The sequence below is a fragment of the Brachybacterium netajii (SeqCode) genome (assembly GCF_054114245.1).
This window is the reverse complement of the sequence record NZ_JBSYXB010000003.1, coordinates 230,687-346,029: the sequence shown is the minus strand read 5'-3', so window position 1 is coordinate 346,029 and position 115,343 is coordinate 230,687. Positions and strand designations below refer to the sequence as shown.

92 protein-coding genes and 1 riboswitch (1 of these 93 cut by a window edge) are annotated in these 115,343 nt (G+C 72.5%); of the genes, 39 read left to right on the top strand and 53 right to left on the bottom strand.

The genetic code is table 11. The features are described from left to right. The 7 genes from ACXET9_RS08800 to ACXET9_RS08770 form a co-directional block, all read left to right on the top strand. A protein-coding gene (locus ACXET9_RS08800; RefSeq protein WP_457886167.1) for a dihydrofolate reductase crosses the window boundary here: on the top strand, window positions 1-377 show its 3' portion. 307 nt of this gene lie to the left of the window's left edge; 377 of the gene's 684 nt are visible here — the last part of the coding sequence; the start codon falls outside the window, past its left edge; its stop codon occupies window positions 375-377. A gap of 306 nt (window positions 378-683) precedes the next feature. Next, a complete protein-coding gene (locus tag ACXET9_RS08795) occupies window positions 684-2,024 on the top strand; it encodes an MFS transporter (protein WP_457886165.1) in 1,341 nt (446 codons plus the stop codon). Between the two features lie 80 nt (window positions 2,025-2,104). Next, on the top strand, window positions 2,105-2,752 hold the full coding sequence (locus ACXET9_RS08790) for a TetR/AcrR family transcriptional regulator (protein WP_457886164.1): 648 nt from the start codon (window positions 2,105-2,107) through the stop codon (window positions 2,750-2,752). Window positions 2,753-2,936: 184 nt separating this feature from the next. Then, complete coding sequence (locus ACXET9_RS08785; RefSeq protein WP_457886162.1) at window positions 2,937-4,637, top strand: glycoside hydrolase family 43 protein; 1,701 nt, start codon at window positions 2,937-2,939, stop codon at window positions 4,635-4,637. Between the two features lie 209 nt (window positions 4,638-4,846). Then, window positions 4,847-6,205, top strand: a complete 1,359-nt coding sequence (locus ACXET9_RS08780) for an extracellular solute-binding protein (protein ID WP_457886161.1) — start codon at window positions 4,847-4,849, stop codon at window positions 6,203-6,205. 16 nt (window positions 6,206-6,221) lie between these two features. Next, window positions 6,222-7,193: a carbohydrate ABC transporter permease gene (locus tag ACXET9_RS08775; protein ID WP_457886160.1), complete on the top strand. Its 972-nt coding sequence runs from the start codon at window positions 6,222-6,224 to the stop codon at window positions 7,191-7,193. Window positions 7,194-7,196: 3 nt separating this feature from the next. Continuing rightward, window positions 7,197-8,153, top strand: coding sequence for a carbohydrate ABC transporter permease (locus ACXET9_RS08770; protein ID WP_457886159.1), 957 nt, complete (start codon window positions 7,197-7,199; stop codon window positions 8,151-8,153). A gap of 919 nt (window positions 8,154-9,072) precedes the next feature. Here ACXET9_RS08770 and ACXET9_RS08765 read toward each other — a convergent pair. Continuing rightward, window positions 9,073-9,270 carry a hypothetical protein gene (locus tag ACXET9_RS08765; RefSeq protein ID WP_457886158.1) on the bottom strand — a complete coding sequence of 66 codons (198 nt, stop codon included), beginning with the start codon at window positions 9,268-9,270 and terminating at the stop codon, window positions 9,073-9,075. Between the two features lie 161 nt (window positions 9,271-9,431). Here ACXET9_RS08765 and ACXET9_RS08760 point away from each other — a divergent pair, with 161 nt between their 5' ends. From ACXET9_RS08760 to ACXET9_RS08735, 6 genes are all read left to right on the top strand, one after another. Beyond that, window positions 9,432-10,529, top strand: coding sequence for a LacI family DNA-binding transcriptional regulator (locus tag ACXET9_RS08760; protein ID WP_457886157.1), 1,098 nt, complete (start codon window positions 9,432-9,434; stop codon window positions 10,527-10,529). Window positions 10,530-10,613: 84 nt separating this feature from the next. Then, window positions 10,614-12,293, top strand: coding sequence for a xylulokinase (locus ACXET9_RS08755; protein ID WP_457886156.1), 1,680 nt, complete (start codon window positions 10,614-10,616; stop codon window positions 12,291-12,293). A gap of 65 nt (window positions 12,294-12,358) precedes the next feature. Next, on the top strand, window positions 12,359-13,096 hold the full coding sequence (locus ACXET9_RS08750; protein WP_457886155.1) for an L-ribulose-5-phosphate 4-epimerase: 738 nt from the start codon (window positions 12,359-12,361) through the stop codon (window positions 13,094-13,096). A 40-nt stretch (window positions 13,097-13,136) separates the two neighbouring features. Beyond that, on the top strand, window positions 13,137-14,645 hold the full coding sequence (gene araA / locus ACXET9_RS08745; RefSeq protein ID WP_457886154.1) for an L-arabinose isomerase: 1,509 nt from the start codon (window positions 13,137-13,139) through the stop codon (window positions 14,643-14,645). Window positions 14,646-14,793: 148 nt separating this feature from the next. Next, window positions 14,794-16,131 carry a D-arabinono-1,4-lactone oxidase gene (locus ACXET9_RS08740; RefSeq protein ID WP_457886153.1) on the top strand — a complete coding sequence of 446 codons (1,338 nt, stop codon included), beginning with the start codon at window positions 14,794-14,796 and terminating at the stop codon, window positions 16,129-16,131. 218 nt (window positions 16,132-16,349) lie between these two features. Beyond that, window positions 16,350-17,672 carry a glycoside hydrolase family 27 protein gene (locus ACXET9_RS08735; RefSeq protein WP_457886282.1) on the top strand — a complete coding sequence of 441 codons (1,323 nt, stop codon included), beginning with the start codon at window positions 16,350-16,352 and terminating at the stop codon, window positions 17,670-17,672. A gap of 87 nt (window positions 17,673-17,759) precedes the next feature. Here ACXET9_RS08735 and ACXET9_RS08730 read toward each other — a convergent pair whose 3' ends face one another. Further along, a complete protein-coding gene (locus ACXET9_RS08730) occupies window positions 17,760-19,343 on the bottom strand; it encodes a BNR-4 repeat-containing protein (RefSeq protein WP_457886152.1) in 1,584 nt (527 codons plus the stop codon). A gap of 250 nt (window positions 19,344-19,593) precedes the next feature. Here ACXET9_RS08730 and ACXET9_RS08725 point away from each other — a divergent pair, with 250 nt between their 5' ends. Next, window positions 19,594-20,904 (top strand): ABC transporter substrate-binding protein, encoded by a 1,311-nt coding sequence (locus ACXET9_RS08725; protein WP_457886151.1) that lies wholly within the window; start codon window positions 19,594-19,596, stop codon window positions 20,902-20,904. A 38-nt stretch (window positions 20,905-20,942) separates the two neighbouring features. Here ACXET9_RS08725 and ACXET9_RS08720 read toward each other — a convergent pair whose 3' ends face one another. Beyond that, complete coding sequence (locus ACXET9_RS08720; protein ID WP_457886150.1) at window positions 20,943-21,146, bottom strand: helix-turn-helix domain-containing protein; 204 nt, start codon at window positions 21,144-21,146, stop codon at window positions 20,943-20,945. Further along, complete coding sequence (locus tag ACXET9_RS08715; RefSeq protein WP_457886149.1) at window positions 21,146-21,622, bottom strand: DUF2975 domain-containing protein; 477 nt, start codon at window positions 21,620-21,622, stop codon at window positions 21,146-21,148. The genes ACXET9_RS08720 and ACXET9_RS08715 overlap by 1 nt, the downstream gene beginning before the upstream one ends. 308 nt (window positions 21,623-21,930) lie before the next feature. Here ACXET9_RS08715 and ACXET9_RS08710 point away from each other — a divergent pair, with 308 nt between their 5' ends. Further along, window positions 21,931-23,250 carry a sodium:proton exchanger gene (locus ACXET9_RS08710; RefSeq protein ID WP_457886148.1) on the top strand — a complete coding sequence of 440 codons (1,320 nt, stop codon included), beginning with the start codon at window positions 21,931-21,933 and terminating at the stop codon, window positions 23,248-23,250. A 63-nt stretch (window positions 23,251-23,313) separates the two neighbouring features. Here the strand turns inward: ACXET9_RS08710 and ACXET9_RS08705 are convergent, their stop codons facing one another. Beyond that, a complete protein-coding gene (locus ACXET9_RS08705; RefSeq protein WP_457886147.1) occupies window positions 23,314-24,009 on the bottom strand; it encodes a metal-dependent transcriptional regulator in 696 nt (231 codons plus the stop codon). Between the two features lie 36 nt (window positions 24,010-24,045). Between ACXET9_RS08705 and ACXET9_RS08700 the strand changes: the two genes are divergently transcribed. Both ACXET9_RS08700 and ACXET9_RS08695 read left to right on the top strand, forming a co-directional pair. After that, window positions 24,046-24,315, top strand: a complete 270-nt coding sequence (locus tag ACXET9_RS08700; protein WP_457886146.1) for a hypothetical protein — start codon at window positions 24,046-24,048, stop codon at window positions 24,313-24,315. Further along, complete coding sequence (locus ACXET9_RS08695) at window positions 24,312-24,623, top strand: hypothetical protein (RefSeq protein WP_457886145.1); 312 nt, start codon at window positions 24,312-24,314, stop codon at window positions 24,621-24,623. The genes ACXET9_RS08700 and ACXET9_RS08695 overlap by 4 nt, the downstream gene beginning before the upstream one ends. 18 nt (window positions 24,624-24,641) lie before the next feature. Here ACXET9_RS08695 and ACXET9_RS08690 read toward each other — a convergent pair whose 3' ends face one another. The 17 genes from ACXET9_RS08690 to ACXET9_RS08610 form a co-directional block, all read right to left on the bottom strand. Beyond that, window positions 24,642-25,940 carry an ROK family protein gene (locus ACXET9_RS08690; RefSeq protein WP_457886143.1) on the bottom strand — a complete coding sequence of 433 codons (1,299 nt, stop codon included), beginning with the start codon at window positions 25,938-25,940 and terminating at the stop codon, window positions 24,642-24,644. Window positions 25,941-26,009: 69 nt separating this feature from the next. Further along, a complete protein-coding gene (locus ACXET9_RS08685; protein WP_457886142.1) occupies window positions 26,010-28,811 on the bottom strand; it encodes a beta-galactosidase in 2,802 nt (933 codons plus the stop codon). Then, complete coding sequence (locus ACXET9_RS08680) at window positions 28,808-29,452, bottom strand: DUF624 domain-containing protein (protein ID WP_457886141.1); 645 nt, start codon at window positions 29,450-29,452, stop codon at window positions 28,808-28,810. Before ACXET9_RS08680 ends, ACXET9_RS08685 begins: the two co-directional genes overlap by 4 nt. 109 nt (window positions 29,453-29,561) lie before the next feature. Then, window positions 29,562-31,124 (bottom strand): DUF3502 domain-containing protein, encoded by a 1,563-nt coding sequence (locus ACXET9_RS08675; RefSeq protein ID WP_457886140.1) that lies wholly within the window; start codon window positions 31,122-31,124, stop codon window positions 29,562-29,564. 106 nt (window positions 31,125-31,230) lie between these two features. Then, on the bottom strand, window positions 31,231-32,190 hold the full coding sequence (locus ACXET9_RS08670) for a carbohydrate ABC transporter permease (RefSeq protein ID WP_457886139.1): 960 nt from the start codon (window positions 32,188-32,190) through the stop codon (window positions 31,231-31,233). A 13-nt stretch (window positions 32,191-32,203) separates the two neighbouring features. Next, complete coding sequence (locus ACXET9_RS08665; protein WP_457886138.1) at window positions 32,204-33,190, bottom strand: ABC transporter permease; 987 nt, start codon at window positions 33,188-33,190, stop codon at window positions 32,204-32,206. 377 nt (window positions 33,191-33,567) lie between these two features. Continuing rightward, the gene (locus ACXET9_RS08660) at window positions 33,568-34,602 is read right to left on the bottom strand and encodes an alpha/beta hydrolase (RefSeq protein WP_457886137.1); all 1,035 of its coding nucleotides are present in this window, start codon (window positions 34,600-34,602) and stop codon (window positions 33,568-33,570) included. 39 nt (window positions 34,603-34,641) lie between these two features. Beyond that, window positions 34,642-35,001 (bottom strand): L-rhamnose mutarotase, encoded by a 360-nt coding sequence (locus ACXET9_RS08655; RefSeq protein ID WP_457886136.1) that lies wholly within the window; start codon window positions 34,999-35,001, stop codon window positions 34,642-34,644. After that, window positions 34,998-35,702, bottom strand: coding sequence for a GDSL-type esterase/lipase family protein (locus ACXET9_RS08650; RefSeq protein WP_457886135.1), 705 nt, complete (start codon window positions 35,700-35,702; stop codon window positions 34,998-35,000). The genes ACXET9_RS08655 and ACXET9_RS08650 overlap by 4 nt, the downstream gene beginning before the upstream one ends. 50 nt (window positions 35,703-35,752) lie before the next feature. Further along, on the bottom strand, window positions 35,753-38,512 hold the full coding sequence (locus ACXET9_RS08645; RefSeq protein ID WP_457886134.1) for an exo-rhamnogalacturonan lyase family protein: 2,760 nt from the start codon (window positions 38,510-38,512) through the stop codon (window positions 35,753-35,755). Between the two features lie 69 nt (window positions 38,513-38,581). After that, entirely contained in the window at window positions 38,582-41,236 is a 2,655-nt protein-coding gene (locus tag ACXET9_RS08640; RefSeq protein ID WP_457886132.1) for a rhamnogalacturonan lyase family protein, read from the bottom strand. A gap of 101 nt (window positions 41,237-41,337) precedes the next feature. Beyond that, window positions 41,338-42,216 carry a carbohydrate ABC transporter permease gene (locus tag ACXET9_RS08635; RefSeq protein WP_457886131.1) on the bottom strand — a complete coding sequence of 293 codons (879 nt, stop codon included), beginning with the start codon at window positions 42,214-42,216 and terminating at the stop codon, window positions 41,338-41,340. Window positions 42,217-42,226: 10 nt separating this feature from the next. Then, complete coding sequence (locus ACXET9_RS08630; RefSeq protein ID WP_457886130.1) at window positions 42,227-43,234, bottom strand: ABC transporter permease; 1,008 nt, start codon at window positions 43,232-43,234, stop codon at window positions 42,227-42,229. A 13-nt stretch (window positions 43,235-43,247) separates the two neighbouring features. Next, window positions 43,248-44,768 (bottom strand): extracellular solute-binding protein, encoded by a 1,521-nt coding sequence (locus ACXET9_RS08625; protein ID WP_457886129.1) that lies wholly within the window; start codon window positions 44,766-44,768, stop codon window positions 43,248-43,250. A 59-nt stretch (window positions 44,769-44,827) separates the two neighbouring features. Continuing rightward, window positions 44,828-45,478: a DUF624 domain-containing protein gene (locus ACXET9_RS08620; protein WP_457886128.1), complete on the bottom strand. Its 651-nt coding sequence runs from the start codon at window positions 45,476-45,478 to the stop codon at window positions 44,828-44,830. Beyond that, the gene (locus ACXET9_RS08615) at window positions 45,475-46,245 is read right to left on the bottom strand and encodes a DUF1961 family protein (protein ID WP_457886126.1); all 771 of its coding nucleotides are present in this window, start codon (window positions 46,243-46,245) and stop codon (window positions 45,475-45,477) included. Before ACXET9_RS08615 ends, ACXET9_RS08620 begins: the two co-directional genes overlap by 4 nt. 292 nt (window positions 46,246-46,537) lie before the next feature. Further along, window positions 46,538-48,031, bottom strand: a complete 1,494-nt coding sequence (locus ACXET9_RS08610; protein WP_457886125.1) for an HNH endonuclease — start codon at window positions 48,029-48,031, stop codon at window positions 46,538-46,540. 603 nt (window positions 48,032-48,634) lie between these two features. On the opposite strand from ACXET9_RS08610, the gene rhaI reads away from it, so the two are divergent. The 4 genes from rhaI to ACXET9_RS08590 all read left to right on the top strand — a co-directional run bounded on the left by rhaI (window position 48,635) and on the right by ACXET9_RS08590 (window position 55,126). Beyond that, entirely contained in the window at window positions 48,635-49,819 is a 1,185-nt protein-coding gene (rhaI, locus tag ACXET9_RS08605) for an L-rhamnose isomerase (protein WP_457886124.1), read from the top strand. 2 nt (window positions 49,820-49,821) lie between these two features. After that, complete coding sequence (locus ACXET9_RS08600; RefSeq protein ID WP_457886122.1) at window positions 49,822-51,888, top strand: bifunctional aldolase/short-chain dehydrogenase; 2,067 nt, start codon at window positions 49,822-49,824, stop codon at window positions 51,886-51,888. Continuing rightward, window positions 51,885-53,411 carry a rhamnulokinase gene (locus tag ACXET9_RS08595; protein ID WP_457886121.1) on the top strand — a complete coding sequence of 509 codons (1,527 nt, stop codon included), beginning with the start codon at window positions 51,885-51,887 and terminating at the stop codon, window positions 53,409-53,411. The genes ACXET9_RS08600 and ACXET9_RS08595 overlap by 4 nt, the downstream gene beginning before the upstream one ends. A 158-nt stretch (window positions 53,412-53,569) precedes the next feature. Continuing rightward, entirely contained in the window at window positions 53,570-55,126 is a 1,557-nt protein-coding gene (locus ACXET9_RS08590) for an SLC13 family permease (RefSeq protein WP_457886120.1), read from the top strand. A gap of 31 nt (window positions 55,127-55,157) precedes the next feature. On the opposite strand, the gene ACXET9_RS08585 is transcribed toward ACXET9_RS08590, so the two are convergent. From ACXET9_RS08585 to ACXET9_RS08540, 10 genes are all read right to left on the bottom strand, one after another. Beyond that, window positions 55,158-56,147, bottom strand: coding sequence for a LacI family DNA-binding transcriptional regulator (locus ACXET9_RS08585; RefSeq protein WP_457886281.1), 990 nt, complete (start codon window positions 56,145-56,147; stop codon window positions 55,158-55,160). A 120-nt stretch (window positions 56,148-56,267) separates the two neighbouring features. Beyond that, window positions 56,268-57,287: a LacI family DNA-binding transcriptional regulator gene (locus tag ACXET9_RS08580; RefSeq protein WP_457886119.1), complete on the bottom strand. Its 1,020-nt coding sequence runs from the start codon at window positions 57,285-57,287 to the stop codon at window positions 56,268-56,270. A gap of 169 nt (window positions 57,288-57,456) precedes the next feature. After that, on the bottom strand, window positions 57,457-57,711 hold the full coding sequence (locus ACXET9_RS08575; protein WP_457886118.1) for a hypothetical protein: 255 nt from the start codon (window positions 57,709-57,711) through the stop codon (window positions 57,457-57,459). 49 nt (window positions 57,712-57,760) lie between these two features. Next, the gene (locus tag ACXET9_RS08570; RefSeq protein WP_457886117.1) at window positions 57,761-59,914 is read right to left on the bottom strand and encodes a glycoside hydrolase family 127 protein; all 2,154 of its coding nucleotides are present in this window, start codon (window positions 59,912-59,914) and stop codon (window positions 57,761-57,763) included. A gap of 128 nt (window positions 59,915-60,042) precedes the next feature. After that, the gene (locus ACXET9_RS08565) at window positions 60,043-61,140 is read right to left on the bottom strand and encodes a LacI family DNA-binding transcriptional regulator (RefSeq protein ID WP_457886116.1); all 1,098 of its coding nucleotides are present in this window, start codon (window positions 61,138-61,140) and stop codon (window positions 60,043-60,045) included. A gap of 110 nt (window positions 61,141-61,250) precedes the next feature. After that, window positions 61,251-62,414: a Gfo/Idh/MocA family protein gene (locus ACXET9_RS08560; protein ID WP_457886115.1), complete on the bottom strand. Its 1,164-nt coding sequence runs from the start codon at window positions 62,412-62,414 to the stop codon at window positions 61,251-61,253. Continuing rightward, window positions 62,411-63,799, bottom strand: coding sequence for a Gfo/Idh/MocA family protein (locus ACXET9_RS08555; protein WP_457886113.1), 1,389 nt, complete (start codon window positions 63,797-63,799; stop codon window positions 62,411-62,413). Before ACXET9_RS08555 ends, ACXET9_RS08560 begins: the two co-directional genes overlap by 4 nt. A gap of 92 nt (window positions 63,800-63,891) precedes the next feature. Further along, on the bottom strand, window positions 63,892-64,785 hold the full coding sequence (locus tag ACXET9_RS08550; protein ID WP_457886112.1) for a carbohydrate ABC transporter permease: 894 nt from the start codon (window positions 64,783-64,785) through the stop codon (window positions 63,892-63,894). Further along, window positions 64,778-65,716, bottom strand: coding sequence for a carbohydrate ABC transporter permease (locus tag ACXET9_RS08545; RefSeq protein WP_457886111.1), 939 nt, complete (start codon window positions 65,714-65,716; stop codon window positions 64,778-64,780). The genes ACXET9_RS08550 and ACXET9_RS08545 overlap by 8 nt, the downstream gene beginning before the upstream one ends. Window positions 65,717-65,861: 145 nt before the next feature. Next, window positions 65,862-67,166 (bottom strand): ABC transporter substrate-binding protein, encoded by a 1,305-nt coding sequence (locus ACXET9_RS08540; protein WP_457886110.1) that lies wholly within the window; start codon window positions 67,164-67,166, stop codon window positions 65,862-65,864. A gap of 422 nt (window positions 67,167-67,588) precedes the next feature. Between ACXET9_RS08540 and ACXET9_RS08535 the strand changes: the two genes are divergently transcribed. Next, window positions 67,589-68,587, top strand: a complete 999-nt coding sequence (locus ACXET9_RS08535) for a Sir2 family NAD-dependent protein deacetylase (protein WP_457886109.1) — start codon at window positions 67,589-67,591, stop codon at window positions 68,585-68,587. A 69-nt stretch (window positions 68,588-68,656) separates the two neighbouring features. Here the strand turns inward: ACXET9_RS08535 and ACXET9_RS08530 are convergent, their stop codons facing one another. Then, a complete protein-coding gene (locus tag ACXET9_RS08530) occupies window positions 68,657-69,487 on the bottom strand; it encodes a TetR/AcrR family transcriptional regulator (RefSeq protein ID WP_457886108.1) in 831 nt (276 codons plus the stop codon). Between the two features lie 114 nt (window positions 69,488-69,601). Here ACXET9_RS08530 and ACXET9_RS08525 point away from each other — a divergent pair, with 114 nt between their 5' ends. Then, window positions 69,602-70,639 (top strand): NAD(P)H-binding protein, encoded by a 1,038-nt coding sequence (locus ACXET9_RS08525; protein WP_457886107.1) that lies wholly within the window; start codon window positions 69,602-69,604, stop codon window positions 70,637-70,639. Here the strand turns inward: ACXET9_RS08525 and moeB are convergent. From moeB to thiO, 4 genes are all read right to left on the bottom strand, one after another. Next, window positions 70,603-71,799 carry a molybdopterin-synthase adenylyltransferase MoeB gene (gene moeB / locus ACXET9_RS08520; protein ID WP_457886106.1) on the bottom strand — a complete coding sequence of 399 codons (1,197 nt, stop codon included), beginning with the start codon at window positions 71,797-71,799 and terminating at the stop codon, window positions 70,603-70,605. The genes ACXET9_RS08525 and moeB overlap by 37 nt on opposite strands. Continuing rightward, a complete protein-coding gene (locus ACXET9_RS08515; RefSeq protein WP_457886105.1) occupies window positions 71,796-72,632 on the bottom strand; it encodes a thiazole synthase in 837 nt (278 codons plus the stop codon). Before ACXET9_RS08515 ends, moeB begins: the two co-directional genes overlap by 4 nt. A 2-nt stretch (window positions 72,633-72,634) precedes the next feature. Continuing rightward, complete coding sequence (gene thiS, locus ACXET9_RS08510) at window positions 72,635-72,886, bottom strand: sulfur carrier protein ThiS (protein WP_457886104.1); 252 nt, start codon at window positions 72,884-72,886, stop codon at window positions 72,635-72,637. Then, window positions 72,883-74,097 carry a glycine oxidase ThiO gene (thiO, locus tag ACXET9_RS08505; protein WP_457886103.1) on the bottom strand — a complete coding sequence of 405 codons (1,215 nt, stop codon included), beginning with the start codon at window positions 74,095-74,097 and terminating at the stop codon, window positions 72,883-72,885. The genes thiS and thiO overlap by 4 nt, the downstream gene beginning before the upstream one ends. Further along, window positions 74,092-74,197, bottom strand: a riboswitch (TPP riboswitch). (Overlaps the previous gene by 6 nt.) 144 nt (window positions 74,198-74,341) lie before the next feature. On the opposite strand from thiO, the gene thiE reads away from it, so the two are divergent. The 3 genes from thiE (at window position 74,342) to ACXET9_RS08490 (ending at window position 77,954) form a co-directional block, all read left to right on the top strand. After that, window positions 74,342-75,043 (top strand): thiamine phosphate synthase, encoded by a 702-nt coding sequence (thiE, locus tag ACXET9_RS08500; protein WP_457886102.1) that lies wholly within the window; start codon window positions 74,342-74,344, stop codon window positions 75,041-75,043. Between the two features lie 86 nt (window positions 75,044-75,129). Further along, window positions 75,130-76,026 (top strand): LamB/YcsF family protein, encoded by an 897-nt coding sequence (locus ACXET9_RS08495; RefSeq protein ID WP_457886101.1) that lies wholly within the window; start codon window positions 75,130-75,132, stop codon window positions 76,024-76,026. Further along, a complete protein-coding gene (locus ACXET9_RS08490; protein WP_457886100.1) occupies window positions 76,023-77,954 on the top strand; it encodes a 5-oxoprolinase subunit B/C family protein in 1,932 nt (643 codons plus the stop codon). The genes ACXET9_RS08495 and ACXET9_RS08490 overlap by 4 nt, the downstream gene beginning before the upstream one ends. Before the next feature lie 69 nt (window positions 77,955-78,023). On the opposite strand, the gene ACXET9_RS08485 is transcribed toward ACXET9_RS08490, so the two are convergent. Both ACXET9_RS08485 and ACXET9_RS08480 read right to left on the bottom strand, forming a co-directional pair. Further along, on the bottom strand, window positions 78,024-78,986 hold the full coding sequence (locus ACXET9_RS08485; RefSeq protein ID WP_457886099.1) for a hypothetical protein: 963 nt from the start codon (window positions 78,984-78,986) through the stop codon (window positions 78,024-78,026). Between the two features lie 42 nt (window positions 78,987-79,028). Beyond that, window positions 79,029-80,015: a hypothetical protein gene (locus ACXET9_RS08480; RefSeq protein WP_457886098.1), complete on the bottom strand. Its 987-nt coding sequence runs from the start codon at window positions 80,013-80,015 to the stop codon at window positions 79,029-79,031. A 220-nt stretch (window positions 80,016-80,235) separates the two neighbouring features. Here ACXET9_RS08480 and ACXET9_RS08475 point away from each other — a divergent pair, with 220 nt between their 5' ends. From ACXET9_RS08475 to ACXET9_RS08450, 6 genes are all read left to right on the top strand, one after another. Then, window positions 80,236-80,727, top strand: a complete 492-nt coding sequence (locus tag ACXET9_RS08475) for an NUDIX domain-containing protein (protein WP_457886097.1) — start codon at window positions 80,236-80,238, stop codon at window positions 80,725-80,727. Between the two features lie 37 nt (window positions 80,728-80,764). Beyond that, complete coding sequence (locus tag ACXET9_RS08470) at window positions 80,765-82,159, top strand: MFS transporter (protein WP_457886096.1); 1,395 nt, start codon at window positions 80,765-80,767, stop codon at window positions 82,157-82,159. Between the two features lie 205 nt (window positions 82,160-82,364). Continuing rightward, window positions 82,365-84,695, top strand: coding sequence for an FdhF/YdeP family oxidoreductase (locus ACXET9_RS08465; protein WP_457886095.1), 2,331 nt, complete (start codon window positions 82,365-82,367; stop codon window positions 84,693-84,695). Beyond that, window positions 84,692-85,789 (top strand): CbrC family protein, encoded by a 1,098-nt coding sequence (locus tag ACXET9_RS08460; RefSeq protein ID WP_457886094.1) that lies wholly within the window; start codon window positions 84,692-84,694, stop codon window positions 85,787-85,789. The genes ACXET9_RS08465 and ACXET9_RS08460 overlap by 4 nt, the downstream gene beginning before the upstream one ends. A 295-nt stretch (window positions 85,790-86,084) precedes the next feature. Further along, window positions 86,085-89,027: a xyloglucanase gene (locus tag ACXET9_RS08455; RefSeq protein ID WP_457886093.1), complete on the top strand. Its 2,943-nt coding sequence runs from the start codon at window positions 86,085-86,087 to the stop codon at window positions 89,025-89,027. Window positions 89,028-89,226: 199 nt separating this feature from the next. Beyond that, window positions 89,227-90,093 (top strand): SMP-30/gluconolactonase/LRE family protein, encoded by an 867-nt coding sequence (locus ACXET9_RS08450; protein ID WP_457886092.1) that lies wholly within the window; start codon window positions 89,227-89,229, stop codon window positions 90,091-90,093. A gap of 70 nt (window positions 90,094-90,163) precedes the next feature. On the opposite strand, the gene putP is transcribed toward ACXET9_RS08450, so the two are convergent. From putP to ACXET9_RS08430, 4 genes are all read right to left on the bottom strand, one after another. Then, the gene (gene putP, locus ACXET9_RS08445; protein ID WP_457886091.1) at window positions 90,164-91,750 is read right to left on the bottom strand and encodes a sodium/proline symporter PutP; all 1,587 of its coding nucleotides are present in this window, start codon (window positions 91,748-91,750) and stop codon (window positions 90,164-90,166) included. 313 nt (window positions 91,751-92,063) lie between these two features. Next, on the bottom strand, window positions 92,064-93,602 hold the full coding sequence (gene glpK, locus ACXET9_RS08440; RefSeq protein ID WP_457886090.1) for a glycerol kinase GlpK: 1,539 nt from the start codon (window positions 93,600-93,602) through the stop codon (window positions 92,064-92,066). Window positions 93,603-93,738: 136 nt separating this feature from the next. Beyond that, window positions 93,739-94,458 carry an MIP/aquaporin family protein gene (locus ACXET9_RS08435; protein WP_457886089.1) on the bottom strand — a complete coding sequence of 240 codons (720 nt, stop codon included), beginning with the start codon at window positions 94,456-94,458 and terminating at the stop codon, window positions 93,739-93,741. 407 nt (window positions 94,459-94,865) lie between these two features. Beyond that, entirely contained in the window at window positions 94,866-96,623 is a 1,758-nt protein-coding gene (locus ACXET9_RS08430; protein WP_457886088.1) for a glycerol-3-phosphate dehydrogenase/oxidase, read from the bottom strand. Window positions 96,624-96,799: 176 nt separating this feature from the next. On the opposite strand from ACXET9_RS08430, the gene ACXET9_RS08425 reads away from it, so the two are divergent. Further along, window positions 96,800-97,756, top strand: coding sequence for a sugar-binding transcriptional regulator (locus tag ACXET9_RS08425; protein WP_457886087.1), 957 nt, complete (start codon window positions 96,800-96,802; stop codon window positions 97,754-97,756). A gap of 386 nt (window positions 97,757-98,142) precedes the next feature. On the opposite strand, the gene ACXET9_RS08420 is transcribed toward ACXET9_RS08425, so the two are convergent. From ACXET9_RS08420 to fdhD, 3 genes are all read right to left on the bottom strand, one after another. Beyond that, window positions 98,143-99,261, bottom strand: a complete 1,119-nt coding sequence (locus ACXET9_RS08420; RefSeq protein ID WP_457886086.1) for a hypothetical protein — start codon at window positions 99,259-99,261, stop codon at window positions 98,143-98,145. 417 nt (window positions 99,262-99,678) lie between these two features. Beyond that, window positions 99,679-100,185 carry an ASCH domain-containing protein gene (locus tag ACXET9_RS08415; RefSeq protein ID WP_457886085.1) on the bottom strand — a complete coding sequence of 169 codons (507 nt, stop codon included), beginning with the start codon at window positions 100,183-100,185 and terminating at the stop codon, window positions 99,679-99,681. A gap of 161 nt (window positions 100,186-100,346) precedes the next feature. After that, window positions 100,347-101,291: a formate dehydrogenase accessory sulfurtransferase FdhD gene (gene fdhD / locus ACXET9_RS08410; RefSeq protein WP_457886084.1), complete on the bottom strand. Its 945-nt coding sequence runs from the start codon at window positions 101,289-101,291 to the stop codon at window positions 100,347-100,349. A 225-nt stretch (window positions 101,292-101,516) separates the two neighbouring features. On the opposite strand from fdhD, the gene ACXET9_RS08405 reads away from it, so the two are divergent. The 3 genes from ACXET9_RS08405 (at window position 101,517) to ACXET9_RS08395 (ending at window position 104,836) form a co-directional block, all read left to right on the top strand. After that, complete coding sequence (locus tag ACXET9_RS08405) at window positions 101,517-102,605, top strand: hypothetical protein (RefSeq protein WP_457886083.1); 1,089 nt, start codon at window positions 101,517-101,519, stop codon at window positions 102,603-102,605. Next, window positions 102,605-103,903 carry an aromatic amino acid lyase gene (locus ACXET9_RS08400; protein ID WP_457886082.1) on the top strand — a complete coding sequence of 433 codons (1,299 nt, stop codon included), beginning with the start codon at window positions 102,605-102,607 and terminating at the stop codon, window positions 103,901-103,903. The genes ACXET9_RS08405 and ACXET9_RS08400 overlap by 1 nt, the downstream gene beginning before the upstream one ends. A gap of 168 nt (window positions 103,904-104,071) precedes the next feature. Beyond that, window positions 104,072-104,836 (top strand): CueP family metal-binding protein, encoded by a 765-nt coding sequence (locus ACXET9_RS08395; RefSeq protein WP_457886081.1) that lies wholly within the window; start codon window positions 104,072-104,074, stop codon window positions 104,834-104,836. A gap of 26 nt (window positions 104,837-104,862) precedes the next feature. Here ACXET9_RS08395 and ACXET9_RS08390 read toward each other — a convergent pair whose 3' ends face one another. Genes ACXET9_RS08390 through ACXET9_RS08380 form a run of 3 tightly spaced genes read right to left on the bottom strand, consistent with a single transcriptional unit; the run spans window position 104,863 to window position 106,593 of the window. Further along, window positions 104,863-105,393 carry an MmyB family transcriptional regulator gene (locus ACXET9_RS08390; protein WP_457886080.1) on the bottom strand — a complete coding sequence of 177 codons (531 nt, stop codon included), beginning with the start codon at window positions 105,391-105,393 and terminating at the stop codon, window positions 104,863-104,865. 9 nt (window positions 105,394-105,402) lie between these two features. After that, window positions 105,403-105,753: a helix-turn-helix domain-containing protein gene (locus tag ACXET9_RS08385; RefSeq protein WP_457886079.1), complete on the bottom strand. Its 351-nt coding sequence runs from the start codon at window positions 105,751-105,753 to the stop codon at window positions 105,403-105,405. Window positions 105,754-105,792: 39 nt separating this feature from the next. Further along, the gene (locus ACXET9_RS08380) at window positions 105,793-106,593 is read right to left on the bottom strand and encodes a hydroxymethylpyrimidine/phosphomethylpyrimidine kinase (RefSeq protein WP_457886078.1); all 801 of its coding nucleotides are present in this window, start codon (window positions 106,591-106,593) and stop codon (window positions 105,793-105,795) included. A 130-nt stretch (window positions 106,594-106,723) separates the two neighbouring features. On the opposite strand from ACXET9_RS08380, the gene ACXET9_RS08375 reads away from it, so the two are divergent. Continuing rightward, window positions 106,724-107,326, top strand: coding sequence for a GtrA family protein (locus ACXET9_RS08375; RefSeq protein ID WP_457886077.1), 603 nt, complete (start codon window positions 106,724-106,726; stop codon window positions 107,324-107,326). 36 nt (window positions 107,327-107,362) lie between these two features. Continuing rightward, a complete protein-coding gene (locus tag ACXET9_RS08370) occupies window positions 107,363-108,757 on the top strand; it encodes an aminotransferase class I/II-fold pyridoxal phosphate-dependent enzyme (RefSeq protein WP_457886076.1) in 1,395 nt (464 codons plus the stop codon). 172 nt (window positions 108,758-108,929) lie between these two features. Here the strand turns inward: ACXET9_RS08370 and ACXET9_RS08365 are convergent, their stop codons facing one another. After that, window positions 108,930-109,991, bottom strand: a complete 1,062-nt coding sequence (locus ACXET9_RS08365; RefSeq protein WP_457886075.1) for a hypothetical protein — start codon at window positions 109,989-109,991, stop codon at window positions 108,930-108,932. A gap of 170 nt (window positions 109,992-110,161) precedes the next feature. After that, window positions 110,162-112,390 carry a 3-hydroxyacyl-CoA dehydrogenase NAD-binding domain-containing protein gene (locus tag ACXET9_RS08360; protein ID WP_457886073.1) on the bottom strand — a complete coding sequence of 743 codons (2,229 nt, stop codon included), beginning with the start codon at window positions 112,388-112,390 and terminating at the stop codon, window positions 110,162-110,164. Between the two features lie 274 nt (window positions 112,391-112,664). On the opposite strand from ACXET9_RS08360, the gene ACXET9_RS08355 reads away from it, so the two are divergent. Then, a complete protein-coding gene (locus tag ACXET9_RS08355; RefSeq protein ID WP_457886072.1) occupies window positions 112,665-113,078 on the top strand; it encodes an SIP domain-containing protein in 414 nt (137 codons plus the stop codon). A 67-nt stretch (window positions 113,079-113,145) separates the two neighbouring features. Here ACXET9_RS08355 and ACXET9_RS08350 read toward each other — a convergent pair whose 3' ends face one another. Both ACXET9_RS08350 and ACXET9_RS08345 read right to left on the bottom strand, forming a co-directional pair. Then, window positions 113,146-114,069, bottom strand: a complete 924-nt coding sequence (locus ACXET9_RS08350; protein WP_457886071.1) for a hypothetical protein — start codon at window positions 114,067-114,069, stop codon at window positions 113,146-113,148. Window positions 114,070-114,243: 174 nt separating this feature from the next. Then, on the bottom strand, window positions 114,244-115,212 hold the full coding sequence (locus tag ACXET9_RS08345) for a hypothetical protein (protein ID WP_457886070.1): 969 nt from the start codon (window positions 115,210-115,212) through the stop codon (window positions 114,244-114,246). Window positions 115,213-115,343: the final 131 nt, after the last annotated feature.

The window sequence follows — 115,343 nt, the reverse complement described above, 5'->3', positions numbered from 1 at the left end:
CGCTCCGCCTCGCGGCGGCGAGCGCGGCCGACGACGCCTCGTCGGATGCCAGCTCCGCGAACGCCGCCGGTTCGTCGGCCGCCGCCGATTCGTCGGACGTCGCCGATTCGTCGGCCGACGGCGCGGCGGCGAGCGCGCGGACGCTCTGGGTGATCGGCGGCGGAGCCGTCTACGCCGAGGCCATGGACCGGGCGGATCTGCTGGTGGTCTCCGAGATCGACCTCGAGGTCGAGGGCGACACCCGCGCCCCGGCGATCCCCGCGGACTTCTCGCTCGTCGTCGGCGCCGACGACGACACCCCCGCCGTCGCGGCGGACTCCCCCTGGCGCTCCTCGGCCTCCGGGCTGCGGTTCCGGGTGCTCACCTACCGGCGCTGAACCGGCGTTCCGCACCCCTTCTCGACGCTCCTGCCGACGATCCGGCAGGGGCGTCGTCGTGCGCCCTGCACCGCCGCTGCCCGTCGGCCCACGCGGCGCCCGCCCGTCGGCCCGCGCGATGCCCGCCCGTCGGACCACGCCGACCATCCCGACATCACCGCAGGTCAGAGGCTTTGCTGAAGATTTTTCCTTCCAGCGGTCAAGAAGTACTCGACAAATTAGTGGCCTTCCACTAATAATCGGCGTCGGACCCGCGCGGTCCTCGCCCGGCGACGACGCCCGGCGGACACGGACGAAGGAGTCACTGTGAGCGCACCGACCCCCCAGACGGGCTTCCCGCCGGACCCGACGATCGATCTCCAGGGCAGCCCCAACCGTCTGGGGCCGGCGCTCCCGATCCCGCATCTGGGGATCAAGCCCGACCGCGAGCGGCCGGTCTGGTTCATCGCGGGCATCATGCTGGCCCAGTTCGGCCTCTTCGTCGCGCTCCTCGCCCCGGCGACCGTGTCGATCCAGCTCAAGGTCCAGACCCTCACCGCGATCCCCGCCGAGCAGGCCTCGATGACGGCCATGGTGGTCACCCCCGGCGCCCTCGCCGCGGTGCTGTTCAACGCGATCGGCGGGCGCCTCTCGGACCGCACCACCTCGCGCTTCGGGCGCCGTCGGCCGTGGATCCTGCTGGGCATCGTCGGCCTGATGCTCTCGCTGCTGCTGATCGCGCTGGCCGGCGGGCCCGTGCTGATGGCGGTCGGCTGGTTCATCTCGCAGGCGTTCGCGAACGTCGCCTTCGCCGCCTTCCTCGCCTCGGTCGCCGACCAGCTCCCCAGCTCGCAGTACGGAAAGACCTCGGGCCTCATCGGCATCGCCCAGAACGCCGGCGTCATGGTCGCGACCTGGCTCGCCGCCTTCTTCGTCGACGACATGCTGCTGCTGTTCATGATCCCGGCGCTGCTGGGCGTCATCCTCATGACGGTCTACGCGCTGATGCTCCCCGAGCCCGTGCTGGTCGCCAACCGCTACCCCTTCAACCTCCGCGAGCTCGTCGCGACCTTCTGGACCAACCCGCTGAAGCACCCGGACTTCGGTCTGGCCTGGTGGGGACGCTTCCTGATCATCCTGGCGTCCTACCTGTTCATCACCTTCCGCCTGCTGTACATGACGAACCACCTGGGACTGGACCCCACCACCGCGGCCGCCGCCGTCGCGATCGGCGTGACCGTCTACACCGTCGTCTCGATGGTCGCGAGCGTCGCCGCCGGCTGGCTCTCCGACAAGCTCGGCCGACGCAAGGTCCTCGTCGCCGTCGCGATCCTCATCTTCGGGATCGGCACCTACGGGCTCCTGCACGCCGACACCGTGACCGCGTTCTACGTGTGCGAGGCGATCATGGGCCTCGCCTACGGCACCTACGTCGCCGTCGACCTGGCCCTCGTGCTGGACGTGCTGCCCGACCGCGAGAACGCCGGGAAGGACCTCGGCGTCTTCAACATGGCCAACGCCCTCCCGCAGTCGCTCGCGCCGGGCCTCGGCGGCGTGCTGCTGGCCAACCTCGGCGGCGGCACCGACTTCACCGCCCTGCTCGTGGCGGCCGCCATCGCCGCCGTCCTCGGCGCCGTGATCACCATGTTCATCCGCGGAGTACGCTGAGAGGCCGAGCAGACCGGCGGTCCCGAGGGCCCGTCCGCCCCACCCGGTCGGCATCGACGCCGCACCGACGGAGGGGAACCGTGACCACAGCCGACCCGGGAGATCCCGGAGCCGGTCGACCCCGCCGTCGTCCTGGCCGCCCGCGCGGCCAGGACTCGGCCGTCGTGCGGGATGCCGCGCTCCGCGCGGCCGTCGAGCTGATCGGCACCCAGGGGTACACCGCGACCTCGATGGCCCAGGTCGCGGCCGCGGCCGGGATCTCGCCCTCGGGCCTCGCCCACCACTTCCCCTCGAAGCCCGCCCTGCTCGCGGCCGTCCTCGAGCATCGCGACCAGACCGACCGGCTCGACGACGAGCTCGCCCGCCACGGCGGCTGGGACGCCCTGGAGGCGCTGATCCGGCTCGCCGGCACGAACATGCGGCGGCGGGAGCTGGTCGCGCTGTACACCTCGGTGATCGGCGAGGCCGTGCAGCCGGAGCATCCGGGCCACGGCTGGATGCGCGATCATTTCGCGCACGCCGCCGAGCTCCTGGAGAGCGCGCTGCGCACCGGGCAGGAGCGCGGCGAGGTGCGCGCCGACGCCCCCGTCGGACGCATCGTGCGCACCCTGATCGCGCAGATGGACGGTCTGCAAGTGCAGTGGCTGCTGGACCCGACGATCGACATGGAGGCCGATCTGCGCGAGCTCGTCGACGACATCCGGCACCGCTGGGCCAGCCCGCAGTGATCGCGGACTGACCGCGGGCCGACCGCGCTCCGATCGCGCTCCGACCGCGGCCACCCCTCCTTGCTTCGCGCATCCGCCCTTTACAGCGCCATTTCAACGCTGTAATCTCGGCGCCGGATCACGACAGCGGAGTCCCCGGCGTCACCGACGACGCCGCGATCCGGGACCCAGCAAGGAGCCGAGCATGAGCACGCCCATCCCGTCCCCCGCCCCCGACAGCGCGTCCGACGGCGCATCCCGCCCCGCCCACCCGGCCGGGCTCTCCCGCCGCGGCATCCTCGCGGCGACGACGGCCCTCGCGACGATCGGCGGCGCCGCCGCGCTCGCCCCGTCGGCCGCCGCCGCGCCCTCCGGGAAGGGCGGCAGCAACGGCAAGGGCAATGGCAAGGGGAACAGCGGCAACAACGGCGGACGCTCCCGCGACCGCGCGACGAAGGCCCTCGCCGACCTGCCGGTGCCGACCTTCGCCGAGGTCTCCGTGCACGATCCCTCGGTGATCGTCACGGGCGGGACGACCTACGTCTTCGGCTCGCATCTCGCGGCCGCCCGCACCGAGGACCGGCTCGCCTGGACCTCCGTCGCCGACCTGGTCACGCCCGAGAACCCGCTGTTCGACGATGTCACCGAGGAGCTCGCCGAGGCCTTCGCCTGGGCGAACACCGACACCCTGTGGGCGCCGGACGTCGCCGAGACCCCCGACGGCCGCTTCCGCATGTACTACTGCGCCTGCGAGGGCTCGTCCCCGCGCTCCGCGCTCGGCTCGGCGATCGCCGACGAGGTCGAGGGCCCCTACGTCGACGAGGGGATCTTCCTGCGCTCGGGCATGTGGGGCGAGGCCAGCCCCGACGGCGCGATCTACGACCCGCTCGTGCACCCCAACGCCGTGGACCCGCAGCACCTCGTGGACGCCGACGGCCGCCACCGCCTCGTCTACGGCTCCTACTCGGGCGGCATCTTCCTGCTCGAGCTGGACCCCGACACCGGCCAGCCACTGCCGGACCAGGGCTACGGCATCCACCTCATCGGCGGCAATCACTCCCGCATCGAGGCGCCGTACATCATCCGCTCCGAGGAGACCGGCTACTACTACCTGCTGGTCACCTTCGGGGGCCTCGACGCCGCGGGCGGCTACAACGTCCGCGTGGGCCGCGCGACCGACATCGAGGGCCCCTACCTCGACCCCATGGGCCAGGACCTGCGCGACTGCCGCTCCGACGCGAGCCTGCCCCTGTTCGACGACGCGACCATCGAGCCCTACGCGGCGAAGCTCATGGGCAACCACCGCTTCACCCAGGAGGTCTCGTCGGACGCCTCGAGCTCCACGGGCTCCACGGGCTCCAGCACGACGGACGAGGGCACGACGACGCTCGTCGGCCAGGGCTACGTCTCCCCCGGCCACGTCTCGGCGTGGACCGATCCGGCCGACGACCAGCCCTACCTCTTCTTCCACACCCGCTTCCCGGACACCGGCGAGTTCCACCAGGTGCGCGTCCACCGCCTGCGCACCACCAGCACCGGCTGGCTCGTGGTCGCGCCGCACCGCTACGGCGGCGAGTCGGCGCGCTCCTTCGCCTCGGGCCGCGCGCGCTGCCTGCGCTCGGACACGCTCGCGGGGAGCTGGCAGCTCGTCGACCACGGCCGCGCGATCTCGGCCGACGTCGTCGCCTCGACGCCGATCCGCCTCGAGGACGACGGCACGATCACGGGATCCGTCACCGGGACCTGGGCGCTCGAGGGCTCCGACCGCGCGGTCATCGAGATCGACGGCGTCCGCTTCGACGGCGTCTTCGACCTCGGCTGGCACGAGGGCTGGGACGCCTGGACCACGACCTTCAGCGTCCTCGGCCCCGACGGCCGCACTCTCTGGGGCTCGCGCGAGATCTGACCGCCCGCCGGCCGACGGGCCCGCTCCCGTCGGCCGGCCCGCTCGTCGGCCGCCGGAACTCCCGTCGGCCGACGCCGGATCGTGACCGCGCGCCGACGACGCGACGCCCGGCGGGCTTGATTCTGCGGGCCGGAAGGAGGATGGTAAACGTTGCAAGTGCTCCAGGGCACATGCGATGACCTCAGCTGTGTTCACGATGGAGTGATGCCATGCTCGACCGCAGACCGACCCGTCCACCCCGCCCGCCCCTCTCCCGTCGTCGGGTGCTGGGAGCCGGTGCGGCGGCCGCCGCGGCGGTGCCCCTCGCCGGATGCTCGTCCCCGCTCGCCGCGGGCCTCGTCGGCAGCCAGCTCAATCCCGAGACCCTGGTCTTCTGGAACCTCTTCGGCGGCGGCGACGGCGGCCGCATGCAGACCATGGAGGGCATCTACCAGGACGAGAACGGCGGCGCCGACTCGCTCCAGGCCACCACGTTCTCCTGGGGCAACCCGTACTACTCGAAGGTCACGCTCGCGACCGTCGGCAACCAGCCGCCCGACGTCGCGGTCGCGCACCTGACCCGCGCCCAGTCGCTCTGGGACGGCGGGATCCTCGACCCGATCACCGAGGAGGACCTCGCCGGCGTCGGCCTGTCCTCCTCCGACTTCAACACCACCGTGTGGGAGAAGCAGATCGTCGACGGCAGCAACATCGCCGTCCCGCTCGACACCCACCCCTTCGTGATGTTCTACAACGTCGAGGTGCTCGACCAGGCCGGACTGATCGAGTCCGACGGCTCGCTGACCGACCTCACCGGCGTCGACACCTTCGAGGCCGCGCTCGCGGAGATCAGTGGCGTCACCGGCGCCGCCGCCCTCAACGTCGCCAACGTCTCCGAGACCGCGACCCCGTGGCGCTTCTTCTGGACGATCTACAACCAGTATGCCGACGCCACGCCGTTCCTCTCCGGCGGCGGCACCGAGATCTCCGTCGACGTCGACATCTACACCGAGGTCATGAACCGGGTGCAGACCTGGGTCGACAACGGCTGGCTGAACCGCGGCATCGACTATGCGGGCGCGCAGACCGAGATGTTCACCGGCAAGGTCGGCATGTTCCTGCAGGGCGAATGGGAGATCTCCACCGCCCAGTCCATCGAGGGCCTCGAGTTCGGCATGGCGCCGGTCCCGCAGCTGTTCGACAAGCCGGCCGCGCAGGGCGACTCCCACACCTTCGTGCTGCCGAGGAAGGACCGCACGCCCGAGCAGCGCTCCCAGGCGATGGGGTTCATCAAGTCGATGCTCGACCAGTCGATGACCTGGGCCGAGGGCGGCCACGTGCCTGCCTACCTGCCCACGGCGGAGAGCGCCGAGTTCAAGGCCCTCGAGCCGCAGGCGAACTACGCGGCCGCCGCCGAGAACGTCGTCTTCGACGACGCCGCCTGGTTCGGAGGCTCCGGCTCGACGTTCGAGGCCACCGTCGGCGCGCAGCTCGCCCTCGTCCAGCAGGGCACGGCGACGCCAGAGCGCGCGCTCGACGCCATCCGCGAGCAGCTCGCGGTCTACCTCGACACCCCCAGCCCCCTCTGACGCGAAGGGCCACCTCATGACCACCGCATCCCTCGAGAGCCCGACGGGCTCCACCGGCACCACCGCGTCAGCCGCCCGCCCCCGCCACGGCGGACGCCCCTCGGACCGCGGCACCGGACCCGGCGCCTGGCTGTTCATCGCCCCCTTCGGCGTCTTCTACCTGGCCTTCCTGCTCGGTCCGACGATCTGGATGCTCATCTCGAGCTTCTTCAACACCTCGCTCGTGCACAAGGGCCTCGGCTCCTTCGCCGGCCTGGACAACTACATCGAGATGTTCAGCCGCAGCGACTTCTGGTCCTCGCTGTGGCACACCCTCCAGTTCACCCTCTACACGACCCCGCCGCTGGTGATCCTCGCGTTCGTCTTCGCGGTCCTCACCAACCGGCTCCAGCACGGCCAATGGTTCTTCCGCCTGGCCTTCTTCCTGCCGTTCATCCTGCCCTCGGCGACGATCTCCCTCATCTGGGTCTTCCTCTTCACCCCGTCGACCGGCCTCTGGGCGACCGTGCAGAGCTGGATCGGTCTGACCCCCGGCTCGGGCATCCTCGCGAGCCCCTCGACCGCCATGATCGGCATCGCCATCGCCACGATCTGGTGGACCATCGGCTTCAACTTCATCCTCTACCTCGCGGGCCTCCAGGAGATCCCCCGCGAGCTCTACGAGGCCGCCGCGGTCGACGGCGCCACCACCGGCCAGCAGATCCGCCACATCACGGTCCCGATGCTGCGCCGCACCACCACCCTCGTGGTCCTGCTGCAGATCATCGCCAGCCTGAAGATCTTCGACCAGGTCTACCTGATGACCGGAGGCGGCCCCGGCATCTCCACGCAGGTCACCCTCGGTCTCGTCGCCAACACGGCGTTCACCGACAACCGCATCGGCGCGGCCTCCGCCGCCTCCGTGCTGCTGTTCATCATCATCGTCGTCATCGCCGTGATCCGCGAGATCGTCGAGCGCGCCGCCGCCAAGCGCGAGCAGGAGGCCTGAGCCATGACCGCTGCCACCCCCACCGCCCCCCGCTCCTCCGGGTCGTCCGGGTCCTCCGGGTCGTCGCGCGGATCCTCCGCGGTCTCGCGCGCCGTCTCCGCGGCCGCCCCTCCCGCCCGCCGCGCCTCCCACGGCGTCAGCGGACGGACCTTCGCCGTCGTCTCCTGGATCGTCCTCGGCGTCTTCGCGATCATCTGGCTGGTCCCCAGCCTCTTCGCCCTGAAGACCTCGATCACCGACAACGGCGTCGCCGCCCTCGGCGCCTCCGAGATCCTCAGCGACTTCAACCCGACGCTGTACTCCTACTCGTCGCTGTTCCAGCAGGGCGACATCTGGAACTGGTACCTCGCCAGCTTCGTCACCGGCATCATCGCGACCCTGATGGTGATCGTCTTCGCCTCCATGACGGCGTTCGCGATCTCCCGCCTCCGCTTCCGCGGACGCACCGTCGTCATGCTGCTGATCCTCATGGGCATCATGATCCCGAGCCAGGTGCTGATCGTCCCGATCTTCGAGTTCCTCGGCTTCATGAACCTGCTGAACACCTACTGGGCCGTCATCTTCCCGCAGGTCCCCGCGGTCATCTCCGTCTTCATCTTCAAGCAGTTCTTCGACGGCATCCCCCGCGAGCTCGAGGAGGCCGCCCGCATCGACGGCGCCGGCCTCTGGAAGATCTACCGCTCCGTCATCCTCCCGCTCTCGAAGCCGGTCGTCGCCGCCGTCGCGATCCTGACCTTCGTGGGCGTCTGGAACAACCTGATGCTCCCCCTGTTCGTCCTGACCAACCCGGATCTCATGACGATCCCCGTCGGCCTCGCGACCGTCCAGGGCAGCTTCGGCCAGCGCTACGCCGACATCCAGGCCGGCGCGATCCTCGCCGCCCTCCCCCTGGTCATCCTCTACATGCTCTTCCAGCGCCAGATCGTCGAGGGCGTCGCGGGGACGGGGCTCAAGGGCTGACGCCGGGTCGGGGGTCGCGAGCTCCTGAGCTCGGGGCTCCTGGGCTCCTGGGCTCCTGGGCTCCTGGGCTCCTGGGCTCCTGGGCTCCTGACCAGCGCATATCGAAGCCCCCGTCGCTCCTCATCACGAGGAGCGACGGGGGCTTCGGGCCGGCGAGTGCGCTGGGGGCGCCCTTTCCTCTCGATACCCGGCTGGCTCGACAAGCTCGGCAGCGAACGGGACGTGAGCGGCACGTGCCCTGCTATATGCAGGGCACGTGCCGCTGAGATCCCTTTCGCTGCCACCCCTCCCCCGAGCTCGCCCTACGAGCCCTCCCGTACACATCCGGTCTCCCTGTCCGGCACCCCTCAGCGCGGTCAAGCACGCAGGGAGCACACCGGGAGCACGCCCAATGGCCCTCAGCTACCGCTCCGACCCTCTTCCGCCCGCCCAGTGGGCACCAGCCCCCGTTCTGGCGCCCCAGAACGAGTGCTCACGCCCACTCGATCTCCATACCGACAGCTGAAGCCCACTCGCCCGGGCTTGCTGGGCCAGGGCCTCCCGTCGCCGGGCGCGCCGAGCTCTACGAGCGCAACGAGCGCAACGAGCTCACTGGGATAGGCACGGGGAAGGGCACCGGCGACGCCGGGAAGCATCAGGCAACGCCCGAGGAGACCGAAGACAGGCCCAGTGGGCCTCAGCCCCCGTTCTGGCGCCCCAGAACGGGGGCTCACGCCCACTGGACCCGCATACCGCCAGCTGGAGCCAACTGCCCCCGCAAACAGCGACGCCCGGAGCGCTCCCCCGCAGGAAAGCTGCTCCGGGCGTCATCGATCCGAGCGCATCAGCCAGAGTCAGCCAAGGTCAGCCGAGTTCAGCCAGCCGCACCCGACCCGACCCGGCCCGACCCGACACCACCCGACCCCGACCACCCCACTCCTCAATTCTCCGCCCCCGCATGGCGCTTGTTGTAGACGCCGAAGGCGATGGCGAGGACGAGGACGATGCCGCGGACGATCTCCTGGGTGGGCTGGGCGATGCCCATGATCTGCATGCCGTTGGGCATGACGGCCATAATGAGGCCGCCGATGAAGGCCACGGCGGTGTGACGCGCATCGCCTCGGATGCTAACGTTCACATCTTGATCGGTGTCCAGCCGTGGCCGTTTCGAAGCATCCCGATACGGTAACGACCAGCATCGATGCCCCCGCAGGCCCGTCGGCCATCGGGGCGCCACAATGCACCCGACACCCGACACCCGACACCCGGCCCCCGGGGTCCGACGACGAGAGGAAGCGCATGGACCGCACTGCTCGTCGACCGTCGATGGCGGACGTGGCGCAGCGCGCCGGCGTCTCGTACCAGACGGTCTCGCGGGTGCTCAACGACCCGGACCTGGTCCGTCCCGCGACCCGCGAGCGGGTGCAGGCGGCGATCCTCGAGCTCGGATACACCCGCAACCGCGCCGCCCGCGCCCTGAAGACGACCCGGTCCTCGCTGATCGGCGTGCTCACCGACGGATCCTCGCTGTTCGGCCCCTCGGAGACGACGACCGCGATCGAGGAGGCGGCCCGCGCAGCCGGCTACTCGATGCTGCTGACGACGGTCGCGCCCCATGCGGCCTCGCCGCGCGAGATCGGGGCCGACCTGCTGGGCTCGGGGGCCGACGGGATCCTCGTGGTCGCCGCCCACGAGGGGATGGTGCACGCCGTCGAGGCGGTCGCGCGGACGACGCCCGTGGTCGCGGTCTCCGCGGAGCCCCTGGAGGTGCCGGGCGTGACCGCCGTCGGCGTCGACCAGCGGCTCGGCAGCCATCAGGTGATGGAGCATCTGGCGCGCACGGGCTGCCGCCGCATCGTGCATGCGGCGGGGCCGCCCGACTGGTTCGACGCGCGGGCCCGGCGCGCGGGCTTCGAGGGCGCGCTCGAGGAGCTCGGGCTCGACGGTGCGATCGTCGGCCCCGGCGACTGGACTCCGCGCTCGGGCTACGACATCGCATCGCGCCTGGTCACGAGCGGTCTGCCGGATGCGATCTTCGCGGCGAACGACATGATGGCGATCGGCGTGATCCATGCGCTGGCCGAGCACGGGGTGCGGATCCCGCAGGACGTCGCGGTCGTCGGCTTCGACAACACGCTCGGCGCGGAGTTCCTCCTGCCCTCGCTGACGACCGTCTCCCAGCCCTTCGCCGAGCTCGGCCGCACGGCGCTGACCCGGCTGGTCGGCGAGCTCGAGGGCCCGCCCTCCGCCGCAGGCATCGGAGCCGTCGACGACGCCTCCGGCAGCGCGGACGTCGCCTCCGGCAGCGGGACCGACGCCTCCGGCGGCGGGGACGTCGCCTCCCTGCCCCCGCGCCTGGTCGTGCGCCGCTCGACCCTTCCCGAGCGGACCGGCTGACCCCTCCCCCGGGCCCCACGCGCGCTCCCGCACCCCAAAATGTGAACGTTGACATTCGGGGGCGCGACTGGTGCAATATCCGTCATGACGCACAACGACGTGGACTCCTCCGCCGCCGACGCGATCGCCTCCGGCCGGGCGTTCCTCGGCATCGAGCTCGGCTCGACCCGCATCAAGGCCGCTCTCGTGGACGGCTCCGGCGCCGTGCTCGGCTCGGGCTCCCACTCCTGGGAGAACCAGCTGGTCGACGACAGCTGGACCTACTCCCTCGAGGACGTCTGGGCGGGCGTCCGCTCCTGCTACGCCGACCTCGCGCGCGAGGTGCGGGAGCGCCACGGCGCCGAGATCACGGAGCTCGGCGGCATCGGCGTCTCGGCGATGATGCACGGCTACCTGGCCTTCGACGCCGACGGCGAGCTGCTGGTGCCCTTCCGCACCTGGCGCAACACCTACACCGAGGATGCCTCCGCCCTGCTCAGCGAGGCCTTCTCCCTGAACATCCCGCTGCGCTGGAGCGTCTCGCACCTGCTGCACGCGGTCCTCGGCGGCGAGGAGCACGTCGGCCGGATCGGGCACATCACGACCCTCGCCGGGCATGTCCACGAGCGCCTCACGGGCCGCCGCGCGCTGGGCGTCGGCGACGCCTCGGGCGTCTTCCCGATCGCCGCCTCCGGCGACGCCTACGATCCGGAGCTCCTCGCGCGCTTCGATGCGCTCGAGGCGACCGCGGGCGTGCCGTGGAGCATCGCCGACGTGCTGCCCGAGGTCCTCGTCGCCGGCCAGGAGGCCGGCCGCCTGACCGCCGAGGGCGCCGAGCTGCTGGATCCGACGGGCGCGCTGCGGCCCGGCGCGATCGCCGCCCCGCCGGAGGGCGACGCCGGCACCGGCATGGTCGCCACCCAGGCCGTCGAGCCCCGCACCGGCAACGTCTCCGCCGGCACGAGCGCCTTCGCGATGGTCGTGCTGGAGAAGCCGCTGTCGGGCCCGCGCCCGGAGATCGACCTGGTCACGACGCCGTCGGGCGATCCGGTGGCGATGATCCACACGAACAACTGCGCGAGCGACCTCGACGCCTGGCTGGGCCTGTTCGCGCGCTTCGCGGAGCTGACCGGCAGCACCGTCGACGCGCAGGAGCTGTTCGCGACGCTCTTCGCGGCCGGCGCCGCGGGCGACCCCGACGCCGGGGGCGTCCTCACCTACAACTACATCTCGGGCGAGCACCAGACGCACGTCGCCTCGGGCCGTCCGCTGCTGGTGCGCGAGCAGTCCGCGCGCTTCACCCTCGAGAACTTCATGCGCGCCCAGCTCTACGGCGCCTTCGGTGCGCTCGCGGTGGGCATGAAGGCCCTCCTCGAGGACGAGGGCGTGCAGCTCGACGTGATGTTCGCGCACGGCGGCATCTTCCGCACCCGCGGCGTCGCCCAGCAGATCCTCGCCGACGCCCTCGGCACGCCCGTCGCCGTCGGCGAGTCCGCCGGCGAGGGCGGCGCCTGGGGCATGGCCCTGCTGGCCGCCTTCGCCGCCCGCACCGCCGCCGGATCGGCCGACGCCGGTTCCGCCGGTTCGGCCGACGACGCCGCCGCGCCGGCCGCCGCCCCGTCGGCCGCCGCTCTCAGCGCCTTCCTGGCCGACGAGGTCTTCGCCGGCCAGTCCCGCTCGACGCTCAACCCCGACCCCGAGGGCTCCGCGGGCCATGCGCGCTGGCTCGAGGGCTACCGCGCCGGTCTGCCCGTCGAGCGCCTCGCCGGCGAGACCCTCGCCTGAGCCGCTCCCAACCCGCAGCGCCAGCACCGCACACCACCACGATCCGCTCGACCCCAGGAGATCCCATGACCCTCGTCCTCGCCGACCTCCCCGAGGCGGTCCGCACCGCCGTCGCCGCCGCCCGCGAGCGCGTCGCCGCGCTGCACGCCGAGCTGCCCCGCAACCAGCTGGTCGTGTGGACCGCCGGCAACGTCTCCGAGCGCATCGTGCTGCCGGCGGACGCCCCGGCCGACGCCGCCGCCGTCCCTGGCCTGTTCGTCATCAAGCCCTCGGGCGTGTCCTACGACGACCTCACCCCCGAGTCGATGGTCGTGTGCACGCTCGACGGCGCGAAGATCGTCGACGGCACGCCGGACGCGCTGCAGCCGTCCTCGGACACCGCGGCCCACGCCTACGTGTACACGCACCTCGAGCACGTCGGCGGCGTCGTGCACACCCACTCGACGTACGCGACCGCCTGGGCCGCGCGCGGCGAGGAGATCCCCTGCGTGCTGACGATGATGGCCGACGAGTTCGGCGGCCCGATCCCCGTGGGCCCCTTCGCGATCATCGGCGACGACTCCATCGGCCGCGGCATCGTCGAGACCCTCCGCGACTCCCGCTCGCGCGCGGTGCTCATGCAGAACCACGGCCCCTTCACGATCGGCAAGGACGCCCGCGACGCCGTCAAGGCCGCGGTCATGTGCGAGGAGGTCGCCCGCACGGTGCACATCTCCCGCCAGCTCGGCGAGCCCCTGCCGATCGCGCAGGAGAACGTCGACGCCCTGTTCGACCGCTACCAGAACGTCTACGGCCAGCGCTGACGCCGGCCCGGCACCGACCCCACCTCCGAGAGGACATCCCATGCAGAACCCCTTCGAGACCCGCGAGATCTGGTTCCTGACCGGCAGCCAGGGGCTGTACGGCCCGGAGACGCTGGAGCAGGTCGCCGAGCAGTCCCGCGTCATCGCCGAGACCCTCGACGCCGCCGCCGGCATCCCCGTGAAGATCGTCTGGAAGCCGGTCCTGACCGACCGCGACGCGATCCGCGAGACCGCGCTGGCCGCGAACGCGGACCCGGCGTGCGTCGGCGTCATCACCTGGATGCACACGTTCTCCCCCGCGAAGATGTGGATCCAGGGCCTCGACGCCCTGCAGACCCCGCTGCTGCACCTGCACACGCAGGCGAACGTGGCCCTGCCGTGGTCGACGATCGACATGGACTTCATGAACCTCAACCAGGCCGCCCACGGCGACCGCGAGTTCGGGTACATCGCCACGCGCCTCGGCGTGAACCGCAAGACCGTCGTCGGCCATGCGACCGATCAGGGCGTGCAGGCGAAGATCGGCCGCTGGGCCCGCGCCGTCACCGGCTGGGCCGAGATGCACTCGCTGAAGCTCGCGCGCTTCGGCGACAACATGCGCAACGTCGCCGTCACCGAGGGCGACAAGACCGAGGCCGAGCTGCGCCTGGGCGTCTCCGTGAACACCTGGGGCGTCAACGACCTGGTGGCCGTGGTCGACGCCGTCGAGGACACGGCGATCGACACCCTCGTCGCCGAGTACGAGGACCTCTACGAGGTCGTCCCCGAGCTGCGTAAGGGCGGCGAGCGCCACGAGTCGCTGCGCTACGGCGCCCGCATCGAGATCGGCCTGCGCACCTTCCTGGAGGAGGGCGGCTTCGGCGCCTTCACCACGAACTTCGAGGACCTCGGCGGGCTCCGCCAGCTGCCCGGCCTCGCCGTGCAGCGCCTCATGGCCGACGGCTACGGCTTCGGCGCCGAGGGCGACTGGAAGACCGCGATCCTCGTGCGCGTCGCGAACGTCATGGGTTACGGCCTGCCGGGCGGCGCCTCCCTCATGGAGGACTACACCTACGAGCTCACCCCCGGCCAGGAGAAGATCCTGGGCGCCCACATGCTCGAGGTCTCCCCGTCCCTGACCTCGCAGAAGCCGTCGCTGGAGATCCATCCGCTGGGCATCGGCGACCGCGAGGACCCGGTCCGCCTGAAGTTCGCGGCCGACGCCGGCACCGCCGTCGTCGTCGCCCTCTCCGACATGCGCGAGCGCTTCCGCCTGATCGCGAACGTCGTCGACGTCGTCGAGCCCGACGAGGAGCTGCCGAACCTCCCGGTCGCCTGCGCCGTCTGGGAGCCCCGCCCCGACTTCGCGACCTCCGCCGAGTGCTGGCTGACTGCGGGCGCCGCCCACCACACGGTCATGACCTCGGCCGTCGATCTCGAGACCTGGGAGGATCTCGCCACCATCGGCGACATCGAGCTCGCGATCATCGACGAGGGCACCACGGTGCGCTCCTTCGCGCAGGACCTGCGCACCAACCAGGTGTTCCACCGCCTGGCCCAGGGCTTCTGAGCCCGACGGGCGGGTCCGCACCGTCGGACCCGCCCGCCCCGCGGGACCCGCCCGCCCCGCGGGGCCCGCCCGCTCCGCACCATCCCGCAGGCCCGCCCGCGGGCCCGCCCCGCAGCCCCGCCCCACCATCAGGAAGACGCGCAGAACCATGAGCATCGGATCCGACGACGCCGTCGGCCGCCGCCCGGGCCGGAGCTGGTCCGGCACCGTGGACTACGGCCCCGGCCCCCTCCATACCCCCGGGACCGTCGACGAGCTGCGCGCGCTCGTCGGCCGCAGCCGGAGCCTGCGGGCCCTCGGCACGCGCCATTCCTTCTCGCGCGTCGCCGCCTCCGCGGCCGATCTCGTGACCCTCGAGCGGATGCCCGCGGACATCTCCGTGGACACGGCCGCCCGCACGGTCCGCGTCGGCGCGCAGGTCCGCTACGGCGAGCTCGCGATCGCCGTGCAGCGCCACGGCCTGGCGCTGCCGAACATGGGCTCGCTGCCGCACATCTCCGTCGGCGGCGCTGTCGCCACCGGCACCCACGGCTCGGGCGATGCGCTGCGCTCGCTGTCGAACGCGGTGCGGACCGTCGAGCTGGTCACCGCGGGCGGCGACCTGCTGACCCTGGACCGCGAGGCCGACGCCGACGTGTTCCCCGGCGTCGTGCTGTCGCTGGGCGCCCTCGGCGTCGTCACCCACCTGGTGCTCGACCTCGTGCCCGACTACCGGATCCGCCAGACCGTCCACCTCGACCTCCCCGCCGAGCGCATGACCTCCGAGGATCTCCTCGCGCTCCACGCCGGCGGCCGCAGCGTCAGCCTGTTCCACACCTTCGACGGCACGATCTCGCAGATCTGGCGCAAGCAGCAGGTCGACGACGCCGACGCGGCCGACGGGGCCTCCGGGTCCGACGGCGCCTCCGCGGCCGACGGTCTCGCGGCCGACGGCTCCTGGTTCGGCGCCCGCCGCGCCGAGGCCGGCGTGCACCCGCTGCCGTCGATGCCCGCGGACTTCTGCACCGACCAGACCGGTGCCCCCGGCCCGTTCTACGACCGGCTCCCGCACTTCAAGCTCGAGTTCACGCCGTCCAACGGCGAGGAGATCCAGTCGGAGTTCTTCGTCGCGCGGGAGCATCTCGCCGACGCCGTCGCCTCCCTCACGGAGATCGGCGAGCGCATCCGTCCGCTGCTGCTGATCTCCGAGCTGCGCACGATCGCGGCCGACGAGCTGTGGCTCTCGCCGATGCACGGCCGCGACAGCTCGGCCCTCCACTTCACGTGGGCGCGCGAGCCCGAGGCCGTCGAGGCCCTGCTGCCGGAGGTCGAGGAGCGCCTGGCGGACTTCGCCGCCCGCCCCCACTGGGGGAAGGTCTTCACGATGTCGCCGGACACCGTCCGCGCGCAGTACCCGCGGCTCGGCGACTTCCAGGCCCTCCGCGACCGCCTCGACCCCGACCGCGTCTTCGCCAACGCGTACGTCGACCGCCTGCTCGGCTCCTGACCCGCCCCCGACCTGTCCCTGGCCCGTCCCCGACCCGCCCTCGACCTGCACCACCTGTCGAACACCGACCCGCACCTCCCTTCTGAGATCGGATCCCCCTCATGACGCAGACGTCATCCCCCGCGCCCGCCTCGTCGACCGCCGCGACCGCGGCCCCGTCGTCGGCCACCGCGGCCCCGGCCGTGCGCGGCCACCGTGCCCCGTCGGCCCGCCCGCCGATGGGCTGGAACAGCTGGGACTGCTTCGGCACGACCGTGACCGAGGAGGAGGTGCTCGCCAACGCCCGCTTCATGGCGGAGCATCTCGCGCCCTACGGCTGGGACACGGTCGTGATCGACATCGACTGGTCGGACCCGTCGGCCCGCTCCCACGGGTACAACGTGGGCGCGCCGCTGACGATCGACGAGAACGGCCGGCTGCTGCCGGATCCCGTCCGCTTCCCCTCCGCGGCTGACGGCGCCGGCTTCGCCCCGCTCGCCGCGCAGATCCATGACCTGGGCCTGCGCTTCGGCATCCATGTCATGCGCGGCATCCCGCGCCTCGCGGTCGACGCCGACAGCCCGATCGCGGGCTCGTCCGCGAGCGCCGCGCAGATCGCCTTCCCGGAGAACTCCTGCGAGTGGAACCCGCACATGGTCGGCATCGACCATGCGGTCCCCGGCGCGGGCGACTACTACGATTCGATCCTGGCGCTGTACGCGGGATGGGGCGTGGACTTCCTGAAGGTCGACGACATGCTCTGGCCGTACCAGGCCGCGGAGATCGAGGCGTTCGCGGCGTCGATCGACCGCTGCGGCCGGCCGATCGAGCTGAGCCTCTCCCCCGGCCGGGACCTGTCCCTCACGCGCCTCGACCATCTGCGCGAGAACGCCACCATGTGGCGCGTCTGCGACGACCTGTGGGACTCGTGGGCCGACGTCGAGGCGAACTTCGCGCGCTTCGCCCGCTGGGCGCCGACCGCCGGCGCGGGCGGCTGGCCCGACGGCGACATGCTGCCGCTGGGGCGCATCGGCATCCGGGCCGAGCGCGGCGAGCCCCGCCACGACCTGCTCACCCCGGCCGAGCGCCGCACCCTGATGACCCTGTGGTCGATCGCCCGCTCGCCGCTCATGATCGGCGGGCATCTGCCCGAGTCCGATCCCGAGACGATCGCCCTGTTCACGAACGCCGACGTCCTGGCCGTGCAGACCTCCTCCCGCGAGGGCCGCGAGGTCTTCCGCGAGGGCCCGCTCGTGCTGTGGACGGCGCTCGGCGAGGCCGACGTCCGCTACGTCGCCGCCTTCAACCTCGGCGACGAGCCGCTGACGGTGTCCCTGGACAGCCTGAACGTGGGCCTGCCGGCGGATCTCGGCGGCGCGTCGGCGGATGGCGCGTCGACGGGCGGCGAGCTGCGCGAGCTGTGGACCGGCGAGCTCGTCCCGACCCGTGCGGTGAGCGTGCAGTCGAACGCGGCCCGCGGCGTCGCCCCCGGCTCGACCGCGATCGACGTGACGATCGCGCCCCACGGCACCGTGCTGCTGCGCTGGACCCCGGCGGCCTGACCGCCAACCGCCGGGCCGGGGGCTCGTCCCCCGGCCCGGCCGGCGCCGCTCGCGGCGCCGCACTCAGAGCCGCACTCAGAGCCGCTCTCAGCGCGGCTCGACGCGGGCGACGATCTCGGCGTCGTAGCGCTGCGAGGCGTCCATGGTGCCCTGGTACCAGGTGAGCACCTGCAGCGTCGGATCCCCCGGGACCGCGATCGGCCGGAAGGCGGAGCGCGCGGTGCCCGGGGTGATCGGCGTCCACTCCCAGCGCTCGTCGTCGGTCCCGGTGACCCCGTCCGCCCCGGCGACGAGCCGGCCGCGGAAGATCTCGTGGCGGGCGAGGGCGGTGCTATCGCGCGGGTCGACGGGCGTCGAGATCCACAGCTGCTCGGGATCGTCGGGGTCGATCGTGCCGAGGCCCGTGTAGTCCTCCTCGTGGGGCATGAGATGCGGGCCCGCGACGGCGAGCTCCCGCACCTCCCACGCAGCCGAGCCCGGGCGCAGGACCGCGCGGAAGAACCGGTGGTCGACCGGCCCCTCCGGCGGACGCCGCGGCCCCTCATGGCCCTCCCGGGCGGCGCGCTCGTCGCGTGCGAAGGAGGTGCCGAGGGTGTCGTCGGCGCGCGCGGTGAACAGCGCGACGACGGTCCCGTCGGCGAAGGACCGCAGGTCCGTCGTCCAGGCGTGCGTCATGGGGCTGCCGCCCCAGACGGTGCCGTTCGCGAACACGCAGGTGAGGTCCTCGGCGCGCGGGGTCGCCTCGCGCAGGCCGCGTCCGAGGGGGCCGACGACGGTGCCGTCGGCCCGGTGCAGCGCGCCGCCGGCGAGATAGCCGTGCCAGATCGAAGTCGCCATATCCCGGGGATGGTGCTCGGTGATGATGAGGTCGAGTCGGCCGTCGGCGCGCCCCGCCCCGTCGTCGGCCCGGGCCGGGCTCGCGTCGGCCCCCGTCGGACCGTCGCCGGCCGCGAAGCGGTTGGGCGAGGCGTAGCGGGCGTAGCCGTTGACGTAGCCGACCTTCTCCCGGGTCAGCAGGCGGCCGCCGAACTCCCAGCTCTCGCCGTCGTCGTGGGAGACGAGATAGCAGGGGTCGTCGTTGATCGCGCGGACGAAGCAGTGCAGCACGCCGTCGATCCGATGCAGGTTCTGGTAGGTGACGCCGCGGTGCCCGCCGAGTGCGGCGACCTCCTCGGCGTCGGCGCCGGTGAACAGGGTGCGCCAGTCGACGGCCCGCTCGGGGCCCCAGGCGCCGGCGGGGTCGTCGGTCTCGGAGATCCGCCACCGGGTGAGGTCGTCGCTCTTGTGGCGGCTGTAGACGGCGAGCCAGCGGCCGTCGTCGCGGCGCCAGAGCGCGGGATCGTCATGGTCGTCGGACTCGAGGCCCGCGTGCAGCACGACCGTGCGCACGGCGTCGGCCCCAGCATCGGCCGCAGCGTCGGCAGCGCCGAATGCCGCGAGGTCGACAACGTGGAGGTCGATGTCGCCGCCGCGGCTCTCGCCCTCGTGCCCGGCGCTCGAGGCGACCGCGCCGATCAGCAGGCGCCCGCCGACGGGGTCGACGAGCGCGCGCTCGTCCTGGAACCAGCACCAGCCGCCGTTGGCGTCGACCACCGCAGTGCGGACGTCGGAGCGGGCGTCGGAGCGGGCGTCGTCGGACAGGGATCTCGCGTCATCGCGCTGAACAGCCATGTCCCCAGGATCCCTGATCACGGCGACGAAGGAAAGCGATTGCTCGTCGGTGTCCGAGGAAAGGTCGGAAAACTCGGGACAGGAATCCGCGGGACTCCGAAGGCTGCCCCCGGGAGACCGGGAGACCGGGAAACCGGGAAACTGCGCGGGCCGCGGGCCGGGGGCGCGCGGATCGTGCGCGGATCTCGTAGCGTGGGGTCCGTCGGGACCGCGACGATGCACCCGACCGCGCACACCCGGAGGTCTCCTCGTGATCACCCGCCGACAGTCCCTGTCCCTGCTGGCCGCCGCCGGCGCCGCCACCGCCTCCCTGCCGCTGCTCGCCTCCTGCGGACCGAACTCCTCCCCCGGGGGCTCCGACGGCTCGGTCCGCATCTACTGGTGGGGCGGCGATCTGCGCCTGACCCTCACCCAGGAGGCCCTCGACCTGTTCCGGGCCACGGACCCCGGCTTCGAGGTCGCCGACGAGTTCAGCGAGTGGACCGGCTATTGGGACAAGCTCGCCACGCAGGTCGCCGGCGGCGCCCCGCCGGACCTGCTGCAGATGGACGAGGCCTACATCGACTCCTACGGGAACCAGGGCGCCCTCGCGGACCTCGAGTCCCTCTCCGACGTGCTGGACCTGTCGGCGATGGACGAGAACGTCCTGGACACCGGTCGCCTCGCCGACGGCACCCTGGTCGGGGCGCCGCTCGGCGTCGGCATCTTCTCCGTCGGGGTGAACACGGACCTGCTGGCCGAGTCGGGCGTCGACGTCCCCGCGGACACCGAGTGGACCTGGGAGCAGATGCTCGAGGTCTGCACGGAGATCGGCGCCTGGGGGAAGGAGCAGGGGGTCGTCGCGCTGGACTTCTTCGGCCAGAGCGCGGCCGAGCTCGGCGCCTGGGCCCGCCAGTCCGGCGAGCGGGTCTTCCCCCGCGAGGACGAGACCCTGGTCAGCCTCGACACCATCAAGGCGTTCCTCGACTATGCGAACCGCCTCATCGAGGCCGGCGCCGCCCCGGGCGCCTCCGATCAGATCGAGGACTTCAACGCGGGCGTCGAGCAGGGCCGCTTCGGCACCGGCACCTCCGTCTTCCACTTCCAGTTCCACACGCAGGTGCAGACCTTCCAGAAGGCCTCCGGAGCGACCATGGACCTGCTGCGCCTGCCGGCCCTGACCGCCGGGGACCCGCAGATGGTGAACAAGGCGTCGATGTACTGGTCGATCGCCTCCGCCTCGGTCGACTCGGGCGCCGCCGAGAACGCCGGGATCCTCATGGACTACCTGCTGACGGATCCGGACGCCGCGAAGGTCCTCAAGATCGAGCGCGGCGTCACCGCGATCCCCGCGATGCAGGACGCCGTCGAGCCCGAGCTCGACGACATCGAGACGATCTGCCTCGAGTTCGCCCGCACGATGCAGTCCGAGGTCGTCCGCGCGCCCCTGGTCACGCCCGCCTCGGGCGTCGGCTTCGGCGAGGAGGTCACCCGCATCAGCCAGTCGTACTACTTCGGCGACAGCGATCTCGACGCCGCCGCGCAGGAGATCCTCACCGCGCTGGAGGGCATGCAGGGCTAGAGCTCATCGAGGAGACCGATGGAGATTCACCGAGCGACCTATTCAACATGCTTCAGGATGTCGCCGGGCTGACAGTCGAGAGCCCGACATAGAGCTTCCAGTGTGGAGAATCTGATGGCTCGCGCTCTGCCGTTCTTGAGGACACCTATGTTCGCCGGACTGATACCCACCAGATCGGCGAGTTGACCGACCTCCATCTTTCGCTCAGCCAACAGGACATCGATCTTCACGACAATCGGCATCAGATCACCTGCGCCAGTTCAGCATGCTGCAGGGAAGCCTCCCTGAGGAGCGCTCGCGAGATCACCGCGAGAAGCGTCAAGCCGGCGCCGCCAGCCACGCACACCAAGAGCATCATCACAACCCCAGGCCCCCCGACACCAACACCGATGAGCAAATGCATCATCGTCGCCGCAGGGATCGCAGCGAAGAGGCAGAGACTCACGATGATCACATTCATGCCGCGCAACGACCTGCCATGGAATATATCCCCGGACTGCACTCTGCTCAGGAGCCACCAGAGTGCGCACAGGACTACCTGCAGGCATAGGACCGAGATGATCGCGGCAATGCTGTACGGCACGACCAGATGGGTAGTCTCGGAATATTCTCCACCCAGCTCGTTCGCCAAGATCGGAAGGAGGATCTGCGTCATCAGCGAGCCGAGGAGGAGAGCGACCAAGGCCGCTCGAGCCGCACGGACGATGGATCTGTTCATCGATCGAGTATCGATCGATACCCATCGATTGTCAATGGATCTCCAGCGAGGGGATCTGCAGGACCGAGATCGGGCGACGCGCAGGGCGGGCGCAACTGGCCGCTGAAGGGCAGCAGAAGGGCAGCAGCAGCGACGCGAGTGCCGGGGCTCACCATACCCCGGAATCAGGCGCGCCTAACTTGTCGGCGCCTCTGGACTCATCGTCTGACCTGCTGGAACAGTCACCGATGCGACGCGGCGAGGACCTTGGTCCCCGCCGCGCCCCATCATGACGGGCCCGCTGTCCGGGCCGCTTCCCGAGGATCCCCATGCCCGCTCCCCTGCTCCGCCGGATCATCCTGTGCCTCGCGATCGCCGCCCCGGCGATCGTGCTGCGCGTCTCCGGTGCCTCCGCCCATCCCGTCGTCGAGCTGCTGCTGTTCGGCGCGGCCGTCGTCGCCGCGTCCTTCGCCCTGTGCTGGGCCGCGGAGGCCGCTCAGAAGGACATCTCCGGTGCGCTCGCGATCGCGATCCTCGCGCTGATCGCCGTGCTCCCCGAGTACGCCGTCGACCTGTACTACGCCTTCCGCTCGGGCTCCGATCCCGCCTACGAGCAGTTCGCGGCCGCGAACATGACCGGCTCGAACCGTCTGCTGCTGGGCTTCGGCTGGCCGCTCGTCGTGCTGGTCTCGCTGCTGGTCGCGCGCCGCGCCGGCCTCGCCCAGCAGGCCGCTCAGGACGCCTCCCCCGCCGACGCCCGTCCGACGGACCCGCTGCGCGCCCTGGTCCTCCCAGCCGCCGCCCGGCTGGACATCGGCGTCCTCGCGATCCTCGCGGTCGTCGCCTTCGCGATCCCCGCCATGGGCTCCATCCCGATCTGGTTCGGCATCGCCCTGATCGTCGTGTTCGCGCTGTACATGTGGCGCGCCGGTGTCAGCGCCGACGGCGAGGACGACGACGAGGAGGAGTTCGTCGGCGCCTCGAAGATCATCGCCGACATGGCTCAGCGCGCCCGCCGCATCACCGTGGTCAGCATGTTCGTCGGCTCCGCCGCCGTGATCCTGGCGAGCGCGGAGCCCTTCGCGAACGCCCTCGTGGAATCCGGGTCCTCGCTCGGCATCGACAGCTACTTCCTCGTGCAGTGGCTCGCGCCGCTGGCCTCCGAGGCCCCCGAGTTCATCGTCGCGGTGCTGTTCGCGCTGCGCGGCCTGGGCGCCGCCGCGATCTGCACGCTCATCGCCTCGAAGATCAACCAGTGGAGCCTGCTCGTCGGCTCCCTCCCGATCGCGCACCGCCTCGGCGGCGGCCAGTGGGAGCTCGCGCTCGACGCCCGCCAGATCGAGGAGTTCACCCTCACCGCGAGCCAGACCCTGATGGGCGTCGCGATCCTGCTCGGCCTGCGCTTCCACCGCGGCGCCGCGGTCGCGCTGCTCGCGATCTTCGCCGCGCAGTTCGCGATCACGAGCACCGAGGGCCGCTGGGTCCTCAGCGTCCTGCAGATCGGCATCGCGATCGTCGTGCTGATCATGAACCGCCGCCATATCGGCCCAACGCTCGCCGCGCCCTTCCGTCGCGCGGGCGCCGGTCACGACGACGACGCGGGCGATGGGGCCGACGACGCGTCGGACCGCTCCCTCCAGCACGCCTGACCGCAGGTCGAGCAGGTCCCGCGGGCCGACGGCATCCCGCCGTCGGCCCGCGGTGCCTGCTCGTCAGCCCGCGGGGTGCTCGTCGGGGGCGATGCGCATGGCGCGCGCGGCCACCAGCGGGAGGTCCAGGTCGCGCGCCTCGTCGTCGGCCGTCCAGGTGACGGCGAGCGCGCCGGCGGCCTCGGAGCGGGCGAGGACCCGCAGGTGCGTGCCGACGCCGATGCCGCGCGCGTCGAGATAGCGCAGGAGGCCGGGGTCGCGGTCGGAGATGCGGGCGATGAGGCCGCAGGAGCCCGGGGCGAGGTCCGCGAGCCGGCCGGCGTCGGGCCGGTGGACCGTCCCGTCGGAGGCGGGGATCGGATCTCCGTGGGGGTCGGAGGTCGGGTGGCCGAGCTCGGCGTCCATCCGCTCCAGCAGACGATCGGAGACGGAATGCTCCAGCAGGTCCGCCTCGTCGTGCACCTCGTCCCAGCCGTAGCCGAGCCGCTCGACGAGATAGGTCTCCAGCACGCGGTGGCGGCGCACCACGCGCACGGCCTCGGCGCGGCCGGGGTCGCTCAGCTCGATGGCCCCGTAGGGCTCGTACTCGATGAGCCCGTCACGGGCCAGGCGCTTGAGGTTCCCGGACACGGAGGAGGGCGTCACCTGCAGGATCTCGGCGATCTCGCCGGTCGTGATGGAGCCGTCGTCCCATTCCTGGGCGCTCCAGATGACCTTCAGGTAGTCCTGCACCATGGTGCTGGGTCGATCGGCGGGCATGGGTCCGATGGTAGTCGTCCGCCCTACACTCGAGGCATGTCTCCTGACGCCGCATCCCCCGACGCCGCCGAGATCCTCCGCCAGGCCACGCTGCTCGACCGCGATCAGCTCGAGCAGCTCGTCCAGGACCTCGTCCGCGTCCTGGACGACGGAGCCGGGTCGACGACCGCGGAGGCGGTCGATGAGAAGTGGAAGGCCGAGGTCCTCCGACGCCACGACGCCTTCACAGGCGGTCGGGCCGAGATCGTCGATCCGTGGGAGTCCATCTCCCTGGCCCGAGCGGCCCTCCGCTCCCGCAGCGCATGACCTCCCCGCTGCAGGAGGACGGCGAAGCGCGCGCGGAGCTGATCGCGATGGCTCGCCACCTCGAGGACGTCCGACGCGGACTCGGTGCGGAGCTGCTCGACGCCGCCGCACGGGCGCTCAGCGACATCGCCCGCGACCCCGACTCCCGGTCCCCCTACCTCGAGGCCCCCGGGCTGCTGCTGCGCAGTCGCCGCATCGGACGCTTCAGGGTCCGCATCGTCTACGCGATCAGCGCCGGGGCCGTCCACATCCTCGCGTATGCGCATGACAGCAGGGAGCCCGGGCACTGGCGGGCTCGCCGCCGGTGACGGGAGACCGCTGACCCCTCAGCGGGCCGCGCGCCGCGCCCGTCCGGGCGAGGCCCAGACGCCCGTCGGCCGCTCCTCGCGGTCCACGACGGCGGGCGCCGGGACGCTCGTCGAGCTCGGCAGGCCGACGCGGGCGAGGAAGGCCTCGAGGGCGAGCACCGCCATGCCGAGGGAGACGACCTCGCCGTCGGCCTCGGTGAACTCGAGGTTCACGATCGAGCCGGGGCCGGGCAGACACTCCTCGGCGATGCGCTCGCGGACCCGTTCGCGCAGCTCGGTGCCGGCGTAGCGGGTGATCCAGCCGAGGATGGAGACGTGCTCGGGGTTGACCAGGTTCACGAGGTTCCCGACGCCCGCGGCGAGATAGTCGCCGGTGCGGCGCAGCGCCTCGGCGGCGGCCTCGTCGCCGGCGGCCTCGGCGCGCGTGAGGCGCTCGATGAAGGCGCGGTGATGCTCGACGGAGGCGAGCTCGTGGTCGGGGGCGATCTCGGCGAGGGTGCGGCGGATGCCCTCGACGCCGATGTACGCCTCGATGCAGCCGCTGCGTCCGCAGCGGCATTCGCGGCCGCCCCAGCACAGGGTCGTGTGGCCCCATTCGCCGGCGGAGTTGCCGAGGCCCCGCAGCAGCTGGCCGTCGATGATGATCCCGGCGCCGACGCCGGTGCCGAGGTTCACCGCGACCATGTCCCGGAAGCGGCGTCCGGCGCCGAACCAGAGATCGCCGGTGGCGAGCGCCATCAGCGGGTTGTCGATCCGCACGGGCACGCCGAGCGCCTGCTCGAGCTCCTCCTGGACCGGCAGGTCGCGCCAGCCCCAGTTCGGGGCGAAGACGTCGACGCCGCGGACGGGATCGACCTGCCCGGGGAGGGACACGCCCGCGCCCAGCACGTCCCCCGAGGAGGGGTCCTTGCGGGCGAGGAGCGCCTCGGTGCAGCGGGCGATCGCGGCGGCGATCGTCGCGATGCTCTCGCCGGAGCCGACGCTCAGCTCCACCTGCTCGGCGTCGAGGGCCGCGAGCGCGAGGTCGTACAGCTCCACGCGCACATAGGTCTCGGCGACGTCGACGGCGAGCAGGGCGCCGCGCTGCGGATTCGCCTGGAAGGTGGAGGTGGGACGCCCGCCCTGGGAGGAGATCCGGCCGGCCTCGCGCAGCACGCCCTCGTCGAGGAGCTCCCCGACCAGCGTGGTGACCGTCGCCGGGCTCAGCTCGGTCTCGGCGCTGATCTGCGCCCGGGTGACCGTCCCCCTCGCGTACACCGACCGGAGCACCATGAAGCGGCTCTCGTTGCGGATGTCCTTGGACGTCTTCGCGGCCATCGTTCTCCTCCCGGGGATCCGTCGTCCCCCGTCACCGGGGCGCGGGACCGACGGATCCCATTGTGCCGCTCAGCGCGGGACGGCCGACCAGCTCACGGATCCGAGCGTCCCGCCGTCGGGCGAGAGCGCCTCGACCAGCAGGAGCACGTCGTCCGACGGCGCCCAGCCCGCGGGGATCCAGGAGCGGCGCGGGTCGCCCCCGGAGACGGCGGCCGACGAGAGCACGTGGCGCGACACGCGCCGGTCCCCGGCGATCACCGTGACCTCGACGTCCTCGCCCGCCACGTCGAGCAGCGCGCCGCCGGTGCTGTCGGCGGCGGCCGGAGCCCCCGCGGCGGACCCGGGCGCCGCGACCCGCAGCACCGCCGGACGGCCCGGCTGCACCCGCAGCGGCAGTCCCGCGATCGGCGCGGCGTCCGACGGCGCGTCCGCCGCGAGCCCGGCGTCCGACGCGAGCTCGATGCCCGCGACCGCCCTGCGCACCGCGCCGACCAGCTCCTGGGCACTCTGCGCGCGCACCGCCGTCGGCGCGACCTCGAGGGACGTCAGCAGCTCCACGCCGTCGACGAGCCCGCCGGGCACATGCGGCGCCCGCACCGCGACCTCGACGGTCCCCGCACCAGCACCAGCACCAGCACCAGCACCAGCACCAGCACCAGCACCAGCACGATCGAGCACGAGCACGGGGGCGGCCGGCATGACGAGCGTCTCGGGGCCGCCGTCGATGCTCGCGCGCACCGGATGGGTGAGCCCCTGCAGCCGCAGCACGTGCACGCGGTCCTCGCCGCCGGCGAGCGCGAGGGTCCGCGCGTAGACGACGTCGCCGCCGGCATCGGTGCTGGACCAGCCGCCGAGTCCGCGCAGCGGCTGCTGCGCGAGCACGCCGCCACCGCGATGGCCCGGCAGCGAGCGCACGCTCCACAGGTCGGTCACGTCCTCGACGTCGGTCACGGCGAGCACCCGGCCGACGCCGCGGCCCGCTCCGAGCCGCAGGGCGGGCCGACGGGCCTCGTCGAAGTTCGCGCGCCCCCAGATCTCCGCGGTCACGCGGGCATGGTGCGCGCTCCCCGGCGCGAGGGGGAAGGACAGCGGGGCGCCGTGCGGGACCTGCGCGCCGCAGTCGACGCCGTCGACGACGACGCGGACGATGTCGGCCGCGCCAAGCAGCAGCAGCTCGCGCGCCGCGGCCGGGAGCTCCGCCTCGACGTCGACCCGTCCGTCGCGCAGCCCCAGCTCCTCGGCATCGGGGATGCTCGCCGCGGTCGCCGCGTTCCCAGCATCCGCAGCATCCGCGAGCAGATCGCCGACGACGGCGCCGACGACCGTCGGACGCTCGGCGACCGGCTCCGGATCGGCGACGCTCGCACGGCGCGGGACGAGGACGACACGGGTGTCCCCGTCGGCCCCGGAGACGGTGCCGGTGCCGGTGCCGGCGATTTCGGCGGTCCCGTCGGCGGCCACCTCGAGGCGGGCCGTGCCGCCGTCGGCCGCCGGGACCTCGAGGACAACCCGGGCGTGGGCCGCGCCCTCGAAGCGCAGCTCGAGGACGTCGCCGTCGCGGCGGATCCCCACCAGCTCGGCGGTCGCGACGGCGATCGCGCCCCGTCGGCCCCAGGGGTCCAGCGGCACGTCGAGCGCCCAGAAGGGGCACGCGCCCGCGGGGACGACGGCGGCGACGGCGGTCCCGTCGGCAGAGATCCCTTCGGCCGACGACGGGTGCAGGCGCACGGGCAGCGGCTCCTCGCCGAGCGCGGCGGGGCCGACGAGATGCCCGCCGCCGGGCAGGGCGAGGGCGCCGCCGACGATCCGCTCCCCCGCCGGGCCGGAGACGAGCGCGGGCACGAGCGGCTCCGGCTGCGCGGCGGCGAGCCGCTCGCCCCAGGCCTCGAGGGTCGCGGACAGCACGATCGCCTCGTCGAACTCGGGGCGGCGACGGCCGTCGGGGCTGATGTACCCGGCGAAGTCGTAGTCGTGGGTCATGAGGTTCCCGGGATCGCCCCAGTTGCCCGCCGACGGCAGCACCAGATGGTCGAAGCCGGAGGTCTGCAGGTAGGGGGCGACCAGGCGCGCGCCGGCGAGGATCTCGCGGCGCAGGGTCCGGTGCAGGCGGTTGGTCTCGGTGACCAGCAGCGGGAGGCCGCGGCCGGCGAGCTCCGCGGCGTAGCGGCGGGCCTCCTCGTCGAAGGTCGTCGAGGTGTCCGCGGGGTAGAGGTTCACCGTGGGCACGACGCCCTCCGCGTCGCCCGAGGCGCCGTGGAGGTCGCCCTGCCCGGCGCAGGCGATGAGCGGCACCTCGATGCCGTTCGCGCGCGCCCGCTCGGCGAGCCAGGTCTGGTAGGCCGCGGGGTCGGGGCAGTCGAAGAAGTCGAGCTCGTTCTCGATCTGCACGAGGGCGACCGGGCCGCCGCGGGTGGTCTGCGCCTCGGCGAGCACCGGCATCACGGCGTCGAACCAGCGTCCGACGGCCTCGAGGTAGACGGGGTCCATGGTGCGCATCTCGACCGGGCGTCCGCCCCGTCGGCCGTGCAGCCACCAGGGCAGTCCGCCGCCGTCGGTCTCCGAGCAGATGTAGGGCCCGGGACGGGCCATCACCGCGAGGCCCTCCTCGGCCGCGAGGGCGAGGAAGCGGCGCAGGTCCCGCTCCGGGGACTCGAGGTCGATCTCGCCCTCGACCTCCTCGTGGAAGCCCCAGTGGACGTACACGTCGATCATCCGGTAGCCGGACTCGCGCACGAGACGCAGGCGGTGGGCCCACTGCTCGGAGGGGATCCGGAAGGGGAACACCGAGGAGCACAGCAGCACGCCGGGCGCTCCGTCGAAGCGGAGCTCACCGGGAGCGAGCTCGAGGGACGCGGGCAGGGGGTTGTTCACGATGCTTCTTTCGGGGTCGGGATGTACCGGGCGAAGACCGCGCGCAGCAGGAACGCGTTGACGCAGGCGATCGCGCCGAAGCCGAACAGCAGCCACAGCAGGCCGTAGCCGGCCAGCGCGGGATCGGTGGCGGTGGCGACCATCGGGAGCACGAGCACGGCGGCCATGGCGAGCGCCGCCAGGGGGTGGCGCGCCGACATCTTGCGCGCGTTCCGCAGCACCTCGCGGGTGTCGCCCTCGAAGGTCGCGTGGTAGGGGAACAGGAACAGCAGGAAGGTCAGCAGACGCAGCGCGATCATGATCAGCGCCCCGTAGATCACGAGCAGGCCGAGCCCGCTGATCTGCAGGTTCGTCGCGACGATCCACCAGGCCAGGAGCACGGCGAGGATCCCGACGGTGATGCCGATCAGCACGGTGGACTGCCGGAAGTTGCGGCGGAAGGAGCGCAGGAAGGTCTCGTGGACGGACTCCGTGGAGCCCTCGACCATCTTCAGCGCCGAGAAGTTCAGCGCCGTGAGCGCCGCCCCGATCGTCACCACCGGCAGGCAGGCGAGGAGGAACAGCAGGTTCAGGATCATCACGTCGGCCACCCGGCCGAGCATCCTCTGCAGCGGGGAGTCCGCCGCCATCAGGCCTTTCATGTCTGCCTCCTCCTGGTCGTGCTGCCGGTCGTGCGGGTCGTGCGGGTGGAACGGGTGGTGCGGCCGGGGCCGGGTGCGCGGGCGTGGGCCGCCCGCGCACCCGCTCCGGTCAGCTCAGGCCGTTGTCGGCGGCCCAGGTGTCCATCTGCTCCTGCACCGAGGCGATGATGTCGTTGATCCCCGCCGACTCGAGCGCCGAGCGCATGTCCGCGATCGCCGACGTCGGGTCGTCGAACTTGCCGTACTGCAGCTGCGGCAGGTACTCGGAGAGCACGCCGCTGACCGCGGAGAGCGACGGCGCGAAGGGGTTCTGGTCGATCACGAAGGTCTCGTACGGGTAGTCCTTCGCCACCGCGTCGAGCTCGGCGTAGAAGTCCCACTTGAAGTCCGCATCGGTGACCTTGTCGAGCTCGAAGTCGTCCATGCGGCCGTACCAGAAGTTCGCGCCGAGGCCGTCGGTCGACGGGTCGAAGCCCTCCGGGTAGTCGAGCTTGCCGTCGTCGGTGACGACGTAGTCGGTGTCCTCGATGCCGAAGTTGATCAGGCGGTAGCACTCCTCGTCGTTGCGCAGGAGGTCGTACACCGCCAGCGCCTTCTCCGGGTTGGTGCTGGCCGAGGAGACGGCCATCGCGCCATGGGTCTTCAGGTCCTTGAAGAAGTTCCCGTTCTCGCTGCCCCAGTAGAAGAACTTCGGCTCCGAGCCCTCCTGCTTGGCGGTCATGTTGTAGACGATGCCGGTGAGGAAGGTCTGCGTGTGGTGCTGGTCGGCGCCGGAGAGGCCCGCGTAGAACAGCTCGCGGGTGTCGCCGTCGTAGTTCACGGCGTCCTCGCGCCACACGCCGAGGTCGTTCCACTGCTTGGCGATCGCAGAGGCCTCGGCCAGCAGGTCGCCCTCCATCAGCCAGGAGGTGATCGTGTAGGGATCCGACTCCTTGGTGTGCAGCGGGTAGTAGTTGCCGGCGCTGACGCCCTGCAGGGTCTGGAAGTCGCCGTGGCCGGCGATGTAGCCGTCGAGGACGGCGGCGTTCGAGCCCGACACGTCCCAGGGGTACGCCTCCGGCTTGTTGTCCTTGACCCACTGGAAGTAGTCGGTGAAGTCCTCGAACTTCGTGATGGTGCCGTCGGTGAAGCCGGCCTCGGTCGCCCAGTCGCCGCGGTAGAAGAAGCCGTGGTTCGTGTACTGGGTGTAGTTGTCCTCGGGGGCGAAGTAGATGACGTCGTCGAGCTTGGTGAGGTCCCAGTGGCCGGCGCCGTCGACCTGCTCCCAGGTCTGCGGGGCGTTCTCCTGCAGCATCGCCTCGTCGAGCTCGAGGAAGGCGCCCTTGGAGGCGTTGTCCCAGGCGAACAGCCAGTCGGTCGCGGTGCCGATGAGGTCGATCGAGCCGTCGCCGGAGAGCAGCTGGACGTTGTACTGGGTCTGCCAGTCCGCCCACTCCACGTAGTACAGCGCGAGGGTCGCGCTCGCCTTGTCGGCCAGCTTCGCGTTCAGCTGCTCGAGCATCGCCTCGAGGCGGCCGTTGGTGGGCTTGTCGCCGAGCACGAGCATCGTGATCGTCGGGGTGCCGCTGTCGCCGCCGCTCCCGCCGTCGGACGAGCAGCCCGCGGCGACGGAGGTGACGAACAGGGCAGGCACGGCGGCCGTGCCGATCTTGAGAAGGGTCCTGCGTTCCATGAGGTGTCCTCAACTTCCTTGTCTGCGACACGAATAGGGATGGAGCGGAAACGGGTGGGGCGGGAGGGTCGTGCCGGGCGGGCCCGTCGGGGCCGGTGCGAGGGCCTCAGCCCTTGACGGCGCCGACGGTCAGACCGGTGACGAAGTACTTCTGGACGAACGGGTAGAGGAGGATGATCGGCCCGGTGGCGACCACCGCGCTGGCCATCTTCAGGGTGTTGGTGGGCAGCTGCGTCACCGTGACGTTCGCGCCGGCGACGGAGTTCTTCAGCGCGTTCGCGGTGTTGATGACGTTGTAGAGGTAGTACTGGAGCGGCTTGAACTCGACGGCGCTGCCGAGATACAGCGAGGACAGGTACCACTCGTTCCAGTAGCCGAGCGCCAGGAACAGGCCGACGGTCGCGAGCGCGGGCTTCAGCATCGGGAACGCCAGCTGGATGAAGATCCGGAAGTCACCGGCCCCGTCGACCTTCCCCGACTCGACGATCTCCCACGGGACCGAGCGGGCGAAGTTCTTCATCAGGATGATGAGCCAGGGCGTCATCAGCAGCTGCAGGAACACCGCCATGTACGACCCCTTGAGGCCGAGCACCTGCGTGATCCACAGGTAGGTGGGGGCCAGGCCCGCGGAGAACAGCGTCGTGAAGTAGATGAAGAACGAGATGTAGTTGCGGTAGACGAAGTCGCGGCGCTGGATGGCGAAACCGGTCATCGCGATGATGAACAGGCCGATGGCCGTTCCGGCGACCGTCATGATGATCGTGACGGCGTAGGAGCCGAGGATCGCCCGCGGGTAGCGGAAGATGTATTCGTAGGCCTCGAGCGAGAATCCTCGCGGAAGGAGCCCGAAGCCATCCTTCATGATCTCCGCCTCGCTCGAGAAGGAGGCCGAGACGATGAGGATGAACGGGAGGGCGCAGAAGATGGTGAAGATCGTGACACTGACGTAGGAGATGATCCTCAGCACGACCTCGCTGCGGTCGAGCTTCACCTTCACGGGCTTGTTCCGCACCGGCGTCGAGGTCGACGCGGTCGGGAGCACCTCGGCGGCACTGCTGCTGGTCATGTCGATCCTCCTCTCAGAAGAGCGCGTAGTCGGAGTTGATGCGGCGCACGATCCAGTTGCAGATCATGACCAGGGCGAAGCCGAAGAGCGACTGGTACAGGCCCACCGCGGTGGAGGCCGTGAAGTTGTTCTGCGACATGATCATCCGGTAGACGGACGTCTCGATGATGTCCGTGCTGGAGAACAGCGCCGAGTTGTTCCCGATGAGGTTCCAGAAGAGGCCGAAGTTGCCCTTCATGATCCCGCCCAGCGAGAACAGCAGCAGGATGATGAACGTCGGCTTCAGGCTCGGGAGGATGATGTAGCGGATCCGCTGCCAGGCGGATGCGCCGTCGATCGCCGATGCCTCGAACATCGAGTTGTCGATGCCCATGATCGCGGCGAAGTAGACGATGGATCCGTAGCCCGTGCTCTGCCACAGGTGGAACAGCACGATGATGATCGGCCAGAGGCCGGCGGTGCTGTAGATCTTGATCGGATCGCCGCCGAACTTCTCGATGAGCGCGTTGACGGCGCCGGTGTCGTAGTTCAGGAGGTTGAACGCGATGACGCCGATCAGCACCACGGAGATGAAGTACGGCAGGAACATCACGGCCTGGCTGACCTTCTTGAAGTACTTCTGGCGCACCTCGTTGAGCATGATCGCGAGCGCGATCTGCAGGATATTGCCGATGATGATGAAGGCGAGGTTGTACAGCAGCGTGTTCCGCGTCAGCAGCCAGAGCTGTCCGGACTTCACGAGGAACTCGAAGTTCTTGAACCCGACGAACTCGCTGCCGAAGATGCCGTCGCGGAAGTTGTAGTTCGTGAACGCGACCCAGCTGCCGGGCAGGGGACCATAGCTGAACACGAGGAAGAAGATGATCGCCGGCAGGCACATGACCAGCAGCGCGCGACTCTCCCACAGGCGGGCGCGGACGCTGCGGCGCCGTCCGGTCACGGGGGCGGGCGCGGCCTCGACGGCGCTCTCCGCCGCGAGCGGGGCCGCCTGCGCGGTCACCGTCCGTCTCCGATGCTCGCGATCGGGGCGTGCCGCCGCTCCTCGGCGCCCGGGACGCTCCCCCGGGCCGTCGCCTCGGTGCCGGCCCGCAGGCAGGACTGAGGAAGGCTCATCGATGTGCCTTTCGTCGGATCGCAGCTCGGACGCGGTCGGCCTCACTGCCGTCCTGCGGTGCGGGCCTCACTGCCCGCCTCTGCGATGCGACTTAATTTAACCGGTGCGATAAGGCTTGTCGAGAGCGCCGCAGGACACGAGAAGGTCACGGTGCAGGCGCGGTGAGGGCGCGGTGGCGGCGCGTCGATCCGGCGGCGGGCATGACGGAGGACCGGGAGGGGATGATGCACGTCCCCTCCCGGCAGGGCAGGCAGGAGCCCGCCTCAGAGCCCGGCGACGATCCCGGCCATGCGGTCCCAGGACTGGGCGGCCTCGGCGAGGCCGCGCTTGTTGAGGTGCCCGTGGGTGACGCCGCGGCGCACCTCGAGCTCGACGGGCACCCCGGCCTCCGTGAGCTGCTCGGCGTAGCGGCGGGCGCTGCGGCGCAGGTCGTCGTGCTCGTCGACCTCGATGTAGGTGGGCGGGAGGATCGCCAGCTGCTCGGCGGTGCCCAGACCCGGGTACTCGTGGAAGGTCGCGGTCTCGAGCGGAGCGCCGAGGTGGTTCTCGGTCATGCGGCGCATGCCCTCGGGCGTGAAGCGGAAGCGGTCGGGCACGAGGGCGAGGGCGGCGCTCTCCTCGTCCGTCGGCTCGGGGTTCAGCGGATGCGTCACCGGGTACATGAGCAGCGAGGCGGCCGGGGCGCGGCCCGCCTCGGCGAGCCGCAGGCTGGCGGCCGCGGCGAGGTTGCCGCCGGCGCTCGCCCCGCTCACCGCGAGGCGGTCGGGGTCGATGCCCAGCTCGGCGGCCTGCGCGCGGGTCCAGTCGACGGCGGCGATGACGTCGTCGCACGGGATCGGGGAGCGCACGTCGAGCGCGGGATCGGTGCCGGGGATCCGACGGGCGGGGCTGCCGCCGGGCGGCTCGTCGCACAGCCGGTAGTCGACGGAGACGACGACCGCGTCGGCCCGTCCCGCGACGCCGCGGGCGGTGTGATCGCCCTCGGGCATGTCGAGGTCGCCATGCTGGAAGGAGCCGCCGTGGCAGTGCACGAGCACCGGACGGGGCCGCTCCGCGGGGCCGACGGGCGTGTAGACGCGCACGGGCACCGGGCCGTGCGGACCGGGCGCCTCACGATCCTCGACGCGCAGCTCCCACTCCTCGGCCGGGCCGTAGGGCGCGTTCCAGGCGGCGTCGTCGGCCTCCGTCAGGGGCCCGCGCCGCGAGGCCTCCAGGATGACGGCCAGGCGGCGCGCCATCGTGCCCGGGACGTCAGGGACATCAGGGGCGTCGGGGACAGCGGAAGGCGGGGTGCTCATGGGGCTCCGTTCAGGCGGTGGAGAGGGGGCGGGCGAGGATCAGGCGAGGTGGAAGTACTGCGGCAGGACCTGCTTGTCGCCGCCGCCGGGGGCGAAGTACTCGGCCATCGCGGCCTCCCAGCGGGGGCTGATGGCGGCGCGGGCGATGGCGTCCTGGGCGGCGTCGACGTCGTCGGACTCGAAGTAGCCGACGACCATCCCGTCCTCCGCCCGCAGGAACAGCGAGTAGTTGCGCCAGCCGGCCTCCGTCAGCGCCTCGCGCATCTCCTCCCACACGTCCTGATGGGCGGCGACGTAGTCGACGAGCCGCTCGGGCCGCACGTGCAGCAGGAAGCAGCAGCGGTGCGGGCTGCGGGCGGTGCTCGCGGCGAGCAGGGCCTCGAGGGCGGGGTCGGTCATCGGGTCTCCTCGGGGGCGGACGGGCCGGGCTCGACGGACGCGGCGGGCGGCGCGGCCGGGATGCCGCCGTCGGCGCGCTCGATGCCCCGCAGGGACCGTGCGACGAAGGCGGCGACCTTGCGGGCGCCGCGGAGCTGGAAGTGGGTGTCGTCATGCAGGCCCTCGGGCCAGGTGGGGTGCATGCCGACGGGATAGTGGCTGAGCAGGCCCATCGACCCCTCGGGGCCGAGGTCCTCGTAGAGCCAGGCGGTGAAGGCCTGCAGGTCGATCAGGGGCGCGTCGATCTCGTGGGCGAGGTCGCGCACGGCATCGGGATAGTCGCCGTGGGTGGGGGCGATGCGGTCGCCGACGAAGCGGCGGCGCTCGACGGAGGTGCACAGCACGACGCCCGCCCCGCGCGCGCGGGCGTCGGCGGCCATGCGGCGCAGACGCTCGGTGTACCCGCCGCGGGCGGCGAGCAGCTCGGGCTGCTTCTGGTCGTTGTGCCCGAACTGGAGGATCACGGTGTCGCCCGGGGCGATGCCCGCGAGCAGCTCGTCCCAGTACTCCTGGAGGCAGGACTCGGTGGTGCCGCCGCCGACGGCGAGGTTCCGCACCGGACGGTCGACGACCTCCCCGAGCACGGCGCCCCAGCCCGACATCGGATGCTCCGACGGCGGGCACGCGGCGACGGTCGAGTCACCGGCGAGGTGATAGGTCATCAGGTCTCCTCATCGAGATCCGGGGGCGGGAAAGCGCATGCACGACGATCCTACGCGCCCGCGCCCGCGTCCAGCGCGTCCCCGATCAGGGCGAGGTTCTGGATGGCGGCGAGCCCGTACTGGGCGGCGTCGTTGGTGGAGACGAAGGCGGCCTCGTCGACGGGCTCGAGCACCGTCGGCCCGTCGATCCGGGTCCGCTCCCACTGCTCCTGCGCGACCAGGGAGTTCACGTTCAGCTGGTCGCCGAGGCCCACGAAGAAGGCATCCCAGGCCCACGCGGCGAGCACCGGATCCGCAGCGCCCGCCCCGCCGGCCCCGGCCGCTGCGACCGCGAGCAGCCGGCTGTACGCCGGGACCAGCGAGATCCCCGTCAGGGGTGCCCCGAAGCGCGCGGTCTGCTCCTCAGGGGTCGCGAGGTAGTAGCGGCAGTACTCCTGCCAGGCGGCCGCGGCGGCGGGCTCGTCGACGAGGTCGAGCGCCTCGGTCATGATCTCGACCAGGCCGAACACGGCCGCCAGATGCGAGACCTGCACCCGGTCGCGGGAGGTGTCCAGCTCCCGACGGTCCAGATCCCACAGCGCCTCGCCGGTGAACAGGCCCTGCGCGAGCTCGCCGATGCCCCGCAGCATCGCCCGGACCTTCTGCTCGGCCGCGGCGGCGCCGTCGGACCCCGCGCCGTCGGACCCTGCACCCGCACTCCCCCGCTCCCAGGCGGAGATCCAGGCGCCCAGCAGGGCGCCGAGGTCGGTGCCGAGGCCGATCGCGAGGGCGCGGCGGTCGGGCGCGTAGACGTCCGTGCGGACCTTGCGGGTCGCGTCGACCCGCAGCAGCGCCTCCTCGGAGCAGGCGATCTCGTCGAGGAGCTCGGCGGTCCGCTCGTCGGCCGTCAGGGCGTGGAAGATGCGCCGGTAGACGGCGTTGGAGATCCGCAGCTGCTTGGCGCTGCAGCCGAAGTGCTGGACGTTGTGGCGGGTGCCGAGGCCGGCGAAGCGTCCGACGTGGTAGACGTCGACCTCGCTCGTATGGCGGGTCATGGCCTCGGCGAGGCGGTAGGCGTCGGCGTCGCCGCTGCGCAGGACGTCGTACCAGAGCCACAGGTCCGGGGACAGCTCGGAGTTGTCCCAGGCGTAGCCGCCGACGTCATAGCGCCAGATGTGCCGGTCCTCGTCGTAGGCGTGCATGACGTCGCCCTGGTCCCAGAACCCGTACCAGCCGCGCTGCTCGACCTGGTCGCGGTAGTGCTCGCGCAGCCAGACCAGGCGGTCCTCGATCGCGGCCCGCGCGGGCGTGGAGCGGTCCGCCGGCGCCCAGGTGCCGAAGACGCCGGCCGCATGCAGCCGCGCGGGCGTCGGCAGGATCTGCGGGGGCAGCGCGGAGGTCGCGGCGCGCGCGGCGAGCTCGGCATGCGGCGGGGTCGCGGCGAAGGCGTCGATCGCGAGCTCGTGGGTGCGGGCGATGCCGCGGGCGTCGCCGTAGCCGGGCTCGTAGTCCTCGTAGGTGATCTCGAGGGCCTCGAGCTGGTCGACATAGGTGTCCTGGCCGAGGCCGTCGTGGTAGAACCGCAGGTCCATGGGGTCGGCCGACGGCGCCCACATCCACGCGGTCACGCTGCCCGCATCCCCATCGCCCGCATCCCCCGCGGCGCCCTCGATGTCGATCCCCGTCGGCGGACGCGTGCCGAGGTCCCGCAGGCCCAGGCCGATGCCGCCGTGGATGTCGCTGAGCGTGGCGTACCCGGCGGCGCGCCGACCCGATCCGGCCGTGATCCAGGGCCGGTCCGCCCCGGTCCGCTTGGCGAGGGTGTATCCCTCGGGGCCGGGCTGGCGCAGCGTCCAGGCGTCCCAGGTCGGCACGAGGTGCAGCCGCCGGGAGACCGTTGGCGCCCAGGCGTCCGTCGGCGGCGTCGGACGTCCCTCGACCTGCGCGCGGCGCACCTCCTCGCCCGGATCGCGGCGCAGCCCGGTGATCCCGCGGACCGCCTCGGTGAGGAACCCGATGGTGCCGTCCTCGCGCGCGGTGCCGGCGATCCGCACATGCCGGTCGTGGGGCGCGGCCCGCAGCGGCACGTCGACGCGCAGGCCCAGCGAGGTCAGGAACAGCGCCTCCGGATCCGCATCCCACACGATCGAATGCACCGCCCGCACCCGGCTCGACCCCGCCGTCGCATACAGCCGCAGCACGAACGGCAGGACCTGTTCTCCCGCGCCGCCTGCACGGCCGATCTCGTGGTGGCCCTCGAGCCGTAGCACCGCCTGCACCGCGCCCGCCCGCTCGACGCGCACGCCCGTCGTGACGACCGCGTGCTCGCGCCGGGGCGCGGTCCGCACCGGGGAGGCGGCCGACGAGGCGACGATCCGCCCCTCCCGGCCGACGACCCGTCCGTCGACCTCCAGCCGACGGATCGGCGCGCTCGGATGCGCCGCGACGACGAGCCGCAGCGCGCCCGTGTCCACGACGATCCCCTCGTCGGACTCCTCGACCGACAGCCGCGGGGCGTCGGCGGTGTCGGCGTCGGCGCCGCCGGTCGTCCCCGCCGGTTCCAGCACGAGCTCCGCGGCCGACGGCGCGAGCGCCGCGTGACCGGTCCACTTCACCGACCCGTCGGGCCAGCGCGCCGTGACCCAGCTGTCCACGGGCGCGGCGGCGGGAGCACCGTCGGCGCCGGGAGCACCATGCCCCGCCCGCCCGGCCCGCAGCCGCCACTCCCCCGCCTCCGCGAGCGCCCCGCGCTCCCACGGCACACCCCACTGGACGGGGACGGGCGCGGGCGGGGCGCCCTCGATGAAGCGGAGGTCGACGGATGCGGGCATGGCAGCTCCTGGGAGATCGGGGCGGGCGGGCTAACGGGTGGGCGAACGGGCGGACGAACGGGGACCGGCTCAGCGCCCGGCGGGGACGGTCACCGTGAGCGGCGCCGTGCGGGTCTCGCCGGCGGCGTTGGACAGCACGGCCTCGTAGACGTGCTCGCCGGGGGCGACGCCCTCGAGGGCGACGGCGACCGACTGGGCGGCGGGGCTCGCGGCCTCGAGGTCCCGCTCGGCGACGAGCTCGCCGTCCTGGTAGAGGGCGAGGGCGGTCCCGTTGGTGCCCCACCAGAGATCGGCGGTGATCGTGAGGGCGCCGTCGGCCGACGGCGCCTGCGCGCTCAGCACGGCCTTGCCGGGGGCGGCGTCCGCGACGGTCACGGTCGTGGGGCTGCAGGCGGTGGTGCCCGCCGGGTTCACGAGCTCGCAGGTGTACGCGTAGGTGCCGTCGGCGCGGCCCTCGATCGCGAAGGACGCGGTCTGGGCGGCGGGGGTCGCGTCGGCGAGGTCCTGCTCGGCGATCAGCTCGCCGTTCTCGAAGAGGCGGACGGCCGTGGCGTTCTGCCCCCACCACAGGTCCATGGTGACGGTGTAGTCGCCGTCGTGCAGGCCCGTGTCCCATCCGCTGTCGTTCGAGAGCACGCCGGCGGCGGGCGCCTCCCCGATCCCGTCGACGGGCTCGAGCACGGGCGCGTCGGTCGTGTACGCCGCCGCGGGCATCGCCGGGGTCTCCATGCCCTCGCCGAGGAAGTAGCTGGTGTGCGGGGGCTGGTTGTAGGCGACGTTCTGCCAGGCCACGGACAGGCGGTACTGCGAATCCGAGAGCAGCGTGCGCAGACGGTGCTCGGTGAGGTCCGTGGTGGTGAACAGGCGCAGCGCGGTCGAGTCCTCGGTGCGGTAGATCAGCTCCTCGCGCCAGTCGCCCAGGAGGTCGGCCTGCAGCGCGGGGTTGCCCTTGGTGTCGTTGTTGGTCAGGACGCCCTCGGGCTCGAAGATCGTCACCTGCCGACCGTTCTCGTAGTCCCACTTCGCGACGAGCGGGGTGCCGGTGCGGCCCTCGGTCTCGAAGGTGTGGTCGACGATCTCGCTGAGCAGGTCCCCGTCCCACAGGGCCACGAAGTTCGCGGCGGGGATCGCGGTGCCGATCTGCTCTCCCGAGGCGCTCATGAGGAAGCCCTCGGTGGAGTCCCAGTTCGCCTCCTGGCCGACGTTCCAGCCCTCGGCCCCCTCATAGCGGGGGTCGATGTCGGCCATGGCGCCGCGCCCGGTGTCCTTCTGCGCGGGCACCGACCAGAGGATCTCGCCGGTCGCGGCGTCGCGGAAGGTGGAGCCGCGGTTCCCGCTCGCGCTCATGGACTCGTGGACGGAGAAGACCTCGAGGCCCGGACGGGAGGGGTCGAAGTCGCCCACGTGCTGGGCGTCGCCGTGGCCGAGGCCGGTCGTGTACAGCCCGGTCCCGTCGTCGTCGATGGTTACGGCGCCGTAGACGATCTCGTCGCGGGAGTCGCCGTCGACGTCGGCGACCGAGAGGTTGTGGTTCCCCTGCCCGGCGTAGCCCTCGTTGCCCTCGTCGTCGGAGTCGAAGATCCAGCGCTCGGTGAGCTGCTCGCCGTCGTAGTCGACGGCCCACAGCACCGCGCGCGTGTAGTAGCCGCGGGCGAAGACGGCGCTGGGATGCTCGCCGTCGAGATAGGCGGTCGCGGAGAGGAAGCGGTCGACGCGGTTGCCGTAGCCGTCGCCCCAGTCGGTGACCGTGCCGCGGGCGGGCACGTAGTCGATCGTGTCGACGGCGCGACCGGTGGAGCCCTCGAAGACGGTGAGGAACTCCGGGCCGTCGAGGATGTACCCGGCGCTGTTGCGGTAGTCGGCGTCGGCATCGCCGATGACGGTCCCCTCGCCGTCGACCGTCCCGTCGGCCGTCTTGACGATGACCTCGGCGGTCCCGTCGGAGTCGAAGTCGAACACCTGCGGCTGCGAGTAGTGGGCGCCCGCACGGATGTTCGCGCCCAGGTCGATGCGCCACAGCTGCGTGCCGTCGAGCTCGTAGGCGTCCAGGTAGACGTTCCCCGTGTACCCGGACTGCGAGTTGTCCTTCGAGTTCGTGGGGTCCCACTTGAGGACCAGCTCGAGCTCGCCGTCGCCGTCGAGGTCGCCGACCATCACGTCGTTCGCCCGGTACTCGAAGTCGACGCCGTCGGGGGTGGTGCCGCCCGCGGGCTTGTCCAGCGGGATGTCGAGGGACTGGTCGTCCCAGGCCGTGAACTCCTCGCCGGTCCAGAACTCGCGCCCGTCCTGCACGACGGCGATGCGGTAGACCGCGTCGGTCGTGCCGTCCGGGTCCAGCAGGTTCGTCGAGCCGGTGACCGGCTCCTCGGTGATCCGCTCACCGTCCCGGTAGACGACGAAGCCGGTGTCCATCGCCTCGTCCCCCAGCAGCCGCCAGGAGAGGAACACCCCGTCGTCGGTCGCGACGGCGACCGGCGCCCGATCCAGCCGCTCCGCATCGCGGGCGACGGCGGCGGTCTCTGTGGTCTCTGTGGTCTCTGTGGTCTCGGCGGTCGCGCTGGTCTCCGCGCCGGCGGGTGCGGCACCGACGACGAGGCCGGCGCCGAGCGCACCCAGCGCGAGCGGGAGGACCGCGAGCGCCGCGAGGGGCCGACGGGCGGCGGCGACGGACGAGGAGGACGGGGCGGGGGCAGGGGCGGCGTCGGGCGAGGGTCGGTGGTGCATCGTTGCTCCATTCGGCGAGGTGCTCGGGGAAACGCGGGGACTGCACGGAGTGAGGAGGGACGGGGGAAGGAGAGAGGGCCGGAGGAGAGGAGGTGCGCGGCTCAGCCCTTGACCGAGCCGATCATCACCCCCTTCGCGAAGTGCTTCTGGAGGAAGGGATAGACGCACATGATCGGGAGCGTCGCGATGACGATGACCGCGAACTTCAGGCCCTCGGCGGGCGGGATGTAGTTCGGGTCGAGGTTGCCGATCGTGGTGGAGGGGTCGGTCGAGATCGTCACCTGCCGCACGAACATCTGCAGCGTCCACTTCGAGGAGTCCGAGATGTACAGCAGCGGGGACATGAAGTCGTTCCAGATGCCCACCGCGTAGAACAGCGAGAACGTCGCGATGACGGGCTTCGACAGCGGCAGCATGATCCGCCAGAACGTCGAGAGCTCGTTGGAGCCGTCGATCTCGGCGGCCTCCCGCAGCTCGCCCGGGAGCGCCTGGAAGAAGGTGCGGATGACGATCAGGTTGAACGGGTTGATCGCCGCCGGCAGGATCAGCGCCCAGTAGGAGTCGAGCAGGCCGAGCTCCTTGACCACCAGGAACAGCGGGATCATGCCGCCGGAGAACAGCATCGCGAACAGCACGAGCCGCATGATCAGGCCCCGGCCCACGAGGTTCGGGTCCGCGAGCGGATAGGCCATCAGCATCGTCAGCGTGATCTGCACGAGCGTGCCGACGACGGTGACACCGATCGTGACCAGCAGGGACCGCACGAACGTGTCCGTCGAGAAGATGTACTTGTAGGTCTCGAGGGTGGGGTTCTGGGGCCACAGGAAGAACGGCCGCGCGGCGATCTCGGCCTCGGTCGCGAACGATGCGGCGAGGACGTAGACGAACGGCAGGATCGTGATGATCGCGAACAGCATCAGCAGCGCGATGTTGACGCCGTCGAAGACCCTGTCCTTCGTCGAGGAGAACTGGAGAGACATGGGTGCGCTCCTAGAAGAGGGACGAGTCGGTGAACTTCTTGGCCAGCCAGTTCGCACCGAGGATCAGCACGAGGCCGACGACGGACTTGAACAGCCCGATCGCCGTCGAATAGCTGTAGGCGCCGTTGGTGATGCCCATGAAGTACACGTAGGTGTCGAACACGTCGGCGACATCGCGGTTGAGCGAGTTCGTGAGCATGTAGATCTGCTCGAACCCGGTGTCCAGGAAGTTGCCGATGTTGAGGATCAGCATGATGATCACCGTCGGCACGATCGCCGGGATCGTGACGTGGCGGATCTGCTGGAAGCGTCCGGCGCCGTCGACCGTCGCCGCCTCGTACAGCTGCTTGTCCACGCCCGCGAGCGCGGCGAGGTAGATGATCGTCCCCCAGCCGGTGGACTTCCACAGCGTCTGCGCCATCACCAGCGGACGGAACCAGTCCGGGTCCGCCAGGAAGTTGAAGCGGCCGTCGAAGAGCTCGTTGAACAGCACCGTGATAGGGCCGGTGTCGAGGGCGAACAGCAGATAGGTCAGGCCCGAGACGATCGCCCACGACAGGAAGTGCGGGATGTAGATCGCGGTCTGGATGAACTTCTTCAGCAGCTGCTGGCGCAGCTCGTTGAGCATCAGCGCCGCGATGATCGGGGCGGGGAACGCGATCACCACGCTCAGCAGCGCGAGGATCAGCGTGTTGCGCAGCAGACGCACGAAGTCCGGTCCGCTGAACAGCCGCTCGAAGTGCTTGAGCCCCACCCACGGGCTCCCCTGCATGCCGAGGAACGGCAGGTAGTCCTGGAAGGCGATCGTCACGCCGTACATCGGGGCGTACTTGAAGACGGCGAAGTAGACGAGGCCGGGCAGCAGCATCACGTAGAGCATCGGGGCCCGTCGGAGGCGCTGGAGCAGCGAGCGCCTCCGACGGGGACCGCCGCCCGCCCGAGCGGGCGTGCGGTCCACGGCCGTCGGCGCCGACGGCACCGGGGGCACCGGTGCTCCGGACGCGGGATTCTGGGTCATCACCATGGGTCCGTCAGCCCTGCTGGTAGAGCTCGTTCATCTCGTCGACGACGGCCTGGCCGCCGCTCGAGACCCAGCGGTCGAGCTCGGACTGCAGACCCGCCTCGTCGAGCTGCCCGGCGAGGAACTTCAGCCGCGCGTCGACGACGATCTGGTCGAGGATCGCGCCGTTCTGCAGGTAGCTCTCGGACATGTAGGCGGCGCCCGGGTTGAACACGGCGGACTCGAGGTCGGACTCGTGGAAGGCGAGGCGCTTCTCGCCGAGGGCCTTCTCGGGCTCGCCCTCGGGCTCCGAGGAGTAGGCGAGGTAGCCGTTGGAGTTCGTGCCGATCTGCGCGAACGCCGAGCGGTCGGAGTCGATGATCGACGCCTCCTCGCTGTCGATGCCGACCATCACGTCGCCCTCGACGGTGTAGTTCACGCCCTCGATGCCGTTGTTCAGCAGGTTCTGGCCCTCCGCGGAGGACAGCTTGTCGAGCACCGTGAGCACCTGCGCGAGCTGCTCCTCGGTGGGGACGGAGGACTTCGGGATCGCGAGATAGCCGGAGTAGCCGGGCGTCGGCAGCGCGAACATCGTCCCGTCGGAGCTCTTGAGGTTGCCGACCATGGTGACCTTCTCGCCATAGGTGTCGGGGTCGGACTCCTTGAACAGGCTCAGCAGCTGCATGCCGCGCGAGGACACGTCGGCGATCAGCCCGCCCTGGCCGTTGAAGAAGGGCTCGTTCCAGGTCGCGGAGTCCATGGTCGCGAAGTCGGCGTTGACGTACCCGCCCTCGACCATCGCCTTCATGGTGCGGTTGGCCTCGATGAACTGGTCGTCGAGGAAGGAGGGGCTGAGGGTGCCGCCGTCCTCGCGCCACACGTTCGCGGTGCCGTTCCAGACCTCCCACAGGTCGTACGGGCCGTTGTTGCCGAAGCCACTCCAGGCCGGGATGATCAGGCCGGTCGTGGCGGAGCCGTCGCCGGCGGGATCGTCCTCCGTGAAGGCCCGGGCGATCTCCTGCAGGTCGTCGACGGTCTCCGGCTCCGCGAGGCCGAGGTTGTCCAGCCAGTCCTTGCGGATGCTGATGGCCGCGCGCATCGCATCACGCAGACGGAAGATCCCGTAGGTCTTCCCGTTGATGCTGGCGCCGTGGGCGACCTCCTCGTTCGCCGGGGTGAGGTTCGTGTAGTCGCCGAGGATGTCGGTGAGATCCCAGAACCCGCCGGCCGCGGCGGTCTGCGCGAACTCCGCGGTCTTGCCGGTCTGCACCATCACGTGGGGGATGTTGTCGCTGGCCATCGTCACCGTGACGCGGTCGCTGTAGCTGGAGTTCGGAACCCAGGTGATGTCCATCGGCATGCCGATGAAATCCTCGATGGCCTTCTGGAGCTGGCCCTCGGGATCGGGCGCCGTCTCGGACAGCAGCGGCGCCATGATCTTCAGCGTCGTGATCTCCTCGGTCGAGGCGGAGGAGCCGCCGCCGCAGGCGGCCAGACCGAGAGCGGTGGCGCCGGCGGCAGCGCCGCCGAGGAGGGTGCGTCGAGTGAACATCCTTGTTCCTTTCGATGGGTGGACGACGGTCGTCGTCCGGGGAGAGAGCAGGTGCGGGTTCAGGGGCCCTGACGGGCGAGGACGGGTCGGGAGGGCTCGGCCGACGCTTGCGCCTGGGCCGCCACCAGCGCGTCGTTGCGCTCGAGGGATCGGGAGACCAGATGCTGGGCCATGAGCACGGGGACGGCGATGCCGAGGAACGGCACCAGCCCGGGGATGCTCGAGAGGATGCCCGCCCACAGCACGAGGACCGCCCCGAGCAGGAGCGACGTCGGCAGCTGGGCGAGGCTCACCAGGAGCGCGCGGGAGAGCACGCGGCTCGCGGGCAGCTCGTAGCGGCGATCGAGCATCGGCACGTGCAGCAGCGCGACGGCGAGGCCGACGGCGCCGATCGCCGCCGGGACGCGGGCGATGAGCGGCGCGCCGGTGGTGGTCGCGGTCAGCAGCCCCAGGACGAGCGCCAGGCCCGGCAGCCCCAAGGTCAGCTGGCTGCGCCGGAAGCTGTCGCGCCAGACCCGGGCGGCGCGCGCCAGGGTGATCGACTCCCCGCGCTCGCCGCGCGCCGCCGCGTCGACGGCGGCCATCGTCGCCGGCGCCCACCCCAGGACGACCCCGCCGGCGAGGGTCCCCAGCAGCCAGATCCCCTGCACCGCGAGCGCCCGCACCAGCAGGTCCCCCGCCGTGCCGAGGAGCTGGAAGGCCCGGTTCATGACGCGTCCCCGCGGTCGGAGCGGGCGGGGCCGGGCTCGCCGAGGGTGTCGGCATCTGCATCGGCAACTGCATCTGCATCTGCATCTGCATCTGCATCTGCATCTGCATCGAGAGCCTCGACGAGGAGGTCCGCGTACTCGGCGATCAGGGGCGCCATCTGCCGCAGACCGATCGCCCCGCCGGAACGGGCGGGCCCGCCGACGCTGCCGTCGTCGGTCCAGGTCAGGCAGTCGATGCCGTCGATCGTGAAGCGGACGGTGCTGTTCTGCCAGGTGAGGGAGAGTCGGTAGTCGCGGTCGGCGTCGAGGACCGCGGGAAGCGGGTCCGCGCCCTGCGCCACGAGGTGGAAGCCGTGGGACTTGCGGACGTTGCAGGTGTGCAGGCGGCGCTCGGTGGGCCACATGCGGCGGTAGTAGGAGAGGTGGTAGGCGTCGATCGCGCCGGAATGGTACTGGTCGTACTCGCCGTTGCGGGGCGGGAGCGCCGAGTCGTGGATCGAGGATCCGGTGCGGGAGCGCGCACCCCAGAAGACCATCGCCAGTCCGGGCTCGCGCAGCGGACGGAAGCTCCAGGAGATGCGCACGTCGCCCTCGTGCTCGACGGGCAGCCAGGCGACGAAGTTCGCGGCCTGCCCGACGGCGGGATCGGCGGAGCTCTCCATGCGCAGTCGCCCCTGGGGGAAGGAGACCGCCAACGGGCCTTCGACGACCCAGTCGGACAGGTCCGCAGGCGAGGCGAGCGCACTCGAATACAGCGTTGAAACCACGATCTCCGCCTCTCTGCGCTGGTCAGCGTGGTGCATATGTTCGTCGGCGCGCCCCATGACGCGCTCCGACCGAGCCCCTCGTCGTCATCGACTGTCGTTCTCGTCGCCTTCGACGATCGGTCGCGTGCACAGCCTGAATCGTTCCAGAGCGGCTGTCAACCGCTTTCCGGTTTTCCGTCTGATTCGTTTCAAGACTGTTGCTCGACCGCGCTCACCGCACTGAGCGACGATCCCGCGTCTGTCCCGCGTCGACCCGGCGCTACGCTCGGGCCGACGCGGGCCTCTGGCGAGGTCACGCGCTCTCGGCATCGACCTCGCCGTCGCCACCCTCGGTCGAGTCATCCGATCGATTCGAGGATCGGGTCCGACGGAGTCGTGGTGGTCGGCTGGTGTACTCGTGGCCGGTGGGGGTGGTGATCCGGAGTGTTCCGGGAGTCTCGGTCTCGGGGCCGTCGAGGCGGGATTCCCAGCCGTCCTCCTCGAGGACGAGGTTGAAGTGCCAGCAATGCCCCGCCGCGTTGTCCACGGTCGATTCCCCGCCATCGGCATACCGATGCACGTGATCGACATCCCGGATCTTCGCATCGCAGTACGGGGCCCGGCACGCCTGATCCCGCAGCACCACGAACCGTCGCACATGCGCGGAGAAGTCCCTCCGCCGTGCGTCCACATCCACCAGCTCCCCCGTCACCGGATCCGCATACAGCCTGCGCACCCACCGGTGCGCGTCCACCAGATCCACCTCGTCGCACGCCGTGCAGGCCTCGATATCCGGTCCTGGTGGCGAGGAATCCTGTTCATGACGCTGCTCGTGCCGCTCATGCTGCTCGTCCTGCTCAGGTCGGTCGTCGTCGCTGGCCCATCGGGCGGGCTCCTGCCGGGGTGCTTGCGCGGGACGGGTCCGCACTCCGAGCGCGATCTCCCGCGCGCGGGGCGCCGGCACGGGATGACCCTCGACCATCCCCGGCTCGCTCCCGCCCCGCAGCAGCGTCTCGTCCGTCATCAGCAGCTGGACCTCGACATCGACCTCATCCACGCTCGCCACCCCCAGCGTCCGCTCCACGAGCGTGTCCGAGGCGATCTGCCCCATCGACCGCTCATCCCCCGCCGCGCGCTTCGCCTTCGCCTCCTGATCCAGCGCATGCTTCACCGCCACGCCCTCGACCAGCGGCACCACCGCCCGCAGGACCGCCATCCCGTCCGAGCCCGCGCGCAGCGACACCCGACGCTTCGCCGTCGCCCGCTGGAGCCGCTCGATCGCGGCCTGGGGATCCTTCTCCTGCACCAGACGCCGCGCCTTGCCCGCCGCCGTCCACGGGGTGTCTCCCGCGATCTCCCCGGCGAGCTCCTCATCGACCGCCGCACGATCCTGATCCTCCAGGCAGATGACCTCACCGGCGATCTTGTGCGCGGTCCACTGCTTGATCTCCCCCGCCTCCAACAACCCCATGATCCTCGGCATCGACTCCACCAGCACCCGATTCAACGCGCCCTCGTTGCCCGCCGCGGTCGGGGTGATCCCCCGCGCCAACGACACCTGCTCCGAGATCCCCCGTCCCAGCCGCTCCGACGGCACCCCCGCCGCCTTCTGCGCATCGATCTGCCCCGCACGGAACGCGACCTCCACCCGCGTCGCGAGCGCATCCAGACTGTTCCGCGTCGACTCCAACAACCGCATCAGATCCACCAGCGCCCCCGGCGACGTCTCCATCAGGACCTCGAGGCCCGGCGCGGACGCCGTCAATGCTGATGCCTGCGCCATCCACCAGCGCACCAGCCCGTCCATGCCCCCAGCAGCAGACCCGGCACCTTCGCCCGACCCGCCCTGACCGCCCCGGCCCCCTTGGCCGCGTTTCCCGCCCATCCCGACACCCCCTCCCCTGCATCCCGCCGACCCCACGGCCAGCTCTCGTTCATCGATCCATCATCGAATTCACCCCCATCATCGACAATCCATGAACAGCAAAGAAACAGCCTGTGGATATTTGACCATTGGGGAGGAGTGAACAGCGACTTCTCCTCCCCAAGATCCCTTCATCCACATTTCCCCAATGACATTGGGGATAACGTCCGATGGGGAGGAGCACTTCTCCCCCGGGCCGTCGGAGCCCTCCATCGCGACCCGCCCGCGCCCCGCCCGCGATCCGCACGTGTCAGTCCGCGTCAGCCCCGCCCCCGCCCGCAATGCCCGATCCCAAGGCCGCCTTCCCGTCCCGCACCCTCCGTGCTAGCATTCGTTGAGTCGTTTCAATCACTGCAGGACCCACCCCTCCACACCTCCCGTTGGCGACGGCATCGACGCTCGTCCCGCCGCAGGGAGAGCGCATACCCGTCAGCAGCGCACCGACCCAACCGACCCCACCCCACCCGACTCCCGAAGGAGCCCACCATGTCCCCCGCTCCGCTCACCGCCCTGCCGGACCTCGTCGCCCGCGATCTCGCGGACTTCACGATCGAGGTCCCCAGCTGGGGCTACGGCAACTCCGGCACCCGCTTCAAGGTGTTCGGCACTCCCGGCACCCCGCGCGATCCGTTCGAGAAGATCGCCGACGCCGCGCAGACCCACGCGCACACCGGCGCCGCGCCGCGCGTGTCCCTGCACTACCCCTGGGACAAGGTCGAGGACTTCGGAGCGCTGCGCCGGCACGCCGAGGACCTGGGCGTCTCGATCGGCATGATCAACTCGAACACCTTCCAGGACGACGAGTACAAGTTCGGGTCCCTCACGCACGGGGACGCCGCCGTCCGTCGTCGGGCGATCGACCATCATCTCGAGTGCCTCGACGTCATGCAGGCGACCGGCTCGTCGGAGCTGAAGATCTGGCTCGCCGACGGCACCAACTATGCAGGTCAGGACTCGATCCGGGCCCGGCAGGATCGTCTGGCGGAGTCGCTGCGGGAGATCTACGGCGCTCTCGGCGAGGACGAGCGCATCGTGCTCGAGTACAAGTTCTTCGAGCCGGCGTTCTACCACACGGACGTCCCGGACTGGGGCACGAGCCTGCTGCACTGCCTCGCGCTCGGCGAGCAGGCGCTGGTCGTGCTGGATACGGGCCATCATGCGCCGGGCACGAACATCGAGTTCATCGTCGCGCAGCTGCTGCGGCAGGGCCGGCTGGGCGCCTTCGACTTCAACTCCCGCAACTATGCCGACGACGATCTGATCGTCGGCGCCGCGGACCCCTTCCAGCTGTTCCGGATCCTCTTCGAGATCGTGCAGCAGGATGCGCATCGGCCCGAGTCGCGCGTGAACTTCATGCTCGACCAGTGCCACAACCTGGAGTCGAAGATCCAGGGGCAGATCCGCTCGGTGCTGAACGTGCAGGAGACGCTCGCGAAGGCGCTGCTGGTGGACCGCGAGGCGCTGGCCGACGCGCAGCAGCGCCATGACGTGCTCGAGGCGAACGCGATCCTCATGGACGCGTTCTGGACCGATGTGCGGCCCGCGCTCGCGGCGTTCCGCGAGGAGCGAGGCCTGCCGGCCGACCCGTTCGCGGCCTTCCGCGCGAGCGGCTACGAGGACGAGATCGCCGCCGCGCGCGTCGGCGGGAACCAGATGGGATGGGGAGCCTGAGCATGAGCACGAGCACGAACACGAACACCACCACCGCCGACAGCACCGTCGCCGCGCTGATCGCCCGCTCGAACGCGCTGGGCGCGGACCCGCGGAACACGAACTTCGCCGGCGGCAACACCTCCGCGAAGGGCACCGCGACGGATCCCGTGACCGGGGAGGCGACGGAGCTGCTGTGGGTCAAGGGGTCCGGCGGCGACCTCGGCACCCTGCAGGAGAAGGGGCTCGCGGTGCTGCGCCTGGACCGCGTGCGCGCGCTGCAGGACGTCTACCCCGGCGTCGAGCGCGAGGACGAGATGGTCGCGGCCTTCGACCACTGCCTGTTCGGGAAGGGCGGGGCGGCGCCGAGCATCGACACCGCGATGCATGCGCTGGTGGACGCCGGTCATGTGGACCATCTGCATCCCGATGCCGGGATCGCGCTGGCGACCGCGGCCGACGGCGAGGCCCTGACCCGCGAGTGCTTCGGCGATGCGGTGGTCTGGGTGCCGTGGCGCCGTCCCGGCTTCCAGCTGGGCCTGGACATCGCTGCGATCCAGCGGGAGAACCCCGCTGCGATCGGCTGCGTGCTCGGCGGTCACGGCATCACCGCCTGGGGGGACACCTCCGAGGAGGCGCAGGCGAACTCGCTGCGGATCATCGCCGAGGCGACCGCGTTCATCGAGCGCACCGGCTCGACGGAGCCCTTCGGCGCGCACGATACGCGCCGGGAGGCGCTGCCGGAGGCGGAGCGCCGCGCGAAGGCGTCGGCCCTGTTCCCGGTGGTCCGCGGGCTCGCGTCGACGGATGCGCCGATGGTCGGGCACTGGACGGACACGGAGGTCGTCCACGAGTTCCTGGCCTCCGAGAAGCTGGCGCCGCTCGCGGAGCTGGGGACGTCCTGCCCCGACCACTTCCTGCGCACCAAGGTCAAGCCGCTGGTCCTGGATCTTCCGGCCGACGCCAGCGTCGAGGACTCGATCGCCCGCCTGACGGAGCTGCATGCGCAGTACCGCGAGGACTACTCCTCCTACTACGCGCGCCACGCCGACGCCGACTCCCCCGCCATGCGCGGCGCGGATCCGGCGATCGTGCTGATCCCGGGCGTCGGCATGCTCTCCTTCGGGGCCGACAAGCAGACCGCCCGCGTGGCCGGCGAGTTCTACGTCAACGCGATCAACGTGATGCGCGGCGCGGAGGCGATCTCGACCTACGCGCCGATCGAGGAGTCGGAGAAGTTCCGCATCGAGTACTGGGCGCTGGAGGAGGCGAAGCTGCGGCGACGTCCGGCACCGAAGCCGCTGGCGACCCGGGTGGCACTCGTGACCGGCGGCGGGTCGGGGATCGGGAAGGCGACCGCCGAGCGGCTCGTCGCCGAGGGCGCGTGCGTCGTCATCGCCGATCTGAACCTCGAGAACGCCGAGGCCACGGCGACGGAGCTCGGCGGCCCCGACCGGGCCGTCGCCCTGCGCGCCGACGTGTCCGACGAGCAGGCCGTGATCGCGGCCGTCGCCGATGCCGTGCTCGCCTTCGGCGGCCTCGACCTCATCGTCAACAACGCCGGCCTGTCGCTGTCGAAGCCGCTGCTGGAGACGACCGCACGGGACTGGGACCTGCAGCACGACGTCATGGCGCGCGGCAGCTTCCTGGTCTCGCGGGAGACGGCGCGGGTGATGATCGACCAGGCCATGGGCGGGGACATCATCTACATCTCCTCGAAGAACTCGGTGTTCGCGGGCCCCAACAACATCGCCTACTCGGCGACGAAGGCGGACCAGGCGCATCAGGTGCGGCTGCTCGCGGCGGAGCTCGGCGGCCACCAGATCCGCGTCAACGGGATCAACCCCGACGGCGTCGTCCGCGGCTCCGGCATCTTCGCCGGAGGCTGGGGCGCGAGCCGCGCGAAGGTCTACGGCGTGGAGGAGGAGAAGCTGGGCGAGTTCTACGCGCAGCGCACCCTGCTCAAGCGCGAGGTGCTCCCCGAGAACGTCGCCAACGCGGTGTTCGCCCTGACCGCGGGCGACCTCTCGCACACCACCGGCCTGCACGTCCCGGTCGACGCCGGCGTCGCGGCCGCGTTCCTGCGATGAGCGCGGCCGACGGTGCGGTCGGCGCCGACGCCGACACTCCTGCCGCTCCGTTCGCGGTCGCGGCGGTCGACCTGGGGGCGACCTCGGGTCGGGTCATGCTCGGCGTCGTGCGCCCGGGGTCGGCCGCGGCCGACGGGGCGGGCGCTTCGATCGAGCTGCTGCAGGCGCGGCGGTTCGAGAACGGGCTGTCCGTGCGCGAGGGGCATCTGAGCTGGGACGTCGAGGCGCTGTGGGCGGAGATCCGGGCGGGGCTGACGGCCGCGCAGGAGCTCGCCCGCGCGCACGGCCTGCCGGGGATCTCCTCGATCGGCATCGACTCCTGGGCGGTCGACTACGGGCTCGTCAGCCCCGACGGCGCGCGCATCGGCGAGGTGATCGCCTACCGCGACGACCGCACCGACGGCGTGCCCGAGCAGGTCGCCGCGAGGGTCGACGCGGCCGCGCAGTACGCGTCGACCGGCATCGCCCAGCAGTCCTTCATCACGCTGCACCAGCTCGCGGCCGACGATCGTCTCGCCGGTCTACCGGCGGGGTCGACGCTGCTGCTGGTGCCGGACCTGATCGGCTTCCTGCTCACCGGCGAGCGCCGCACCGAGCGCACCAACGCCTCGACCACGGGCATGCTCTCGGCGACGACGGGCGACTGGGACGATGCGCTGCTGGCGGCGGCCGGGATCGGGCGCGAGCTGCTGGCGCCGCTCGTCGGCCCCGGCGAGAGGATCGGGCGCGTCGCGGAGGATCTCGCGCGGGAGCTCGGGATCCCGGCGGTCCCGGTCGTCGCCGTCGGCTCCCACGACACCGCCTCGGCGGTGCTCGCGGTGCCGGCGGAGGAGCGGCCCGAGCACGGGCCCGTCGCGTACATCTCCTCGGGGACCTGGTCGCTGATCGGGCTCGAGCTCGAGCGTCCGGTGACCACGGAGCGGGCGCGGACGGCAGGGTTCACCAACGAGGGCGGGGCCGACGGACGGATCCGCTTCCTCAAGAACGTCGCCGGCATGTGGCTGCTCAGCGAGTCGATCCGGCAGTGGGAGGAGGAGGGCGCGCAGGTCGAGCTCGAGGGCCTGCTGGCCGCGGCCGCGGCGATCCCCGGGGACCGCTTCCGCATCGATCCCACCGATCCGGCGTTCCTCGCGCCGGGCCGGATGGCCGACCGGGTCGCGCTCGCGGCGGAGGCCGTCGGCGGCGACCAGGAGCATCCGCGGACCCCGGCCGAGCTGGTGCGCTGCATCCTGGAGTCCCTCTCGGAGACGTATCGCGACGAGCTGCGGACCGCCTGCCGGATCGCCGGGGTGCCGATGCCGACGCGGCTGCACGTCGTCGGCGGGGGCAGTCGCAACGCGCTGCTGAACCGGCTGACGGCGGACGCGCTGGGCGTCGACGTCATCGCCGGTCCCGTCGAGGCGACGGCGCTGGGGAACGTGGCGGTGCAGGCGCGGGCGCTGGGCGTCGGCGCGTCCCCGCGGGAGCTCGTGCGGGCGAGCACGCGCGCGAGCGTGGAGGTGTTCGAGCCGACGGCGGAGTGAGGTCGGCCGGGTGAGGCCGTCCGGGTCGGGACGGCCGGGCCGGGAGGGCACCGCCCGGCATCGGACTGGACGCGGAGGCGCCGACGGGCTTGGATCGAGGGGTGCGCGCATCGTGCGCGCATCTCTCCCCTCCCCTGTCCCTCGACCTGGAAGGCGCGATGAGTCCCCTGATCATCACGATCCTCGTGCTCGTGGCCGCTGTCGCGGCATTCCTCAGCGGGAGGATCTCGCCGCCGCTGGTCGCGCTCGGGGTCGCCCTCGCGCTGTTCCTCACGGGCGTCAACGACCTCTCGGCGACGCTCGCGGGCTTCGGCGACCCGATCGTCCTGTACATCGCGGGGCTGTTCGTCGTCTCCGAGGCGCTCGACGCGACGGGCGTGACCGCCTGGGCGGGCCAGCAGCTGACCCGTCGGGCGGGCGAGGGGCGATCGCGGGTGCTGATCGCGCTGATGCTGCTGTCGGCCCTGCTCACGGCGTTCATCAGCGTGAACGGGGCGGTCGCGGCGATGCTGCCCGTCGGCGTCATGCTCGCCGCCCGCACCCGGATGAAGCCCTCGCGGCTGCTCATCCCGATGGCCTTCGCGGCGCATGCCGGCTCGATGCTGACGCTCCTCGGCACCCCGGTGAACGTGCTGGTCAACGAGCTGTCGGTCGCGGCCGGCGGGCGCGCCTTCGGATTCTTCGAGTTCGCGCTGGTGGGTGTTCCGCTGCTGACGGGCGTCCTGCTGATCACGCTGCTGCTGGGTCCGCGGCTGCTGCCGGAGCGGCAGCCGGAGAACGCGCCCCGCGACCTCAGCCGCTATGCCGAGACCCTGGCCCGGGAGCACGGTCTGGGGAAGGGCGAGGCCGCGCTGTCCACGAGCACCGGGGCGATCGAGGTGGTGATCCCGCCGCGCTCGAGCATCCTCGGCGACGAGGTCCATCCCGGCATGATGCTCGAGTCGGGGGATCTCGTGGTGACCTCGGTGCAGCGGCGCGGGACGGCCGTGGATCGCGCGGAGCTCGAGGTCGGGGACGTGCTGGTCCTGCGCGGCGCCTGGGATGCGCTGTCCCGCCGGACCCGTCGGCCGAGCGTCCTCGGCGTCGAGGACCCGGACCTGCTGCGCCGCCAGACCGTGCAGCTCGGCGGACGGGCCGCGGTCGCCCTCGCGGTGATGGGCGTGATGTGCGTGCTGCTGGCGCTGCAGGCGCTGCCGCCGGCGATCATCGTGCTGCTGGCGGCCGTCGTGCTCATGCTGGCCCGCATCGTCACCTTCGAGCAGGCGCAGCGCTCGCTGTCCCTGAGCACCCTGGTGATCGTCGCGGGCATGATCCCGCTGTCCTCCGCGATCCAGTCCAGCGGCGCCGCCGACCTGCTCTCCTCCTGGCTCGTCGAGCGCCTGGGGGCGAGCGACCCGCGGCTGCTGCTGGTGGGCCTCGTGGTCATCGTGCTGATCCTCGGCCAGTTCGTCTCGAACCTGGCCTCGGTGCTGATCGTCGCGCCCGTCGCCGACGCCGTCGCCTCGACCGCCGGGATCTCCCCGCTGCCGCTCATGATGGGCATCGCCGTCGCGGGCGCCGCCGCGTTCCTGACCCCCGTCGCGACGCCCGGCAACCTGATGATCCAGGAGGCCGGGGCGTACCGCTTCGGGGACTACTGGCGCCTGGGCCTGCCGTGCCTGCTCTGGTTCGGCGTCGTCGCGACGGTGCTGGTGCCGATCATCTGGCCGTTCTGAGGCGGGGCGTCAGGGGGCGCCGACGGCCGCCTCACCCCGCGCTGGAGCCGCGGATGACGAGCTCGGGCTGGAAGGACACGTGCCGGCGGGGCGCGTCGGCGCGGACGATCTCCTCCTCGAGGAGCGCGAGGGCGGTGCGGCCCATGAGCTCCGCGGGCTGGGACACCGAGGTCAGCGGCACGATCGTGCTGCGGGCGAACTCGATGTCGTCGTAGCCGACGAGCGCGATCTCCTCGGGCATCGCGACCTGGTGCTGGTAGGCGAAGGCCTGCATGACGCCGACGGCGAGGAGGTCGTTGACGCAGAAGAGCGCGTCGGGCCGCTCCTCGCGGGGACGGGCGGCGATGCGTTCGCCGGCGTCGCGGCCGGCGAGGACGCCGAGCCCGTCGGCCTCGATCACCTCGAGCGCGAGGCCGGCCTCCGTCGCGGCGCGGCGGGCGCCCTCGAGACGGGACGCGACCTGGTGCAGCTCGGGGCGGGCGAGGAGCATGGCGATCCGTCGTCGGCCCTGCTCGAGGAGGTGGCGGACGGCGAGGGCGCCGCCGGCGGCGTCGTCGACCGCGACGGAGGAGCCGCCGCCCGCGGAGTGCTCGTGCTCGACCATCACGACGGGCGTGCCGCGGCCGCGGATCGCGGCGATCAGGTCGTCGTGGCCGCCCGTGGAGGCCAGCAGGATGCCGCGCACCCGCTGCTCCTCGAACAGCGAGAGGTACAGCCGCTCCCGGTCCTCCTCATGCGCGGAGGAGCCGACGATGACGGCGAGCCCCGAGGCCTGCGCGGCCGCCTCCATGCCGCGCGCGAGCTGCGCGTAGAAGGGGTTGCCGGAGTCCAGCACGATCGCGCCGACGGTGCTCGAGCGCCCCGCCTTCAGCTGCCGGGCGGCGTCGTTGCGCACGTACCCGAGCTCGCGGATGACCTCCTCGACGCGGGCCCGGCGGTCCGGGGAGACGATGTCGGGCCGGTTCAGGACGTTGGAGACGGTGCCGACGGACACGCCCGCCGCTCTGGCGACGTCCTTCATCCCGATGGGTCGAGTGCTCACGGGCCGAACCTACCGCAGGGCGGCCGCGGTCGCGGGCCGTCCGCCGACGGCGGGCCGGGCCGGTCGACGGCGGGCTGGGTCCGTCGGCGGACGGCTGCGTCAGTCGGCGGCCGACGGGACGGACGGAGCAGCCGGAACCGTCGGGGCGGTGTAGCGGGCGGTGGAGCCGCGCGGGACGAAGGTCGTCTCGAAGCGCCAGCGCACGCCGACCTCGTCGTCGGGATCCTCGACGAGCGCGTCGATGCCGGCGGCGCCCATCTCGTAGCGGGGCACGCGGACGGTGCTGAGGGCCGGGTCGGCGATCTCCGCGAAGGCGATGTCGTCCCAGCCCACGACGCTGAGGTCCTGCGGGACCCGGAAGCCGCTCTCGCGCAGCTGCGAGATCAGGCCCAGCGCCATCACGTCGTTGTAGACGAGCACGGCGCCGACGTCGGCCAGGAGCACCGCCTCGGCCGCCGAGCGGCCGCCGTCGGTCGTCGGCGCGAAGCCTCCGATGTCGACGGCGTCGAGGCCCAGCTCGGTCGCGAGCTCGAGGACGGCGAAGCGCCGACGGGTGTTGGAGTGGCTCGCCTCCGGTCCGCCGACGAGGCCGATGCGGCGGTGGCCGAGCGCGGCGAGGTGGCGGAGGGCGGCGCGGACGCCGGTCATGGCGTCGGCCGAGACCGCAGGGAGGGTCGCATGGGTGCGGTTGACCAGGGCGATCCGCGTCAGCAGGGAGGCCGCGTCGAGGCTCTCGTCATCCATGCGCGGGGAGCACAGCAGCACGCCGTCGACCTGCGAGGCGAGGGTGCGCACGAGCGGCAGCTCCCCCTCCGGGGTCTCCTCCGCGTCCGCCAGGAGGAGCTGCACGCCGTGATGCCGGGCCCGCGCCTGCGCGCCCTTGAGGACCGCCGGGTAGAACGGGTTCAGCAGATCGGGGACGACGACACCGAGCACGCCGGTGCGGCCCGTGCTGAGCGTGCGCGCCGAACGGTTCACGGTGTACCCGAGATCCGCAGCGGCCTGCTGGACGCGGTCGCGGGTCGCCGGCAGCACCATCTCGGGGCGCTGCAGCGCCCGCGAGGCCGTCGCGACGGAGACCTCGGCGCGCGCCGCGACGTCCCGCAGGGTGATCGCCATGCCGGTGCCCTCCTCACGCCGCCGCCGAGACCCCTGCCCCGACCCACGACCTGCATGAAACATTTGCACCGATTCTGACGCAGCGGCGGGACGCGGTCAACACCCCACGCCACCGTGATGCAATCGTTTGCGAATAGGGGCGTTCGTCGGACGCGCCGCGCCGCGCCGGTCAGCCGGCGTCGCGGGCCGCGAGGATCGCCTCGGCGACCGGCACGTGCCGGTCCTGCACCTCTGCGGTCCATGCCCCGAGGAGATGGAGAGTGGCGACGCGGAACACGAGCGCCCGCAGCAGCAGCTCCGGCCAGTCCCCGGCCCCGTCGTCCGCGGGAAGCTCGGGAGGCCGGACCATCTCGGTCAGCGGGAGGCCGTGCCAGCAGGCCGCGTCCGCTGCCGCGATCGCTGCGCCGAGCCCGACGGGCCGCATGCATGCAGGCTACCGCCCGAGCTCCCGGCGCCGGCGCCCATCCGTCCGCTCACGCCCGCAGCCAGACGCTCATCTCGTTCTCGCCGCGGTTCGCCCAGGCGAAGTACGGGATCAGCAGCGCCTCGGCGGGCTCGGAGCGGGGGCCGCGGTACACCGTGTAGAGGGATGCGCCCGCCGCGTCGGCCGCCTCCGCCCCCGGGTCGCGGCGGGCGGGGACGCGCAGGCGCACCATCGGCTCCCCCAGCGCATCCCACTCCTCGATCGCGATCGCGTACGGGTCCAGGGCCGACGGGTCCAGGGACAGCAGGTGGAGGTCCTCGCCGTTGTCGGCGGACTCGGCGCAGAAGGTGATCGGTCCGCGCTGGATCGCGACCCGGCCGGCGTCCTCGCGGACCCGCGGGTCGGCCTGCATGATGCGCACGGGCATCGGGAAGTCGAAGGAGATCAGGTCGCCGTCGGCCCAGTCGCCGGTGAGGCGCACGTAGCCGTCGGCCGTCTCGCGGGTCACGGCGCCGCGGTCCTCGGCGGTGGAGGTGATCGCCGCGCCGTCGTCCCCGGACCAGCCGGGCACGCGGAGGGCGAGCGTGCCGATCGCGGGCCCGGCGACGCCTGCCGCGCCGTCGGCCGCACCGTCGATGCGCACGCGGATCGACCCGGTCCCGGACCAGGGCATGCCGGCCTCGACCTCGAGGCGGACGGGCGTCCCGCCGAGCGAGGCCTCGACGTCGCCGCCGAGGTAGAGGTGGACGAGCAGGGCGTCGTCGGTCGCGGTGTACGCGTAGGACTGCAGGGAGGCGAGGAGCCGGGCGAGGTTCGGCGGGCAGCAGGCGCAGCCGAACCAGGGCTGGCGGACGATCTTCACATGCGCCTTGCGGGAGTCGCGGTGCGAACCCGCGGGGGTCGCCTCGAGCGGGTTGACGTAGAAGAAGGCGCGGCCGTCGAGGTCCATGCCGGCGAGGACCGTGTTGAACAGGGCCAGCTCCATGACGTCGGCGTACTCGGCGCGGGGCCGCAGCTGGAGCATGCGCCGGGCGAGCAGGACCAGGGAGATCGCTGCGCAGGTCTCCGAGTAGGCGGTGTCGTTGGGGAGGTCGTGGTCGTAGGAGAAGGCCTCGCCGTCGACCGTGCCGCCGATGCCGCCGGTGATGTAGAGCTTGCGGTCGACGATGCTGCGCCAGAGCCGCTCGCAGGCCTCGACGAGGCTCGCATCGCCGGTCGCGCGGGCGACGTCGGCCATCCCGGCATACAGGTAGCCGGCGCGGACGGCGTGCCCGACGGCCTCCTCCTGCTCGCGCACGGGCGCATGGGACTGGAAGTAGGCATGGTTCACGGTCCCCTCCCAGCCGGCGCGCTCGAGCCCGGCGTCCTGGGCGCGCTGCCGCTCGACCTCGAAGTACTTCGGGTCCTGGCCGCGCTCCTCGATGAAGAAGCGGGCGAGCTCGAGGTAGCGCTCCTCGCCGGTGACCTCGTGGAGGCGCACGAGCGCGAGCTCGGCCTCCTCGTGGCCGGGGTAGCCGCGGAGCTTCCCCTCCTCGCGGCCGAAGCGCTCGTCGATGTGGTCGGCGAAGCGGCGCACGATGTCGAGCAGCGAGTGCTTGCCGGTCGCCCGATGATGGGCGACGGCCGCCTCGGCGAGATGCCCGAAGCAGTACAGCTCGTGGTTGTACTGCAGGTTCGTGAAGGCGAGATCCATCCCGGTGAGGATGTAATAGGTGTCGATGTAGCCGTTCTCGAGCTGCGCGGCACCGATCAGGGCGATGGCCTCGTCGAGGTCCGCTTCGAGGCGGGGATCGGGATGGGTCTCGAGCGAGTACGAGGCCGCCTCGATGAACTTCGCGAGATCGCTGTCCTGGAAGACGAGCCCGTAGAAGGCGTCGGGGTCGGGGTTCTCCGGGTCCGCGGGGAGCTGCTGGAATCCGCGACCGGTCAGCTCGGGGGCGACGAAGGCGTCCCCCTCGCGGCGCGCGCGGTCGCGCTGACGGGCGGCGGCCGTGAAGTTGTGGATGCACCAGCTGGGCTCGGCGCCGGGGACGCGGTCGTGCAGCGCCTCCCACTGGTACGGGATGACCTCCTCGCGCACGAGGCGCTGCTTCGCGCTCCAGAACGCGTCGCGCACGCGCACCGCCGACAGCGGCAGCGGGACGCTCGGCGTCGGGAGGGCGGGATCGACGGGGCCGACGGGCGTGCTGGGTGTGCTATTCATGCAGAGCCTCCTCGATGAGCGCTTCACCCTCGCACCACAAGGGCTTTCGATACGGCCAGCGTGCCGCATCCGCGATCATTCCGCAAGGCCTTTCGGTCTGCTATCGGTCTGACGAGCGGACCCCGGCCTCAGCCGAGCGTCGAGCGGCGGGCGACGACGGTCCCGGCGACGAGATGACGGCCGGGGCCGATCCGCGGGCCCGCGCCGTCGGTCTCGTCGGACCCGCTCGCCCCGTCCCCGGGCACGGCGGCGAGGACCGCGCGGGCGGCGAGGCGGCCCATCTCCTGAAGGCCCAGGTCGACCGAGGACTGCGGCAACCGGCCCTCGACGACGGGCGTCCAGTCGTCGAAGCCGATGACCGCCACGTCCTCCGGGACCCGCCGGCCGCGGGAGCGCAGCAGATCGATCGCGCCGCGGGCGACGGTGTCGCTCGCGCAGACGAGGGCGTCGAGCGCGCCGCCGTCGGCCGCTCCCCCGTCGGCCTCGCCCAGCAGATCGGCCGCTCCGGCGAAGCCCCAGTCCTCGGTCCAGGCGCCGAAGCGCGGGGCGCCGCCGACGGGGCGGAGCCCGGCGGCCTCGAGGGCGTCGACGACGCCGAGGGCGCGGGCGCTCGAGGCGGTGTGGCCGCCGGCGCCGGGGTCGAGCGGTCCGGCGAGCATGCCGACGCGGGTGCGGCCGAGCGCGAGCAGGTGCTCGGCGGCGAGGCGCCCGGCGCCGCGATGGTCGGCGAGGAGGCTGATGTCGGCCGGATCCGTCGAGGGCGAGTACGCGTAGACGACGGGGACATGGGCGGGCACGGGCAGCGGGGTGCGGGGCTCGGGGATGCTCCCGACGACGATGATCCCGTCGACGCGATGCCGCAGCAGGGAGGCGAGGTGGCGGCGCTGGAGCGCGTCGTCGCCGTGGCTGTCGGCGAGGATCGCCATGGTGCCGACCTCGGCGAGGGCCTGCTCGGCTCCGATCAGCACGGGCATGGCGAAGCGGCCCTCGAGGTCGTCGGTGAGGACGCCGACGATCCCCGTCCGCCCTGACATGAGGCTCCTGGCCTGCAGGTTCGGGGTGAACCCGAGGGCGTCGGCCGCGGCCCGGACCTTCTCGCGGGTCGCCGCGGCGACCTCGCCGCGGCCGTTGAGGGCCTTGGAGGCGGTGCCGGCGGAGACCCCGGCGGCGCGGGCGACGTCGGCGAGCGTCGGACGGCGCGGCGCGGTGGAGCTCTCGCTGCTCACCTGGGCTCCTTCCCGGCGGACCGCACGCGCGTCCCGCCCCGCCCGAGGATAGCGGGAGGGGCGGGACGGGAGCGCGGGTCAGCGGGTCAGCGCGTCAGCGCGTCAGCGGCTCACGGGGTCCAGACGCTGACGGCGTCCTCGCGGGCCCAGCCCACGCCGATCTCGCTGAAGGGACGGCCGGCCTCGAGGGCGCGGGCGAGGATCTCGCGGATGTCGTGGACGGCGGGATGCGCCTTCTCGCCCTCGCCGATCCAGTCCACGTGCTCGGCGTCGATCGGCAGCGGGTCCGGGACCGACTGGATCGCCTCGAGGACGGCGCTGAAGGCGCCCGTGGAGGCGAGCGGGCTGATCAGCTCGGTCCCGCGGTCGCGGACATGCGCGAGGAGGTTCTCCAGCAGGTCCGCGCGCTCGTAGCGGCTGGTGGTGACGGTGCCGTCGGCCTGGCGGGCCTCGGAGCGGTCCTCCGTGTAGAACAGCCGCAGGGTGCCGCCGGTGGCGACGACCTCGACCCACGGGGCGCCCTGCTCGGGCGAGGTCGTGGTGAGGGCGGCGATGACGGAGGGGCCGTCGCCGGCGGGCTCGATGCGCAGGAAGCTGGTGTCGTCGGCCTCGATGTCGTGGGCGCGGCGCAGCTCGGTCGTCACCTGCGCGACGTCCTCGACACGGGTCATGCCGGCGGCCGCGAGGCCCGCGTGCACGGCGTGCGCGAGGGGGTTCGTGGCGACGCCGTCGGCGACCCGGTGCCCGTCGAGCCGGCGCCGGCCGGCCCAGCGCGAGCGCCGGTAGTAGGCGCGGTCGCGGGTCCAGGCGCCGTAGACGTGCACGGCGGTGACCTCGCCGAGGGTCTCGTGGACGACGGTCTCGCGGAGCTCGTCGACCCCGGCCCCGCCGCGCGCCTGGAAGCCGACCTGCACCGAGCGCCCGGCCGCGCGGGCGGCGTCGAGCAGCACGGCGTGGTCGGTGAGCGAGGGCACCGGCGGCTTCTCGAGGTAGACGTCGCAGCCGGCCTCGAGGGCGATCAGCGCGAGCGGCACATGGGTGTCGATCGGCGTGGCGATGATGACGATCTCGGGAGCCTCGTCGGGCCCGAGCGCGGCCAGCAGCTCCGGGAGGGAGGCGTGGTGGATCGCGCGCAGCTCCTCCGGCGGCTCGGCGACGTCGACGACGCCGACGAGCCGTGCGACCCCGTCGGTCGCCAGGCGCTCGAGGTTCGCCCGGTGGATGCGGCCGTAGCCGTGGGTGCCGACGAGCGCGACCCGCACCGGGGCGGTCATGCCCGGGCCTCCGCGGCGACGGGCTCGGCGTCGGGCTCGGCCGTCGTCGCGCCGGCGACGCGGGACAGGTCCAGGCCCAGGTGCTCGCGCACCTCGACGGGCTGGCCGGTCTCCAGCGAGCGGTTGCCGCAGATGCCGACGGCGATCGCGCGCAGGCCGTCGTAGTGGTCCGAGGGGCGGCCGAGGTCGTCGATCACGGGGCCGACGAACACGTCGCGCAGCAGCAGCGCGTCGCCGCCGCCGTGACCGCCCTCGCCCTGCGGGATCTCGACCTCGCGGGCGGGCTCGAAGTGGTGCTGGACGACGAGGCGCTCGCCGCGCTCGCGGACGCCCGCGTCCTCGGAGGTCACGGCGACGGCGCTGGGATCGAGGTGGGTGCCGCCGTCCTCGTCGGCGCGGGGCGCGACCTCGGCCCGCTCGATGACCTCGAGCTCGGCGCGGCCGCGGGTGCCGTTGACGGCGACGCGGTAGCCCTCCCACGGGCAGTGGGCGTTCAGCGCATAGGTGAGGACGGTGCCGCCGGCGTAGTCGACGATCGCCGTGAGGTTGTCCTCGGTGGTGATGCCGGCGCCGAAGACCGACTGGTCGCGGCGGTAGCCGTCGTGCTGCTCGGCGTCGAGGTAGAGCGCCTTCAGCCGCTCGTCCTCGCGCAGGTCCAGCTCGAAGTCCGAGTGGCCGCCGTCGTGCGTGCCGCGCTCGGGGCTCTGCTCGCGGCCCTGCGCGCGAGCGTTCTCGTCGCCGTAGAAGCGCAGGCCGCCGCGGGCGTAGACGCGCTCGGGGACGTCCGCGGTCCACCAGTTCACGAGGTCGAAGTGGTGGGAGGACTTGTGGACGAACAGGCCGCCGGAGTTGGTCTTGTCGCGGTGCCAGCGACGGAAGTAGTCGGCCCCGTGCTGGGTGTCGAGGACCCACTCGAAGTTCACGGAGACGACCTCGCCGATCTCGCCGGACGCGATGATCTGCTTGAGGGCCGTGTTGCGGGGGCTGTAGCGGTAGTTGAAGGTCACGACGACCTCGCGACCGGTCCGCTGGACGGCGTCCTCGATGAGGCGGGCGCTCTCGGCGTCGATCGTCAGGGGCTTCTCGACGACGACGTCGGCGCCGGCCTCGAGCGCCCGCACCACATGCTCGGCGTGGAAGCGGTCCGGGGTCGTCACGATGACGCGGTCCACGCCGAGCTCGGCGACGATCTCCTCGAGCTGCTCGGGTCCGGCGAGGCGGACGCCCGCGAAGGCCTCGTGGTGATCGCGGTGGTACTCCCGCCGGGCGGGGTTGGTGTCGAGCAGGGCGACCAGCTCGGCGACGTCGGCGTGGGGGCCGGCGATCGCGTCGAGGTACATCTGGGCCCGATGGCCGGATCCGATGAGGGCGTAGCGCGTGCGCATGAGGGGTGTCTCTCCAGGGACGAGGGGACGGGCGGGGCTGTCGGTGCGGGCGGTTCTGTCGGGACGGACGAGGCTGTCGGGGTGGGCGGGGGTCACTTGATGCCGGTGGTGGCGAAGCCCTTGACGAGGAAGCGCTGGCCGAAGAGGAACACGATGAACAGCGGGACCAGGGACAGGATCGACATGGCGAACATGGCGCCCCAGTCGGAGGATCCCTGGGTGTCCAGGAACTGCTTCAGCGCGAGCGGGACGGTGAAGTTGTCCGGCGTGGTCAGGTAGATGAGGGAGCCGAAGAAGTCGTTCCACATCCACATGAAGGTGAAGATCGTGGTGGTCGCGAGCGCGGGGAGCATGAGCGGGAGGATCACGCGGAAGAAGATCCGGAAATGCCCGCAGCCGTCGATGCGCGCGGCCTCGTCGAGCTCCCGCGGGATGCCGCGGATGAACTGGACCATGAGGAACACGAAGAATGCGTCGGTCGCCAGGAACTTCGGCAGGATCAGCGGGAGCATCGTGTTCACCCAGCCGGTCTGGCTGAACATGATGTACTGCGGCACGATCACCACGTGGATCGGCAGCATGAGGGTCATCAGCATGACCGCGAAGGCGATGTTGCGCCCCCAGAACCGCAGCCGCGCGAAGGCGTAGGCGGTGAGCGAGCAGGCGATCAGGTTGCCGATGACGCAGCCCAGGACCAGCAGCGTCGAGTTGATCAGGTAGTGCGAGAACGGCTGCGCGAGAGCGTTCCAGCCGCGCACGTAGTTGGAGAAGTCCAGGCTGATCGGGAACAGGCTGGGATTGCGGAAGATCTCCTCGTTGGGGCGGAGGGAGGAGACGACCATCCACAGCAGCGGGTAGATCATCACGAGGCTCGCGACGATCAGGACCACATGGCGCAGGGCGCGTCGGCCCAGGCGGCGGGGGCGCGGGCGGACCTCGATCGCGGGGCGGTCGGTCACGGCGGCAGGGCTGGAGAGATCAGTCATCGTAGAACACCCAGAACTTGGAGAGGACGAAGTTGATGGCCGTGAAGATCGCGACGATGATCAGCAGCAGCCACGCCATCGCGGAGGCGTATCCCATGTCGAACTGGCCGAAGCCCTTGAGGTAGAGGTACAGCGTGTAGAACATCGTCGAGTCCGACGGGCCGCCGGTGCCGCCCGAGACGACGAACGCCTGCGTGAACGACTGGAACGCGTTGATGACCTGCAGCACGAGGTTGAAGAAGATGATCGGGGTCAGCAGCGGGAGCGTGATCCGGAAGAACTGCGCGACGGCGGAGGCGCCGTCGACCGAGGCCGCCTCGTAGTACATGCCGGGGATCTGCCGCAGGCCCGCGAGGAAGATGATCATCGGCGAGCCGAAGGTCCACACGTGCAGCAGGATGATCGTGCCGAGCGCCGTGTCGGGGTTCGAGACCCAGCCGGGCATGTCGGTGAAGCCGAGCATCCCGAGGACCTGGTTGACCAGGCCGTTGGCGCCGAACATCTGGCGCCACAGGATCGAGATCGCGACCGACCCGCCCAGCAGGGAGGGCAGGTAGAACACCGAGCGGTAGAAGGCGAGGCCCTTCATGCCCTGGTTGAGCAGCACGGCCAGCAGCAGCGCGGCGATGAGCTGCAGCGGGGTGCCCACCAGGACGTAGATGAAGGTGACCTTCAGGGCGTTGTGGAGGCGGGTGTCCGCGGCCATCTCGCGGAAGTTGTCGAGGCCGATCCATTCGGGGGCGGCCAGCAGGCTGTAGTCGGTGAACGACAGGTACAGCGAGGCGATCATCGGGATCAGGGTGATGCCGAGGAAGCCGAGCAGCCAGGGCAGCATGAACCCCATCGCTGCCCGATTGTCGGGGTGCTTCTCCTTCGGACCCCCCTTGCGGCGGTTCTTGGCCATGCTCGAGAGCTCGCCGAGTGCGCTCATGGGGTGCCTCCCTTCGTGTCTGCGTCAGGTCGTGGGGTGAGGGTCGGACGGTCGCCGCCGCCCGCGGGCGGGATCCCGCGGGCGGCGGCGACGGGGTGCGGGGAGGCCGCGCGGCGCTCGGGGCGCTCCGCGGTCTCCCCGCCGCTCAGGCGAGAGCCGCCTCGAGCTCGTCGATGACCCGCTGGCCCGCGTCCGCGGCGGACACGTTCCCGAACAGGACGTCCTCGCCGGCGCGGCTGAGGATGCTCTCGAACTCGCCGCCGCCCTGCGGGGTGATCTCAGGGGCGGAGCCGAGCTCGGACTCGATCATGTCGAGATAGTCCACGGCCTTCGTGTTCGCCTCGTCGAGCTCGGCGACGACGGCCTCGCGGACGGTCAGGTTGCCGGGGACGCCGCGCTCGACGAGGGTGATACGTCCGGCGTCGGGCGAGTTGACCAGGAAGTCGACGAACTCGATCGCCGCCTCCGGGTACTTCGTCGTCGCGGAGACCGACCAGTACATCGAGGCCTTGTACCAGAGCTGCGCGTCGTTCGCGGAGCCCGTCATCGACGGCGGACGCAGCACGGTGACGCCGCCGTCGATGAGCGCGTCATGGGCGACGACCTGGTTGGACCAGACCATCGTCATGCCGATGCGGTCGGTGGCGAACAGCGACTGGTCCATGGAGGAGGCGGCGTCCTCGACCGTGGTCGAGGCGTCGGGGCCGGCGCCGGTGTCCTGGATCTGCTGGGCGAACTCGAACAGGCTGGTCGCGGTCGCCGCGTCGAATCCGGGGCCGCCGTCCTTGTACTGGTCCTGGCCCTTCTGGCGGACCCAGATCTGGAAGACGGCCTGCACGGTGGCGATCTGCGTCATGCCGTAGACGCCGTCGTCGGTGGCCTCGGAGATGGCCTGGGCGGTGGCGAGCATGTCGTCCCAGGTCCAGGTGGTGTCGTCGGGCAGGTCGACGCCGGCGGCCTCGAAGACGTTGGGGTTGGCGATGATCGCGACCGCGTTCAGGCCCGCGTTGATCGCGAGCAGGCCCTTGTCGGCGACCTCGCCGACCTCGACCGAGCCCTCGGCGAAGTCGTCGGTGTTCAGACCGGCCTCGCGCAGGTCCAGCAGGACCCCGCGCTCGCCGTACTCGGCGAGGTACTTCTCGTCCATCTGGATGACGTCGGGGGTGTCGCCGCCGGCGACCTGGGTGGCGAGCTTGTCCCAGTAGCCGCTCCACTCGCCGGGCTCGAGGGAGATGCTGACGGTGTCGTCGACGTCCTTGAAGGCCTCGACGACGGCCTCGGTCATGGGGTTGCGGGTGTCGTTGCCCCACCAGGCCAGGCGCAGCGAGGACGTGCCGTCGCCGCTGTCGCCGCTGTCCGAGGAGGAGGTCGCGTTGGGGCCGCAGGCGGCGAGGCCGGCGAGGCCGGGCACTGCGAGGCCGAGGGCGAGAGCGTGCCGTCGAGAGAACATCAGATCTCCTTTGATCCGGGTGGGCGTGAGCCGCGATGAGGAATCGATGGGAACTGCCGAGTGCTGCGGGGCCGGGGTGCGGGCCGAGGCTCCCGACGCTGGGAGCACCGGGCCGTCCCGATGGGTGATGCCGGCGGGGCCGGCGCGAGGATGCCACCGGGTTGCCACGATCTATGAAAGGTTTCATGCGCGTCTCGCGAGGGTTGCGCGATCCGGCGGGCGAGAGGGGTGGGTACCCCGGCCCGACTCTTCTAGGAAAGCGCTTGTCGGCGGTCCTGTCAATTCTCGCGACCATCCTGGACCACGGCCGTGACCGCCTTGTGACCGCCGTGCGGCAGTCGCGCGGCCGCCGCGCGGTCCCTACCGGTCGTTCACCGGGCGGCGCGGCGACCGCCCGGGGCCGGTCCGCCTACGCTGGCACGATGAGCGAGCAGACCGCCCAGGCCGCCGACGTCGGCCGCTGGTTCTCGACCGCCGCCCGCACGCCCCGCCCTCCCGCCTGGGGTCCGGTCCCCGGCGGAGCCTACGGCACGGTGAGCCCGCCCGAGGAGGTGCGCGCCGCGCTCGCGCTGCTGCGCGGTCGGCCGACGGCGGTGCTCACCGGCGCCGGCATGTCGACCGGCTCCGGCCTGCCGGACTATCGCGGGCCCGACGCCGTCCCCCGCTCCCCCATGACCTTCCAGGAGTTCGTCGGCTCCGACCTCTCGCGCCGCCGCTACTGGGCGCGCTCGACGGTCGGCTGGACGCCGTTCCGCCGCGCCGCCCCCAACGCGAGCCATCGCCGGCTCGCAGAGCTCGCCCGCCCCGGACACCCCGGACACCCTGGCCGCCCCGGACATGCCGCCCCAGCGATCCTCCCGACGACCGCCGTCATCACGCAGAACGTCGACGGGCTGCACCAGGAGGCGGGCTCGGATCCCGTGATCGACCTGCATGGACGCCTCGACCGCGTGCGCTGCCTCGGCTGCGACCGGCTCTGGTCCCGCGCGCGCCTGCACGAGCGGATGCTCGCCATGAACCCCGAGCTGGCGCGGCGTCTGCCGGCTCTCGCCGCCGATGCCGCCCAGGCGCCCGACGGCGACGCCGAGGTCGACCGCACGAGCGCGTTCCGCTACCCCGACTGCTCGCTGTGCGGCGGGATTCTCAAGCCCGACGTCGTCTTCTTCGGCGAGTCGACCCGCCCCGAGGTCGTCGGAGCGGCCGTCGACGCCGCCTCCCGCGCCGAGGCGCTGCTCGTGCTCGGCTCGAGCCTGAGCGTGCAGTCGGGGCTGCGCTTCGTGCGCGCGGCGGTCCGCGACGGGCGGCGGGTCGTGATCGTCAACGATGGCCCGACCCGCGGCGACGACCTCGCCGACCTGCGCCTCCACGGCCGCCTCGAGGACGTGCTCGGCGCCTGGCTCGCGCTCGGCGCGGACGGCTGAGGCCGGCGGGCCCGGCCGACGGGCCCGGCGGACAGACCCGGCCGACCCGCCGCCCCGCCGCCGCACCGCTCAGAGCAGGCGGAGGAGAACACCCAGCTGGGAGCGCAGGACGATCTCGCCGAGAGGCCCGGCCTCGGGGCCGTACTGGGCCGTCAGCTCGGCGGCGACGAGGCCGACGAGGGAGCTCCACAGCACGGTCGCACGCAGCATCGCCGGCGCGGAGATCTGCACGCCGACGTCGCGCGCCCCGTCCTCGAGGAGGGCGCGGACGGCCGGGTCGAGGGCGTCGGCGCCCGAGCCCGCGCCCGCGCCGTCGGCGCCCGCGTCGCCGACACCCGCGTCGGCAGCACCGGCGTCGGCGTCGGCCACGATCTCCGCGAGGCGCGCGATCACGCGGACGCCCGGGCCGACGGTGTCGCGGGGCGCGGCGTAGCCGCGCACGGGCGTGCCGTACAGGAGCGCCCAGCGCGCCGGGTTCGCGACGGCCCAGGCGCGCAGCGCGAGGGCGAGCGTCATCAGCCGCTCGGCGGGCGACGCCGGCCCCGCGCAATCGGACCCCGCACCATCGGACCCCGCATCGTCGGGCCCCGCGCCGTCGAGAGCCGCGTCGACGGCGTCGGCGAGATCGTCGAAGGCGGAGACGAGGAGAAGGGTCAGCAGCTCATCGCGGCTGCCGACGTAGCGGTAGATGGCCGAGGAGACCATGCCGAGGCCGCGGGCGACCTCGCGCAGGCTGAGGCCCTCCGGGCCGTTCGCATCGAGCTGCGCATTGCCGAGCTCGACGATCCGGGCCATCGTCCGCGCGCGGGCCGCCGCCCGCGGGCCGCCCTCGCCGGCCTGCGCCGACCGCCCCGTCCGCGCCGTCCGCGCCGCCTGCTCCCTCTGCTCCGCCTGCTCCATCCCGCCATGATGCCAGAAAGGGAGAGCACTGCTCTTGACGCGGAACCGAGAGCGGTGTTCACTCTTTCCTGACAGCAACGAGAGCAGTGCTCACACTTTGCGGAGGGAACGGACATGCATCATCTGCTGATCGGCGAGGGACAGATCGGGCGCGAGATCGTCGAGGCCGCGCTCGCCGCCGGGGACACGGTCACCGTGCTGCGGCGCAGCGCGGCCGTCGGCCCGGAGCGGCCGGGCGTGACGCGGGTGCGCGGGGACGTCGGGGACGCGGCGGTGCTCGCGCGCGCCGTCGAGGGCGCCGACGCGATCCACGCCTGCTTCCACGCCCCCTACGACGTGAGGATCTGGCGGCGGGAGCTGCCGCAGCGGGAGCGCGCGGTGCTGGATGCGGCGGCCGCGCAGGGCGTCCCCGTCGTGTTCCCGGAGTCGATGTACGGCTTCGTCGGCGCCGCCGACGATCTCGCCGAGGGCGCCGCGCCGAGCCCCCGCGACGCCAAGGGCGAGGTGCGGGTGCAGCTGCTCGCGGCGCGCCGGGCGCATGCGGCGCGCACGCTCAGCATCGTCGCCGCCGACCTCATCGGGCCGACGTCGGTCGGGACCGGGGCCTCGGTCGCGGGCACCCTCGTGATCGAGCCGATCGTCGCGGGCCGACGGGCGATCGTCCCGGCCGCGCTCGACGCCCCGCACTCGCTGACCTTCACGCCCGATCTCGCCCGCGCGATGCTGCACGCGGCCCGGCATGCGGATCGCCTCCCCGCCGACGGGATCCTGCATGCGCCGACGGCGCCTCCGCGCAGCCTGCGCGAGCTCGCCGCCCGGACGGACCGCCTGGTCGCGGGCCGTTCCCGCGCTCCCCTGCCGGTGCCGCGCGCGGTCCTGCGGGCGGCGGGGACCGTCTCCACGACGATGCGGGAGATCGCCGGGATCGGCGACCTCTGGTACCGGCCCTGCCGCCTGGCGCCCGGTCTCCTCGAGACCGCCGAGGGCCTCGCGCCGACGAGCTGGGAGGGGGCCGCCGACGCGACGATCCGCGCCACGCTCCACGAGCGGGGGACGGCACCGTCAGCGCCGTCAGCACCGTCGGTACAGGCGCCCCGGGGCGCGGGCGCCGGCGCTCAGTCGGCCGCGGGGGCCGCCGCCCAGGCGGAGTAGCCGCCGTCGAGGTGGCGCAGGCGCCCCTCGCGGAGGCTCCAGGCGGGACGGAGGCGCTCGAGCGCCCGAGCGGAGCGGACCCCGCCCTGGCAGTACAGGACGACCTCGCCGCCGCCGACGCCGCCGGGCAGCGCCGCCTCCCCCTGCTCGAGGAGGTCGCCGAGGGGGATGTTCACGGCCCCGGCGATCGCCCCGGCCTGCACCTCCCAGGGCTCGCGGACGTCGATCAGGGTGATCGCCGCACCGACGCCTCCGGCCGCACTCCCGTCGGCCGCGGCGCCGTCGGCCCTGAGGAGCGCGCGCAGGGCGGGGACGTCGAGGGTCTCGTCGGGCGCGGGGCCGCCGATGCGGCAGGCGGGGTCCGCGGCCGGCGGGATCGACACCGCGGTCGCCGCGGGACGCGCGGGGTCGCGCTCGATGCGGAGCGTGCGGGTGCTCGAGGTGTCCTCGTCCCACAGCATGAGGCGGCCGACGAGCGGATCGCCGGTGCCCGTGACCAGCTGGACGACCTGCGAGGCCATGACCGTGCCGATCAGGCCGGGCAGCGTGCCGAGCACCCCGGCCTCCGCGCAGGAGGGCGCCTCCCCGGGCGCGGGCGGCTCGGGGAAGACGTCGCGGTAGTGGGCGCCGCGGCCCGGCCAGAACACGCTGACCTGGCCGTGGTGGCGGAGGATCGCACCCCACACCACGGGCACGCCGGTGATCTCGCTGGCGTCGGCGACGAGATACCGGGTGGCGAAGTTGTCGGCGCCGTCGAGCACGAGGTCGTAGCCGCGCATCAGCTCGACGACGTTGTCGGCGCTGAGCCGCATCCGATGCGTCTCGACCTGCACGTCGGGGTTGATGCGGGCGACGGCCGCGGCGGCCGAGTCGACCTTCGCCATGCCGAGCACATCGGTGCCGTGGATGACCTGGCGGTGCAGGTTCGAGAGGTCCACGACGTCGTCGTCGACGATGCCGAGCGCACCGATGCCGATGCCCGCGAGGTACTGCAGGGCGGGCGTGCCGAGGCCGCCGGCGCCGACGACGAGCACCCGCGCGGCGCCGAGGCGGCGCTGGCCGACGGTGCCGATGCGGGCGAGGGTGATCTGGCGGCGGTAGCGCTCGATCTGCGCGGGGGTCAGCTCGGGACCGGGCTCGACCAGGGGCGGGAGGCTCACAGCGACTCCGCCTCCCGTCCGTTCGCGGCCCCGTCGACCGGGGCGATCAGTCCCTCGAAGGCGCTCGAGGCGCGGGCGAGGCGTCGGCGCGGGATGCGTCCGGCGCCCGCGGCGGCCCGGCCCGCACGGACCGCGAGGTCCATGGCGCGGGCCATCGCCTCCGGGTCCTGAGCACGGGTCACGGCGGAGGCCGCGAGGACGGCCGAGCAGCCGAGCTCCATCGCCAGGGCCGCGTCCGAGGCGGTGCCGATGCCGGCGTCGAGCACGACGGGCACGCCCGCGCGCTCGCAGATCAGCTCGATGCTGTGCGGGTTGAGGATCCCCAGGCCCGTGCCGATGGGCGAGCCCAGCGGCATCACGGCCGCGGCGCCCGCATCCTCGAGCCGACGGGCGAGCGCCGGATCGTCGGTCGTGTACGGCAGGACGGTGAAGCCGCGCCGGACGAGCTCCTCGGTCGCCTCGTACAGCTCGACGCCGTCGGGCAGGAGCGTGTCCTCGTCGGCGATGACCTCGAGCTTGATCCAGTCGGTCTCGAGCGCCTCGCGGGCGAGCTCGGCGGTGAGGATCGCATCGCGGGCGCTGTAGCAGCCGGCGGTGTTCGGCAGCACCCGGATCCCCAGGCGCCGGATCATCGCGAACACCGAGTTGCCGGTCGACGCCGAGAAGCGGCGCATCGCGACCGTGGTCAGGGCGGTGCCGGAGGCGACCAGCGCGCGCTCGAGGGCCGCGAGGTCGGTCGCGCCGCCGGTGCCCATGATGAGCCGCGAGGCGAGGGCCTCCCCGGCGATGACCAGCGGATCCTCGACCGCGGCGGGTGCGGTGGTGGTGCTCATGCTCAGCCTCCCTGGACAGCGGTGACGAACTCGCAGCGGACCCCGGCGCTCAGCGGCGTCGCGGCCCAGCGGCTGCGGGGGACGACGGCGTCGTCGAGCGCGACGGCGACGCCGAGCGCCCCGCCGTCGGCCGCGCGGCCGTCCTCCCCGACCTCCTGGCCGAGGCGCTCGGCCACGAGATCGCGGACGGTCCAGATCGCGGGGACCTCGGCCTCCTCGGCGTTGACGGTCAGGGCGATGGTCGTGGGGCTCATCGGGCCTCCTCCAGGACGGGGGTGAAGCGGTCGGGCCGGACGGCGTCCAGCTGGTCGGCATGCTCGGCGGCGAGATCAGGGGCGAGATCAGAGGCGGTATCAGCGCCGTCGACGAGGTCGGCGGTGCGCTGCGCGGCCCACGCCGACAGCAGGATCCCGTGGCGGTGGTAGCCGGTGGAGACGATCACGCGGGGATCCTCGGGGGCGGCGCCCAGCAGCGGCAGGTCGTCGGGGGTGCCGGGGCGGTCGCGGGTCGTGACCTCGATCAGCTCCGTCTCCCGGATCGCCGGGAGGATCTCGGCCGCGTCCTGCAGCAGCTGGAGCACCCCGCCCGCGGACGTCCCCGCGAGATCGTCCTCGCGGCTGGTCGCGCCGAGCACGAGGGTGCGGTCGTCGCGCGGGACCAGGTAGACGGGACGCCCCCGGACGATCGCCCGGACCGTCCGCCCCACCAGGTTCTCCTCCCCCGGCAGCAGCAGGCTCTCGGGGACCCGCAGGCGCAGGATGTCCCCGCGCACCGGCCGCATCGCCAGGTCGAGGGACCGGTGGGGCCCGTCGATCCCGGGAACGCCGAGCCCGGCGGCGAGGATGACCCTGTCGACCCGGCCGCCGGTGCCGTCGAGGATTCCGGCGATCGCGTCGACGCGGCCCTCGCGGATCGTGATCGCGGGGCCGTCGGGCCCGTCGGACTCCAGATCGGCGCGGACGGCGGCGGCGAGGCGGCGCGGATCGACCTGGTGGTCGCGCTCGAGGAGCACGCCGCCGCTGATGCCGCGCAGCAGCGCGCCCTCCTCGCGGCGGGCCTCGGCGCCCGTCAGCTCCCGCACCGCGGCGCCGTTGCTCCGCTGGACCCGGGCGAGGTCGTGCAGGGCCGCGAGATCCCCCGCCTCGCGGCCGACGACGAGCGTCGAGGCGTCGCGATAGCCGGGATCCGGCAGCGGGTCCGCGCCGTCGGCGATCCGGGCGGCGCTGCGCTCGGCCAGACGGGCCGCGAGCGCGCGATGATCCTGCTCGGCCTCCCGCATGATCCGCCACAGCGGCCCCTGGCCGTACTGCATCTCGGCGGCGGGGGCGAGCATCCCGGCGGCGGCGAAGGTGGCCTGCTCGGCGACCCCCGTCGACCGGAGCTCGACGCGATGGCCGCGACGACGCAGCTCATGCGCGGTGAGCAGGCCGACGATGCCCGCTCCGATGATGACGACACGCTCCACAGGCGCATTCCTCCTGACGACGGCATGATCCGCATCCAGTGCTGGTGGTCGGCGCCTCGCGCCCTCTCAGCCCGCGCATCGGGCTCCCACGGAACCCCTCGATCCTACGCCGCGCCCGCGATCGGCGGCCGGGACGTCCGGACGGGCGGCGACGTGCCGGCAGGGCAGCCGACGACCTGCCGGCGGGGCGGCCGACGGCGGAACGTCCGACGCCGACGGGTGGACGCTGTGCGACCCTGTGCGGATGAATGCAGATCAGCAGCCCCCCACACGCCGGCGCGCGACCCGCGACGAGACCGGCGACCGACGTCGCGCCGCGCTCGCCGACGCCCGCCTGTACGTGTGCGTGGACCTCTCCCGCGGCCTCGAGGGGCTCCTCGAGTTCGCCGAGGCGGCGTTCCGCGGCGGCGTCGACATCCTGCAGGTGCGCGACAAGGGCGCCGAGGCCCGCGCCGAGGTCGAGGCGCTGCGCGCGCTGCGACCGATCGCCGACGCCCACGGGGCGCTGCTGGCCGCCAACGACCGCGCCGACGTCGCCGTCCTCGCGGGCGTCGACGTCCTGCACCTCGGCCAGGGCGATCTGACCACCGAGGACGCCCGCGCGCTCGTCGGCCCCGACGTCCTCATCGGACGCTCCACCCGCACCCCCGAGCAGCTGCATGCGGCCGACGACGATCCCGGCATCGACTACTTCTGCACCGGCCCCGTCTGGGCGACGCCCACGAAGCCCGGCCGCGAGCCCGTCGGCCTCGAGCTGCCCCGCGAGGCCGCCGCGCGCGAGGACGCCGCGAAGCCGTTCTTCGCGATCGGCGGGGTCGACGTCGAGCGCGTCCCCGAGGTCCTCTCCACCGGCGCCGACCGCATCGTCGTGGTGCGCGCCGTGACCGAGGCGGAGGACCCCGAGGCCGCCGCCCGAGCGCTGCGGGAGGCGCTCGGCGCCGGCTGACGCTCCCTCCGTTCCACCGCTCCCACGCCCTGCGCCGGGGGACGACAATGGGGTGACCGCCGCCGTCCGCGCGAAGGAGATCCCCCATGGTTGCCCGTCCCGCCCCGTCCCCGGACCTGCCGACGGACCCGCCCCGGGACCTGCCGACGAACCGGTCCCTCGACCTGAACGCGGATCTCGGCGAGGGCTGGGGCGCCTGGTCGATGGGCGACGACGAGGCCATGCTCGACGTCGTGACCACGGCGAACATCGCCTGCGGCGGGCATGCCGGGGACCCCTCGACGATGCGTCGGGCCGTCCGCGGGGCCCATGAGCGGGGCGTCGCGATCACCGCGCACGTCGCCTATCCGGACCTCCAGGGCTTCGGCCGACGCTTCGTCGACATCGCCCCCGCCGAGCTCACCGACCAGGTGATCGCGCAGACCGGGAGCCTGCTGGCGATCGCCGGGGCCGTCGGCGCGCAGGTCGTCGGCGTGAAGCCCCATGGCGCCCTCTACTCGGCGATCGCGCACCATGAGGCGCAGGCCGAGGCCGTCGTGACGGCGCTGCGCGAGCTCAGCGGACTCAGCAGTCTCAGCGGACTCGACGAAACCGGCGGTGCGCTGCAGCTGGTCGCGGCCCCGGGTTCGGTCGTCGCGCAGAAGGCCGAGGCGGCGGGTCTCGAGGTCGTCCTAGAGGGCTTCGCCGACCGCGCCTACCGGGCCGACGGCACCCTCGTCCCGCGGCGCGAACCGGGCGCGGTGCTCCTGGACCCCGAGGCCGTCGCCGCGCAGGCCATCGAGCTTGCGCTGCGCGGGCGGGCACGCGTGCACGGCAGCACGAGCTGGGTCGACGTCCCCTGCCGGAGCATCTGCCTGCACGGAGACACCCCGGGCGCGGTCGCGCTCGCCCGCGAGGTGCGGGCCCGGCTCGAGGGCGCGGGCGTCGCGCTCGCCGCCCCCGGCTCCTCCGGGCGCTCCGGTCGCTCCGGGGTCCGACGGTGACCGCGCCGGAGTCCGTCCCCGCCGACGCATCGCACGCCGCCGGCGCTCCCCTTCCCCGCGGCCCGCTCCTTCCCGCGCCGCTCGCCGTGCATCGGGCCGGCGAGACCGCGGTGCTCGCGGAGTATCCCAGCACCGCGGAGGTCCTCGCGGCCGCCGCGGCGGTGCGGGCGGCCGCGCCCGTCGGCCTCGTCGATCTGGTCCCCGCCGAGCGGACCCTGCTGCTGCGCGGCACCGCCGTCGGCGATGCGCGCGAGCTCGCAGGCCTGCTCGCGCACCTGCCGGAGGCCGACGCCGACGAGGAGGAGGGCACGGACGTCCGCCTCCCCGTCGTCTACGACGGGGAGGACCTCGCCGACGTCGCCGACCTGCTCGGGATCACGACGGACGTCCTGGTCACCACCCATTCCGAGGCCGTCTGGACGGCGGCCTTCGGCGGATTCGCCCCGGGCTTCGCCTATCTCCTGCCCGCGTCCCTCCCGCGGGACGTGCCGTGGGACGTGCCGTGGGACGTGCCGTGGGACGTGCCGCGGCGGGCGGAGCCGCGCACCGCGGTCCCCGCGGGCGCCGTCGGCCTCGCCTCCCGCTACTGCGGGATCTACCCGCGCTCCTCCCCCGGCGGCTGGCAGCTGATCGGCCGCACCGACGCCGTGCTGTTCGACCCGGCGCGGGAGCATCCCGCGCTGCTGGCCCCCGGCACCCGCGTGCGCTTCAGCCCGCGTCGCGCGATCGTGCAGGCGCGGACCCCGCTGCCGACCCGGGTCGCCGCCCTCCCCGCCCGGGCCGCCGCTCTGCCGGCGCGCGCCGCGGCACTGCCCAGCCGCGCCGCCACCCTGCCCGGTCGCGCCGCCGCTCTGCCCGCGCGGGCGCTGCGGTTCGTCGGGGCGCAGGAGCCGACGGAACGGCCAGGGCTCACGGTCCTCTCCCCCGGCCCCCTCGCCCTGATCGAGGACGGCGGACGCCCGGGCCGCGGCGCCATCGGCGTGAGCGGCTCGGGCGCCTTCGACCGCGCCGCCCTGGTGCGGGCGAACCTCGCGGTGGGGAACCCCTCGCAGGCCGCGGCCCTCGAGATGCTCGTCGGCCCGCTGCGCCTGCGTGCTCTCGGCCCGGTCGTGCTCGCGGTCGCCGGGGCCCCGGTGCCGGTGGCCGTGCGCCGCGCCGTCGAGGACGACGCCGATCTCGACCTCGACGCCGGCCTCGGCGACGCCCGTCCGATCGCCCTCGACGCCGGGGACCGCATCGAGATCGGCCCCGTCGCCTCGGGGCTCCGCACGATCGTCGCCGTCCGCGGAGGGATCCGCCCGGAGTCGGCCGACGGGACGGTCGGAGGCGCGAGCGGTGCCGCGGCCGACGGAGCGGGCAGCGCCGTGCCCCGCCATGCGAGCGGTGCCGTCCTCGGGTCGCTGTCCCGCGACATCCTGTCCGCGCTGGGCCCCGCCCCGCTCGCCGCCGAGGACCGGCTGCTCGTCGGCCCCGACCGCGGTCTCTCCGCGGTCCCGGCGGCGGTACCGGTCGCCGACGGGGAGGCGGGTCCCGGCGAGCGCGGAGCGGCCGACGGCGAGCCGCTCCTCGTCGATCTCGTCCCGGGCCCGCGCGACGGCCTCCTCGGCCCGGAGGCGATGGACGCCCTGGTCACGACCGTCTGGACGGTGCGGGGCGACTCCGACCGGGTGGGCGTGCGGCTCGACGGTCCGCCACTGCCGCTGCCCGTCGGCGCCGCCACGATGCCCAGTGAGCCGACCCTGCCGGGCGCGGTGCAGATCCCGCCGTCGGGCCAGCCCGTCGTGTTCGGGCCCGACCATCCGATGACCGGCGGCTATCCCGTCGCCGGGGTCGTCACCCGGGCGGGACTGGACCGGCTGGCGCAGGCCGCGCCGGGGAGCGCCCTGCGCTTCCGGCTGCGGACCAACGCTCCGCTCCTGCGCTCCTGACGTCCTGCATCGCGCTCGCGCCGTGTATCGCACTCACGCCGTGGGTCACGTTCAGGCCGTGTGTCGCGCTCAGGCTGCGCCGGGGTCGACGAACCAGGCGCCGAGGTCGAGCAGCTCAGTGCGGGAGATGCTCTTGAGGGTCACCTCGGCCTCTCCGTCGGCCCCCTCCTCGGTCTGCTGGGCCAGCAGCTCCGTCGTCGTGGCGTACATGATCAGCTGCTTGACCTCGTCGGTCCGCGTGCCGAGGGAGGAGACGACGGTGATGGCGCGGGCGTCGGCGAGGCGCGCGGCGACGGGCCCACCGGCGGCCAGATCCTCCGCCGAGACCTCCAGCGGGGCGGAGCCGTCGTCGGCCGCGACCCGGTCCTGGTCGATCAGCAGCGCGAGGCGCCCGGGGACCGCGCTGCGCCGCAGCGAGCGGAAGATGTGCATGCCCGACGCCGTAACCTCCTCCTCGAGCACTCCCTCGGGGTGGACGTAGTAGTAGAGGCGGTGCTCCTGCACACCCGCCTCCGAGCGCACCTGCCGCTCCGCGGAGGCGATCACCCGCGCGGTCCGCCGCAGGACGAGGCAGCCGTTGACGGCCGGGTCGACGAGCCAGCGCCGCTCCCCCGTCTCCCGGTCCTGCCCGGCGACCACGAGGTCCGCCGCCATCAGGCTCCGCAGCCCGGCCGCCGCGAGGAGCTCCCGGGCCCCGGCGCCGGTCTCCTCCTGCGCGGTCGCCCAGGGCAGGGCGACGGGCTGGGGCCGCCGATGCCCCTCGACGCCCAGCAGCTGCTCATCGGTGAGGGTGATGATCTCCTCCGCCGGGCCTGCACCGTCGGCCGGACTCCCGCCATCGGCCGAGTCGGCGGCGGCCTCTACCGGGCCTGCGCCGTCGGCCGGGTCGGCGTCGGCGGCGCGCTCGAGGACCGCGAGGGCGCTCGCGGCGTCGTAGGGGGTGTGCTCGATCGGGGCGTCGGGGCCCGCCGCGCGGCCGACGCCGTACGGGAAGGCGCCGTTCGGCTCCGGGGCGGATGCGGTCTCGGTCATGTCAGATCCTCGGGGGTGTCAGGGGGCTCGGGGTCTCGGGGCTCACCCGAAGATCGAGCCCAGGGGGTCGGAGAAGAAGTCGCCGACGGCGCCCGTCGCCGCATCCCAGGCCTCGCCGGCCGCCTCGGTCGCGGAGTTCCAGGTGTCGGAGACGTAGGTGGTCGTCGCGTCCCAGGCGGCGCCCGCGGTCTCGGAGATCGTGTCCCAGTTCTCGACGATGGCCTTGCCGGCGTCGATCGCGAGCGAGACGCCGCCGGCCACCGCGCCGACGCCCGCGACGATCGGCGCCGCGGGACCGGTGAACGGGGCGGCGAGCAGGAGCGCGCCGCTGAGGGTGCTGAGACCGCCGGAGGCGACATCCCAGCCGTCCTCCGCCGTGGCCATCTGGTAGATGCCGGTGCCGATGTCGAGGATCGGCAGCGCCTTGCCCAGGAACTTCCCGGCGCCCTTGACGATCCCGGAGTCGAAGATGCCGCCGGCGACGTCGGCGATCCGCGACAGGCCCTTGCTCGAGAGGAAGTCCTGGATGAGCTGGCCCGGACGGCGCGTGAGGTCGACGAGCTCGTCGATGTAGCTCTGGTTGATCAGGGTCCGCAGCCCGTCGAAGCCCGCCTCCGTCAGCTGCCCGAGATCCGAGAACAGCCGGAAGGCCGTGAACCCCTTGAACAGCTTCAGACCGGCCTTGCCGAGGTCCAGCGCGGCGTCCCCGATGCTCCCGAAGAAGTCGCCGATCGCGTCGAACCAGCCGCCCGCACCGTCGTCGGCCTCGGAGACCTCGTCCTGCTCCTCGGCCTGCTCCTCGAGCTCGGCCCGGCGCCGGCCGGTCGCCTCCGCCGCCTCGGACAGCTGCGCGCCGACGCCGCTCCAGCGGTCGCGGAACCCCTCCGCGTCCGTCCCCACCCAGACGTCCTCGCGCAGGACCATCACGTCGATGCTCTCGCGGATCTCCCGGAGGCGGCGCCCCCGCCGCTCGAACAGATCGGCGACGTCCCGGAGCGCCTCGGTGTCGGCTCCCAGGAATCCCGTCATGCCGCTCCCCCTCATCACGCGCTCCCGCAGGATGTCGCGCTGCCCCGCGGCACGGCCCCTCGCCGCACCATCCGACGGACGACAATAGGCTGAGCCGCGGACCGCGGTCGATGGGGAGTCCTCCCCATCGCGCCGCTCGTCGTCCGCCGTCGTCCGCCGTCGACCGCCGCCCGTCGGCCCCGGCCGACGCTCCGACCCGCCCCTGGAGGCCCGAGGGACCATGCCCCATCTGCTGCCCGATCCCGCCTACTTCGCGACCCTGCCCAAGGTCGTCGCCTACGGGGCGGTCATCCTGCGCGACGAGCACGGCCGGGTGGTCGTCGAGAAGCCCACCTACCGCGACCACTGGCTGCTGCCCGGCGGCGGCGTCGACCCCGGCGAGGACCCCCGCGCCTGCGCCCGACGCGAGGTCCGCGAGGAGCTCGGCCTCGACATCGAGGTCGGACGCCTGCTGTCGATCGCCTGGGTCCCCGCCCGCGCCGACCGCGGCGCCCCGATGGGCGCCCACTTCCTGTTCGACGGCGGCACGATGCCCGCGGCCGAGCTCGAGGCCCGCATCGTCCCCCAGGCCTCCGAGCTCGAGGACTGGCGCCTCATCGAGGAGTCCGAGCTCGAGATGCTCTCCCGCTGGGGCGCGCACCGCGCCCGCCAGGCCCTCGCCGTCCTCCACGGCGAGGCCGACGCCGACCTCGACACCACGCCCCAGCGCTGACCCCGGCTGCCCTCGTTCGCACCCCTGCGGAGATCCCATGACCACGCCCCCGACGTCCTCCTCGACGACCGACCCCGGCAGCGCGCCCACCCGCGCCGAACGGCTCGACCGCCTCCCCTTCACCCGCAAGCACGCGAAGCTGCTGGGCGCCTCCGGCATCGGCTGGGCCCTCGACGCGATGGACGTCGGCCTGGTGTCCTTCGTGATCGCGGCGCTGACCGTGCACTGGGGCATCGGGAAGTCCGACGGCTCCCTCATCGCCTCCGTCGGCTTCGCCGGGATGGCGATCGGCGCGACCGTCGGCGGGCTCCTCGCCGACCGCATCGGCCGACGCTCCGTCTTCGCCCTGACCCTGCTGGTCTACGGGCTCGCGACCGGTGCCTCCGCCCTCTCCGGCGGCCTCGCGATGCTCATCGCGCTGCGCTTCGTCGTCGGCCTCGGCCTCGGCGCCGAGCTGCCCGTCGCCTCCACCCTCATCAGCGAGTTCGCCCCCGCGCGGATCCGCGGCCGCGTGATCGTCTGGCTCGAGGCGTTCTGGGCGCTCGGCTGGATCCTCGCCGCCGTGATCGGCACCTTCGTCGCCGCCTCGGGGCCGACGGGCTGGCGCTGGGCCCTCGCGATCGGCATGGTTCCGGCGCTGTGGTCGCTCGTGATCCGTCTCGGCATGCCCGAATCCGTCCGCCACCTCGAGCGGACCGGGCGGCATGCGGAGGCCGAGGAGATCGTCCGCGGATTCGAGGCGTCCCCCGCCGTCGGCCGCGCGCGCGAGGCGCGGGTCCCGGTGCGGGTCGAGGAGAAGGGCGAGGAGAGGGGCGAGGCCCCGGCGGATGCCGCGGCGGGCGCTTCCGGCGGGATCTGGTCCCGCCCCCTGCGCGCCCGCACCGCCGCGCTGTGGGCCGTGTGGTTCTGCATCAACCTGTCCTACTACGGCGCGTTCATCTGGATCCCGACCCTGCTGATCGACCGCGGGTTCTCGCTGACCACCTCGTTCTCCTTCACCCTGATCATCACGCTCGCCCAGCTGCCCGGCTATGCGGTCGCGGCCTGGCTCATCGAGGTGCTGGGGCGGCGCTGGACGCTGACCGTGTTCCTCGCCGGATCCGCCGTCGCCGCGGTGCTCTACGGCATGGCCGACTCCGAGGCCGCGATCATCGCCGCCGGCTGCATGCTGAGCTTCTTCAACCTCGGCGCCTGGGGCGCCCTCTACGCGATCGGCCCGGAGCTGTACCCGACGGCGGTGCGCGGCACCGGCACGGGCGCCGCCGCGGGCTTCGGCCGTCTCGCCTCCCTGATCGCGCCGTTCATGGTCCCCGTGCTGGTCGCGACCGGCGGGCAGGTCCTCGCCTTCATCGTCTTCGCGGCAGCCTTCGCCCTCGCCGCTCTCGCCGCCTTCACGCTGCCCGAGCAGCGCGGGAAGGCCCTGGCGGGCTGAGGGGGAGGCTGGCGCCGGCGCCGGGGACAGGGGCGGCAGGGCGGCAGCGAACGGGATCTGAGGAGCATCTGCCCTGCTCTATGCACGGCAGATGCCGCTGACGTCCCGTTCATGGACGCCCCTCCCGTGAGACGATGGCACTCGGCGACGGCGCCGATCTCCCGTCGTCCTGCTCTCCCGGCGACGCTGCGGAAAGGAGCCCGCCATGGCCCCCTCACTGTTCTCCCGACCAGCCCCCGAGACCGACGACGGCGATAGGAATCTGACGGTCCGGAAGCCCGAGACCTGGGCGACCGGCATCCCGGCCGCCGTCAACGCGATCACCACCGGGCTCGAGCAGATGGGCGCCGTGCGCACCGCCCGCACCCTGCTGAAGGTCAACCAGGTCGGCGGCTTCGACTGCCAGTCCTGCGCGTGGCCGGATGAGGATCCGTCGCAGCGCAAGCGGATCGCCTTCTGCGAGAACGGGGCACGCGCGGTCGCCGACGAGGCCACGCTGCGCCGCGTCACCAACGAGTTCTTCGCCGAGCATCCGATCAGCTCGCTGCGGGAGCGCTCGGACCACTGGCTGGGCGAGCAGGGCCGGCTGACGCACCCGATGATCCGCCGGGAGGGCTCGGACCATTACGAGCCGATCTCCTGGCGGGCGTCCTTCGAGATGATCGGTGCTCAGCTCCGCGGCCTCGACTCCCCCGACCAGGCGATCTTCTACACCTCGGGCCGCACCGAGAACGAGACGGCCTTCCTGCTGCAGCTGCTCGCCCGGCAGCTCGGCACGAACAATCTTCCGGACTGCTCGAACATGTGCCACGAGTCGAGCGGCGTGGCGATGAACGCGACGGTCGGGGTCGGCAAGGGGACCGTCACCCTCCATGATGTCGAGACCGCGGACCTGCTGATCGTGGCCGGTCAGAACCCGGGCACGAATCATCCGCGGATGCTCGCGGCCCTCGCGGAGGCGAAGCGGAACGGCGGACGCATCGTCGGCATCAATCCGCTGCCGGAGGCGGGCCTGCTGCGGTTCAAGGATCCGCAGTCCCCGAAGGATGCGCTCGGCCGCGGCCAGGTCATCTCCGACGAGTTCGTGCAGATCCGTCTGGCCGGCGATCTCGCCCTCTTCCAGGGCATCAACAAGATCCTCCTCGAGCGCGCGGCCGACGACGAATCGATCCTCGACAAGGTCTTCATCGAGGAGAGCACCTCGGGCTTCGAGGCGCTGCGGGAGCATCTCGCGGGGATCTCCTGGGAGGACATCGAGTATGCGGCCGGGGTCCCTCGGTCGCAGATCGAGACGGTCGCGCAGATGGTGATCGACGCGCGCAGCGTGATCGTCTGCTGGGCGCTCGGGCTCACGCAGCATGTGCAGGCGGTCGCGACGATCCAGGAGATCGTGAACCTGCTGCTGATGACGGGGAACATCGGTCGGCCGGGGGCGGGGCTGTGCCCGGTGCGCGGCCATTCCAACGTGCAGGGGGATCGCACGCAGGGCATCTACGAGAAGCCGAAGGAGGAGTTCCTCGCAGCGCTGGATGCCGAGTTCGGGATCGTCTCCCCGCGGGAGCACGGCGTGGACACGGTCGAGGCGGTGCGTGCCATGGCCGACGGCCGCGGGCGCTTCTTCCTGCAGATGGGCGGCAACTTCGCGCGCGTCACCGGCGACTCCGACCTCACCGACGCCGCCCTGCGGAACGTCGACATGACGGTCTACATCTCTACGAAGCTCAACGGCTCCCATCTCTCTGCCGGGAAGGTGTCGCTGATCCTCCCGACCCTCGGCCGCACCGAGCTCGACCTCACGGGCGGCTCCCCGCAGCGCCTCAGCGTCGAGGACTCCATGTCGATGGTCCATGCCACGCAGGGGAACCTGAAGCCGGCGTCGCGGATGCTGCTGTCCGAGCCGGCGATCCTCACGGGCATCGCCCAGGAGACCTTCGGCCCCGAGTCCGTCGTCGACTGGCCCGCGATGATCACCGACTATGCGGTGATCCGGGATCACGTCTCCCGCGTGATCCCCGGGTTCGAGGACTTCGAGCGGCGGCTCGACGAGCCGGGCGGCTTCCAGCTCCCCAACGGTCCGCGCGATTCCCGCACCTTCGCGACCGACGACGGCCTCGCGCATTTCACCTCCTCTCCGCTGGAGGTGCTGCGCCTGCCCGAGGATCGTCTGCTACTGCAGATCTCCCGCTCCCACGACCAGTTCAACTCCACGATCTACGCCCTCAACGACCGCTACCGCGGCATCGGCGAGGGCCGACGGGTGATCCTCATGAACTCCGAGGACATCCGCCGCCTCGGCTTCACGAGCGGCCAGATCGTCGATGTGACCAGCGAGTTCGACGGTGAGGAGCGCTTCGCGCAGGGCTTCCGCGTGATCGCGTATCCGACGGCGACGGGCTGCGCCTTCTCCTACTTCCCGGAGGCGAACGTGCTCGTGCACAACCGCCATGTCGCGCGCGGCTCGAACACGCCCGTCTACAAGTCGATCCGGATCCGTCTGGAGCCGACGACGCTCGTCGGCGAGGCCCCGCTGCGATGAGCGGCGACCGCCGCCCCGCCCACGCCTCCGCCGGCCCGCGTCCGTCCCCGGGCGCCCGCGAGGAGGACGTGGCCCGCGTCGAGGACCTGATCGGGGCGCGACTCCCCGATCTCCTGCGCATGCGGCTGCTGGCGGAGAACGGCTTCGTCCTCGACGACACCGCGGGGGCGACGGCCCGCGTCTGGCGGATGCTGCCGGTGCTGGACCGCTCGCATCGCAAGCGCATGACGGCGACCGCGCAGGACATCGCCCGCTCGACCGCCGAGGCCCGGGCGATCGAGCAGATCGCGCTGGACGGCTTCGGCGGCCTGGTCCCCGGAACCCCGTTCCCGGCCGACGGCACGGTCGTCGGCCTCGGCGCGGTCCCGCATGATCGCCTCACGCTGCTCCCGGATCCGGAGCGGCCGGGCGTGCTCGGCACCGCACTGCACCTCCAGCGGAACCTGAACCCGATCGTCCCGCTCGGCATCGACCTCGCCGACCTCGCCCCGGACCCCGACGCGGTCGCCGCGCTCAGCGGAGGGACGAGCGGCGACGGGGCCGACGCCGAGGCCGAGGCCGAGGAGCTGCCGGTCTTCCGCTACCACCCGGATCCCGTCGCGACCGGCGCGATCACCCGCACGGTCCTGGCCTGCGCCGTCTGCGGTCGCGCCCGCGGATGGCGGGTCGCCGGAGTCGACCTCGACCCGGCCGCCGGCGGCCGCCGCCCGGGCGCGGGCGCCGGTGGCCCCGGCGCGGGCGGCGCCCTGTGCCCGTGGTGCCTCGCCGCGGGCGTCCCCGAGGTCCCGGGCCTCCTCGTCGACGTGGATCCCGGGGCCTCCGAGGAGTCCGCTCGGGCCGTCGTGCGCCGCACCCCCGGCTTCTCGACCTGGCAGGGAACGCGCTGGCTCGCGCACTGCGGCGAGGCGGCCGCCTACCGGGGCACCGCCGGCTGGGAGGACGTGGAGCCCCTGCCCGCCGCGCGCGCCGCGATCATCGCCGACGGCTGGGATCCCGAGGTCCTCGTGCACCTCCGCCGCGACGGCGATCTCGTCGCCTACCTCTTCCGCTGCGTCCGCTGCGGCGAGGACCTCGCGTACGCCGACGCGTCCTGACGCCACGGCCCGACCGCCGTCCACCCGTCGTTCCCGTTCCGTAACCCCCTCCTCCGCGAAAACCCTTTCGCTGGCGAAGCGTTTCGATTACTCTTCCGGTGATGCCGGTCATAGCTGACCGGAATCAGGCGGGTCCCGGCGAGCAGCATCGAGCCGGCCGACCCCGGAGCCCTCCGCGCCGTCGCACGAGGACTCCGCAGGCAGTTCCCACCCGTTCCCCCGCGGGTGCCGCAGTGCACGCCGACCTGTGCACCCGCTGCGGCACGCGCGTTCCTCCCCCACGAAGGAGTGACAGATGCACGGCCCCCACCCGGCCTCCTCCCGCACGTCCAGCGCGTTCGGCGCGCCCCGCGCGTCCAGCACCTCACGCACGTCCGCGAGCGGCACCACGGCGCCCGACGCCATCGCCGCCCCTGCCCCGCGCCGTCGCCAGCGACGCGGAAGCGCTTCGATTGCCTCGTCGGCCGCTCTGCTGGCGCTCGTCGCGACCCCCTGCATGATGGTCCCGGCCTTCGCGGCCCCGACCACCGCCGCGCCCGCCGTCGCGACCGAGCTCGCCGACGCCGCCTCGTCGGACTACACCTGGTCGAACGCCCAGATCGAGGGCGGCGGCTTCGTGCCGGGGATCATCTACAACCCGACCGAGGAGGGGCTGGTCTACGCGCGCACCGACATCGGCGGCGCGTACCGGCTCGACCGCGCGAGCGACACCTGGGTGCCGCTGCTGGACGAGGTCGGCTGGGACGACTGGGGCTACAACGGCGTGATGAGCCTGTCCACGGACCCGGTCGAGACCAACCGCGTCTACGTCGCGGTCGGCATGTACACCAACGAGTGGGATCCCAACAACGGCGCGATCCTGCGCTCGGACGACTACGGGCAGACCTGGGAGCGCACCGAGCTGCCCTTCAAGGTCGGCGGCAACATGGCCGGCCGCGGCATCGGCGAGCGCCTCGTCGTCGACCCCGCCGACAACGACGTGCTCTACTACGGCGCCGAGAACGGTGCCGGCCTGTGGCGCTCGACGGACAAGGGCGCGACCTGGTCGCAGGTCGACGCCTTCCCGAACGTCGGGAACTTCGCGCCGAACCCCGACAGCGAGTGGTCCTACGACCGCCAGGAGATCGGCGTCCTGTGGACGGCGTTCGACACCCGCTCCGCGACCGACGGCGGCTCGCAGACGATCTTCACCGCCGTCGGCGACCTCGAGGATCCGCTGTACCGGTCCGACGACGGCGGCGCGACCTGGCAGCCCGTCGAGGGCGCCCCCACCGGCTATCTCGCGCACCACGGCCAGATCGACGAGGTCAACGGCTACCTGTACATCACGACCTCGGACACGGCCGGCCCCTACGACGGCGGCGACGGCGAGGTGTGGCGCTATTCGATCGACGACGGCACCTGGACGGATCTGACCCCGGACTACCGGCCCGTCGGCGCCGACTTCGGCTTCTCGGGCCTGTCGATCGACGCCTCCGATCCCGACACCATCATGGTGACCACGCAGATCCAGTGGTGGCCGGACATCCTCATCTTCCGCTCCACCGACGGCGGCGAGACCTGGTCCCCGATCTGGGAGTACGCGACCGACGACGCTGGGAACCAGGAGTTCGTCGCCCGCTACCAGCAGGACATCACCGGGGTGCCGTGGCTGACCTTCGGCGTGGCGCCGACGGAGCCGGCCCTGTGGACGGAGCCCGCGCCGAAGCTCGGCTGGATGGCGGAGGGCCTGGCCATCAACCCCTTCGATCCCGACGAGATGATGTACGGGACGGGCGCGACGATCTACCGCACCTCGAACCTCACCGACTGGGACGAGGGCGGCACCGTGCTGATCACCCCCGAGGCCCAGGGCATCGAGGAGACCGCGATCCAGGACCTCGCCGCCCCCGCCGGCGACGTGGACCTGCTCTCGGCCATGTTCGACCTGGGCGGCTTCGTCCACGGCTCGATCGACGAGGTCCCCTCGATGATCGAGGGCCCGTACATGGGCGGCACCGGCAGCGTCGACATCGCCGGTCTGGACCAGTCGGTCTACGTCCGCGCGGGCACCGACGCCGAGGGCGCCTTCCGCGTCGCCGTCTCCCGCGACTCCGGGGAGACCTGGACCGGGGGTGCGACCGTCGAGGGCGCGACCGAATCGGGCCGCGCCGCGCTCACGGCCGACGGCGGCACGATCATCTGGTCGGCCGCGGGCATCGGCGTGCAGGTCAGCACCGACGACGGCCAGACCTGGACCGCCGCGACCGGCCTCCCCGAGGGCTCCGCGGGCTCCACCGCCGAGGTCCAGGCGGACCGCGTCGACCCGTCGCTCGTGTACGCGTGGGTCGACGGCGTCCTCTCGGTCTCGACCGACGGCGGCCTCAGCTTCACGGCCTCCGCGGGCACCGACGCCGACGGCGCCTCCGTGCTGCCGACCTTCGGCAGCGTGCGCATCGCGACCGTCCTCGGCTCCGAGGGCGAGGTCTGGGCGGCCGGCGGCGACAAGGATGCGACCGACGACGAGGGCGACGGCGTCTACGGCCTGTTCCGCTCCCTCGACGGCGGCGTGACCTGGGAGTCCTTCGACGGCTTCGATGCGGCCGACGTCGTCGGCTTCGGCGCGGCGGCCCCCGGCTTCGACAGCCAGGCGATCTACGTCTCCGGCTCCTACGAGGGCCAGCGCGGCATCTACCGCTCGGTCGACGGCGGCACCACCTGGCAGCGCATCAACGACGACCAGAACCAGTGGGGCATCACGGACGCCGCCATCACCGGCGACCCCGACGTCTTCGGCCGCGTCTACATCGCGACCAACGGCCGCGGCATCATCGTCGGCGACACCGACGTCGTGCCCGCCGTCCCCACCGACCCGGTCGACGGCGACGACGACCAGGGCGATGACGACGGCGACAACGGCACCGATGACGGGACCGACGACGGCTCCGACGACGACGGCACCGGATCCGACGATCAGGGCGATGGCCAGGGCACCGACCAGGGCGACGGTTCCGGCACCACCGGCTCCGGCGGCGCCTCGGATGCCGGCGGCTCGTCCGACGGCACCACCGGCTCGGGCGACACCGGCTCCGGCACCACGTCGACCGTCTCCGATGACGACGCCCCCGGCGCCAGCGCCACCGACCCCGGCCGCCTCGCGGTGACCGGCACGAACGCGGGCATCGCCGCGGCCGTCGCAGCAGGCCTCGCGGCTGTGGGCGGACTCCTCGTCCTCCTCCGCCGCCGCTTCACCGCCTGAGGCATCCGCCTCGGGGCGCCGGGTCCGTTCCCGGCGCCCCGAGGCCCTCTCTCCCCGCAGGATCTCGCCGCGACCCAGCCCGATCCCGGAGATCCCGCGTAGCGTGGGGCCCGACGGCACCGTCGTGCCCGGGAGTCCCGCTCGCGGGATCTCCGCGGGCGGGCGCCGTCGACCTCGTCGCCGTCCGAACGGAGCAGCCATGCAGGCCGAACGCCTCACCGACTCGATCTGCTATCACGCGGAGGGGCCGTACTGGTCCGACTCGTGGGGCGGGCTGCGCTGGGTGGACCTCCTCGAGGGCGACATCATGGAGCTGCGCGCCGACGGGACCGCGCACCGCATCAGCGGTCCCAGCCCCGTGGTCGCCTGCGTGCGGCCGGCCGACGACGGCGGCGCCGTGCTCGCCGTCGAGAAGGGCTTCGCGCTCGAGGACGCCGACGGCTCCTTCACCCTCCTGCCCCCGCTGTGGGACGGGCCGATCCGCATGAACGAGGGCGCGATCGCCCCCGACGGCTCCTTCCTCTGCGGCTCGATGGCCTACGGGGCGACGCCGGGCGCGGCCGCGATGTGGCGCCTGCACCCCGATGGCCAGACCGAGCAGGTCCTCTCCGACCTCACGATCTCCAACGGCCTCGCCTTCTCGGCCGACGGGACGCGCGCCTTCTACGTCGACACCCCCACCGGCCGGGTCGACCTCTTCGACTGGGACGACGCGCGCGGTCTCGTCGAGCGCCGCCCCTTCGCCGACCTCTCCTCCGAGGACGGCCACCCCGACGGCCTCACCCTCGACGCCGAGGGCAACGTGTGGGTCGCGATGCACTCGGGCCACCAGGTGCTCGGCCTCGGGGCCGACGGGTCCGTCGTCGAGCGCATCGGCGTGGGCCCGCGCCAGGTCACGGCCTGTGCCTTCGGCGACGAGGACCGCGGCACGCTCTACATCACCACCAGCCGCGAGAACCTCCCCGACGGCGAGGACCCCGAGGCGGGATCGCTGTTCGCGGTCCGCCCCGGTGTCGTCGGCCCCACGGACGAGCGCGTCTTCGGGGACCCCGAGCCGGCCGCCTGACCAGCCCGTCGGCCGACGGGCAGCCCGGACGCCCGCCAGCCGCTCGCCCCATCAGCCGGGCGCCCGCTCGTCAGCCGGCGGCGGGGACGGGCTCGTCGCGTCGGCCGCCGTCGCCGCCCTCGCCGCGGTCGGGGACCTCCCCGGTGCGGAGCGAGGCGACCATGTCGTCGAACTCCTCCATGGCGACCGCCGGCGGGCGCGGCGTCACGAGCGAGACGACGATCGCGACGAGCAGCGCGGCGGCGAAGCCGGGGACGATCTCGTAGAGGTGCTGGGCGGTGCCGTCGGCCGCGGTGAACAGGCCCCAGGCGACGTCGGGCTTGGCCTGGCCCCACCAGAAGGCGATGCCCGCGCCGGCGATCATACCGGTGAGCGCGCCGAGCATCGTCAGGCGCCGCCAGAACAGCGACAGCAGCACGATCGGCCCGAAGGCCGCGCCGAAGCCCGCCCAGGCGAAGGCGACGAGGCCGAGGATCGAGTTGTCGGGGTCCAGGGCGAGGATCGCCGCGAAGATCGACACGGCGAGCACACCGCCGCGTCCGGCCCACAGCTTCGCCGTCGCGCCGAGCTTCACGCCGACGCCGCCGAGCAGGTCCTCGACGAGGGCGGAGGAGCACACGATGAGCTGCGAGGACAGCGTCGACATGATCGCGGCGAGGACCGCGGCGAGCAGCAGGCCCGCGATCAGCGGATGGAAGAGGATCTGCGCGAGGTCGAGGAAGACGGACTCGCCGTTGGTCTTGTCGGTCAGCAGCGCGTCGCCGTGCTGCTGGAAGTAGGCGAGGCCGGCCATGGCCGTGAAGACCGCGCCCCCGACGCACAGGATCATCCAGCCGATGCCGACCGCGAGCCCGTACTTCGCGTCGCGGGCGGAGCGCAGCGCCATGAAGCGCACGATGATGTGCGGCTGCCCGAAGTAGCCGAGGCCCCAGGCCAGCGAGGAGATCACGCCGACGGCGGTCGCGCCGCGGGACATGGACGTGAAGCTCTCGTCGACCTGCTGGATCGAGGACCACATCTCCGCCGGTCCGCCGACGACGACCATCGCGACGAGCGGCACCGCCAGCAGCGACACCAGCATGATCAGGCCCTGGACGACGTCGGTGTAGCTCGCGCCGAGGAAGCCTCCGAAGAGGCTGTAGACGACGGTGACGCTGGCGACCAGCAGCATGCCCACGAGATACGGTCCGCCGAACATCGACTGGAAGAACACGCCGCCGGCGACCATCCCCGAGGACACGTAGAAGGCGAAGAACACGAGGATGACCAGGCCCGCGACGATGCGCAACAGGTGCGTGCGGTCGTGCAGCCGGTTCCCGAAGAAGCTCGGCACGGTGATCGCATCCCCGGCGATCTGCGTGTACTGGCGCAGCCGCGGAGCGACGAACGCCCAGTTCAGCGCCGCGCCGACGGTGAGGCCGACGGCGATCCAGGCCTCGACGAGCCCGCTGAGGAAGAGCGCCCCGGGCAGTCCCATGAGCAGCCAGCCGGACATGTCGGAGGCGCCCGCGGACAGGGCCGCGGTGAAGGGGTGGAGCTGGCGGCCGCCGAGCATGTACTCGTCGCCGCCGGTGGTCCTGCGATAGGCGTACAGGCCGATGGCCAGCATCGCGATGAAGTAGATCGCCAGCGCGATCAGCTTGAAGAGGAGGTCCATGACGAGTCTCCGATCGTGGGGATCTCGGGCTCGTCCGGCCGGTCGGCGAAGGGCCGACGGACGGGCTCGGGCTCCGCGCTCCGTCGCGCGGGCGGGGATCAGCGGGGTCGCGGCACGGTCGCGCCACGGGGCGGGATCAGCGGGGTCGGGGCGGGATCAGCGGGGTCGGGCGGGATCAGCGGGGTGGGGGAACGCCGGAGGGCCGGGAGGCCGGGCGGCTCGGGATGTCCCCGACCCTACTCCCGACCGTCCCGGCCCTCCCGGCCCGACCCGTCCGACGGCGCGGCGGATCCGCCCGTCGGCCGCGCGGCGATCAGTCCGCGTGCTGCGCCTCGGTGTCCTCGTCGACCCACTCGAAGGTGCGCTCGACGGCCTTCTTCCACAGGCGCAGGCTGCGGGCGCGGGTCTCCTCGTCCATGGCGGGCTCCCAGCGCTTGTCCTCGGCCCAGTTGTCGATGACGTCCTGCTCGCCGGACCAGTAGCCGACCGCGATGCCCGCGGCGTAGGCGGCGCCCAGCGCGGTGGTCTCGATGACCTGCGGGCGGACGACCGGCACGCCGAGGATGTCGGCCTGGAACTGCATGAGGGTCTCGTTCTTGACCATGCCGCCGTCGACCTTCAGCTCGGTGAGGTCGACGCCGGAGTCGGCGTTCATGGCCTCGAGCAGCTCGGCGGACTGGAAGGCGGTGGCCTCGAGGGTCGCGCGGGCGATGTGGTTCTTGTTGATGTAGCGGGTCAGACCCACGATGACGCCGCGGGCGTCGGCCTTCCAGTAGGGGGCGAAGAGGCCCGAGAAGGCGGGGACGACGTAGCAGCCGCCGTTGTCGTCGACCTGCTTGGCGAGCTCCTCGATCTCGGGGGCGTCCTTGATCAGGCCCAGGTTGTCGCGCACCCACTGGACGAGCGAGCCGGTGACCGCGACCGAGCCCTCGAGGGCGTAGACCGGCTTCGCGTCGCCGATCTTGTAGGCGACGGTCGTCAGCAGGCCGTTCTCGCTGCGGACCAGCTCCTCACCGGTGTTGATGAGCATGAAGTTGCCGGTGCCGTAGGTGTTCTTCGCCTGGCCGACCTCGAAGCAGGCCTGGCCGAAGGTCGCGGCCTGCTGGTCGCCAAGGATGCCGGCGATCGGGGTGTCGATCAGCAGGCCCTGCTTGCGTCCGTAGCCGTAGATCTCGGAGGACGACTTGATCTCCGGGAGCATCGACAGCGGGATGCCCATGTCCGCGGCGATGTCCGCGTTCCAGTCGAGGGTGTCGATGTTCATGAGCATCGTGCGGGAGGCGTTGGTGACGTCGGTGACGTGGATGCCGCCGTCGACGCCGCCGGTCATGTTCCACACCAGCCACGAGTCGGTGTTGCCGAAGAGCAGATCGCCCTTCTCGGCCTTCTCGCGGGCGCCCTCGACGTTGTCGAGGATCCACTTCACCTTGGGGCCCGAGAAGTAGGTCGCGAGCGGCAGGCCGACGCGCTCCTTGTACTTGTCGGCGCCCTCGTCGCCCGCGAGCTCGTCGCAGATCCGCTGCGTCCGGGTGTCCTGCCAGACGATCGCGTTGTACACCGGCTCGCCGGTCGTCCGGTCCCAGACGACGGCGGTCTCGCGCTGGTTCGTGATGCCGACGGCGGCCAGCTGGTGCCGGTTGATCTCGGCCTGCTGCAGGGCGTCGGCGACGACGGCGCGGGTGTTCCGCCAGATCTCCAGCGCATCGTGCTCGACCCAGCCGGCGCGCGGGAAGATCTGCTCATGCTCCTTCTGGCCGGAGGAGACGATCTGGCCGTCGTGGTCGAAGACGATCGCACGGGTGGAGGTGGTGCCCTGGTCGATGGCGAGGATGTACTTCGGGGTGTCGTTCACGGTGACTCCTTCGTCGGGTCGTTCGAGAGTAATGCGGAAGCGCGGACGTGCGCTGGGGGACGGATGCCGCGGGCGGGTGCCGCGGCGGGGCCCGTCGGCGGCGGCCCGGGGGTCGCGCCGCCGACGGGCGGGATGCTCAGAAGGCCATGCTCACCAGACCGGCGAGGACGCCGCCGATGATCGGGCCGACGACCGGGACCCACGCATAGGACCAGTTCGAGCCGCCCTTGTTCGGGATCGGCAGCAGCGCATGCGCGATGCGGGGGCCGAGGTCTCGCGCCGGGTTGATGGCGTAGCCGGTGGGGCCGCCGAGGGACATGCCGATCGCGACGACCAGCAGCGCCACGGCCAGCGGGCCCATCTCGTGCGGGGTGTTGCCGAACAGCAGGATCACGAAGACGAGCACGAAGGTGCCGATGATCTCGGTGACCAGGTTCCAGCCGTAGGAGCGGATCGCGGGGCCGGTGGAGAAGGTGCCGAGGATGGTGCCGGCGTCGACCTCGTCGTCGTACTGCTTCTTGTAGGCGACCCAGGCGAGGACCGCGCCGAGGAACGCGCCGATGAGCTCGGCCGCGAGGTAGGCGATGGTGTTGCCCGCGGTCACCGCGATGCCGGGGGCGTACTCCTCGGCGCCGCTGGCGAGCAGGCCCAGGGTCACGGCGGGGTTCAGGTGGGCGCCGGTCTTGTAGGCGACGAAGACGCCGGCGAACACGGCGAGGCCCCAGCCGAAGCTGATGAGCACCCAGCCGCCCTGGTGCCCGTTGGACTTCCTCAGGGCGACGTTCGCGCAGACGCCCGCGCCCAGCAGGAGCAGCATCGCCGTACCGGCGATCTCGTACAGGAAGATGGTAGCCATATGACCTCCTCGTCATGTCCGGCGCGAGCGTCTCGGCGCCGGAGGCGTCCTCCGCAGGGTCGCGGAGGTTCAGGCAGGGCCGTCGCGAATGCGGGCCCGAGCTGTGGGGTGGAGCGGGTCGTGCGGTCCAGCGGTACTGCGGGTCGTGCGGACATACGGGTCGTGCGGTCAAGCGGTCGTGCGGTCAAGCGGTCAAGCGGGGGAAAGAGAGCGTGAGGGGCGAGGCCGACGTCCTCGGGAGGACTCGCGGGGAGTCCCTCGGGGAGCGGCTCGACAGGTTCTCGGGGCCGTCCGGACGGAGTCTCGGGACCGTCCGGACGAGGACCGGGGCTGCTCGTCGGCGCTGTCGCGACGGTGTCGCGGGGCCGTCGCGATCGTGTCGCGCGGCGCCGACGGCGGCCGCCGGATCAGCTCCGGTCGGGCACCTCCCGGGAGGCGCCGACGACGCGGGCGGTCTCGGCATCGGTCGCGAGGGACTCGCCCTCGAGGCGGGCCGCGATGTACGCGCGGTAGGCCTCGACCTCGGCGCGGGCGGTGGCCTCGTCCCAGCCGAGCTCGGGGGCGATCAGCTGCGCGACCTCCTCGGCGGCGCCGACGCCGCGATCACGGGTCTCGTAGTCGAGGCGGGTGCGGCGCTCGAGGACGTCGGCGAGATGCCGGGCGCCCTCGGCACGGACCGCGTAGAGCACCTCGGCGCGCAGGTAGCGCGGCGCATGCTCGAGCGGACGGGCGAGATCGAGGGCGGCGTTCGCCTCGTCGTCGATCAGGGCGAGCACGTCGGTCAGCAGCGCGCCGTAGCGGAACAGCAGACGGTCGGTCCGGATCCGGTCGAATCCGTACCGTCGGCCGATCCCCGCGGCGTCGCGCTTCAGGGCCGGGTAGCCCTGCGCGCCGATCACCGGGACGGTGCGGGTGAGGCTCGGACGATCGGGCTCGATGTCCTGGATCGCGAAGTCGACGACGTCCTCGGCCATCACCCGGTAGGTGGTGAACTTGCCGCCGGCGATCGCGCTGAGGCCCGGCTCGACCTCCATCACGGTGTGCTCGCGGGAGACCTTCGTGGACTTCGAGGAGTCCCCGCCCTTCTTCACCGGCTGCAGCAGCGGGCGCAGGCCCGAGTAGACGCCGATGACGTCCTCGCGGGTCAGCTGCTCCTTGAGCACCGCGTTCGCGTGCTCGAGGACGTAGTCGACGTCGGACGCGGTGGCGCCGACGGCGCGCGGCTCCTCGGTCCACGGGGTGTCCGTGGTGCCGATGACCCAGTACTCGTCCCACGGGATGATGAACAGGACGGACTTCTCGGTCATCGTGATGATGCCGGTGTCCGGGACGGCCCGGATGCGCTCGCGCGGGACGGAGACGTGGATGCCCTTGGAGGCGAGCACCTCGAGACCGGCGTCGGCCCCGGCGAGCTCCTGCTGCTCCTGCGTCCACACGCCGCCCGCGAGGATCGTCGCCCGCGCATGGACGTCGAACTCCTCGCCGGTCTCCTCGTCGCGCACCCGGGCGCCGACGACCGTCGTACCCTCATGGAGGTAGCCGACGACGCTCGTGTAGTTCGCGACCGCCGCATCGTGCTGGGCGGCGGAGCGGGTGAGCATCATGACGAAGCGCGCATCGTCCATCTGCGCGTCGTAGTACTCGAGGGCGCCGACGGCCTTGTCGCCGTCGAGCCCCGGGAAGATCTCGAGCATCTTCCTGTGCAGCAGGTGACGGTGGAAGGGCACCGCGCGCTTCCGGCCGACGGACTGCATCGCGTCGTAGAGCATCACGCCGGAGCCGATGAAGCCGCGCTCGACGACCTTCTTGTAGAACGGGAAGACGAACTTGATCGGCTTCACCAGGTGCGGGGCCGTGTGCGTCAGCAGCAGATCGCGCTCGCGCAGCGCCTCGGCGACCAGCTTGAAGTCGAGCATCTGCAGGTAGCGCAGGCCGCCGTGCATGAGCTTGGAGGAGCGCGAGGAGGTGCCCGACGCCCAGTCGTGCGACTCGACGAGGCCGACGGACAGGCCGCGGGCCGCCGCATCGAAGGCCGCCCCCGCCCCGTTCACGCCGCCGCCGACGACCAGCACGTCCAGGGGGCTCTCCGCCGTCGCCGCTCGCAGCCTGGCGAGATGCTCGGCACGGTTGGCGGGCGTGAGCGCGGACCGCTGCACAGAGGACACGGGAAGCTCCTTCGCTGATCTCGTCGGCCGGGGGGGGGGGGAGCCGACGGGCCGGGGCCGCCGACCGGATCGGTCGTCGGCCGAGTGGCCGTCGGCCGCAAGGGCCGTTGGTCCTCATCGTGGAACTGCCGTGCAGACTTGGCAAGCCAGGTGCACGAACGTGCAAGACTGGGGCGATGACCCCCGGAAATCGCCTCGATCACGCCTTCGAGGCTGCACGGATGTACTACGACGACGGCCAGACGATGGAGTCCATCGCCAGCACGCTCGCCGTCTCCCGCTCCACCGTCTCGCGCCTCCTGCGCGACGCCCGCGACACCGGACTCGTCACGATCACCCTCCACCCGCCGGGCGCCTACCGCGCCGACGAGCTCCGCCGCCGCATCACCGAGCGCTTCGGCGTGCGCACCCACGTCGTCGCCTCCCCCGAGCCCGGCGAGCGCGAACGCCTCCAGGCCGTCGCCCAGGCCGGCGCCGACCTCCTCACCGAGGCCATCGAGCCCGATATGACCATGGGCCTCGCCTGGGGCACCACCATCTCCGCCCTCGTCGGGAAGCTGACCCCCTCCCCCACCCCCGGCCTGCGGATCGTCCAGCTCAACGGCGCCATCAACACCGAGGGCTCCGGCATGACCTACGTGTCCGCGGTGCTCGCCAAGGCCGCCGGGCTCTGGGACGCCACCGTCCACCACTTCCCCGTCCCCGCCTTCTTCGACCACGCCTCCACCCGGCAGGCCATGTGGCAGGAGCGCTCCATCCAGCGCGTCCTCCACGTGCAGCGCCAGTGCACCCTCGCCGTGTTCAGCGTCGGCGCCTTCGACGCCGAGGTCCCCAGCCACGTCTACACGAACAACTACCTCACCGCCGAGGACCGCCGCTCCCTCCAGGCCGACGGCGCCGTCGGCGACGTCTGCACCGTCTTCCTCCGCGCCGACGGCACCTGGCAGAGCATCGGCCTGAACAGCCGCGGCACCGGCCCCAGCCCCGCCCAGCTCGCCCGCATCCCCCGCCGCCTCCTCCTCGCCGCCGGCACCCGCAAGGCCGTCCCCCTCCGCGCCGCCCTCCGCGCCGGCGTCGCCACCGACCTCATCGTCGACGACGTCACCGCCGCCAGCCTCCTCGCCCTCGGCTGAGGCTGGCGGGGCGTCACCATCTGCCGCCTCCGCACCACCCGCCCCCCGCACGAGGCGGGGTCGGGGCCGGCCGGGGCCGGGGCGGGGCGGGGCGGGGCGGGGCGGGGCGGGCACAACAGTCGGTGCGGAGCGCGGGGCGCAGTCGACACTGTCGCCTGGCGTACCAAAATCGGCGTCAAATGGTTCGTGAGCCGACACTGTCGACCGCACTCCGAGCGGGCGGCGACAGGTGAGCACGCGCCGGGGGTTCGGTACCTCGTGAGCGGGGCCCGGGTCGGCGTGAACCCAGGCGAGCACCGGCCCAGGTCAACGGGGGCCCGGGGCAGCGTGAACCCAAGTCAGCGCGGGCCCAGGTCAGCGGGAGCCCGGGCCAGCGTAGGCCCTGGTCACCACTGGCTCGAGCGCGAAGGGGACGCGGCGATGCGGAGAGAGGGCTTGGTCCTCGCGAGGCTGCCGACGTAGGCGCGCAGCTCGTCGTCGGACGGCACCACGAGGCCCTTCTGCGCGAGGGCGCGCGCGATGCGGAGCAGGATGCGCAGCGGATACCGCAGGTCCTTGCCGTTGGCGCGCGCGAGCAGCCAGCCGAGTTCCGCCAGCTCGTCGCGACGGTTCTCGTCGGCGCGCCATTGGTCCTTCGCGGTGCGGTGGCCGTCGCCGTCGTACTCGAGCGCGAAGCCGGCGCTGCGCCAGGCCAGGTCAAGGAACCGTCGGCGACCTGTCTCGGGGTCGAATACCGGGAGGTTCGGATCCGGCGAGGGCAGACCGGCGTCCTCGATGAGCAGCCGCATGACCGTCTCACCCGGCGAGCGCACGTCCTCCCGCGAGCGGGCCACAGCGGCCCGGAGCCTCGCGATGCCGCGCCGTCCGACGGACCTCTCCAGGTGGGCCTGGATCTCCGCCACCCCGACCTGGTGCACCGGGCCGCGTCTCCCGATCACGGCATCGATGACGGCGACGAGGTCGAACAGCGGCAGGTCCTGCGCGAGCTCCCTCAGGACCTCGACCGGCGAGGAGAGGCGCATCTCCCCGATGCGGCACACGGGACCGGGCGCGCCGCGATGCAGGGCGATCCCCTTCAGACGCGTCGCTCCCGAGGCGCCGCGGGTGCGCAGGTGGATCGTCGGCAGCACGGCGCCGGAGCGCAGCGAGGTGCCCGGCCGCACCGACGGCACAGACGGAACCGACTGAACCGACAACGCCGACGACGCCGCCCCCTCCCCGGCCGCCGGCCACAGCATGCCGACGCCGCCGTCGAACGCCGCCGGAAGGGGCATGCCCATCAGGACCGCCGCCGTCGAATGGCTGACCAGGGCTCCGGGAGCGACCGTCTGCTGCGCGACCCGGGCCATGACCTCCAGCGGGGCCGGATGATCGGTGGGGGTGAGATGGCCGTGGAACACGGTCGTGAAGTCCGGCCCGGCGAGATCACGGGCATGGAAGCCGAGGTCGAGCCAGCGCGCGCGGGAGATCAGAGCACCGTGGAAGCGCGGGTCGTCGGGTCGCATGCGCCGACGCTAGCCACGCCGGATCCCGCGCGTTGGGGAGGAGTGACGAATGTGGACGGTGGGCGGGGGCGGCAAGCGCGAACGCGAACGGCGGGTGCGAACGCGAGCGGCGGGTGCGAACGGCGGTCGCCGCCGATGATCTCCCCGTCGCCCCGCCCGCGACGCCCTTCACGCGCCACCCCGCACCGCCCTATCCGCGCCGTCCGCGCCATCCGAGCTGGGGGCCTCGACACTGTCGGCTCACGAGCCATTTCAGGGTGTCGAATGGTTCGCCAGCCGACACTGTCGACCTCGCGTGGCCCCGGGCTACCTTGCCCGGCGATGCCCGGCGTCGCTCCGCCGCGCACGCCTCGCCTTGCGTGGCCGCGCGCGGCCGACGGCCGGGCGGCCGGGACCGGCGGCCGGGCTCGCCTCAGCTCAGCTGGCGTCCGGTGCGGGGTGGAGGAGGCGGAAGCGCTCGCAGACGACAGGCATGTCTGGGGTGAAGCCGGCCGCGGAGTAGTCGCGCCAGAAGCGCTCGTGGATCTCGCGCCAGGCGGCGAGGCTGCGGTCGCCCTCGCCCTCCGCATGTGCGTGCTCGGCCGTCACCTCGTCGAAGGGAACGATCTCGATGACAGTCACCTCGAGTACGGCACGCGGCCTCCCGGCGCCATCGAGGATCACGGAGAGATCGCCGACGGCCGGCACAGGTTCGCCGCCCGGCTCGCCGCCCGACTCGCTGTCCGCCTCGTAGTCCGCGAGGGAGCTCGCGGTACCGGTCTTCGTCCCGTCCAGGACGAGGGCGAGCAGGCCGTCGGCGTGCTCGGGCGTCGCGCCGAAGGCCCAGGCCTCGGGCAGGTCGACGGGCAGCTCGGGGCGGACTGCGCGGGCCTCGGCCCAGAAGTCGGCGATGGCGTCGTCGGAAGCAGCGTCATCGGAGGTCACGGGCCAATCCTAGGCACTCCGCCCGCCCAGCCGGATCAGCCCGCCCAGCCGGATCAGCCCGCCCAGCCGGCTCCGCCCGCCCAGTCGGCTCCGCCCACCCAGTCGGCTCCGCCCACCCAGCCGGCTCCGCCCGCCCAGCCGGTTCAGCCCGCCCAGCCGGTTCAGCCCTCCACGCCGGAGAGGTCCAGGCGCTCCTCGCCGGCGTAGACGTTGAGGCGGCCGTCGATGCCATCGGCACCGCCACCACCGGCGCCACCGCCGCCACTGCGACCGCCGGCGCCGCCGCGGCCAGCACCACCACCGTCGGCCGGGCGGGTGAAGCCGAGGAGGGTCATGCCGAAGGCCCGGGCGGTGTCGACGGCGAGGGAGCTCGCGGCGGAGACGCAGGCCAGGAGCGGGATCCCGGCGAGGGCGGCCTTCTGGGCGATCTCGAAGCTCGCGCGGGAGGAGACGAGGAGGAAGCAGTCCGAGAGCGGCAGACGGTCCTCGAGCAGGGCCCAGCCGATGACCTTGTCGACGGCGTTGTGGCGTCCGACGTCCTCGCGGACCACGAGGATCTCGCCGTCGCGGCCGACGAGCGCCGCCGCGTGGACGCCGCCGGTGCGGGCGAAGACGGGCTGACGCTCGGCGAGGTCGCGGGCGGCCTGCAGCACGACGCGAGGGTCGACCTGCCAGCCGGTCTCGAGGACGAAGCGGCCTCGTCGGCGGACGGCCTCGATGCTCTCCGCGCCGCACACCCCGCAGGCGGAGGAGGCGGCGAAGGTGCGCGCGGAGAACGGCAGCAGCTGCGGACGGGTCCGCGTGAACTCCATGACGTTGTAGGTGTTGCGGGGCAGACCGGTCTCGTCCTCGACGACGGCGCCGTCGCAGTAGCGGGCCTCGGCGACGTCCTCGCGGCTCTCGATGAGCCCCTCGGCGTGGAGCAGGCCGTGGATCAGCTCCACGTCATGGCCGGGGGTGCGCATCGTCAGCGAGAGCTGGCGCCCGTCGAGGCGGATGTCGAGCGGCTCCTCGACGGCGACATGATCGCCCTTGCGTCCGGCGTACAGCTTGCCCTCGCGGACGCGCACGGTGCGCACGCGCGCGGTGTCGGTGACCCTGCCCATCCTCCGAGGGTAGCCGGGCTCCGTGGCAGAATGCCCGGGATCGATGCCGTCGGCCTCCGCAGCGGCTCCCTCGAAACAAGGAAGTGCCTCCCCGTGGCGACGAAGCGGCCGGAACGCCAGGCAGAGCCCTCTGACGCTCTCCCGCACGAGCACCCAGGCGACCACCCGGAACACCCGGACCAACCGGACGAGCACCCGGACCGTGCCACCCCCTCCGGAGGACGCATGCGGTTCTGGCTGCTGGCCCCGGTGACGCGGGCGAGCAGACCGGAACCGGTCGAGCTGACGCGGAAGGCCGGCTCGGTGCTCCTGCGCAACAGCGCATCGGATCGCACCCACTATCTCTCGATCATGACCGAGCAGATCGACAGCACCGGCATCCCTCTGTTCACCCGGGCCGAGCGGCATGCCGTGGGCGGCACGCACTACGTCTCGGCGGTCGCGGAGTTCCCGCCGCTGCTCGCGGACCCGAGCTCGAGCCAAAAGCGGGTCATGCTCGAGGAGAGCTGCACCCGGGGGATCGAGTCGATCGTCGAGCGGGAATTCGGATCGGAGTTCCAGGCGCTCTGGATCAACCGCACGATCGTCGTCGACGATCCTCTCGAGCATGCGGTGCATTGGGTCAACGGAGGGTCGACGGAGATCCGCTTCGGGCATGGCGAGGACGCGCCCGCCGATGTCCTGCTCTCGTGGGCGAACAACGCGATCAGCTCGGCCGCCTTCGACGACTCGCTGAACGGACCGGCGTTCCGCGCCGGGATGATCCATGCGCAGGTCGTGTGGTGCGACATCGAGCAGATCGCCGACCAGGCGGAGCGGCTCGTGGAGATGCAGCTCGACGACCAGAACGCGGTGCGCGTCGGCGACGGGCGCACGGAGGCGCTCACGACCACGTTCGCGCGCCATAACCTGCTGTTCGACGACGTCGCCATCAACGCCACGAAGGCGACCTCGGCGATCGCGCTCGGCGCGCTGGATGCCTGGGGCTATGGGCGGTTCATGGAGCGGCTCGATACGCGGATCCGCGATGCCGACGCGCTCGAGCGACGACGTCAGCTCCGTCGGGAGGCGAAGCACGAGGCGCGGGTCGCCCATGTCCTGCTGATCCTCTCGCTCGTGTCGGCCGCGCAGCTCACGCTGGCCGTCCTCGCGCTCGCATACAGCGGGGACGTCAGCGTCTTCCCCGGCGACCGTGCTTGGAGCACGATGGAGGTCCTCCGTCATGTCGATGTCGATGTCTGGCTGCTGCTCACCGTCGTGGTCGTGGCAGGGATCTATGCCGGGCTGACCCTCCGGCGGAAGGGACAGCCGTGATGTCCGACCGAGCGCGTCTGCGCGAGTTCGCCTCTGCCGTGGCGACCGGGGCCCTCCTCCCCGCCTGGACCGAGGCCGAGGGGATGATCGACCGAGAGCGCGCGAGTGCGCTCGCCTTCGTCAGTTCTCATCCGGAGACCCCGGTCTACGGCTTCACGACGCTTCTGGGGCCGCTGGACCATCTGCCGTCCTCGACGCGTCCCCAGAGCCTCCTGGTGGCCGGGCACCTGATCGGTGTCCCCGCCCCGGTCGACTCGTCGACCGCTCGCGTCATCCATGCGGCGAAGCTCGCGCAGCTCAGCGCCGGCGGCAGCGGCATCTCGACGCAGACCTTCCGTCTGCTGCTGGATCGCTTCGCCGGCGATACCCCCGTCGAGATCGACCTGGACTCGTCGTACGGCAGCGGGGACGTCGTGGCGGCGACGTGGTGGGCACGGGCGATCGTCGACCTCGAGGACCTCCCCCGGGGAGACCTGATCGCGCTGATCAACGGGTCCTTCGTCGGGACCGCGCTGGCCGCGCTCGCGGTCTCACGGCTCGAACGGCTGCTGGTCCGCGCCGTCTGCGTGCTGGCGACGGCGGGTGCGACGACCCCGACTCATCCCCGTCAGCAGGCCGACGAGGAGGGCAGTGCGTTGCTCGACGAGCTGACCGCCCTCGCGGGCTCGACGCCAGGGCACCGCAGAATCCAGCTGCCCGTGAGCATGCGGTCGCTCGCGTCGTCGTGCCTCCCGCTGCTCGACGTCCTCGAACGGGCGGAGGAGGAGATCGAGCGGAACCTGTCCCGCCCGTCCGCGAATCCGCTCTGGGTGCCCTCGTCGGACGATCCCGGGGCCCTCGCCCCCTGGAGCCAATCGAGCTTCCTGTCGTTCTCCCTGCGCTTCGCCCTCGATGCGGTCGCATCGGCGACGGTCCTCCTTTCGGGTCTCCTGCAGCGCGCGACCGAGCAGCTCGCCGATCACGCCCGCGATGCCGCGGGCGGCGTCGACCTGCTGACGATCCAGCCGCCGAAGGTCTCCGAGGCGTACCTCCGCAGCGTCCTGTCCCGCCAGGCCCACACCGGATTCACCGGCAGCATGAGCGGCGGCGTCGAGGACCTCTGGGACGGCGTCACCCCGTTGTCCCGCACCCTTCTGGACTGCGCGGACCTGGTCGAGAAGCAGCTGGAGGTCGTCGAGGAGATGCTCCGGGCCGACGACGGGACGGCCGACGCGCAGGGCGCACCGCTCCTCGCGACGGCGACCCGGGCCCTCGAGGACCGCTTCGCGCTCCTGGCGCTCTGCCACGATCGCTGCTGACCCCGACTCGGTCGCGCCTCTGCCCTCGGATCGCAGCACCGCCCCGGTCCGCCACACCCCGGCCCGTCACGCCCCGGGGCCCGACCCCGGGCCCGGCCGGACGAACGTCCCCGCCGCCGCCCGCCGCACCGGAGAGGATCGGCCTCGACGCCGACCGAACGGATCCCCATGCCCTCCGCCTCGCCCCGCCCTGCACCCCGCCCCCGCCCTGCAGGCCGCCCCCGCCGCCCCCGCCCTGCTCGCCGCTCGCTCCTCCTGCTCCCCGCCGCCGCGGGCCTCGCGACCCTCCTCGCCGCCTGCGCCGACGGGTCCGACGACGCCCCCTCCGGCAGCGCGTCCGGCACCGCGTCCAGCAGCGCGTCCGGCACCGCGTCCGACGGCGGCCTGCTCGCCGCGCGCGGCTGGGAGGACCGGACGGCGCGCGAGATCATCGACGAGCTCGAGGCGCTGCCGCTCGCGGAGCGTCCGTCCGACCTGTCCGCCTCGGTGCACCAGACCGAGCTGCTGCTCGCCGACGCCGCCGGCGAGCAGGTCGCCCTGCCCCTCGCCGACGACGAGTTCTACCTCGCGATCGCCCCGTACGCCGCCGCCACGCACGACTGCTTCCTGCACAGCCTGACCACCTGCACCGGCGAGCTCCGCGGCGAGGACCTGCAGGTCCTCGTCACGAGGGCCGACGGCGGCCCGTCCGACGGCGGCCCGTCCGACGGCGGCACGTCCGACGGCGGCCCGTCCGACGGCGGCCCGTCCGACGGCACGACGCTCGTCGACGCCGTGCTGACCACCGCGCCCGGCGGATTCCTCGGCCTCTGGCTCCCGCGCGATGCGGAGCTGATCGTGAGCATCGAGCACGACGGCGCCGTCGCGACCGCCGAGGTCGCCACCGGCGCCGACGCCCCCACCTGCCTCACCTCGATGCAGCTGGAGGCCTGAGGAACGACGGCCCCGCAGCCCGCTCGCTACTCGGCCCCGGGTGCGGCCGACGCCGGTTCGGCCGACGCCGGTCCGGCCGACGAGGTCGCGTCCGACACCGGTCCGACCGACACGAGCCGGGCCAGCGCGGCCGATGACGGAGCGTCGCTCGCGGTGTAGACGAACAGGGTCTGCGTCGGCTCGTCGGGGACCGTGAAGGCCTCCCAGTCGATCTGCAGATCGCCGGCCGACGGATGGCGGAAGCGCTTGGTGCCGCAGGTCCGCCCCGTCGGACGCGGCGTGCCCCACAGGCGGGCGAACTCCGGTGCGCTGGTCGAGAGCTCCTCGACCAGCGCACCGATGCGTGCATCGCGCGGGGCCGAGGAGGCCTCGAGCTGCAGCACCCCCACGAGGTCGGAGAGGATCTCGTCCCAGTCGCGGTAGAGGGACCGGGCCCGCGGGTCCGTTGCGACCCAGCGCAGCAGGTTGCGGTCGTCGGCCGCGCGGGAGGGGAAGTCCTCGAGGAGCGCCCAGGCGAGTGCGTTGCCGGCGAGGACCTCCATGCGCGGGCCGAGCACGAAGGCGGCCTAGGTCCGGAAGGCGTCGAGCATCCGCACGATCCCGGGCCGCACCGTCGGCTCCACCGGCGCGAGGCGGCGGGCGTCGGGCCGGGCGAGGTTCACGAGATAGTCGTGCTCGGCGTCGTCGAGCCGGAGCACGCGCGCGATCGCCGCCAGCACCGAGGCCGACGGCGTCACCGGACGCCCCTGCTCGAGCCGCAGGTACCAGTCGGCGCTGACGCCGGCGAGCACCGCGACCTCCTCGCGCCGCAGCCCGGGCACGCGTCGCGGACCGGCGACCGGGATCCCCGCCGCCTCGGGCGTGATCGCGGCGCGCCGGGCGGTCAGGAACGCGCTGAGGGCCTCGTTCTTCGCCATCGCCCCATGATGCCCCTGATGCCTGCTCGGGGGCGGGGGTCAGGCCTGGTACTTGCCCTGATAGACGGCCTCGAAGGGCGCATGTCCGCCCTGGCGGTTCTCGATCGAGCTGGTGACGACGGCCTTCGCGGTGCGGGCGGCCTCGAGCGGGGTGGCGCCCTTGGCGAGCTCGGCGGTGACGGCGGCGGCGAGGGTGCAGCCGGCGCCCGAGACGCGCTCCTCGCCGATCTTCGGGGAGCGCAGCTCGACGACCTGCTCGCCGTCGTAGAAGACGTCGACGGCGTCCTCGCCGGGGAGGACGACGCCGCCCTTGGCCAGCACGATCACGTCGTACGTGTCGTGGATCCGCTTCGCGGCCTCGGTGAGGTCCTCGACGGTCTCGATGGACTCCAGGCCCGACAGGGCGAGGGTCTCGAAGTGGTTCGGGGTCACGTAGGTCGCCAGCGGGAGGATCTTCTCCTTGAGGGCGTTGTCGGTGTCGAGGGCCGCGCCGGGCTCCTGGCCCTTGCAGATCAGCACCGGGTCGAGCACGACGTTGGCGAAGGAGCGCTCGGCGAGGGACGCGGCGACGACGTCGATCGTCGCGGGGGTGCCGAGCATGCCGATCTTCACGGTGTCGATGTCGTGGACGGCGGTGGTCGCCTCGATCTGGTCCGTGATGACCTGCGGGTCGACGGGCACGAAGCGGTGGCCCCAGTCGTTCGCCGGGTCGAAGGAGACGATGCAGGTCAGTGCCGCGGTGCCGAAGGTGCCGAGCTGATGGAAGGTCTTCAGGTCGGTCTGCGCGCCGGCGCCTCCGGTGGCCTCGGATCCGGCGATGGCGAGTGCGACGTGGGTCATGGGGCGGTTCCTCCGTGATGGTCTTCCTGGGCGGTCGCGACGGTCTCGCCGTGCGCTCCCAGGACCTCCGCAGATGGGGTCCGTCGCAGCGACCGGCATCCACGATATCGCTTCCGGTACAGTGCCGACCGTGTCGACCACCTCGCCTCCGCGCGCCCGATTCCTCTCGGGTGCGATCGGGCTCCTGCGCGAGCACCTAGGGTCGTCGCTGAAGTTCCTCGTCGTCGGCGGGATCGTGTTCTTCGTCGACGCGGCGATGTACAACGCGATGGTGTTCTGGAACCCGGGCGAGGGCTGGGGGCAGGGCATCCTGCACGGCCACCCGCTGATCGCCAAGACGCTCTCCATCGCGATCGCCTCCTGCCTGACCTATCTCGGCAACCGGCTGTGGACGTTCAGCGACCGCCCCGCCCCGCACACGGGCCGCTCGATCGCCGCGTTCATCCTCGTCAACATCATCGCGACGCTGCTGCAGCTCGCCTGCCTGGCCTTCTCCCGTTACGTGCTGGGCCTGGACTCGCCACTCGCGGACAACATCTCCGGCACCTTCGTCGGCCAGGTCGTCTCGACCTCGTTCCGGTACGTCACCTACGGCCGCTTCGTCTTCCCGCGCGAGGCCCCGCCGTCGGCGCCGCACGAGGCCGACGACGCGGCCGACCACTCCGCCCATGACGCAGCCGCCCGCGACGCCATCGGGCGCGCCCCCGAGGCCGTCTCCTCCGCCGAACGCTGAGCCGGGCCCGCCGGGCCCCTCTGGAAGACTCGGCGCATGAGCATCGCCTCCCCCTCACCCCGTCCCGCGGGCGCCGCGCACACCGCGCACAGCGCAGGTGCCGACACCGTCGCCGCCGACGTCGCCACGACCGGCCCCTGGACGCAGGCCGCGAGCGCCGCCGGCCTGCTGGCCGCGGCCGCCGCTGGCCCGGGCCTCGATCTCGCCCCGCAGGCGCGGCCGACGGTCTTCGCCCGCATGTCGGCCCTCGCCGCGCAGACGGGCTCCCTGAACCTCGGCCAGGGCTTCCCCGACACCGATCCGCCCAAGATCGTGGCCGAGGCCGCGGTCGCGGCGATCCGCGCGGGCCGCAACCAGTACCCGCCGGGCGCCGGGGAGGCGGTGCTGCGGGAGGCGATCGTCGAGCACCAGCGCACCTGGTACGGCCTGGACTGGAACGCCGACCGCGAGGTCCTCGTGACCACGGGCGCGACCGAGGCGCTGGCCGCGACGATCCTCGCGCTCGTCTCCCCGGGCGACGAGGTCGTGACCCTCGAGCCCTTCTACGACCAGTACGCGGCGATGATCGCCCTGGCCGGCGGCGTCCACCGCACGGTCCCGATCACCGCGACATCGGGTCCGACGGACGGCCCGGCGGCCGACGCCACGTCCGAGACCCCGGCCGACGCCGCATCCGGCGCCCCGTCCGACGATCTCGCGCTCGCGGTCGACATGGCCGCCCTGCGCGCCGCGATCACCGACCGCACCCGGCTGATCCTCGTGAACTCCCCGCACAACCCCACCGGGATCATGCTCCCCGACGCGCTGCTCGCGGCGATCGTCGAGGAGGCGATCGCGCATGACGCGATCATCGTGACCGACGAGGTCTACGAGCACCTCGCCTACGACGCGCCGCACCGTCCCGCGGCGACCTTCCCCGGCGCCCAGGACCGCACCGTCTCGATCTCCTCGGCGGGCAAGACCCTGTCCGTGACCGGCTGGAAGATCGGCTGGGTGACGGCGCGGCCCGAGCTCGTCACCGCGATCACCGGCGTCAAGCAGTGGCTGACGTACACCTCGGGCGCGCCCTTCCAGGGCGCGGTCGCGGAGGGCCTGCGGATGGACGCCGCGGCCTTCGCGGCGATCGCCGACGATCTCCGCGGCAAGCGCGACCTGCTGGTCGACGGTCTGCGCACGGCGGGCTTCCGGGTGGCGATGCCCGCCTCCGGCTACTTCGCGGTGGCCGACGGGTCGGTGCTCGGCGAACCCGACGCGGAGGCGCTGTGCGACCGTCTGCCCGAGGAGGCGGGGGTCGTGGCGATCCCGCTGAGCGCCTTCTGCCGCGATCGGCCCGACGCGCGGCCGCTGCTGCGCGTCGCCTTCTGCAAGGACACCGCGACGATCGAGCAGGCCGTCGAGCGCCTCGCCGCCTGGGCCGCGCCCCACCGCTGACGAACGCCGACGGTCGCGCCCCGGCGCCGTCGGCCCTCGGCCGCTCGCCTCGCATGAACGCGACGAAGGGTGCGGGCCCGCAGGCCCGCACCCTTCGTCGCGTCTCGCTCGGACCGGAGTCCGTCGGGTCAGCTCGACCCGCTGATCCGCTCGACCCGCTCGACCCGCCGGGTCAGCTCGCGGCGACCCAGGTGTCGTCGGCGTAGAAGTCCCACAGGACGGAGACGGTGAACATGCCGGTCTCCACCTGGTCGGCGGGGATGGCGATGGCCTCGTTGTAGGAGACCGTGCCGCCGTCGTAGACCTCGCTCCAGTAGTCGTCGGAGTCCGGTGCGACGAGCGACGAGTACGAGTACACGTTGCCGTTGGAGCCGACGTACTCGAGGGACAGGTCGAAGCCCGGGGTGGCGCTGTCGCTGCCGTGGTAGACCACGGTGACGGGGACGAGGATGTAGACCTCGCCGTCCTCGGGCTGCTCGTTGAAGGAGTTCTCCGCGAGGATCTCCTCGGCCGCGTCCCAGTCGATCTCGCCGATGGTGACGTCGAAGGTGCCGCCCTCGCCGTCGTCGAGCGTGAAGGTCTCGCCGATCGCATACGGCGCATCGCGCGTGCCGCCGCCGGTCGCGCCGGACGCCCCGGTGTCGCCGCCCTCGGAGGTCTCCTCCTCCGTGGTCTGCTCCTCGGTGGTCTCCTCCTCGGTGGTGACCTCCTCGGTCGTCTCCTCCTCGGTGGTGACCTCCTCGGTCGTCTCCTCCTCGGTGGTGGCCTCCTCGGAGGTGGACGGCGAGGTGGTCTCCTCCTCGTCGCCGCCGCCGCGGGTGAACAGGAAGATGCCGCCGCCGACGATGATCAGCAGGAGCGCGAGGACCGCGCAGCCGGCGCACACGAAGATCGCGATCTTCTTGTTGTTGCGCGGGGGCTGGGCACCGAACTGGTCCGTCCCGGAGGCGTTGTAGTCACCGCCGAAGGACGGGGAGCCCTGGCTGTAGTCGCCGGCGAACGAGGGCGAGCCCTGGCCGTACTCGGCCGACGGCGAGCCGTAGCCCTGCTGGCCGAAGGACTCCGTCGGCTGCTCGCCGAAGCTCTCGGTCGGCTGCTGGCCGTACGAGTTCGCGGACTGCTGGCCGTAGGCGTCGGCCGGCTGCTGACCATAGGCATCGCCCTGGCCGTACCCCTGCTGACCGTATCCGTCGGAGCCCTGCTGGCCCCATCCGTTCTGCGGTGGCTGTGACATCTTCTCGCCGACGCCGTCGAACGGCGTCGCCCCCTTCTCCCGTGCATCGTGGCAACGTCGGACAGGTCCGACGTTCCGCATGATACTAGGGCGAGACCCGCCTCACATCTCCCGGAGCATCGCAGTCTGATCACAAGGTGTGCGGCTATGCGCACGGCCGGGGAGTCGCGTCAGCCGCGGGCGAAGGCCGCGCCGTGGAAGGCGCGACCGGCACCGCGCTGGGAGGCCCCTGAGGCATCGAGGTACGGGGTGACGCCGCCGCGGTGGCGGGGGAAGCCCGCGCCGAGGATGAGGGCGAGGTCGATCTGCTCGGGCCGCTCGACGACGCCGGCGTCGAGCATCAGGCCGATCTCCTCGGCGAGCCCGTCGAGGACCTTCTCGAGCAGCGCCTCTCCGACCGGGGCCGACGCCGCCGCCGATGCCCCGGACGCCGCACCGGACGACGCAGGCCCGTCGGCCGCCCCCTGCCCCGAGCCCGCGGCGCGCGCGGCGGCCTCGGCGACGGCCGCCGCGACCGGCTGGTGCACGACGCCGCGGACGCGATCGGTGAAGCGTCCGCCCTGCTCGGCGAGGGCGTGCAGGGTCGAGGAGGCGTGGAAGCGGTCCCCGAGCTCCTCGGCGAGCACGACGCCGACATGGTCGGCGACGGCGAGGCCGACGAGGTCCAGCAGCTCGAAGGGGCGCATGGGCATGCCGAGCGCGTCGAGCGAGGCGTCGATCTCCGCGGGTTCCGCGCCGGCGTCGACGGAGGCGAGGACCGCGCCGAGGACCCGGAAGAGCAGGCGGTTGACGACGAAGCCGGGGGCGTCGGCGCAGCGGACCGCGAACTTCCGCAGCCGTCGGACGACCTCGAGCCCGGTCGCGAGGGTCGCCTCGTCGGTCGCCTCGGTGTGGATGACTTCGACCAGCGGCATCTTCGCCACCGGGTTGAAGAAGTGCAGGCCGACAACCCGTTCGGGGTGCGCGAGGCCCTCCGCCATCGCCGCGACCGACAGCGAGGAGGTGTTGGTGACGAGCAGCGCGTCGGGGGCGAGCACGCCCTCGAGCTCCGCGAAGACGGAGCGCTTGATCGCGAGGACCTCGGGGACGGCCTCGAGGACGAGGTCGCAGTCGGCGAGGTCGGCGACGTCGTCGGTCGCGGCGAGCGCCGCCGAGACCGCCTTGGCGTCCTCCTCGCCGAGCTGGCCGCGGGCGGCGGCCTCCGCGACGACGCCGCGGGCATGGGCGAGGCCCTTCGCGGCGATGTCGGCGTCGAGGTCGCGCATGATCACGGGAACGCGCAGGCCGAGGGCCAGCTGCGCGGCGATCTGCGAGGCCATCAGGCCGGCGCCGGCGACGCCGACGCGACGGATCTCGCGGGCTCCGTCGACAGGCCGACGGCCGGGCTTGCCGCGGCGCAGCAGCTCGGCGGCGTAGAGGGAGGCCGCGGCCGACGGACTCTCGACGAGGGCGACGAGCGCCTCGGCCTCGCGGGCGAGGGCCTCCTCGAGGGTCGAGCCGGGCAGCGACTGCAGCAGGGCCATGGCGCGGGCGACGGCGGGCGCGCCCTGGGCCTCGCGGCGCGCAGCCCAGGTCCGACGGGTCTCGGCCGGGCCGTGCGCGGCGTCGAGGGCGTCCAGCAGGGCCTCCGCCTCGGGGGTGTCCGCCGCGGGGATCGGGGAGGTGCGACCGGACCAGGGCGCCCGCCCGGGGCCCGCGGGATCGGAGCCGGGGGCGTCGGACGCGTCGTCGACGTGGGCGGCGACGACGGCCGCGAAGGCGTCGAGCGCGGCGTCGAGGTCGTCGGCGAGGGCGTCGACGAGACCGATCTCGAGCGCCTGCGCGGCCGACAGCTGCCGGTCGCGAGCGGGATCCTCGAGGATCATCCGCACCGCGTCCTCGGCGCCGACGACGGACTGCAGCAGCGTGGTGCCGCCCCAGCCGGGCAGGATGCCGAGGCTCGTCTCGGGCACGCCGATGCCGCGGGCGGACGGCACGGCGGTGCGCACGTCGGCCAGTAGCGCGACCTCGAGGCCGCCTCCGAGGGTCGCGCCGTTGAGGTGCGCGAGGAGCGGGACCGGGCTGCGGCGCACGCGGACCTGCAGGTCATGGACGATCGTCGTCATGGCGCCGACGTGCGCGACGGCGGATTCGTCGGCGAACATCGCGAGGTCCGCGCCGGCCAGGAACACGCGGCCGACGCCGGTCAGCGCGATCGCGCCGATCTCCCCGGCGTCCGCGCGGTCGAGGGCGGCGGAGACGGCGCCGACGACGGCCTCGACGGAGCGGGGCCCGAGCGTCGGCGGCCGCGAGTCCTCCCCCTCCGGCGGCGCGAAGGTCACCACGGCGACCTTCCCGAGCGAAGGATGGTCCCGGTCCTCGGCGAGGACGCGGGTGATGTGCTCGGTGTAGCTGGTCATCAAGGTGCCTTCCAGGATCTCGTCGTCGAGCTGAGGGCCCCGCGGGATCGTCGTCGGCGCTCCGGCCGGAGCACTCGCCGGCGCTCTCGCCGAGGCGATTCCTGATACCGCGGGTTTCAGATAGAGCATGCCCCAGGGGGCGCGGCGATGTCCACCCGGCCGGTCGGCGCCCGTCGACGTCGACCGCATCTCACTGGTGAGGCAAGCCTTGCCTTGTCGGTTTACGCGCGCATACGGTAGCGATCACCCTCCGCCCCCTCGTGCAAGGACCGATGTGCTGAACCATCACGAGCGCTTTCTCCTGATCGGCGACGAGAGCGACCTGCCCCATCTCCGCGCCATGATGGACAGCTTCCCCCACCACGCCACGGGGAACATCTACGTCGAGGTCGCCGGCGCCCGCTCGCCGCTGCTCTGCACCCCGCCCGGGTTCTCGGTGACGCTGCTCCGCCGCCGCAGCGACGACCCCCGCCTCCCGGGCGCGCGCGCCTGCGCCGCCCTCGAGTCCTGGGTCGACGAATGGGTCCACGGGGATCACGAGCACCGCGAGAGCCACACCATCTGGGTGGGCATGCCGGGCAACCCGCTCGTCGAGCGGATGTGCGAGACGCTCCTGCACCGCTGCGCGGAGCTGCACCTGCATCGCCCGTGCACCGGCAACTGCCAGGACGCGCCGCAGACCAGCTGAGCGGGCGGCGGGGCCGCCAAGGCCGTCGGGGCCGTCGGAGCCGTCGGGGCCGTCGAGATGTCCGAGATCAGACGTCGATGTCGTAGAACAGGGTGTCGCCGGACATCGAGCCCACCGAGAGCATCATCCCCTCGCGGTCCTCGTCGAGGACGACGAAGGCGACGCGCACCGTCGTGCTCTCCCCGCCGGTCAGCACCTCGCTCGTCGCGAGCGGATCGGGCACGAGGCCGCCGCCCGCCTCGGGGTAGTCCCTCCAGACGGTCGCCCCCGTGATCCAGAGCTCCTCGGACGGCGCGAGGCTCCCCGTCCCCGCGTACTCGACGTCGAGGGTGACCACCACGAGCGAATACCCCTCCTGGAGCACGTCCGCACCCTGCGCCCCGGGGAGGGTCGCGTCGGTGTCGACCTCGGCGGCCCGGACCGTCACCGTTCCGCCCTCCCAGACGTCCCAGCTGAAGGCGTGCTCGCCGACGGTCGCCGGCCTGTCGTAGAACCCGGTGCCGTCGGCGACCTCCTGACCGTCGGAGTCGGTGACCACCCCGATGCCGTAGGTGCCCAGGTCTCCGTAGCCGGGGTCGTCGTCCGTCGGACCCTCCCCGGCCGCCATCCATCCGGCGATGCCGATGGTCGCGACAGCAAGCGCCAGGCAGCTCAGGAGCACGATCACGCCGGCGACGATCGCCCCGATCGCCCATCCGGGCATGCGCCGACGCGCCGTTCCGCCCGGCTCGGGCGCCCCGGACCCGCTCGGTCCGCCCGGGCCCTCCGGCCCGCCCGGCAGGTCGCGCTCCGCGGTGGCGACCCCGCCGGGCGCCGTGCGCACGCCGGTCGAGGCGGAACCGGCTGCGCCGGCGGCGGCGGAGCCCGCGCCGGAGCCCGTCCCGGGGGCCGACGACGTCCCGGAGTAGTCGGGGAACGAGGGGGACGCCGGCTCCTGGCCGGCCGACGCCGACTCCCAGCCATAGGAGTTCGGGGGCGACGGTGTGCTCATGGCTCGGATCCTAGTGTCGAGATCGGTCGAGAGCACGCGCATCGGGCCGTCCCGATGCAGGTCGTTCAGCATGCGGGAGGCGCATCTCGGGACTCCCCCGAGCCCCGGGATGCGCCTCCACCCCTCGGTTCCCGCTCGCCCAGCATCCTCGCGGGCCCTCGCGGGCCCGCCGGGTCACCCCTGCGGCAGCAGCGCGACCGCGTACTCGACGCTGTCGGTCTGCTTCTGCGAGACGCCCTGCGCGGTGGCGTACCAGCTGCCGTCGCCGGCGCCGTCGGCCGTGCCGGTCACCTCGCAGAGCGCGTGCGCACCGTCATCGAGGATCTGGCAGTCGATCGCGAGGTCGGCCGGGAGGTCGCCGTCGGCCTGGTCGGAGAGCAGGATCGCGTCGAGCACCCCGCTCTCGAGATCGTCCTTCGCGACGGAGGCGGCGTCCGCTCCGGCCGCGTCGCCGATGACGACCGCCGCGCCCGCGGGGACGGTGAAGTCCGTGTCGACGCCGGAGCCGATCGAGTAGATCAGCGCGGTGCTGCCGAAGGCGGTGGGGACGAGCCGCACGGTGACGTCGAGCTGCTCGCCCTCCCCCGGGCCGTCGTACTCGGTGCCGGTGTAGATGCAGGTGGCGGCCTCGCCGTCGAGGACGGCGGTGCCCGAGCACTTCACGTCGGTCCCGCCGAAGTACTCCTGCCCCTGGATGTCGAGGGCGCCCATCTCGGTCAGCCCCTCGCCGACGCCGTACAGGTTCTGCTGGACGAAGAAGCGGATGCCGTCGCCCGCGTCGAAGGGCTGCACGGCGATGGTGCCCGCCCAGTCGTCCGGGAGGGTCACCTCGGAGCCGCCGCCGGAGCCGTCGTCGGAGTCGTCGCCCCCGCTCCCCTGGTCGTCGTCATCCCCCTGGTCATCGCCGCCCTGGTCGTCATCCCCCTGGTCGTCGCTCCCCTGGTCGTCGCCGCCCTGGTCGTCGCCGGCGCCTCCGGCATCGCTCTGCGAGGAGTCCCCGCCGGAGGCGCTCGTCCCGGTGTCGTCGTCGGCCGCGCCGGAGCTCCCGCATCCGGCGACGAGCAGGGCGGTCGCCGCGAGAGCGGCGAGCCGGGCGGTCCGGCCGACGTCGGTTCTGCCTATGGCGGTCGTAGTGGTGCGCATGATGATCCCTCTCCCCCTGGGTTCCCGTCGGCCACGATGCCGGCGGTGCTGCGTCGGTCGACGCCACGTCATGGACTTTACGATCTCTTGACGATTCATGGCAAGACTCTTTACGCGTCGTCCACATAGCG

Coding starts and splice junctions, on each gene's coding strand:
- ACXET9_RS08435 (WP_457886089.1), bottom strand. CDS start 94,458: ATGGCTACCATCTTCCTGTACGAGATCGCCGGTACGGCGATGCTGCTC.
- thiE (WP_457886102.1), top strand. CDS start 74,342: ATGAATGCAGATCAGCAGCCCCCCACACGCCGGCGCGCGACCCGCGAC.
- ACXET9_RS08380 (WP_457886078.1), bottom strand. CDS start 106,593: ATGACCCACGTCGCACTCGCCATCGCCGGATCCGAGGCCACCGGAGGC.
- ACXET9_RS08585 (WP_457886281.1), bottom strand. CDS start 56,147: ATGAAGGACGTCGCCAGAGCGGCGGGCGTGTCCGTCGGCACCGTCTCC.
- ACXET9_RS08740 (WP_457886153.1), top strand. CDS start 14,794: ATGAGCATCGGATCCGACGACGCCGTCGGCCGCCGCCCGGGCCGGAGC.
- ACXET9_RS08365 (WP_457886075.1), bottom strand. CDS start 109,991: ATGTCACAGCCACCGCAGAACGGATGGGGCCAGCAGGGCTCCGACGGA.
- ACXET9_RS08650 (WP_457886135.1), bottom strand. CDS start 35,702: ATGACCTATCACCTCGCCGGTGACTCGACCGTCGCCGCGTGCCCGCCG.
- ACXET9_RS08485 (WP_457886099.1), bottom strand. CDS start 78,986: ATGACCGAGACCGCATCCGCCCCGGAGCCGAACGGCGCCTTCCCGTAC.
- ACXET9_RS08400 (WP_457886082.1), top strand. CDS start 102,605: ATGTCCGACCGAGCGCGTCTGCGCGAGTTCGCCTCTGCCGTGGCGACC.
- ACXET9_RS08595 (WP_457886121.1), top strand. CDS start 51,885: ATGAGCGCGGCCGACGGTGCGGTCGGCGCCGACGCCGACACTCCTGCC.
- ACXET9_RS08630 (WP_457886130.1), bottom strand. CDS start 43,234: ATGACCCAGAATCCCGCGTCCGGAGCACCGGTGCCCCCGGTGCCGTCG.
- ACXET9_RS08720 (WP_457886150.1), bottom strand. CDS start 21,146: ATGCCGATTGTCGTGAAGATCGATGTCCTGTTGGCTGAGCGAAAGATG.
- ACXET9_RS08655 (WP_457886136.1), bottom strand. CDS start 35,001: ATGACCGACCCCGCCCTCGAGGCCCTGCTCGCCGCGAGCACCGCCCGC.
- ACXET9_RS08750 (WP_457886155.1), top strand. CDS start 12,359: ATGACCCTCGTCCTCGCCGACCTCCCCGAGGCGGTCCGCACCGCCGTC.
- ACXET9_RS08610 (WP_457886125.1), bottom strand. CDS start 48,031: ATGGACGGGCTGGTGCGCTGGTGGATGGCGCAGGCATCAGCATTGACG.
- ACXET9_RS08425 (WP_457886087.1), top strand. CDS start 96,800: ATGACCCCCGGAAATCGCCTCGATCACGCCTTCGAGGCTGCACGGATG.
- ACXET9_RS08730 (WP_457886152.1), bottom strand. CDS start 19,343: ATGGCTGTTCAGCGCGATGACGCGAGATCCCTGTCCGACGACGCCCGC.
- ACXET9_RS08755 (WP_457886156.1), top strand. CDS start 10,614: ATGACGCACAACGACGTGGACTCCTCCGCCGCCGACGCGATCGCCTCC.
- ACXET9_RS08345 (WP_457886070.1), bottom strand. CDS start 115,212: ATGCGCACCACTACGACCGCCATAGGCAGAACCGACGTCGGCCGGACC.
- ACXET9_RS08785 (WP_457886162.1), top strand. CDS start 2,937: ATGAGCACGCCCATCCCGTCCCCCGCCCCCGACAGCGCGTCCGACGGC.
- ACXET9_RS08600 (WP_457886122.1), top strand. CDS start 49,822: ATGAGCACGAGCACGAACACGAACACCACCACCGCCGACAGCACCGTC.
- ACXET9_RS08370 (WP_457886076.1), top strand. CDS start 107,363: ATGAGCATCGCCTCCCCCTCACCCCGTCCCGCGGGCGCCGCGCACACC.
- ACXET9_RS08780 (WP_457886161.1), top strand. CDS start 4,847: ATGCTCGACCGCAGACCGACCCGTCCACCCCGCCCGCCCCTCTCCCGT.
- ACXET9_RS08625 (WP_457886129.1), bottom strand. CDS start 44,768: ATGTTCACTCGACGCACCCTCCTCGGCGGCGCTGCCGCCGGCGCCACC.
- ACXET9_RS08350 (WP_457886071.1), bottom strand. CDS start 114,069: ATGAGCACACCGTCGCCCCCGAACTCCTATGGCTGGGAGTCGGCGTCG.
- araA (WP_457886154.1), top strand. CDS start 13,137: ATGCAGAACCCCTTCGAGACCCGCGAGATCTGGTTCCTGACCGGCAGC.
- ACXET9_RS08570 (WP_457886117.1), bottom strand. CDS start 59,914: ATGAATAGCACACCCAGCACGCCCGTCGGCCCCGTCGATCCCGCCCTC.
- ACXET9_RS08770 (WP_457886159.1), top strand. CDS start 7,197: ATGACCGCTGCCACCCCCACCGCCCCCCGCTCCTCCGGGTCGTCCGGG.
- ACXET9_RS08590 (WP_457886120.1), top strand. CDS start 53,570: ATGAGTCCCCTGATCATCACGATCCTCGTGCTCGTGGCCGCTGTCGCG.
- ACXET9_RS08420 (WP_457886086.1), bottom strand. CDS start 99,261: ATGCGACCCGACGACCCGCGCTTCCACGGTGCTCTGATCTCCCGCGCG.
- ACXET9_RS08470 (WP_457886096.1), top strand. CDS start 80,765: ATGACCACGCCCCCGACGTCCTCCTCGACGACCGACCCCGGCAGCGCG.
- ACXET9_RS08735 (WP_457886282.1), top strand. CDS start 16,350: ATGGGCTGGAACAGCTGGGACTGCTTCGGCACGACCGTGACCGAGGAG.
- ACXET9_RS08710 (WP_457886148.1), top strand. CDS start 21,931: ATGCCCGCTCCCCTGCTCCGCCGGATCATCCTGTGCCTCGCGATCGCC.
- ACXET9_RS08695 (WP_457886145.1), top strand. CDS start 24,312: ATGACCTCCCCGCTGCAGGAGGACGGCGAAGCGCGCGCGGAGCTGATC.
- thiS (WP_457886104.1), bottom strand. CDS start 72,886: ATGAGCCCCACGACCATCGCCCTGACCGTCAACGCCGAGGAGGCCGAG.
- ACXET9_RS08535 (WP_457886109.1), top strand. CDS start 67,589: ATGAGCGAGCAGACCGCCCAGGCCGCCGACGTCGGCCGCTGGTTCTCG.
- ACXET9_RS08690 (WP_457886143.1), bottom strand. CDS start 25,940: ATGGCCGCGAAGACGTCCAAGGACATCCGCAACGAGAGCCGCTTCATG.
- ACXET9_RS08530 (WP_457886108.1), bottom strand. CDS start 69,487: ATGGAGCAGGCGGAGCAGAGGGAGCAGGCGGCGCGGACGGCGCGGACG.
- ACXET9_RS08515 (WP_457886105.1), bottom strand. CDS start 72,632: ATGAGCACCACCACCGCACCCGCCGCGGTCGAGGATCCGCTGGTCATC.
- ACXET9_RS08460 (WP_457886094.1), top strand. CDS start 84,692: ATGAGCGGCGACCGCCGCCCCGCCCACGCCTCCGCCGGCCCGCGTCCG.
- ACXET9_RS08545 (WP_457886111.1), bottom strand. CDS start 65,716: ATGAGCGCACTCGGCGAGCTCTCGAGCATGGCCAAGAACCGCCGCAAG.
- ACXET9_RS08360 (WP_457886073.1), bottom strand. CDS start 112,390: ATGACCAGCTACACCGAGCACATCACCCGCGTCCTCGCCGAGGACCGG.
- ACXET9_RS08480 (WP_457886098.1), bottom strand. CDS start 80,015: ATGACGGGATTCCTGGGAGCCGACACCGAGGCGCTCCGGGACGTCGCC.
- ACXET9_RS08385 (WP_457886079.1), bottom strand. CDS start 105,753: ATGGCGAAGAACGAGGCCCTCAGCGCGTTCCTGACCGCCCGGCGCGCC.
- ACXET9_RS08620 (WP_457886128.1), bottom strand. CDS start 45,478: ATGAACCGGGCCTTCCAGCTCCTCGGCACGGCGGGGGACCTGCTGGTG.
- ACXET9_RS08670 (WP_457886139.1), bottom strand. CDS start 32,190: ATGACCAGCAGCAGTGCCGCCGAGGTGCTCCCGACCGCGTCGACCTCG.
- ACXET9_RS08450 (WP_457886092.1), top strand. CDS start 89,227: ATGCAGGCCGAACGCCTCACCGACTCGATCTGCTATCACGCGGAGGGG.
- ACXET9_RS08640 (WP_457886132.1), bottom strand. CDS start 41,236: ATGCACCACCGACCCTCGCCCGACGCCGCCCCTGCCCCCGCCCCGTCC.
- ACXET9_RS08775 (WP_457886160.1), top strand. CDS start 6,222: ATGACCACCGCATCCCTCGAGAGCCCGACGGGCTCCACCGGCACCACC.
- ACXET9_RS08645 (WP_457886134.1), bottom strand. CDS start 38,512: ATGCCCGCATCCGTCGACCTCCGCTTCATCGAGGGCGCCCCGCCCGCG.
- ACXET9_RS08680 (WP_457886141.1), bottom strand. CDS start 29,452: ATGAAAGGCCTGATGGCGGCGGACTCCCCGCTGCAGAGGATGCTCGGC.
- ACXET9_RS08580 (WP_457886119.1), bottom strand. CDS start 57,287: ATGGCGATCACCCTGCGGGACGTCGCGGCGCGCGCCGAGGTCTCCGTC.
- ACXET9_RS08405 (WP_457886083.1), top strand. CDS start 101,517: ATGCGGTTCTGGCTGCTGGCCCCGGTGACGCGGGCGAGCAGACCGGAA.
- rhaI (WP_457886124.1), top strand. CDS start 48,635: ATGTCCCCCGCTCCGCTCACCGCCCTGCCGGACCTCGTCGCCCGCGAT.
- ACXET9_RS08495 (WP_457886101.1), top strand. CDS start 75,130: ATGGTTGCCCGTCCCGCCCCGTCCCCGGACCTGCCGACGGACCCGCCC.
- fdhD (WP_457886084.1), bottom strand. CDS start 101,291: ATGGGCAGGGTCACCGACACCGCGCGCGTGCGCACCGTGCGCGTCCGC.
- ACXET9_RS08760 (WP_457886157.1), top strand. CDS start 9,432: ATGGACCGCACTGCTCGTCGACCGTCGATGGCGGACGTGGCGCAGCGC.
- ACXET9_RS08525 (WP_457886107.1), top strand. CDS start 69,602: ATGCATCATCTGCTGATCGGCGAGGGACAGATCGGGCGCGAGATCGTC.
- ACXET9_RS08475 (WP_457886097.1), top strand. CDS start 80,236: ATGCCCCATCTGCTGCCCGATCCCGCCTACTTCGCGACCCTGCCCAAG.
- ACXET9_RS08660 (WP_457886137.1), bottom strand. CDS start 34,602: ATGAGCACCCCGCCTTCCGCTGTCCCCGACGCCCCTGATGTCCCTGAC.
- ACXET9_RS08465 (WP_457886095.1), top strand. CDS start 82,365: ATGGCCCCCTCACTGTTCTCCCGACCAGCCCCCGAGACCGACGACGGC.
- ACXET9_RS08700 (WP_457886146.1), top strand. CDS start 24,046: ATGTCTCCTGACGCCGCATCCCCCGACGCCGCCGAGATCCTCCGCCAG.
- ACXET9_RS08560 (WP_457886115.1), bottom strand. CDS start 62,414: ATGACCGCCCCGGTGCGGGTCGCGCTCGTCGGCACCCACGGCTACGGC.
- ACXET9_RS08555 (WP_457886113.1), bottom strand. CDS start 63,799: ATGCGCACGCGCTACGCCCTCATCGGATCCGGCCATCGGGCCCAGATG.
- ACXET9_RS08550 (WP_457886112.1), bottom strand. CDS start 64,785: ATGACTGATCTCTCCAGCCCTGCCGCCGTGACCGACCGCCCCGCGATC.
- ACXET9_RS08635 (WP_457886131.1), bottom strand. CDS start 42,216: ATGTCTCTCCAGTTCTCCTCGACGAAGGACAGGGTCTTCGACGGCGTC.
- ACXET9_RS08540 (WP_457886110.1), bottom strand. CDS start 67,166: ATGTTCTCTCGACGGCACGCTCTCGCCCTCGGCCTCGCAGTGCCCGGC.
- ACXET9_RS08395 (WP_457886081.1), top strand. CDS start 104,072: ATGCCCTCCGCCTCGCCCCGCCCTGCACCCCGCCCCCGCCCTGCAGGC.
- ACXET9_RS08675 (WP_457886140.1), bottom strand. CDS start 31,124: ATGGAACGCAGGACCCTTCTCAAGATCGGCACGGCCGCCGTGCCTGCC.
- ACXET9_RS08575 (WP_457886118.1), bottom strand. CDS start 57,711: ATGCGGCCCGTCGGGCTCGGCGCAGCGATCGCGGCAGCGGACGCGGCC.
- ACXET9_RS08455 (WP_457886093.1), top strand. CDS start 86,085: ATGCACGGCCCCCACCCGGCCTCCTCCCGCACGTCCAGCGCGTTCGGC.
- putP (WP_457886091.1), bottom strand. CDS start 91,750: ATGGACCTCCTCTTCAAGCTGATCGCGCTGGCGATCTACTTCATCGCG.
- ACXET9_RS08705 (WP_457886147.1), bottom strand. CDS start 24,009: ATGCCCGCCGATCGACCCAGCACCATGGTGCAGGACTACCTGAAGGTC.
- ACXET9_RS08715 (WP_457886149.1), bottom strand. CDS start 21,622: ATGAACAGATCCATCGTCCGTGCGGCTCGAGCGGCCTTGGTCGCTCTC.